General features: G+C 57.2%; 99 protein-coding genes and 2 rRNA genes (1 of these 101 running past the window's edge). 47 read left to right on the top strand and 54 right to left on the bottom strand.

The window, feature by feature from the left end:
• The 4 genes from IM303_RS15040 to birA all read left to right on the top strand — a co-directional run.
• Positions 1–1,311, top strand: a 23S ribosomal RNA gene (locus IM303_RS15040); the annotation flags it as partial.
• A 67-nt stretch (positions 1,312–1,378) separates the two neighbouring features.
• Positions 1,379–1,494 (top strand): 5S ribosomal RNA (gene rrf / locus IM303_RS15045).
• A gap of 124 nt (positions 1,495–1,618) precedes the next feature.
• Positions 1,619–2,647, top strand: coding sequence for a UDP-N-acetylmuramate dehydrogenase (gene murB / locus IM303_RS15050; protein ID WP_049000462.1), 1,029 nt, complete (start codon positions 1,619–1,621; stop codon positions 2,645–2,647).
• Positions 2,644–3,606 (top strand): bifunctional biotin--[acetyl-CoA-carboxylase] ligase/biotin operon repressor BirA, encoded by a 963-nt coding sequence (gene birA, locus IM303_RS15055; RefSeq protein WP_047363553.1) that lies wholly within the window; start codon positions 2,644–2,646, stop codon positions 3,604–3,606. The genes murB and birA overlap by 4 nt, the downstream gene beginning before the upstream one ends.
• A 194-nt stretch (positions 3,607–3,800) precedes the next feature.
• Here the strand turns inward: birA and bcsG are convergent, their stop codons facing one another.
• From bcsG to bcsE, 3 genes are read right to left on the bottom strand one after another with little or no spacing between them, the layout of a single operon-like run.
• Positions 3,801–5,480 carry a cellulose biosynthesis protein BcsG gene (gene bcsG / locus IM303_RS15060; RefSeq protein ID WP_028014764.1) on the bottom strand — a complete coding sequence of 560 codons (1,680 nt, stop codon included), beginning with the start codon at positions 5,478–5,480 and terminating at the stop codon, positions 3,801–3,803.
• Positions 5,473–5,667 carry a cellulose biosynthesis protein BcsF gene (bcsF, locus tag IM303_RS15065; protein ID WP_072201618.1) on the bottom strand — a complete coding sequence of 65 codons (195 nt, stop codon included), beginning with the start codon at positions 5,665–5,667 and terminating at the stop codon, positions 5,473–5,475. Before bcsF ends, bcsG begins: the two co-directional genes overlap by 8 nt.
• On the bottom strand, positions 5,664–7,226 hold the full coding sequence (gene bcsE / locus IM303_RS15070; RefSeq protein ID WP_048960024.1) for a cellulose biosynthesis c-di-GMP-binding protein BcsE: 1,563 nt from the start codon (positions 7,224–7,226) through the stop codon (positions 5,664–5,666). Before bcsE ends, bcsF begins: the two co-directional genes overlap by 4 nt.
• A gap of 174 nt (positions 7,227–7,400) precedes the next feature.
• Here bcsE and bcsR point away from each other — a divergent pair, with 174 nt between their 5' ends.
• The 9 genes from bcsR (at position 7,401) to IM303_RS15115 (ending at position 23,265) form a co-directional block, all read left to right on the top strand.
• Complete coding sequence (bcsR, locus tag IM303_RS15075; RefSeq protein ID WP_028014761.1) at positions 7,401–7,589, top strand: cellulose biosynthesis protein BcsR; 189 nt, start codon at positions 7,401–7,403, stop codon at positions 7,587–7,589.
• A gap of 11 nt (positions 7,590–7,600) precedes the next feature.
• Positions 7,601–8,353 (top strand): cellulose biosynthesis protein BcsQ, encoded by a 753-nt coding sequence (gene bcsQ / locus IM303_RS15080; protein ID WP_049000465.1) that lies wholly within the window; start codon positions 7,601–7,603, stop codon positions 8,351–8,353.
• Positions 8,350–10,965: a UDP-forming cellulose synthase catalytic subunit gene (gene bcsA, locus IM303_RS15085; protein WP_192971966.1), complete on the top strand. Its 2,616-nt coding sequence runs from the start codon at positions 8,350–8,352 to the stop codon at positions 10,963–10,965. Before bcsQ ends, bcsA begins: the two co-directional genes overlap by 4 nt.
• Positions 10,966–10,975: 10 nt before the next feature.
• Positions 10,976–13,396 carry a cellulose biosynthesis cyclic di-GMP-binding regulatory protein BcsB gene (bcsB, locus tag IM303_RS15090; protein ID WP_032644933.1) on the top strand — a complete coding sequence of 807 codons (2,421 nt, stop codon included), beginning with the start codon at positions 10,976–10,978 and terminating at the stop codon, positions 13,394–13,396.
• A gap of 6 nt (positions 13,397–13,402) precedes the next feature.
• Positions 13,403–14,509, top strand: coding sequence for a cellulose synthase complex periplasmic endoglucanase BcsZ (bcsZ, locus tag IM303_RS15095; RefSeq protein WP_048960028.1), 1,107 nt, complete (start codon positions 13,403–13,405; stop codon positions 14,507–14,509).
• Positions 14,491–17,973 (top strand): cellulose synthase complex outer membrane protein BcsC, encoded by a 3,483-nt coding sequence (gene bcsC / locus IM303_RS15100; protein ID WP_192987424.1) that lies wholly within the window; start codon positions 14,491–14,493, stop codon positions 17,971–17,973. Before bcsZ ends, bcsC begins: the two co-directional genes overlap by 19 nt.
• Positions 17,974–18,092: 119 nt before the next feature.
• Positions 18,093–20,099, top strand: a complete 2,007-nt coding sequence (hmsP, locus tag IM303_RS15105) for a biofilm formation regulator HmsP (RefSeq protein WP_028014755.1) — start codon at positions 18,093–18,095, stop codon at positions 20,097–20,099.
• Between the two features lie 159 nt (positions 20,100–20,258).
• Positions 20,259–21,545: a dicarboxylate/amino acid:cation symporter gene (locus IM303_RS15110; protein ID WP_028014754.1), complete on the top strand. Its 1,287-nt coding sequence runs from the start codon at positions 20,259–20,261 to the stop codon at positions 21,543–21,545.
• A 226-nt stretch (positions 21,546–21,771) separates the two neighbouring features.
• Positions 21,772–23,265, top strand: coding sequence for a pitrilysin family protein (locus tag IM303_RS15115; protein WP_041911852.1), 1,494 nt, complete (start codon positions 21,772–21,774; stop codon positions 23,263–23,265).
• Between the two features lie 47 nt (positions 23,266–23,312).
• Here the strand turns inward: IM303_RS15115 and IM303_RS15120 are convergent, their stop codons facing one another.
• On the bottom strand, positions 23,313–24,242 hold the full coding sequence (locus IM303_RS15120) for a sugar kinase (protein ID WP_193360058.1): 930 nt from the start codon (positions 24,240–24,242) through the stop codon (positions 23,313–23,315).
• Between the two features lie 229 nt (positions 24,243–24,471).
• Here IM303_RS15120 and pdeH point away from each other — a divergent pair, with 229 nt between their 5' ends.
• On the top strand, positions 24,472–25,245 hold the full coding sequence (gene pdeH / locus IM303_RS15125; RefSeq protein ID WP_041911854.1) for a cyclic-guanylate-specific phosphodiesterase: 774 nt from the start codon (positions 24,472–24,474) through the stop codon (positions 25,243–25,245).
• A gap of 65 nt (positions 25,246–25,310) precedes the next feature.
• Positions 25,311–27,353 carry an AsmA family protein gene (locus IM303_RS15130; RefSeq protein ID WP_047367228.1) on the top strand — a complete coding sequence of 681 codons (2,043 nt, stop codon included), beginning with the start codon at positions 25,311–25,313 and terminating at the stop codon, positions 27,351–27,353.
• Between the two features lie 59 nt (positions 27,354–27,412).
• On the opposite strand, the gene IM303_RS15135 is transcribed toward IM303_RS15130, so the two are convergent.
• The 3 genes from IM303_RS15135 to IM303_RS15145 form a co-directional block, all read right to left on the bottom strand.
• Positions 27,413–28,735 (bottom strand): MFS transporter, encoded by a 1,323-nt coding sequence (locus IM303_RS15135; RefSeq protein WP_028014749.1) that lies wholly within the window; start codon positions 28,733–28,735, stop codon positions 27,413–27,415.
• A 261-nt stretch (positions 28,736–28,996) separates the two neighbouring features.
• Positions 28,997–30,022, bottom strand: coding sequence for an inner membrane protein YhjD (gene yhjD / locus IM303_RS15140; RefSeq protein ID WP_041911856.1), 1,026 nt, complete (start codon positions 30,020–30,022; stop codon positions 28,997–28,999).
• A gap of 50 nt (positions 30,023–30,072) precedes the next feature.
• Positions 30,073–30,972, bottom strand: a complete 900-nt coding sequence (locus IM303_RS15145; RefSeq protein WP_049000473.1) for a LysR family transcriptional regulator — start codon at positions 30,970–30,972, stop codon at positions 30,073–30,075.
• A gap of 119 nt (positions 30,973–31,091) precedes the next feature.
• On the opposite strand from IM303_RS15145, the gene IM303_RS15150 reads away from it, so the two are divergent.
• Together IM303_RS15150 and IM303_RS15155 are read left to right on the top strand one after the other, a co-directional pair.
• Positions 31,092–31,850 carry an SDR family NAD(P)-dependent oxidoreductase gene (locus IM303_RS15150; protein WP_028014746.1) on the top strand — a complete coding sequence of 253 codons (759 nt, stop codon included), beginning with the start codon at positions 31,092–31,094 and terminating at the stop codon, positions 31,848–31,850.
• A gap of 173 nt (positions 31,851–32,023) precedes the next feature.
• Positions 32,024–32,626, top strand: coding sequence for a response regulator transcription factor (locus IM303_RS15155; protein ID WP_049000475.1), 603 nt, complete (start codon positions 32,024–32,026; stop codon positions 32,624–32,626).
• Here the strand turns inward: IM303_RS15155 and IM303_RS15160 are convergent.
• Entirely contained in the window at positions 32,605–32,943 is a 339-nt protein-coding gene (locus tag IM303_RS15160; protein WP_028014744.1) for a lysozyme, read from the bottom strand. The genes IM303_RS15155 and IM303_RS15160 overlap by 22 nt on opposite strands.
• Positions 32,944–33,014: 71 nt before the next feature.
• Entirely contained in the window at positions 33,015–33,554 is a 540-nt protein-coding gene (locus IM303_RS15165) for a GNAT family N-acetyltransferase (RefSeq protein WP_028014743.1), read from the bottom strand.
• A 147-nt stretch (positions 33,555–33,701) separates the two neighbouring features.
• Between IM303_RS15165 and IM303_RS15170 the strand changes: the two genes are divergently transcribed.
• Entirely contained in the window at positions 33,702–35,294 is a 1,593-nt protein-coding gene (locus IM303_RS15170) for an STY4199 family HEPN domain-containing protein (RefSeq protein WP_028014742.1), read from the top strand.
• A 48-nt stretch (positions 35,295–35,342) separates the two neighbouring features.
• Here IM303_RS15170 and IM303_RS15175 read toward each other — a convergent pair whose 3' ends face one another.
• From IM303_RS15175 to IM303_RS15185, 3 genes are all read right to left on the bottom strand, one after another.
• Positions 35,343–36,992 carry an alpha,alpha-trehalase gene (locus IM303_RS15175; RefSeq protein WP_028014741.1) on the bottom strand — a complete coding sequence of 550 codons (1,650 nt, stop codon included), beginning with the start codon at positions 36,990–36,992 and terminating at the stop codon, positions 35,343–35,345.
• 183 nt (positions 36,993–37,175) lie between these two features.
• Complete coding sequence (gene gorA, locus IM303_RS15180; protein WP_049000476.1) at positions 37,176–38,528, bottom strand: glutathione-disulfide reductase; 1,353 nt, start codon at positions 38,526–38,528, stop codon at positions 37,176–37,178.
• 71 nt (positions 38,529–38,599) lie between these two features.
• Entirely contained in the window at positions 38,600–39,442 is an 843-nt protein-coding gene (locus tag IM303_RS15185; RefSeq protein ID WP_048960796.1) for a 23S rRNA (adenine(2030)-N(6))-methyltransferase RlmJ, read from the bottom strand.
• A 179-nt stretch (positions 39,443–39,621) separates the two neighbouring features.
• Between IM303_RS15185 and prlC the strand changes: the two genes are divergently transcribed.
• Entirely contained in the window at positions 39,622–41,664 is a 2,043-nt protein-coding gene (prlC, locus tag IM303_RS15190) for an oligopeptidase A (protein ID WP_047367223.1), read from the top strand.
• Between the two features lie 7 nt (positions 41,665–41,671).
• Complete coding sequence (gene rsmJ, locus IM303_RS15195; protein ID WP_045259400.1) at positions 41,672–42,424, top strand: 16S rRNA (guanine(1516)-N(2))-methyltransferase RsmJ; 753 nt, start codon at positions 41,672–41,674, stop codon at positions 42,422–42,424.
• Positions 42,425–42,484: 60 nt separating this feature from the next.
• Here rsmJ and uspA read toward each other — a convergent pair whose 3' ends face one another.
• Positions 42,485–42,922, bottom strand: a complete 438-nt coding sequence (gene uspA, locus IM303_RS15200; RefSeq protein ID WP_003861223.1) for a universal stress protein UspA — start codon at positions 42,920–42,922, stop codon at positions 42,485–42,487.
• Positions 42,923–43,205: 283 nt separating this feature from the next.
• On the opposite strand from uspA, the gene uspB reads away from it, so the two are divergent.
• A complete protein-coding gene (gene uspB, locus IM303_RS15205; protein WP_003861224.1) occupies positions 43,206–43,541 on the top strand; it encodes a universal stress protein UspB in 336 nt (111 codons plus the stop codon).
• Between the two features lie 43 nt (positions 43,542–43,584).
• Here uspB and IM303_RS15210 read toward each other — a convergent pair whose 3' ends face one another.
• The 3 genes from IM303_RS15210 to pitA form a co-directional block, all read right to left on the bottom strand.
• Positions 43,585–43,992: a hypothetical protein gene (locus IM303_RS15210; RefSeq protein ID WP_028014736.1), complete on the bottom strand. Its 408-nt coding sequence runs from the start codon at positions 43,990–43,992 to the stop codon at positions 43,585–43,587.
• The gene (locus IM303_RS15215) at positions 43,970–44,359 is read right to left on the bottom strand and encodes a polymorphic toxin type 44 domain-containing protein (protein WP_028014735.1); all 390 of its coding nucleotides are present in this window, start codon (positions 44,357–44,359) and stop codon (positions 43,970–43,972) included. The genes IM303_RS15210 and IM303_RS15215 overlap by 23 nt, the downstream gene beginning before the upstream one ends.
• Positions 44,360–44,531: 172 nt before the next feature.
• Positions 44,532–46,031 (bottom strand): inorganic phosphate transporter PitA, encoded by a 1,500-nt coding sequence (gene pitA / locus IM303_RS15220; protein ID WP_028014734.1) that lies wholly within the window; start codon positions 46,029–46,031, stop codon positions 44,532–44,534.
• Positions 46,032–46,259: 228 nt separating this feature from the next.
• Between pitA and IM303_RS15225 the strand changes: the two genes are divergently transcribed.
• Positions 46,260–47,456, top strand: coding sequence for an NAD(P)/FAD-dependent oxidoreductase (locus IM303_RS15225; RefSeq protein WP_193360059.1), 1,197 nt, complete (start codon positions 46,260–46,262; stop codon positions 47,454–47,456).
• Positions 47,457–47,509: 53 nt separating this feature from the next.
• On the opposite strand, the gene IM303_RS15230 is transcribed toward IM303_RS15225, so the two are convergent.
• The 5 genes from IM303_RS15230 to IM303_RS15250 form a co-directional block, all read right to left on the bottom strand.
• Complete coding sequence (locus IM303_RS15230; RefSeq protein ID WP_048960799.1) at positions 47,510–49,333, bottom strand: integrin alpha; 1,824 nt, start codon at positions 49,331–49,333, stop codon at positions 47,510–47,512.
• Positions 49,334–49,440: 107 nt separating this feature from the next.
• A complete protein-coding gene (locus tag IM303_RS15235; protein WP_047367220.1) occupies positions 49,441–50,484 on the bottom strand; it encodes a fimbrial protein in 1,044 nt (347 codons plus the stop codon).
• Positions 50,485–50,495: 11 nt separating this feature from the next.
• A complete protein-coding gene (locus IM303_RS15240; RefSeq protein ID WP_049000480.1) occupies positions 50,496–53,003 on the bottom strand; it encodes a fimbria/pilus outer membrane usher protein in 2,508 nt (835 codons plus the stop codon).
• Positions 53,004–53,040: 37 nt separating this feature from the next.
• Positions 53,041–53,724, bottom strand: a complete 684-nt coding sequence (locus IM303_RS15245; RefSeq protein ID WP_041911869.1) for a molecular chaperone — start codon at positions 53,722–53,724, stop codon at positions 53,041–53,043.
• Positions 53,725–53,779: 55 nt separating this feature from the next.
• Positions 53,780–54,334: a fimbrial protein gene (locus IM303_RS15250; RefSeq protein ID WP_182034955.1), complete on the bottom strand. Its 555-nt coding sequence runs from the start codon at positions 54,332–54,334 to the stop codon at positions 53,780–53,782.
• 575 nt (positions 54,335–54,909) lie between these two features.
• Between IM303_RS15250 and IM303_RS15255 the strand changes: the two genes are divergently transcribed.
• A complete protein-coding gene (locus IM303_RS15255; RefSeq protein WP_045259396.1) occupies positions 54,910–55,935 on the top strand; it encodes a TerC/Alx family metal homeostasis membrane protein in 1,026 nt (341 codons plus the stop codon).
• Positions 55,936–55,995: 60 nt separating this feature from the next.
• On the opposite strand, the gene IM303_RS15260 is transcribed toward IM303_RS15255, so the two are convergent.
• A complete protein-coding gene (locus IM303_RS15260; RefSeq protein WP_028014726.1) occupies positions 55,996–56,658 on the bottom strand; it encodes an HAD family hydrolase in 663 nt (220 codons plus the stop codon).
• A gap of 240 nt (positions 56,659–56,898) precedes the next feature.
• Between IM303_RS15260 and IM303_RS15265 the strand changes: the two genes are divergently transcribed.
• Positions 56,899–57,426, top strand: a complete 528-nt coding sequence (locus IM303_RS15265) for an NlpC/P60 family protein (RefSeq protein WP_028014725.1) — start codon at positions 56,899–56,901, stop codon at positions 57,424–57,426.
• A 5-nt stretch (positions 57,427–57,431) separates the two neighbouring features.
• Here IM303_RS15265 and IM303_RS15270 read toward each other — a convergent pair whose 3' ends face one another.
• Both IM303_RS15270 and IM303_RS15275 read right to left on the bottom strand, forming a co-directional pair.
• Entirely contained in the window at positions 57,432–58,226 is a 795-nt protein-coding gene (locus tag IM303_RS15270; protein ID WP_028014724.1) for an SDR family NAD(P)-dependent oxidoreductase, read from the bottom strand.
• Between the two features lie 32 nt (positions 58,227–58,258).
• Positions 58,259–59,140: a LysR family transcriptional regulator gene (locus tag IM303_RS15275; RefSeq protein ID WP_059357265.1), complete on the bottom strand. Its 882-nt coding sequence runs from the start codon at positions 59,138–59,140 to the stop codon at positions 58,259–58,261.
• Between the two features lie 99 nt (positions 59,141–59,239).
• Here IM303_RS15275 and IM303_RS15280 point away from each other — a divergent pair, with 99 nt between their 5' ends.
• From IM303_RS15280 to arnF, 8 genes are all read left to right on the top strand, one after another.
• Positions 59,240–59,746 carry a phenolic acid decarboxylase gene (locus tag IM303_RS15280; RefSeq protein ID WP_028014722.1) on the top strand — a complete coding sequence of 169 codons (507 nt, stop codon included), beginning with the start codon at positions 59,240–59,242 and terminating at the stop codon, positions 59,744–59,746.
• Between the two features lie 323 nt (positions 59,747–60,069).
• Positions 60,070–61,209, top strand: a complete 1,140-nt coding sequence (gene arnB, locus IM303_RS15285; RefSeq protein WP_193360076.1) for a UDP-4-amino-4-deoxy-L-arabinose aminotransferase — start codon at positions 60,070–60,072, stop codon at positions 61,207–61,209.
• 1 nt (position 61,210) lies between these two features.
• Positions 61,211–62,194 carry an undecaprenyl-phosphate 4-deoxy-4-formamido-L-arabinose transferase gene (gene arnC, locus IM303_RS15290; protein WP_041911876.1) on the top strand — a complete coding sequence of 328 codons (984 nt, stop codon included), beginning with the start codon at positions 61,211–61,213 and terminating at the stop codon, positions 62,192–62,194.
• Entirely contained in the window at positions 62,191–64,173 is a 1,983-nt protein-coding gene (gene arnA / locus IM303_RS15295) for a bifunctional UDP-4-amino-4-deoxy-L-arabinose formyltransferase/UDP-glucuronic acid oxidase ArnA (RefSeq protein WP_193360060.1), read from the top strand. The genes arnC and arnA overlap by 4 nt, the downstream gene beginning before the upstream one ends.
• Positions 64,170–65,072: a 4-deoxy-4-formamido-L-arabinose-phosphoundecaprenol deformylase gene (gene arnD, locus IM303_RS15300; RefSeq protein WP_028014718.1), complete on the top strand. Its 903-nt coding sequence runs from the start codon at positions 64,170–64,172 to the stop codon at positions 65,070–65,072. Before arnA ends, arnD begins: the two co-directional genes overlap by 4 nt.
• Entirely contained in the window at positions 65,069–66,724 is a 1,656-nt protein-coding gene (gene arnT, locus IM303_RS15305; protein WP_192987438.1) for a lipid IV(A) 4-amino-4-deoxy-L-arabinosyltransferase, read from the top strand. Before arnD ends, arnT begins: the two co-directional genes overlap by 4 nt.
• Positions 66,724–67,059, top strand: coding sequence for a 4-amino-4-deoxy-L-arabinose-phosphoundecaprenol flippase subunit ArnE (gene arnE / locus IM303_RS15310; protein ID WP_136344124.1), 336 nt, complete (start codon positions 66,724–66,726; stop codon positions 67,057–67,059). Before arnT ends, arnE begins: the two co-directional genes overlap by 1 nt.
• Complete coding sequence (arnF, locus tag IM303_RS15315) at positions 67,056–67,436, top strand: 4-amino-4-deoxy-L-arabinose-phosphoundecaprenol flippase subunit ArnF (protein WP_028014715.1); 381 nt, start codon at positions 67,056–67,058, stop codon at positions 67,434–67,436. Before arnE ends, arnF begins: the two co-directional genes overlap by 4 nt.
• Here the strand turns inward: arnF and acpT are convergent.
• The 20 genes from acpT to IM303_RS15415 all read right to left on the bottom strand — a co-directional run bounded on the left by acpT (position 67,393) and on the right by IM303_RS15415 (position 84,438).
• On the bottom strand, positions 67,393–68,001 hold the full coding sequence (acpT, locus tag IM303_RS15320; protein WP_028014714.1) for a 4'-phosphopantetheinyl transferase AcpT: 609 nt from the start codon (positions 67,999–68,001) through the stop codon (positions 67,393–67,395). The two genes, arnF and acpT, sit on opposite strands and share 44 nt — an antisense overlap.
• 2 nt (positions 68,002–68,003) lie before the next feature.
• The gene (locus tag IM303_RS15325) at positions 68,004–69,233 is read right to left on the bottom strand and encodes a beta-ketoacyl-ACP synthase (RefSeq protein ID WP_048960810.1); all 1,230 of its coding nucleotides are present in this window, start codon (positions 69,231–69,233) and stop codon (positions 68,004–68,006) included.
• Positions 69,230–69,961 (bottom strand): 3-ketoacyl-ACP reductase FabG2, encoded by a 732-nt coding sequence (locus IM303_RS15330; RefSeq protein WP_049000486.1) that lies wholly within the window; start codon positions 69,959–69,961, stop codon positions 69,230–69,232. The genes IM303_RS15325 and IM303_RS15330 overlap by 4 nt, the downstream gene beginning before the upstream one ends.
• Positions 69,958–70,431: a 3-hydroxy-fatty acyl-ACP dehydratase gene (locus IM303_RS15335; protein ID WP_193360061.1), complete on the bottom strand. Its 474-nt coding sequence runs from the start codon at positions 70,429–70,431 to the stop codon at positions 69,958–69,960. Before IM303_RS15335 ends, IM303_RS15330 begins: the two co-directional genes overlap by 4 nt.
• The gene (locus IM303_RS15340) at positions 70,428–71,597 is read right to left on the bottom strand and encodes a beta-ketoacyl-[acyl-carrier-protein] synthase family protein (protein WP_028014710.1); all 1,170 of its coding nucleotides are present in this window, start codon (positions 71,595–71,597) and stop codon (positions 70,428–70,430) included. Before IM303_RS15340 ends, IM303_RS15335 begins: the two co-directional genes overlap by 4 nt.
• 1 nt (position 71,598) lies before the next feature.
• A complete protein-coding gene (locus tag IM303_RS15345; protein ID WP_028014709.1) occupies positions 71,599–72,177 on the bottom strand; it encodes a DUF3261 domain-containing protein in 579 nt (192 codons plus the stop codon).
• A complete protein-coding gene (locus tag IM303_RS15350) occupies positions 72,174–74,498 on the bottom strand; it encodes an MMPL family transporter (protein WP_193360062.1) in 2,325 nt (774 codons plus the stop codon). Before IM303_RS15350 ends, IM303_RS15345 begins: the two co-directional genes overlap by 4 nt.
• Complete coding sequence (locus tag IM303_RS15355; protein WP_045631452.1) at positions 74,467–75,072, bottom strand: outer membrane lipoprotein carrier protein LolA; 606 nt, start codon at positions 75,070–75,072, stop codon at positions 74,467–74,469. Before IM303_RS15355 ends, IM303_RS15350 begins: the two co-directional genes overlap by 32 nt.
• Entirely contained in the window at positions 75,069–75,491 is a 423-nt protein-coding gene (locus tag IM303_RS15360) for a thioesterase family protein (RefSeq protein WP_028014706.1), read from the bottom strand. The genes IM303_RS15355 and IM303_RS15360 overlap by 4 nt, the downstream gene beginning before the upstream one ends.
• A 3-nt stretch (positions 75,492–75,494) precedes the next feature.
• On the bottom strand, positions 75,495–77,186 hold the full coding sequence (locus tag IM303_RS15365) for a glycosyltransferase (protein ID WP_048960815.1): 1,692 nt from the start codon (positions 77,184–77,186) through the stop codon (positions 75,495–75,497).
• Positions 77,177–77,530 carry a hydroxymyristoyl-ACP dehydratase gene (locus tag IM303_RS15370; RefSeq protein ID WP_028014704.1) on the bottom strand — a complete coding sequence of 118 codons (354 nt, stop codon included), beginning with the start codon at positions 77,528–77,530 and terminating at the stop codon, positions 77,177–77,179. Before IM303_RS15370 ends, IM303_RS15365 begins: the two co-directional genes overlap by 10 nt.
• On the bottom strand, positions 77,517–78,878 hold the full coding sequence (locus IM303_RS15375; RefSeq protein WP_193360063.1) for an acyl-CoA synthetase: 1,362 nt from the start codon (positions 78,876–78,878) through the stop codon (positions 77,517–77,519). The genes IM303_RS15370 and IM303_RS15375 overlap by 14 nt, the downstream gene beginning before the upstream one ends.
• Entirely contained in the window at positions 78,871–79,458 is a 588-nt protein-coding gene (locus tag IM303_RS15380) for a hypothetical protein (RefSeq protein ID WP_045259379.1), read from the bottom strand. Before IM303_RS15380 ends, IM303_RS15375 begins: the two co-directional genes overlap by 8 nt.
• A 6-nt stretch (positions 79,459–79,464) precedes the next feature.
• Positions 79,465–79,716 carry an acyl carrier protein gene (locus IM303_RS15385; protein WP_193360064.1) on the bottom strand — a complete coding sequence of 84 codons (252 nt, stop codon included), beginning with the start codon at positions 79,714–79,716 and terminating at the stop codon, positions 79,465–79,467.
• Positions 79,717–79,726: 10 nt separating this feature from the next.
• Positions 79,727–79,984: a phosphopantetheine-binding protein gene (locus IM303_RS15390; RefSeq protein ID WP_028014701.1), complete on the bottom strand. Its 258-nt coding sequence runs from the start codon at positions 79,982–79,984 to the stop codon at positions 79,727–79,729.
• The gene (locus tag IM303_RS15395) at positions 79,965–80,780 is read right to left on the bottom strand and encodes a 1-acyl-sn-glycerol-3-phosphate acyltransferase (RefSeq protein ID WP_047367235.1); all 816 of its coding nucleotides are present in this window, start codon (positions 80,778–80,780) and stop codon (positions 79,965–79,967) included. Before IM303_RS15395 ends, IM303_RS15390 begins: the two co-directional genes overlap by 20 nt.
• Complete coding sequence (locus IM303_RS15400; protein WP_193360065.1) at positions 80,777–81,499, bottom strand: beta-ketoacyl synthase chain length factor; 723 nt, start codon at positions 81,497–81,499, stop codon at positions 80,777–80,779. Before IM303_RS15400 ends, IM303_RS15395 begins: the two co-directional genes overlap by 4 nt.
• A 47-nt stretch (positions 81,500–81,546) precedes the next feature.
• Positions 81,547–82,611, bottom strand: a complete 1,065-nt coding sequence (locus IM303_RS15405) for a class I SAM-dependent methyltransferase (RefSeq protein WP_048998999.1) — start codon at positions 82,609–82,611, stop codon at positions 81,547–81,549.
• Positions 82,612–82,679: 68 nt separating this feature from the next.
• The gene (locus tag IM303_RS15410; protein WP_193360066.1) at positions 82,680–83,069 is read right to left on the bottom strand and encodes a hypothetical protein; all 390 of its coding nucleotides are present in this window, start codon (positions 83,067–83,069) and stop codon (positions 82,680–82,682) included.
• Positions 83,070–83,388: 319 nt separating this feature from the next.
• Complete coding sequence (locus tag IM303_RS15415) at positions 83,389–84,438, bottom strand: AI-2E family transporter (protein WP_193360067.1); 1,050 nt, start codon at positions 84,436–84,438, stop codon at positions 83,389–83,391.
• A gap of 145 nt (positions 84,439–84,583) precedes the next feature.
• Between IM303_RS15415 and IM303_RS15420 the strand changes: the two genes are divergently transcribed.
• On the top strand, positions 84,584–85,801 hold the full coding sequence (locus tag IM303_RS15420) for an MFS transporter (protein WP_041911894.1): 1,218 nt from the start codon (positions 84,584–84,586) through the stop codon (positions 85,799–85,801).
• A gap of 4 nt (positions 85,802–85,805) precedes the next feature.
• Here IM303_RS15420 and IM303_RS15425 read toward each other — a convergent pair whose 3' ends face one another.
• Positions 85,806–86,363, bottom strand: a complete 558-nt coding sequence (locus IM303_RS15425) for a DcrB family lipoprotein (protein ID WP_028014694.1) — start codon at positions 86,361–86,363, stop codon at positions 85,806–85,808.
• Positions 86,364–86,435: 72 nt separating this feature from the next.
• Positions 86,436–87,101 (bottom strand): 7-cyano-7-deazaguanine/7-aminomethyl-7-deazaguanine transporter, encoded by a 666-nt coding sequence (locus IM303_RS15430; RefSeq protein WP_028014693.1) that lies wholly within the window; start codon positions 87,099–87,101, stop codon positions 86,436–86,438.
• A gap of 167 nt (positions 87,102–87,268) precedes the next feature.
• Here IM303_RS15430 and tusA point away from each other — a divergent pair, with 167 nt between their 5' ends.
• Positions 87,269–87,511, top strand: a complete 243-nt coding sequence (gene tusA / locus IM303_RS15435; RefSeq protein ID WP_008503071.1) for a sulfurtransferase TusA — start codon at positions 87,269–87,271, stop codon at positions 87,509–87,511.
• A 64-nt stretch (positions 87,512–87,575) separates the two neighbouring features.
• Here tusA and yhgN read toward each other — a convergent pair whose 3' ends face one another.
• Positions 87,576–88,169: an NAAT family transporter YhgN gene (yhgN, locus tag IM303_RS15440; RefSeq protein ID WP_003861574.1), complete on the bottom strand. Its 594-nt coding sequence runs from the start codon at positions 88,167–88,169 to the stop codon at positions 87,576–87,578.
• A gap of 177 nt (positions 88,170–88,346) precedes the next feature.
• Between yhgN and asd the strand changes: the two genes are divergently transcribed.
• The 6 genes from asd to glgP all read left to right on the top strand — a co-directional run bounded on the left by asd (position 88,347) and on the right by glgP (position 99,058).
• The gene (asd, locus tag IM303_RS15445; protein WP_022649649.1) at positions 88,347–89,450 is read left to right on the top strand and encodes an aspartate-semialdehyde dehydrogenase; all 1,104 of its coding nucleotides are present in this window, start codon (positions 88,347–88,349) and stop codon (positions 89,448–89,450) included.
• Between the two features lie 239 nt (positions 89,451–89,689).
• Positions 89,690–91,876 (top strand): 1,4-alpha-glucan branching enzyme, encoded by a 2,187-nt coding sequence (glgB, locus tag IM303_RS15450; RefSeq protein ID WP_192971947.1) that lies wholly within the window; start codon positions 89,690–89,692, stop codon positions 91,874–91,876.
• Positions 91,873–93,846: a glycogen debranching protein GlgX gene (gene glgX / locus IM303_RS15455; protein WP_193360068.1), complete on the top strand. Its 1,974-nt coding sequence runs from the start codon at positions 91,873–91,875 to the stop codon at positions 93,844–93,846. Before glgB ends, glgX begins: the two co-directional genes overlap by 4 nt.
• Positions 93,847–93,863: 17 nt before the next feature.
• Positions 93,864–95,159, top strand: coding sequence for a glucose-1-phosphate adenylyltransferase (gene glgC, locus IM303_RS15460; protein ID WP_028014690.1), 1,296 nt, complete (start codon positions 93,864–93,866; stop codon positions 95,157–95,159).
• Positions 95,159–96,592 carry a glycogen synthase GlgA gene (gene glgA / locus IM303_RS15465; protein WP_041911898.1) on the top strand — a complete coding sequence of 478 codons (1,434 nt, stop codon included), beginning with the start codon at positions 95,159–95,161 and terminating at the stop codon, positions 96,590–96,592. Before glgC ends, glgA begins: the two co-directional genes overlap by 1 nt.
• An 18-nt stretch (positions 96,593–96,610) precedes the next feature.
• A complete protein-coding gene (gene glgP / locus IM303_RS15470) occupies positions 96,611–99,058 on the top strand; it encodes a glycogen phosphorylase (protein WP_193360069.1) in 2,448 nt (815 codons plus the stop codon).
• 36 nt (positions 99,059–99,094) lie between these two features.
• Here glgP and glpD read toward each other — a convergent pair whose 3' ends face one another.
• A complete protein-coding gene (gene glpD / locus IM303_RS15475) occupies positions 99,095–100,603 on the bottom strand; it encodes a glycerol-3-phosphate dehydrogenase (RefSeq protein WP_041911900.1) in 1,509 nt (502 codons plus the stop codon).
• Between the two features lie 188 nt (positions 100,604–100,791).
• Between glpD and glpE the strand changes: the two genes are divergently transcribed.
• Genes glpE through IM303_RS15490 form a run of 3 tightly spaced genes read left to right on the top strand, consistent with a single transcriptional unit; the run spans position 100,792 to position 102,777 of the window.
• Positions 100,792–101,124, top strand: a complete 333-nt coding sequence (gene glpE, locus IM303_RS15480; protein WP_028014686.1) for a thiosulfate sulfurtransferase GlpE — start codon at positions 100,792–100,794, stop codon at positions 101,122–101,124.
• A gap of 47 nt (positions 101,125–101,171) precedes the next feature.
• A complete protein-coding gene (gene glpG / locus IM303_RS15485) occupies positions 101,172–102,002 on the top strand; it encodes a rhomboid family intramembrane serine protease GlpG (protein WP_028014685.1) in 831 nt (276 codons plus the stop codon).
• Positions 102,003–102,018: 16 nt separating this feature from the next.
• Entirely contained in the window at positions 102,019–102,777 is a 759-nt protein-coding gene (locus tag IM303_RS15490; protein ID WP_048998991.1) for a DeoR/GlpR family transcriptional regulator, read from the top strand.
• A gap of 61 nt (positions 102,778–102,838) precedes the next feature.
• Here IM303_RS15490 and malT read toward each other — a convergent pair whose 3' ends face one another.
• Positions 102,839–105,544 (bottom strand): HTH-type transcriptional regulator MalT, encoded by a 2,706-nt coding sequence (gene malT, locus IM303_RS15495; protein ID WP_047367202.1) that lies wholly within the window; start codon positions 105,542–105,544, stop codon positions 102,839–102,841.
• Between the two features lie 585 nt (positions 105,545–106,129).
• Between malT and malP the strand changes: the two genes are divergently transcribed.
• Both malP and malQ read left to right on the top strand, forming a co-directional pair.
• Entirely contained in the window at positions 106,130–108,523 is a 2,394-nt protein-coding gene (gene malP, locus IM303_RS15500; RefSeq protein ID WP_028014682.1) for a maltodextrin phosphorylase, read from the top strand.
• 9 nt (positions 108,524–108,532) lie between these two features.
• Positions 108,533–110,614 (top strand): 4-alpha-glucanotransferase, encoded by a 2,082-nt coding sequence (gene malQ, locus IM303_RS15505; protein ID WP_069733638.1) that lies wholly within the window; start codon positions 108,533–108,535, stop codon positions 110,612–110,614.
• 59 nt (positions 110,615–110,673) lie between these two features.
• On the opposite strand, the gene gntT is transcribed toward malQ, so the two are convergent.
• From gntT to gntX, 3 genes are all read right to left on the bottom strand, one after another.
• Positions 110,674–111,990: a gluconate transporter gene (gntT, locus tag IM303_RS15510; protein WP_048960500.1), complete on the bottom strand. Its 1,317-nt coding sequence runs from the start codon at positions 111,988–111,990 to the stop codon at positions 110,674–110,676.
• A 307-nt stretch (positions 111,991–112,297) separates the two neighbouring features.
• Complete coding sequence (gene nfuA / locus IM303_RS15515; protein WP_003861601.1) at positions 112,298–112,873, bottom strand: Fe-S biogenesis protein NfuA; 576 nt, start codon at positions 112,871–112,873, stop codon at positions 112,298–112,300.
• Between the two features lie 61 nt (positions 112,874–112,934).
• Positions 112,935–113,618: a DNA utilization protein GntX gene (gntX, locus tag IM303_RS15520; RefSeq protein ID WP_193360070.1), complete on the bottom strand. Its 684-nt coding sequence runs from the start codon at positions 113,616–113,618 to the stop codon at positions 112,935–112,937.
• A 36-nt stretch (positions 113,619–113,654) separates the two neighbouring features.
• Here gntX and bioH point away from each other — a divergent pair, with 36 nt between their 5' ends.
• A complete protein-coding gene (bioH, locus tag IM303_RS15525; protein WP_193360071.1) occupies positions 113,655–114,428 on the top strand; it encodes a pimeloyl-ACP methyl ester esterase BioH in 774 nt (257 codons plus the stop codon).
• Positions 114,429–114,539: 111 nt separating this feature from the next.
• The gene (locus tag IM303_RS15530) at positions 114,540–114,809 is read left to right on the top strand and encodes a YdgH/BhsA/McbA-like domain containing protein (protein ID WP_045259364.1); all 270 of its coding nucleotides are present in this window, start codon (positions 114,540–114,542) and stop codon (positions 114,807–114,809) included.
• 33 nt (positions 114,810–114,842) lie between these two features.
• Here the strand turns inward: IM303_RS15530 and feoC are convergent, their stop codons facing one another.
• The gene (gene feoC / locus IM303_RS15535; RefSeq protein WP_045259363.1) at positions 114,843–115,079 is read right to left on the bottom strand and encodes a [Fe-S]-dependent transcriptional repressor FeoC; all 237 of its coding nucleotides are present in this window, start codon (positions 115,077–115,079) and stop codon (positions 114,843–114,845) included.
• A 12-nt stretch (positions 115,080–115,091) separates the two neighbouring features.
• Positions 115,092–115,343 carry the 3' portion of a Fe(2+) transporter permease subunit FeoB gene (gene feoB / locus IM303_RS15540; protein ID WP_193360072.1) on the bottom strand. It continues 2,067 nt past the right edge of the window, so the window shows 252 of its 2,319 coding nt (coding positions 2,068–2,319); the start codon falls outside the window, past its right edge; its stop codon occupies positions 115,092–115,094.

The raw sequence follows: 115,343 nt of genomic DNA on the forward strand, positions 1-115,343 counted from the left end.
CAAATCGTACCCCAAACCGACACAGGTGGTCAGGTAGAGAATACCAAGGCGCTTGAGAGAACTCGGGTGAAGGAACTAGGCAAAATGGTGCCGTAACTTCGGGAGAAGGCACGCTGATATGTAGGTGAAGCCCCTGCGGGCGGAGCTGAAATCAGTCGAAGATACCAGCTGGCTGCAACTGTTTATTAAAAACACAGCACTGTGCAAACACGAAAGTGGACGTATACGGTGTGACGCCTGCCCGGTGCCGGAAGGTTAATTGATGGGGTTAGCGGCAACGCGAAGCTCTTGATCGAAGCCCCGGTAAACGGCGGCCGTAACTATAACGGTCCTAAGGTAGCGAAATTCCTTGTCGGGTAAGTTCCGACCTGCACGAATGGCGTAATGATGGCCAGGCTGTCTCCACCCGAGACTCAGTGAAATTGAACTCGCTGTGAAGATGCAGTGTACCCGCGGCAAGACGGAAAGACCCCGTGAACCTTTACTATAGCTTGACACTGAACACTGGTCCTTGATGTGTAGGATAGGTGGGAGGCTTTGAAGCGTGGACGCCAGTCTGCGTGGAGCCGTCCTTGAAATACCACCCTTTAATGGCTGGTGTTCTAACGTGGACCCGTGATCCGGGTTGCGGACAGTGTCTGGTGGGTAGTTTGACTGGGGCGGTCTCCTCCCAAAGAGTAACGGAGGAGCACGAAGGTTAGCTAATCCTGGTCGGACATCAGGAGGTTAGTGCAATGGCATAAGCTAGCTTGACTGCGAGAGTGACGGCTCGAGCAGGTGCGAAAGCAGGTCATAGTGATCCGGTGGTTCTGAATGGAAGGGCCATCGCTCAACGGATAAAAGGTACTCCGGGGATAACAGGCTGATACCGCCCAAGAGTTCATATCGACGGCGGTGTTTGGCACCTCGATGTCGGCTCATCACATCCTGGGGCTGAAGTAGGTCCCAAGGGTATGGCTGTTCGCCATTTAAAGTGGTACGCGAGCTGGGTTTAGAACGTCGTGAGACAGTTCGGTCCCTATCTGCCGTGGGCGCTGGAGAATTGAGGGGGGCTGCTCCTAGTACGAGAGGACCGGAGTGGACGCATCACTGGTGTTCGGGTTGTCATGCCAATGGCACTGCCCGGTAGCTAAATGCGGAAGAGATAAGTGCTGAAAGCATCTAAGCACGAAACTTGCCCCGAGATGAGTTCTCCCTGAGACTTTAAGTCTCCTGAAGGAACGTTGAAGACGACGACGTTGATAGGCCGGGTGTGTAAGCGCAGCGATGCGTTGAGCTAACCGGTACTAATGAACCGTGAGGCTTAACCTTACAACGCCGAAGCTGTTTTGGCGGTGAGAGAGACGATTTTCAGCCTGATACAGATTAACAGAATTTGCCTGGCGGCTTTAGCGCGGTGGTCCCACCTGACCCCATGCCGAACTCAGAAGTGAAACGCCGTAGCGCCGATGGTAGTGTGGGGTCTCCCCATGTGAGAGTAGGGAACTGCCAGGCATCAAATAAGTGAAGAGGCCATCCGAAAGGATGGCCTTTTTGCGTTTCTGCGCTGCACAAACTAATCCCCCAACGCCCTGCTTATACGGTAAACTACCTGCGTTTTTGCATCAGGATAGCGTCTATGAACCACTCCCTTAAGCCCTGGAATACCTTTGGCATTCAACGTAATGCTAATCAAATTGTACGTGCCGATACTGCACAGCAGCTGCTGGATGCATGGCAAAGCGCAACAGAAAATAACGAACCCGTACTGATTCTGGGCGAAGGAAGCAATGTCCTGTTTCTCGACGATTTCGCGGGAACGGTGATCGTTAACCGCATCATGGGCATTGGTGTGGAAGAGCATGCCGATAGCTGGCATCTGCACGTGGGGGCCGGAGAAAACTGGCATCAGCTGGTGCAATTTACCCTCGAAAAAGGGATGCCGGGTCTGGAAAACCTGGCGCTTATACCAGGCTGCGCCGGATCGTCACCCATCCAAAACATCGGTGCCTACGGCATCGAACTGAAACATGTCTGTGAATATGTCGACTGCATCGAACTGGCGACCGGAACGGCTAAGCGCTTAACGGCAGAACAGTGTCGGTTTGGCTATCGTGACAGTATCTTCAAGCATGAATATCAGGATCGCTACGTGATTGTCGCCGTGGGCCTGCGTCTGCCAAAGAACTGGCAGCCGGTGCTGACCTATGGCGATTTAACGCGTCTCGATCCGGCAACCGTCACTCCCCGCGACGTATTTGACTCAGTTTGCCATATGCGAATGACCAAACTTCCCGATCCGAAAGTAAATGGAAATGCAGGAAGCTTCTTCAAAAATCCGGTTATTAGCAGCGAAAATGCAAAAGCCTTTCTTGAAGGATGGCCCACTGCGCCACATTATCCTCAGGCAGATGGCAGCGTGAAGCTGGCCGCTGGCTGGCTGATCGATCAATGCCAGTTAAAAGGCACGTCCGTAGGTGGCGCTGCCGTTCACCAGCAGCAGGCTCTGGTACTGATTAATCAATGCGATGCGACCAGCGATGATGTTGTCCAGCTGGCGCATTATGTTCGTCAACGTGTGGGCGAAAAGTTTAGCGTCTGGCTGGAGCCAGAAGTCCGCTTCATTGGCCGCACAGGTGAAGTGAATGCCGTGGAGACCATTGCGTGAAGGACAATACCATTCCGTTAACCCTGATTAGCATCCTTGCTGACGGGGAGTTTCACTCTGGCGAACAGCTGGGCGAGCAGCTGGGCATGAGCCGTGCCGGCATTAACAAGCATATCCAGACGCTTCGCGACTGGGGCGTCGATGTGTTCACGGTGCCGGGAAAAGGCTACAGCCTGCCGGAGCCAATTCAATTGCTGAATGAAGACGTCATCCGCAGCCAGCTTGGACACGGCAACGTTGCGGTGCTGCCGGTGATTGATTCGACGAACCAGTACCTTATGGATCGGCTGAGCGAACTCTCGTCCGGCGATGCCTGTGTTGCTGAATACCAGCAGGCCGGTCGTGGCCGTCGCGGTCGCAAATGGTTCTCGCCATTTGGCGCCAATCTCTATCTGTCCATGTACTGGCGTCTGGAGCAGGGGCCTGCCGCAGCCATTGGCCTGAGTCTGGTCATTGGTATCGTCATGGCGGAAGTGCTGCACGATCTGGGTGCCGATCGGGTCCGCGTTAAGTGGCCAAACGATCTGTACCTTAACGATCGTAAACTTGCCGGTATTCTGGTCGAACTGACGGGTAAAACCGGTGATGCGGCGCAAATTGTTATTGGCGCGGGCCTCAATATGGTGATGCGTACTGTCCAGGATGACGTGGTGAATCAGGCCTGGACCAATCTTCAGGAGGCGGGGATTGTCATCGATCGTAACACCCTTGCCGTGCGCATGATTAAAGAGCTGCGCAGTTCACTCACGCTTTTTGAACAGGAAGGCCTGGCACCGTTCTTGTCTCGTTGGGAAAAGCTGGATAACTTCATCAACCGTCCGGTGAAGCTGCTGATTGGTGATAAAGAGATTTACGGCATTTCCCGCGGTATTGACGCACAGGGCGCGCTGCTTCTGGAGCAGGATGGCGCGATCAAGCCCTGGGTGGGCGGTGAGATTTCCCTGCGAAGCGCCGAATAACCGGATGGAGTAAACGATGCGAAAATCCGTCTGCGCTACCCTGGCATTTAACGATGGGGCAGCCTTCCGTAGAGCCCGAAATCACCTCTAAAGACGACGACGATTCGGCAAGTCTGAAAATGCAGGTGTGGATTTCAGCGCAATAATGACGCACTGACTATCCCCTCTCCCCTGTGGGAAGAGGGGGAAATCAGTTACTGCGGATACGGTACCCAGTCCCCGCCGTTCAGGCGAACGTACGGTTTGTTCTGATACTGAATCACCACCGCGTTGGCGTTCTCGGAGACTTCTGCCGTTTGCGGCAGGTTGCTGGTGAGCTGATCCCAGTTCACGCTATCTTCCACAAACAGCTTCCCGTCAACGGCGCGGGCAACCAGTTCTGAAATCGCCAGATAGCTGCTTGGCTGGGTAATCTCAATTGGTGCGCCCTGGTGCGGTGCCTTCATACCAAAGAATTTAATGCCTGCAGGCACGTTGGTAATGGACGGGCTTGGGATATCGCGCAGACCGGATACCTGCATTCTGTCGCCTTTCAGCGCGCCACCGTGCTCAGGTACCACGACCACCATCACTTTACGGCCAGATTTTTCCAGCTCCGTGAAGAACGCGTCCAGCTCGTCGAAGAATTTCTGCGCCCGCACTTTGTAATCCGCCGTTTTACTCACCCCCGGGAAGTGGTTACCGTCGTGAAGCGGCAGGGTGTTATAGAACGTTGCACTGCGCGGATTACTGTCTTTTTCGATGGTCTGCAGCCAGCGCTGCAGCACGGCGGTATCGTCATAAACCGGCGAGCCATCGAAGCCCAGCAGCGTAACGGGAAGACCGGTTTGATCCATCAGTGGCGCCTGCATGCCACCCTGTTCACGTACCTCTTTCAGGAAGTTACCGAACTGACCGTTATGCCCCAGCATCAGGTGCTGCGTAAAGCCCAGCTTCGCGAGATTATCGAACAAATAACACTGGTTGCCAGCGGGCTGATACAGGTTTTTATGCGATGCCTGACCGCAGCTTGCTCGCAGCAGGCGGATTGCCGCCGGGCCGCTGTATGAGGTGGCAGAGTTAAAATCTTTAAACTGGATGTCAAAGTGGGACCACAGCGGGTGAGACATCAAACCGGCGGCATCCACGTCGGCCCAGGAGAGGGAACAGATGTTAATCACCAGCAGCTCAAACGGCTGCGCATCGGCTGGCAGCGCATCCGGGAATTTCGTCTGTCGCTTATCTTCAGCGGTATAGAAGCTGGAGAGCCAGGCATTAAGATTGGTGGAGGTCGGCGGTGCGGTCTGCGTTGGAATATCGCCCACCACCGGCGTATCGCCTGCCGTTGTAACGGTAGCCGCTGCGCTTCCTCCCGTCGTGGTCACCGTTGTCGTCGGCTGGCCGGCAGGCCACAGGGAAAAGCTTGGCCCCGCCAGCGTCAGCACGTTAAGCCAGATCATAATGGCGACGACAAACACCGTAACGCGGATCCACTGAGACAGGAACAGCCAGGCAACCAGCAGGACAAAGACGGCGCCAATCATCTGCCAGTTAATGAAACGCTCAACCAGGTCAAGCATATAGTCTGCGCTGAAGCCCGCGACCTGCGATCCCTGGCTCATTATGCTTTCCGGACCAGGCAGCCAGGTATCGTGCCAGAACAGCGCAAAGCCGATGGGGATGGCCACCCAATGGCGTAAACGATGCAGCCTGATGTTCGGCAGAGGCATCAGCAGGAAGGCCATAAACACCAGGTTAAGCAGGGGATGGAAATTCAGATAACCTGCCCAAAGCAGGCCAAACTTCACCAGAAAGTAGAAGTTCCAGCCGGAAAGGCCGCGCCAGTATTGCCAGAGCGGCGAGGGTGACGAAGCGGTATAGGAAGAATTAGTCATGTTTACGGTCTGCCTTGACGTGTGATGCCCGTGTCAGTGTTCCGGCTGGTTTTACATAGCGAGGTTTTACAAACATCACTCTGGCCGTATCACGGATACGGCGTATGGAATGGCGTGCATAGTAGCCAAGCGGGAAAAAGATCAGCGCGCAGAATACGACCAGTTGGATGATATCGCTGATATTCATGATGGTGCGTTCTCCCCGTTCTCAGTTAATAAGCGAAGGGGTTCCGGAACCCGACGCCAGACATGTCCGTCATGTCTGGCATTGAGGAGCGGTTTTACATCGCTCGTGATTGCGAGCGGTTTAACCCATTGTTCAGGCTGGAGAGCGCGCATTTGCACCAGCTCTGCGCTGATAGCATTATCTTCGAACCAAATCATACGGTTCGAGAAAATATCCCCGGTAGGCAGGGGGAAGATGTGGTTAAGCGCGGTATCAAGATCGTTGACCCGGCAAAACGACAAAAACAGCACCAGGCGATTGTCGCCAATGGTCATGATGTCCCCTGTACGGTTCGGGCGACACAGGGTGAGCGCCTGCTCAACGCGAATGCCCGGGACCGGCCGCAGGGCAACCATAACCCCTTTCCCGTCCGCCGGAAGTAACGTGTTGCTCATCATGTTGCCGACGGCATCGCAGAACGTATCCCATTTCTGGTAGCCACGCAGCTTCATCGGCTGGGTCATGGAGAGCAGCGTGGAGATATCTTCCGGTACATGGCGACTGAACTGCTGACCCTGAACGCTTTCAATAAGCGTCAGGCAGCGTGACAGTGGCGCATTCCAGGGGATAACCATATTTGCCCCGCAGCCCAGAAGCAGACGCTCATCGGTAGCGCGCAGGCTGGTATTATTTTCGCGTACCACAATTTTTAACGCGCTGCCGCGCTGGCGGCGCAGGGTGTGAATTTGTCTCGCCAGCGTTTCAATCTGATTATTCTGCATCAACGAGAAAACGAGGGTGGCTGCCTGGGTGGTGCGGGCTTCATGAAAAAGCGCTTCGTTAGACTCAAACAGTGACCAGTTTTCCGAAAGCGCGGGCGCGCCCTCTAAAACCGCAATATGGCTCAGGATGCGCTTTTCATCGCTGCGCGGCTGCACCACGGTTTCTTCCTGCTGTGCCAGGTGCCATTTCCCCTCAATATGTTTAAGAGTCAGCTGTTGCCTGGCGCTCACGCCCTTTTCATTGCACCAGAAGGCAATATCGTAGAGATAGCTGCCTGCCTGGTCACGAAGACTTGCCAGCCCGAACAGGGAGCGATATTCGCCCATCAAAAGTGAGAACAGCTTGTCGTTATTACTGCCGGGGTTGACGACCAATAGCGTGCAATTTTGAAACTTTGCCCATTTATTGATTTTTTCCAGCCACGACAGCAGTTTTTCCGCAGGAATATTTTGCAGTATGTTATTTGCACATTTAAGAATCACTAAATAGTGATCCGGATCTATAGAGCACTGAACGTCGCGGGACAAAAAGTATAGACTATCCGCTTCCGCTGACATAGAAAACAAACGTACTTTCTGGGGGCCGCTGTCGCTTTCCAGCGTAATTATTTTCTTCGGCTCTTCGCCCATGCTAATGACGGCCACGCGGGAATCCTTATCCTGAGCGGCAATTGTCTGGTTTACCAGGCTGATAGCGTCTTCATTACGATCCGTATTAATCCACCAGACTCCACCGACTGGCATGTGGCTCAATTCGTCCCATAATGACTGGATGCCAATAGAAAATATGGAGTCCACGATGTCCCTCTTTTCGTCTAATTTGCCTGTATCTCAGTTTACTAGCGAAAGCGTAGAAATAAACCTAACATTGAAATTAAAGAACATCAGATTTAGCATGTAAATGAAATTTGTCAGGGCAGGATGCCCCGCAACTTCCGAGCGTGCGATTTTCCTCAAAGGGATGGAATAAGAATGGATAATAACGAACCTGCAACCCCAGTCGACTCGACTCTGGGTTACACATTCCAAAACGATTTTCTGGCGCTGGCGCAGGCCTTTTCTCTACCTGAAATAGATTACACCGATATTTCCCAGCGGGAACAGTTGGCTGCTGCTATTAAACGCTGGCCGTTATTAGCTGAATTCGCCCATCAACATTAAGGGAGCCATTGATGGCCATACTCGGATTACAGGGCGTCCGTGGCGGTGTGGGTACCACATCTGTTACCGCGGCGCTGGCGTGGTCATTACAGCTTTTAGGTGAATCGGTGCTTGTGATTGACGCCTGCGCCGATAATTTGCTGCGTATGTCGTTCAACGTCGATTTCACTCGCGAAGAGGGCTGGGCCCGCGCGCTGCTTGATGACAAAGACTGGCGGGATGCGGGGCTACGCTATACCTCCCAGCTGGATTTACTGCCTTTTGGCCAACTGACCACCACAGAACGCGAGAATGAAGCCGCCTATCAGCGTCTGTTTTCGCAGTTCACGCTTGCGCTGCAGAGCCTGAAAGAAAAGGGGTACTACCAGTGGATCCTGCTGGATCTGCCGCACGGCGCCGGGACGCTGACCCGGCAGCTCATCGCCCAGTGCGATCATGTACTTTCCGTGGTGAACGTCGATGCGAACTGCCATATTCGCCTGCATCAGCAGGGGCTGCCTCAGAACGCGCACCTTCTGATTAACGATTTACGTATCGGTAGCCAAATCCAGGACGATCTCTATCAGGTGTGGCTGCAAAGCCAGCGCCGCCTGCTTCCCATTGTGATTCATCGGGATGAGGGGATGGCGGAATGCCTCGCCTCCAAGCAGCCGCTGGGCGAATACCGCAGCGACTCGTTGGCAGCAGAAGAGATCCTGACGCTGGCGAACTGGTGTCTGCTGAACTTCGCCAGCAAGGCGGAGCCTGCCGGGAGTTCGGTATGAGTCGACTCGCCAGCTGGCTTCTCATCCCGCCGGTCAGTTCGCGTTTGAGCGATCATTACCGGCACTTTCGCCGGCATGGTGCTCTGGCATTCAGCGCCGCGCTCGGCTGTTTCTGGCTGATTCTGGCCTGGACGTTCATTCCACTCGAGCACCCGCGCTGGCAGCGCATCCGTGCGCGTCACGGCGAATTATACCCACACATTAACCCCGACCGACCACGGCCTTTGGACCCGGCGCGCTATCTTATTCAGGCCGTCTGGCTGGCAATATCGTCATCCCGAACGGAGAAAATAACGCCGCACTGGCGCAGCTATTCCCGCGTACAGCAGTTACGTGAACGCTATCACCAGTGGCTGGATAAACTGCCCGCTAGCGTCAGCGATAAGACCAGCCATCTGGATAACCATAAAGAGCTTGGGCATCTCCAACCAGGCTTGCGGCGTTTTATTCTCGGCGTGATTGTCGTGTTCTCGCTCATTCTGGCGCTGGTTTGTATTACGCAACCTTTCAACCCCCTGGCGCAGTTCATCTTCCTGATCCTGCTGTGGGGCGTTGCGTTGCTGGTTCGTCGTATTCCGGGCCGTTTCTCGGCGCTGATGCTGATTGTGCTGTCGCTGACGGTTTCCTGCCGCTACATCTGGTGGCGTTACACCTCAACGCTGAACTGGGACGACCCGGTCAGCCTGGTGTGCGGTCTGGTGCTGCTGTTTGCTGAGACCTACGCGTGGATTGTGCTGGTGCTAGGCTATTTCCAGGTGATCTGGCCGCTCAACCGCCAGCCGGTTCCGCTGCCTAAAGACACCACGCAGTGGCCGACCGTCGATCTCTTCGTGCCGACCTACAACGAAGACCTGAGCGTGGTGAAAAACACCATCTATGCCGCGCTGGGCATCGACTGGCCGAAAGATAAGCTCAAAGTCTGGATCCTGGATGACGGCAACCGTCCGGCGTTTCGCCAGTTTGCGGAAGAGGTCGGCGTTGAGTACATCGCCCGCCCGACTCACGAGCACGCGAAGGCCGGGAATATCAACAACGCCCTGAAGTATGCCTCCGGGGAGTTCGTCTCGATTTTTGACTGTGACCACGTGCCGACGCGCTCGTTCCTGCAGATGACCATGGGCTGGTTCCTGAAAGAGAAAGAGCTGGCGATGATGCAGACGCCGCACCACTTCTTCTCGCCGGACCCGTTTGAACGTAACCTTGGCCGCTTCCGCAAAACCCCGAACGAAGGCACGCTGTTCTATGGGCTGGTGCAGGACGGGAACGACATGTGGGATGCCACCTTCTTCTGCGGCTCCTGCGCGGTTATCCGCCGTAAGCCGCTGGATGAAATCGGCGGAATTGCCGTTGAAACGGTAACGGAAGATGCGCATACCTCGCTGCGCCTGCACCGTCGGGGCTATACCTCTGCCTATATGCGTATCCCTCAGGCCGCCGGTCTGGCGACGGAATCACTCTCCGCGCACATCGGTCAGCGTATTCGCTGGGCGCGCGGCATGGTGCAGATTTTCCGCCTCGATAACCCGCTGATAGGCAAAGGGCTCAAGCTGGCGCAACGTCTCTGCTACGTCAACGCCATGTTCCACTTCTTGTCCGGCATCCCGCGGCTGATCTTCCTGACCGCGCCGCTGGCGTTCCTGCTCCTTCACGCCTATATCATTTACGCCCCCGCGCTGATGATTGCGCTGTTCGTTCTGCCGCACATGATCCACGCGAGCCTGACGAACTCGAAGATTCAGGGCAAATACCGGCACTCCTTCTGGAGTGAAATCTACGAAACGGTGCTGGCGTGGTACATCGCGCCGCCGACGATGGTCGCGCTGATTAACCCGCACAAAGGGAAATTCAACGTCACCGCGAAGGGCGGTCTGGTGGAAGAAGAGTACGTCGACTGGGTGATCTCCCGCCCGTATATCTTCCTCGTGCTGCTGAATATTGTCGGCGTGATCGCCGGTATCTGGCGCTACTTCTACGGCCCGGAAAACGAAATCCTGACCGTCTTTGTAAGTATGGCCTGGGTGTTCTACAACCTGATTATCCTCGGCGGCGCGGTGGCGGTGTCGGTAGAGAGTAAACAGGTTCGTCGCGCGCATCGCGTTGAAATCTGCATGCCTGCGGCGATCGCCCGTGAAGATGGTCACCTCTTCTCCTGTACGGTGCACGACTTCTCTGACGGTGGCCTGGGGATCAAAATCAACGGCCAGGCGAAAGTGCTGGAAGGGCAGAAGGTTAACCTGCTGCTTAAGCGCGGTCAGCAGGAGTATGTCTTCCCGACGCAGGTTGTGCGTGTGGCAGGCAGTGAAGTGGGTCTGCAGCTGATGCCGTTGACCAAAAAGCAACACATTGATTTTGTGCAGTGTACGTTTGCCCGTGCGGATACATGGGCTCTCTGGCAGGACAGCTTCCCGGAAGATAAACCACTGGAAAGCCTGCTGGATATTCTGAAGCTGGGGTTCCGTGGCTATCGTCACCTTGCAGAATTTGCCCCGTCGTCGGTGAAATTAATTTTCCGGTCACTTACTTCGCTGGTTTCCTGGGTCGTGTCGTTCATTCCTCGTCGTCCCGAGCGGGATGAGACGAAGCAGGCGGACCCGGTTATGGCTCAACAATGATGATAACGCGATGAAAACAAAACTTTCCTGGTTATGTGCAGTGGCAATGGGAGTGAGTGCACTTCCCGCAACAATGGCTAACGCAGCACCCGGTAACGCAGCGGCGACGCCTGCGCCGACGGTCCCTGTCGTCGCGCAGGCAACCGATCCGGTTGTTACGGCGGCACCCGGTCAAACAGAAAACATCATTCCGAACCAGCCAACGGAGGGGAACACCCTGCCGGTCGAGAATCCGGTCATCGGGCAGGTGATGCCGGGCGTGCGGGGGGCTAACGCGCCCGTTGTCGCGGATAATGTGCCGTCGCGGGACGTGAAGCTGACCTTCGCGCAAATCGCGCCGCCGCCGGGCAGCATGGTGCTGCGCGGCGTCAACCCTAACGGCAGCATTGAATTTGGTATGCGCAGCGATGAGGTTGTTTCAAATGCGGTACTGAACCTTGAATACACCCCGTCGCCATCACTGCTGCCGACGCAGTCTCAGCTGAAGGTCTACCTGAACGATGAACTGATGGACGTTCTGCCGGTGACCAAAGAGCAGCTGGGTAAGAAAACACAGGCGCAGGTGCCGATTAACCCGCTGTTCATCACCGACTTTAACCGTATCCGTCTGGAGTTTGTTGGTCACTACCGCGATGTCTGCGAAAACCCCGCCAGCAACACGCTGTGGCTGGACGTCGGGCGTAACTCCTCGCTGCAGATGACCTACCAGCCGCTGGCGCTGAAAAACGATCTGTCGGCGTTCCCGGTTCCGTTCTTCGACCCGCGTGATAACCGTCCACTCACGCTGCCGATGGTGTTTGCATCGTCCCCTGACGTGACCGAGCAGCTGGCGGCGACCATTGTGGCCTCCTGGTTTGGCTCCCGCTCCGGCTGGCGCGGTCAGAACTTCCCGGTGATGTATGACAAAATGCCGGACAGGAACGCGATTGTCTTTGCAACCAACGCGAAGCGTCCGGGCTTCCTGCGCGACCACCCGGAAGTCAAAGCGCCAACCATTGAGATGGTAAGCCACCCGGATAACCCGTACGTGAAGCTGCTGGTGGTCTTTGGTCGTGATGATAAAGATCTGGTCCAGGCCGCGAAGGCGATTGCTCAGGGCAACGTCCTTTTCCGCGGCAACAGCGTGGTGGTGGACGAAGTTAAGCCGCTGCTGGCGCGTAAACCTTATGACGCGCCAAACTGGGTGCGTACCGACCGCGCCGTGACGTTTGGTGAACTGAAAACCTATGAAGAGCAGCTGCAGGCCTCCGGCCTTGAGCCATCGCCGATCAGCCTGTCGCTGAACCTGCCGCCGGATCTGTATCTGCTGCGCACCAACGGCATTGATATCAATCTCAACTACCGCTATACCGCGCCGGCGACGAAAGACAGCTCGCGCATGGATATCAGCCTGAACAACCAGTTCCTGCAATCGTTCAGCCTGCAAAGTACCCAGGACACTAACCGTCTGATGCTCCGCCTGCCGGTGCTGCAGGGACTGCTGGACGGTAAAACGGACGTCTCTATTCCGGCGCTGAAGCTTGGCGCGATCAACCAGCTGCGTTTTGATTTCCAGTACATGAACCCGATGCCTGGCGGTTCGGTGGATAACTGCATCACCTTCCAGCCGGTACAAAACCACGTTGTGATCGGCGATGAGTCGACCATCGACTTCTCGAAGTACTACCATTTCCTGGCGATGCCGGATCTGCGTGCCTTTGCTAACGCGGGTTTCCCGTTCAGCCGCATGGCCGATCTCTCTGAATCCATTGTGGTGATGCCAAAAGCGCCAAACGAAGGTCAGGTGACGACCCTGCTCGACACCATGGCAACCGTAGGCGCGCAAACCGGATTACCGGCAGTTAACGTCACGTTGACGGACGATGGCAGTCAGATCCAGAACAAAGATGCGGATATCATGGTGATCGGCACCATCCCGGACAAGCTGAAGGATGAAAAACGTATCGACCTGCTGGTGAAAGCCACCGAGTCGTGGGTTAACACGCCGCTTCGCCAGACCGAGTTCCCAAGCATTATGCCGGACGTGAACGACCGTAAGGCCAGCGCGCAGACGGCCGTAACCTCTCAGGGGGCGATGGCTGCGGTGGTGGGCTTCCAGTCTCCTTACAACGATCAGCGTAGCGTGATAGCCCTGCTGGCGGACAGCCCGCGTGGCTATGAACTGCTGAATACCGCGATGAACGACAGCGGCAAACGTGCCGCGATGTTTGGTTCTGTGTCGGTGATCCGCGAGTCCGGCGTTAACAGCCTGCGCGTGGGTGATGTGTATTACGTCGGCCATCTGCCGTGGTTCGAGCGCCTGTGGTATGCGCTGTCGAACCATCCGGTTCTGCTCGCCATCCTGGCTGCGGTCAGCGTGGTCTTGCTGGCATGGGTGCTGTGGCGTCTGCTGCGCATCATCAGCCGTCGTCGCCTTAACCCGGATGAGTAAGACGTGATGAAAGCCTTTCGCTGGTGTGTAGTCGCAGCGTTGATGCTGGCGGCGATCCCTCTTCGCGCCGCCTGTACCTGGCCTGCCTGGGAGCAGTTTAAAAAGGATTACATCAGCGAGGGCGGGCGCGTCATCGATCCGAGCGACACGCGCAAAATTACAACGTCGGAAGGGCAAAGCTATGCGTTGTTCTTTGCCCTGGCCGCTAACGATCGCAAGGCGTTTGACCAGCTGCTGACGTGGACGCGCGATAACCTCGCCAGCGGCAATCTCAACGATCGTCTACCCGCCTGGCTCTGGGGACAGAAAGACAAAGAAAACTGGGGGGTGATTGACACCAACTCCGCCTCAGATGCCGATGTCTGGATTGCCTGGTCGCTGCTCGAAGCGGGCCGGTTATGGAAAGACCCGGACTATACCCAAACGGGCAAGGCACTGCTAAAACGCATTGCCAGCGAGGAAGTGGTGAAAGTGCCGGGGCTCGGCTCAATGCTGCTTCCCGGTAAAGTCGGTTTTGCCGAAGAAAACGCCTGGCGCTTTAACCCCAGCTACCTTCCTCCACAGTTAGCGAGCTATTTCACCCGCTACGGTGCCCCGTGGACCACGCTGCGTGAAACCAATCTGCGGCTGCTGCTGGAAAGCGCGCCGAAGGGATTCTCGCCGAACTGGGTGCAGTATCAGAAAAACAAAGGCTGGCAGCTACAGCAGGATAAAACGCTGGAAGGGGGCTATGACGCCATCCGTGTCTATCTTTGGGTGGGCATGATGAGCGATAAAGATCCTCAAAAAGCCCGGCTGCTGACGCGCTTCCAGCCGATGGCGGCAAAGACAATCAAACAGGGCGTGCCGCCGGAGAAAGTGGATGTGGCGACGGGTAAACACAACGGCAATGGCCCGGTCGGGTTCTCTGCCGCGATGCTGCCGTTTTTACAGCAGCGCGATGCCCAGGCGGTTCAGCGCCAGCGCGTGGCAGATCATTTTCCCGATAACAATGCCTACTACAGCTATGTATTGACTCTTTTTGGTCAGGGATGGGATCAGCATCGTTTTCGCTTCACCGCTAAGGGTGAATTAATACCGGATTGGGGCCAGGAATGCGCAAGTTCACAGTAAATCTACTCACTCTATCGCTTGGGCTGGCACTGATGCCGCTGGCGCAGGCCGTTAACTCTCCGCAGCAGAAACAGCTGCTGGAGCAGGTTCGGCTGGGCGAATCGACCCATCGCGAGGATTTGGTTCGTCAGTCGCTCTACCGTCTTGAGCTGATCGATCCGAACAACCCTGACGTCATTGCCGCCCGCTTTCGCTACCTGCTGCGCCAGGGCGATAACGCCGGAGCGCAAAAAGAGCTGGACCGCCTGAAGGGGATCGCCCCTGACTCCGGCGCGTACCAGTCCTCACGCAATACCATGCTGCTTTCCACCCCGGATGGCCGCCAGCAGCTTCAGCAGGCGCGCTTACTCGCTACGACAGGGCACACGCAGGAGGCGATTGCCGCCTATGACAAGCTCTTTGGCGGCAACCCGCCGGGCGGCGACGTGGCGACGGAATACTGGAATGTGGTGGCGAAAGATCCTGCCCGTCGCAATGCGGCCATTAACCAGCTGAAAAAAATAAACAGCAGCAGCCCTGGGAATACGCAGCTCCAGACGACGCTGGCCCAGCTTCTGTTCCAGAGCGGACGCCGTGATGAAGGCTTTGCGGTGCTGCAGGAGATGGCTAAATCCACCGGCGGCCGCGGCCAGGCCTCTGACATGTGGTATGAGCAGATCAAAGACCAGCCAGCCAGCAGCGCCAGCGTCACCGCGCTGCAAAAATACCTGACCGTCTTCAGCGACGGCGATAGCGTCGCGGCGGCGCGCGCCCAGCTTGAGGCACAGCAAAAGCAGCTCGCTGACCCGGCGTTCCGCGCGAAAGCGGAAGGGCTGGCGGCAGTGGATGCCGGGCAGGGGAGTAAGGCGGTGGCGGAGCTGCAAAAAGCCGTCAGCGCCAACCATGCCGACAGTGAAGCGGTGGGGGCTCTGGGGCAGGCCTATTCCCAGAAAGGCGACCGCGCCCGCGCGGTGGCACAGTTTGAAAAGGCGATTGCCCTCGATCCGCAGAGCGATAACCGCGGTAAATGGGACAGCTTGCTGAAGGTTAACCGCTACTGGCTGCTGATCCAGCAGGGGGATGCGGCGCTGAAGGCGAATAACCCGGCGCAGGCGGAGCGTTACTATCAGCAGGCGCGCAACGTCGACAATACCGACAGCTATGCGGTGCTGGGGCTGGGAGATGCTGCCGCCGCGCGTAAAGATAACGACGCGGCGGAGCGTTATTACCGCCAGGCGTTACGTATGGACAGCGGCAACAGCAATGCGGTTCGCGGCCTTGCCAATGTTTACCGCGTGCAGTCCCCGGAGAAAGCCTCGCAGTTTATCCAGTCGCTCTCTGCCAGCCAGCGCAGGAGTATTGATGATATTGAGCGTAGCCTGACTAACGAGCAGCTTTCCGCCCAGGCAGAACAGCTGGAGAGTCAGGGGAAATACGCTCAGGCGGCAGAAATTCAGCGTCGCCGTCTGGCACTCTCGCCCGGTGACGTCTGGATAACGTATCGTCTCTCGCGCGATCTCTACAGCGCGGGCCAGCGCAGCCAGGCGGATACCCTGATGCGCCAGCTTGCCAGCCAGAAACCGTCTGACCCGGAGCAGGTGTATGCCAACGGGCTCTACCTGTCCGGAAACGATCAGGACCGGGCCGCGCTGGCGCATCTGAATACCCTGCCGCGCAGCCAGTGGAACGGCAACATTCAGGAACTTGCCGACCGTCTGCAAAGCAATCAGGTGCTGGAAACCGCCAACCGCCTGCGCGACAGCGGCAAAGAGCAGGAGGCGGAAAATCTTCTGCGTCAGCAGCCTGCCTCCACCCGCATCGACCTGACGCTGGCGGACTGGGCGCAGCAGCGTGGCGATCTGAACGCGGCGAAAACGACGTACAGCGCCGTCCTGCAGCGTGAGCCGCAGAACGAAGACGCGATCCTCGGTCTGACCGAAATTTACAGCGCGGAAGGTAACAAAGATGCCGCCCGTGCGGAGCTCGCGAAACTGCCCGCCGCGCAAAACGGCCAGCCGCTGTCGCTCAATATGCAGCGCCGGATCGCGATGGCGCAGGCAGGTCTGGGCGATTCCGCTGCCGCAGAACAGACCTTCAGCAAAATCATTCCGCAGGCTAAATCGCAGCCCGCCTCCATGGAAAGCGCGCTGGTGCTGCGTGATGCTGCCCGCTTCCAGACGCAAAACGGCCAGCCGCAGCAGGCGCTGGAGACGTATAAAGATGCGATGGTGTCGTCCGGCATCACCACGACGCGTCCGGTGGACAATGACAGTTTCACCCGTCTGACGCGTAACGATGAAAAAGATGACTGGCTGAAGCGCGGCGTGCGCAGTGACGCCGGTGATTTGTACCGTCAGCAGGATATTAACGTCACGCTGCAGCACGACTACTGGGGCTCCAGCGGCACGGGCGGCTATTCCGACCTGAAAGCGCATACCACCATGCTCCAGGTGGACGCCCCGCTCTCTGACGGGCGCATGTTCTTCAGAAGCGATCTGGTCAACATGGACGCCGGCACCTTTGATAACAATAACGGAACCTACGACCCTAAATGGGGGACCTGCTACGACACGCCGTGTAGCGGCAACACCAGCCAGAGCGACAGCGGCGCCAGCGTCGCCGTTGGCTGGCAGAATAAAACCTGGGCGATGGATATTGGTACCACGCCAATGGGCTTTGACGTCGTCGACGTGGTGGGCGGTATCAGCTACAGCAGCGATTTAGGCCCCATCGGCTACACCGTCAACGCCCATCGTCGGCCTATCTCCAGCTCTCTGCTGGCGTTCGCCGGGCAAAAAGATACCAATACCGGCACCACCTGGGGCGGCGTGCGCGCGACGGGCGGCGGGGTAAGCATCAGCTATGACAAAGGCGAGGCGAACGGCGTCTGGTCAAGCCTGAACGCGGAAACGCTGACCGGTAAAAATGTGGAAGATAACTGGCGCGTCCGCTGGATGACGGGTTATTACTACAAGCTCATTAATAAAAACAACGAGCGCCTGACGGTCGGTGTCTCCAATATGCTCTGGCACTACGATAAGGATCTGAGCGGCTATTCCCTCGGTCAGGGCGGCTACTACAGCCCGCAGGAGTATGTCTCCTTCGCGCTGCCGGTGACCTGGCGTAAGCGTACGGAAAACTGGTCCTGGGAGCTGGGTGGCTCGGTGTCCTGGTCCCACTCCAAAACCAAAGACGAGCTGCGTTACCCGATCCAGAGCCTGATCCCGACCGATGAGCCAGGCCGCTATACCGACCGTGGCGCGATGGAAACCGGCAGCTCCTCCTCCGGGACGGGTTATACCGCGCGGGCAATTATCGAACGCCGGGTCACCTCCAACTGGTTTGTGGGCATGGGCGTGGATATTCAGGAAGCGAAAGATTACACCCCAAGCCATGCGCTAATTTATGTGCGCTACTCTGCTGCAGGCTGGCAGGGCGATATGGACTTACCGCCGCAGCCGCTTATTCCTTATGCGGACTGGTAATCGGATTTTCCTTAATCCATTTGTAAGTCTCTCTTAATAGCGCGGCAATCGGGTATACTCAGGCGCGCCAGGTTTACACCCTGGCGCGCCCTGCGCTTCGAGTTTTGTGGAGAGTCATTTTGCGTGTCAGCCGTTCCTTAACGATCAAACAAATGGCGATGGTCTCTGCCGTCACTATGCTGTTTGTACTGCTCTTCTGCGTAATTTTGCTGTTTCATTCCGTACAGCAGAATCGCTATAACACGGCTTCGCAGTTAGAAAGTATCGCCCGCTCGGTGCGCGGCCCGCTCTCCGCCTCAATCCTGAAAGGGGACATTCCCGAAGCGGAAACCATCTTAAAGCGCATTCAGCCTGCCGGGGTCGTTAGCCGCGCCGATGTCGTCTTACCCAACCAGTTCCAGGCGTTGCGGATGAGTTTTATCCCGGAGCGTCCCGTCCCGATGATGGTGATGCGCCTGTTTGAGCTGCCGGTGCAAATTTCTCTGCCTCTCTATTCGCTGGAACGTCCTGCCAATCCGCAGCCATTGGCCTACCTGGTTCTGCAGGCGGACTCGTACAGGATGTATAAATTCGTCATGAGTTGGGTGGTTACGTTAGTGACCACTTGCTTACTTATGACCCTGATCATCAGCGTAGCGCTGACGTGGTGTATAAACCGCCTCATTGTTCACCCGCTGCGCCGTATCGCCCGCGAGCTGAACGGGCTTTCGCCGCAGGATCAACTGGGGCACCAGCTTGAGCTGCCGCGTCTGCACCAGGACGATGAGATCGGTATGCTGGTGCGCAGCTACAACCTCAACCAGCAGCGCATCCAGCGTCATCAGGATGAGCTAAACAACAGCGCCACGCGCTTCCCGGTGTCGGAGCTACCTAATAAAGCGTTTCTGATGGCAATGCTGGAGCAGACCGTTGCGCGGCAGCAAACCACGGCGCTGATGGTGATTGCCTGTGAAACCCTGCAGGACACGGCGGGCGTGCTCAAGGAGAGCCAGCGTGAAATGCTGCTGTTGACGCTGGTGGAAAAGGTGAAGTCTGTCCTTGCCCCGCGCATGGTGCTGACCCAGGTCAGCGGTTACGACCTGGTGGTGATTGCCAACGGCGTGAAAGAGCCGTGGCACGCCATCACATTAGGTCAGCAAGTACTCACTGTCATAAATGAGCGGCTGCCCGTGCAGGGCATCCAGCTTCGTCCGAGCGCAAGTATCGGTATCGCCATGTACTACGGTGATTTAACGGCGGAGCAGCTGTACCGCCGCGCGTTCTCGGCGGCGTTTACCGCCCGGCGCAAAGGGAAAAATCAGATCCAGTTCTTCGACCCGGAGCAGATGGAAAAGGCGCAGCAGCGCCTGACGGAAGAGAGCGATATCCTGACCGCGCTGGATAACCGTCAGTTCGCCCTCTGGCTACAGCCGCAGGTGAATCTACAGACGGGGGAAGTGAAAAGCGCCGAGGCGCTGCTCCGCCTGCAGCAGCCGGATGGCTCCTGGGAGCTGCCGGAGGGGCTGATTGAGCGCATCGAATCCTGCGGCCTGATGGTCACCGTTGGCTATTGGGTACTGGAGGAGTCCTGCCGCCAGCTTGCCGCCTGGCAGGAGCGCGGCGTAACGCTGCCGCTGTCGGTCAACTTGTCTGCCCTGCAGCTTATGCATCCGACGATGGTCTCCGAGATGCTGGAGCTGATCCACCGCTACCGGATAAAGCCTGATACGCTGACGCTGGAAGTGACGGAGAGCCGGCGCATTGACGATCCTAACGACGCGGTGGCCATCCTGAAGCCGCTGCGCAATGCCGGCATTCGCATCGCGCTGGACGATTTTGGTATGGGGTACGCCGGGCTGCGCCAGCTTCAGCACATGAAAGCCCTGCCGGTGGACGTGCTCAAAATCGATAAATCGTTTGTCGACGGGCTGCCGGAGGACAGCAGCATGGTGCAGGCCATCGTCCAGATGGCGCGCAGCCTCAAGGTGCACCTTATTGCCGAGGGGATTGAAACCGAAGCGCAACGCGTCTGGCTGGCAGAGGCGGGCGTCGAGAGCGGCCAGGGCTACCTTTTTGCCCCCGCAGTGCCGCCGGATGTCTTCGAGCAGCGATACCTTTCTGGCGCTGACCATAACGCAAAAGTGTAATTTTGTTGCTGGCTTGTGCGAGCCAGTTCAAAGTTCTTAACATTTGTGTTTCAAATTTGAATCGGGTTTATTTCTGTCCTGTTATACGGGTGTTATTTTAGAGCCGCAGGTTAACCATAACCTTACAAAGCCTGTGGTTTTTCTTCCCAAGGACACCCTATGAAAACCTCACTCTTCAAAAGTCTTTATTTCCAGGTCCTGACAGCCATCGCCATCGGTATTCTGCTGGGTCACTATTACCCGGAGCTGGGCGCGCAAATGAAACCGCTTGGCGACGCGTTCGTTAAGCTCATTAAAATGGTCATCGCCCCGGTGATCTTCTGTACGGTGGTAACGGGCATCGCTGGCATGGAAAGCATGAAGGCGGTGGGCCGTACCGGTGCAGTGGCGCTTCTCTACTTTGAAGTGGTCAGTACCCTTGCGCTGATTATTGGTCTGGTCATCGTCAACGTGGTACAGCCTGGCGCGGGTATGAACGTTGATCCCTCTACGCTGGATGCCAAAGCGGTTGCGGTCTATGCCGAACAGGCGAAGGATCAGGGCGTGGTCGCCTTCCTGCTGGACGTCATCCCTGGCAGCGTCATCGGCGCCTTCGCCAGCGGAAACATTCTGCAGGTGCTGCTGTTTGCCGTGATGTTTGGCTTCGCCCTGCACCGTCTGGGCAGCAAGGGCCAGCTTATCTTCAACGTGATTGAAAGCTTCTCGCAGGTCATCTTTGGCATCATCAATATGATCATGCGCCTGGCGCCGATCGGTGCCTTCGGTGCGATGGCCTTCACCATCGGCAAGTATGGCGTTGGCACGCTGGTGCAGCTGGGTCAGCTGATCATCTGCTTCTACATCACCTGTATTCTTTTCGTGGTGGTGGTGCTGGGCTCCATCGCCCGTGCGACAGGCTTCAGCATTTTCAAATTCATCCGCTACATCCGTGAAGAGCTGCTGATTGTTCTGGGGACCTCCTCTTCAGAATCGGCGCTGCCGCGTATGCTCGACAAGATGGAAAAGCTGGGGTGCCGTAAATCGGTGGTCGGCCTGGTGATCCCGACGGGGTACTCCTTCAACCTTGACGGTACCTCGATATACCTGACGATGGCGGCCGTGTTTATCGCCCAGGCGACCAACAGCCATATGGATATTTTCCATCAAATCACCCTGCTGGTGGTGCTCTTGCTGTCGTCTAAAGGGGCTGCGGGCGTGACGGGCAGCGGCTTTATCGTGCTGGCGGCCACCATTTCTGCGGTGGGGCATCTGCCGGTGGCGGGTCTGGCACTGATTCTTGGTATTGACCGCTTTATGTCTGAGGCGCGTGCCCTTACCAACCTGGTGGGTAACGGCGTGGCCACGGTGGTGGTCGCGAAATGGGTGAAAGAGCTGGATCACAAGAAGCTCAACGATACGCTGAATAATCGCGCGTCTGATAGCAAAAATCCTGGTTTAACCTCCTAATCTTGTCACAATTGCCCGCATTCCCTTGTCGGGATGCGGGCTCCTGCGCATAATAACTGTTCATACCTGTCATAATTCGACAAGATTTTTTTTGGGTATATTTCACTTCGGACCGTGACGTTTTGCCGAACGCGCGGTCTAATCGACGTGTTTTCATCGTCATCTTTTAGAGTGCAGCGCGTCGCGAGACACTCTTTTTAACCAGGAATGTTGATCAGGGGTTCACATGCAGGGCACAAAAATTCGACTCTTAACCGGCGGTTTGCTGATGATGGCAGCAGCCAGTTATGTGCAGGCAGATGCGCTCCAGCCAGACCCGGCCTGGCAACAAGGCACGTTAGCGAACGGTTTTCAGTGGCAGGTGTTATCTACTCCACAGCGTCCCAGCGATCGTATTGAAATCCGTCTGTCCGTAAATACCGGCTCCCTTACGGAAAGCACTCAGCAAACCGGTTTTAGCCATTTTATTCCCCGTCTGGCGCTCACGCAGAGCGGCAGCTTGCAGGCAGTACAGGTGCGTTCGCTGTGGCAACAGGCCATCGATCCGAAACGTCCCCTTCCTCCGGCTGTGGTCTCCTATGACTACACCATGTTTAACCTGAGCCTGCCAAATAACCGTAACGACCTGCTTAAAGAAGCCCTTACCTATCTCTCCGATGCCTCTGGCAACCTGGCGATTACGCCGGACACCGTGAACTATGCGTTGAGCAACGGCGACATGGTGGCGACCTGGCCTGCGGATACCAAAGAGGGCTGGTGGCGTTACCGTCTGAAAGGCTCAACGTTGCTGGGGCACGATCCGGCAGAGCCGCTGAAGCAGCCGGTGGACGTCGAACAGGTAAAATCGTTCTACCAGAAATGGTACACCCCGGACGCGATGACGCTGATCGTCGTCGGCAATGTGGATAGCCGCGCGGTGGTTGAGCAGATCAACAAAGCGTTTGGCGATCTGAAGGGCAAACGCGAAACGCCAGCCCCTGTCCCGACGCTCTCTCCGCTGCGCGCCGAGCCTGTCAGCATTATGACGGATACCGTGCGCCAGGACAGGCTCTCCGTGATGTGGGATAACGCCTGGCAGCCTATTCGCGAGTCTGCGGCGCTGCTGCGCTACTGGCGTGCCGATCTGGCGCGTGAAGCGTTGTTCTGGCACGTTCAACAGACGCTCAGCAAAAACAACGTGAAGAACATTGGCCTTGGCTTTGACTGCCGCGTGCTGTTCCAGCGTGCGCAATGTGCCATTAACGTTGAATCACCGGGCGATAAACTGAATGCGAACCTGGGTGTGGTGGCGAAAGAGTTGGCAAAAGTGCGTAAAGAGGGGCTCTCTGAAGAGGAGTTCAACGCGCTGCTGGCCCAGAAAAAACTGGAGCTGCAGAAGCTGTTTGCCACCTACGCTCGCGCCGATACCGACATTCTGATCAGCCAGCGGATTCGCTCCCTGCAGAATCAGGTTGTCGACATTGCGCCTGAGCAGTACCAGAAGCTGCGTCAGGACTTCCTGAACGGTCTGACTGTGAATATGCTGAATCAGGATTTACGTCAGCAGCTGTCGCAGGATATGGCGTTGATCCTTCTGCAGCCGAAAGGCGAGCCGGAATATGACATGAAGGAGCTTCAGAAGACCTGGGATTCCATTATGGCCACCGCGTCGCAGCCGGCGCAGGCTGCAACGGCTGATGATCTACACCAGGACGCGTCGGATATTCCGCAGGGGCAGTAACCCCCTCACGCTGACCCTCTCCCGTTTGGGGAGAGGGTTAGGGGAAACTAAACAGGCATCGCCTCGCGCGGAATAATCGCCCCGCGATACTGAATCACGGTGCTGGCCGTCAGGTGCCCACGCTGTGCCGCCGCTTCCGGCGTTCCCCCCGTCAGGCGTACCGCCAGGTAGCCCGCGCTGAAGGAATCTCCCGCCGCAGTGGTATCAATCACTTTCTCTTTGGCCAGCCTCACCGCAGGGACCTCAACCACCGCTTCACCCGCAATCGCGACCAGGCACGACTCCGCGCCGCGCTTAATCACCACTTCGCTCACGCCTGCTGCGTGCGTGCGGGCAATCACGTCCTCTACCGGCTTCTCACCCCACAGGGCGTCTTCATCATCGAGCGTCAGGAAGGCGATATCCGTGCACTGCAGCATCTGCTGATAAACCTGCTGCGTCTCTTCGCGGCTGGCCCACAGGCGCGGGCGGTAGTTGTTATCAAAAATCACCTTCCCGCCGTTGGCGCGGCATTCGCGCAGCAGCGAGAGCAGCTTTTCGCGGCTGGTCGGGCTTAAAATCGCCAGGCTAATGCCGCTCAGATAGAGATAGTCAAACGTCGCCAGCTCTTCGCAGATGGCCGCAGCTGCGTCGCTCTCCAGCCAGAATTTGGCCGCGGCTTCGTTACGCCAGTAATAAAACGTGCGTTCGCCGGTGCTGTCAGTTTCGATGTAGTACAGTCCAGGCAGGCGGTTTTCCATACGCTGTATAAGCGAGGTGTCAACATGTTCACTTTGCCAGGCTTCCAGCATCTGCTGGCTGAAGCTGTCCGTACCAAGGGCGGTGACGTAGTTCACGGCGAGTGCCTCAGGCGCAACCTGACGGGCAATGTAAACCGAGGTGTTTAACGTATCGCCACCAAATCCGCGGCTGACTTCCGCGCCTTTTTGTGACAGCTCAATCATGCATTCGCCAATCACGGCAATTTTTTTGGACATAGTCGTGAACCTGAACAGAAGAATTTTCAGCAGTGTGCGCCGAGTGAATTAGATGGTCAACTATATTAAAACGGTGTTCCATTATTTTATTTGAGCCAGCGCGTGTTCCGGCAAATTTCTGTCATCTTAATTTCATTTTCACGGTGAATTGAACATAAAGTTCTCAATTATCGCGCCGATAATCCTGTGACGAGTCCAGAAAGGCTATCCCAACAACAGGACATCTGAAATGAAGTCAGAGCAGGTTATCCAGCGGCTGAGCACTACGCCTGAGGCAAGTATTGAGAACTTGCAGGAGCATCGCTACTGGCTGCAATGTGAGCGCGCGTACACCTGGCAGCCGATCTATCGAACGGACGGTCGGCTGATGGCAATTGAGATTTTGACCGTCGTTACGCATCCCTCAAACCCTACTCAGCGCATCGCGCCGGATCGCTATTTTGCCGAAGTTGCCGTTCGCCAGCGTCTGGACGTGCTGGAAGAGCAGCTCCGTATGCTGGCGACGAAACAGGCCTTTTTCGAGCAGCATACGATCCTCGCCTCGGTGAACGTGGATGGCCCAACTCTGCTGGCGCTGCGTCAGAACGCGAAGCTGCAGGAGCTGATCGCCACCCTGCCGTGGCTGCGCTTTGAGCTGGTGGAGCACGTGCGCCTGCCGCAGGATTCCTCGTTTGCGTCAATGTGTGAATTTGGCCCGCTGTGGCTGGATGACTTTGGCACCGGTATGGCGAACTTCTCGGCCCTCAGCGAAGTGCGCTATGACTACATCAAGGTGGCGCGCGATCTGTTCATCATGCTACGCCAGACCCCAGAAGGGCGGAATCTGTTTACGCTGTTATTGCAGTTGATGAATCGCTATTGCCAGGGGGTGATCGTTGAAGGCGTGGAAACGCTGGAAGAGTGGCGTGATGTGCAAAACTCTCCCGCAGCGGCGGCGCAAGGCTATTTCCTCTCTCGCCCCGTGCCAATGGATCTCCTCGAAAGCGCCAGAACGACCCTCTGATAGCCCCGTTTCCCTTTGTCTGGACTATAGTTTTACAGGACAGGTCATCAGGAAAGGGGATAACAATGACAAAAACAACCAGGGTCATTTCCTGGATTACAGGGATTTTCTTGTTGTTGATCGCGATCGTCGTCATCATTATCGCGACGTTTGACTGGAACCGCCTTAAGCCGACCATCAACCAGAAAGTCTCAACTGAGCTGAACCGCCCCTTCGCCATTCGTGGCGATCTGGGTGTGGTATGGGAACGTCAGAAAGAGGAGACCGGCTGGCGAAGCTGGATCCCCTGGCCGCACGTCCACGCCGACGACATTATTCTTGGCAACCCTCCGGATATCCCCGAAGTGACTATGGTGCATCTGCCGCGCGTGGAAGCCACGCTGGCGCCGCTAGCGCTCCTGACCAAAACCGTCTATCTGCCGTGGATCAAGCTCCAGCAGCCCGATGCGCGCCTGATCCGCCTCTCTGAAAAAAACAATAACTGGACGTTTAACCTTGCCAGCGACGGCGAAAAAGATCCGAATGCCCAGCCTTCTTCGTGGTCATTCCGTCTGGACAATATTCTTTTCGATCGCGGGCGGATCGCCATCGACGATAAGGTCAGCAAGGCAGACGTGGAGATCCTGGTCGATCCGCTGGGTAAACCGCTGCCGTTTAGCGAAGTCACGGGCAATAAAGCGAAAGGCGATAGCGCCAAAGCGGGTGATTATGTCTTCGGCCTGACGGCAAAAGGGCGCTACAACGGTCAGCCGCTTAACGGGAAAGGGAAAATCGGCGGCATGCTGGCGCTCCGGAGCGAAGGCACGCCATTCCCGGTGCAGGCGGATTTCCGCTCGGGGAATACGCGCGTGGCGTTTGTGGGGACGGTCAACGACCCGATGAATATGGGGGGCGTCGACCTGCAGCTCAAGTTCGCCGGTGACTCGCTTGGCGAACTGTATGAACTGACCGGCGTACTGCTGCCGGATACCCCGCCGTTCGAAACGGACGGGCATTTGGTTGCCAAAATTGATACCGAAAAATCGTCCGTTTTTGACTACCGGGATTTCAACGGCCGCATCGGCGACAGCGATATTCACGGCACGCTGACCTATACCACCGGAAAACCACGGCCAAAACTGGAAGGGGATGTCGAATCCCGCCAGCTGCGTCTGGCCGATCTTGGCCCGCTGATAGGCGTGGATTCGGGTAAAGGGACAAAGTCAAAAGAGGTCAAAAAGGACGTTCAGCCTGCGGGAAAAGTGCTGCCTTACGATCGCTTTGAAACCGATAAGTGGGACGTGATGGATGCAGATGTGCGCTTCAAAGGACGCAAGATTGAGCATGGCAGCACGCTGCCGCTGAGCGATCTCTCGACGCATATCATCCTGAAAAATGCCGACCTGCGCCTGCAGCCGCTGAAGTTTGGCATGGCGGGCGGGACGATTTCCTCTAACATTCACCTGGAAGGCGATAAAAAGCCGATGCAGGGGCGGGCGGAGATCCAGGCGCGTCGATTGAAGCTGAAAGAGCTGATGCCGAACGTGGAGCTGATGCAGAAAACCCTCGGTGAAATGAACGGCGATGCGGACATTCGCGGGGTGGGGAATTCCGTGGCGGCACTGCTGGGCAGCGGCAACGGTAACCTGAAACTGCTAATGAACGACGGTCTGGTCAGCCGCAACCTGATGGAGATCCTGGGGCTGAACGTCGGTAACTTTATCATCGGGCAAATCTTTGGCGATGACGAGGTGCGGGTGAACTGCGCGGCGGCGAATGTGGATCTGGTTAACGGCGTGGCGCGTCCGCAGATTTTTGCCTTCGACACGGAAAACGCGGTGATTAACGTGACCGGTACCGCCAGCATGGCCTCCGAGCAGCTGGATTTGACCATCGATCCGGAAAGTAAGGGGATTCGTATTATTACCCTGCGCTCGCCGCTTTACGTGCGTGGGACCTTCAAAAATCCGCAGGCGGGCGTCAAGCCCGGGCCGCTGATTGCGCGTGGCGCGGTGGCCGCAGCCCTCGCGACGTTGGTCACCCCGGCCGCCGCGCTGCTGGCATTGATTTCGCCGTCAGAAGGCGAGGCGAATCAATGCCGGACGATTTTGTCGCAGATGAAGAAGTAACGCCTTTCTCCCTCTCCCTGTGGGAGAGGGCCGGGGTGAGGGCATCAGGCCGCAATGAATTACAGCGCCTGATGCTTAGTCTCATGCGTCAGCAGCAGCGCAATCAACGTCAGCGCCGCCATGGCCGCCAGATAAACGCCCACGTAGAACAGACCATAATTTGCCTGCAGCCAGGTGGCGATATACGGTGCCACGGACGCGCCCAGAATAGACGAGACGTTATAGGAGAACGACGCGCCGGTATAACGCACTTCCGTCGGGAACAGCTCCGGCAGCAGCGCGCCCATCGGGCCGAAGGTCAGCCCCATCAGGCTCAGGCCAATCAGCAGGTACGCCATCACCAGCGCCGGGCTACCTGAACTCAGCAGCGGCGGGAAGACGAACAGAGCAAACAGAATGATCAGCGTGGTGATCGTAATCATGCTCGCACGACGACCAAACTTATCCGCCAGCAGGCCGGCAATCGGTACCATCACGCCAAACCCAATCACCGCCATCATCAGCATCCACAGCACTTCGTTACGCGGCAGGCCCAGCCCAACCGGCGCGGCGGCGGTACTGTAGGTCATGGAGTACACCGTCATGATGTAGAACAGCGTGTAGGTCGCCAGCATGATAAACGTGCCCAGCACGGTCACGCGCACGTGTTTGGTCAGCAGGGTGCCCAGCGGCACTTTTACCTGTTTTTTCGCCGCGGCTACTTTTGCGAACACCGGCGTCTCATGCAGGGAAACACGCACATACAGGCCAATCAGCACCAGCACGGCCGAGAAGACAAACGGGATACGCCAGCCCCAGCTCATGAACTGTTCATCCGTCAGCAGCCAGGAGAGCAGCAGGAAGGTCCCGTTGGCAAAGAAGAAGCCAATCGGCGCGCCAAGCTGCGGGAATGAACCGTACAGCGCGCGTTTACGCGGCGGGGCGTTCTCGGTCGCCAGCAGCGCCGCGCCACCCCATTCACCGCCCAGCCCCAGACCCTGACCAAAACGCGCCAGCGCCAGCAGGACCGGCGCCAGAATGCCGATGGTTTCGTAGGTCGGCAGCAGGCCGATCGCCACGGTGGAGATGCCCATCGTCAGCAGCGAGGCCACCAGGGTGACCTTGCGCCCAATACGATCGCCGAAGTGTCCAAACAGCGCGGAGCCAATCGGACGCGCCACAAATGCTATAGCAAAGGTCGCCAGGGACTGTAGCGTCGCCGCCGTCGGGTCTCCCTGCGGGAAGAAAATATGCGGGAAAACGATGACCGCTGCGGTGGCGTAAATGTAAAAGTCGAAGAACTCAATGGCGGTGCCAATCAGCGATGCGACGACAACTTTATTGCGCGAGTTTACCGGGACGTTTTCCGCACCAGAGTCGAGTGTTGTGGCTGTTGATTGCATAATATTTTCTTATTTTTTGTCGAACGAAAGGCCATATTACGCACAGCAAAAGCGACATTTCAATCTGTAACAAAATAGCTTCCTGATTATAAAATCAACAAAAAGCGGATAATTTTCAGGCCAGCCAAAATGCTTCCATGAAATGCTTCACGTTTTTTAAATATTGGTGGATAAAACTGGTTTTCGGTTAAATAAAAGTTACGGACTGGATTTATATGCTGAAATGATGAGTCGGGCTGAAATATCAGCCCGAGAGCGGAATTAACGGTGTGTTTTTCCGGGCATTCGCGTGTCGCCTTTGTACTCGGCGGTGGCAATCCACGCCGCGCAGAACAGGGTTAAACGCGCGAAGAAGTAGAAGAACGCCATCAGCCCCAGCACCGAGCCAAATGCCGCGCCGGACGGGGATTTCACCAGCGACGGCAGGGTGTAAGTCATCACGATCTTAATCACTTCAAAGCCGATCGCCGCAATCAATGTGCCGCGGAGCAGCGCCTTCTTACGCGGACGATGCCGAGGCAAGCGCCAGAAAATCCAGAAGAACAGCAGGTAGTTGGCGAAGATAGAAATCGCCAGTCCGATGCCGCGCCAGGCGGGCTTCAGCCATTCGATGTAATCAAGATAGAGCGCAGAAATAATCATCTGCTGCGCGGAGCCCGCCACGGAGGTAATGGAGAGCGTGACGACGAGCGCGATAAGCAGGCCAATCAGCGAAATAAAGTCGCGGAAATATTTAACCCAAATTTTCTCCTGATCCTGCGGTTTACGCTCCCACACCTCGCGCGACTGGGCGCGAATAGCTTCGCGGAGGTTGCCCATCCAGTTAACGCCGGAGTAAAGGGCGATGAGCAAACCGACGATCCCGACGGTGGTGCGCTGCTGAACGGCGGTGTTAATCGTGCTTTTCAGCGTGGTGGCGAGGGTTGGGTCACTGACGTTATTCAGGATCTTATTGAAAATATCCTGCAGCAGCGTTGGATGTGACGCGAGTACAAAACCGGCCGCAGCAAACGACACCATCAGGATAGGGATCATCGACAGGAACGAAAAATAGGTGATCGCGGCACCGAACTGGTTCCCCATGCGGTCATTAAAGCGCTCGGTCGCACGTATAAGATGCGCAACCATGGGAAACTGCTGAATTCTCTCCGCCAGGCTGGTGACGGTGCCCAGCGCCTTGCTGGCGGTACCAGGGGCTTTAGCCTCTTCCGGCTCGGTTTCCATCTTCTTGATGGGTTCATAATCTAAATGTTGGGTGGGTCGTTGCGGGTTATTTTCCGGCGTCACGCGTCTTTTCCTTTTCGTTTGGCTGGATGTTATTGAATTATAGCTTGCGACTAGTCCACGTAAGCTTTTGTGAGTTCGGTTAGCCACTCCATAAACAGATGAACCCGGCGAGAGAGGTTGCGCCGGTGGGGGTAAATCAGGGAGACAGGCATCGCTTCCGCGCGATACTGCGGGAGGATCTCAATCAGTTTCTTTGCGCGCAGCAGGTCGCGCACCCCAACGCGCGGGGCCTGAATGATCCCCAGCCCGGCAAGGCAGGCGGCCTGGTAAGTTTCCGTGCTGTTGACGGTTAGCACCCCGCCCGTTTTTATCCACTGCGTCGTGCTACCGTTATAAAATTCAAAGCCCTGAGGGCGGCTTCCCAGCATCGCGGCATAATGAATCACGGCGTGCGAGCCTAAATCGTCCAGCGTGTCAGGGTAGCCAAAACGCGCCAGATAATCCGGGCTGGCGCAGTTGATCACCGACAGCTTGCCCAGCGGACGGGCTATCAGCCCTGAGTCCTTCAGGGAACCCACGCGGACGACGCAATCAAACCCTTCCCGGACCACATCCACCAGACGATCGCTGCTGCTGAGCTCCAGTTCGATACCCGGATACTGCTGTAAAAACGCAGGCAGTTTGGGGATGACGACATTTCGAGCAACGCCAACGGGCATATCCACGCGCAGCCTTCCGCTGATGCTGGAGGGATCGTGCTGAAACATACCGTCCAGCTCATCCAGGTTCGCCAGCAGATCTTTTGCCCGTTCGTAATAGACCATGCCGTCCTGCGTCAGGCTGACGCGGCGCGTGGTACGGTGCAGTAGCTGGGTGCCAAGCCGGTTTTCCAGTGCCTGAATTTGCCGGGAAACGCTGCCTTTCGGCAGCGTTAATGTCTCTGCCGCGCGGGAAAAACTCTCCAGTTCCGCGACGCGAACAAACAGCTGCATTGCGTGAATTTTATCCATAGATGAAGCTCATTGTTGTTTGCACTGAAACAGTGAAGCGTTATTACCCATCTTTATTGATCTTCTATCACCTAATAAGCTCTTTCTCAATCTCCATAACAGCCAAAACGAGGTTTATGATGACTGAACGTATCGCATTAGTGACGGGTGGTAGCCGCGGCTTAGGTAAAAACGCTGCGTTAAAGCTGGCTGCTGACGGCACGGGAATTATCCTGACCTACAATCGTAGCCAGCAGGAAGCGCTGGAAGTTGTGCGCGAAATTCAGGAAAAAGGCGTCAAGGCGGCGGCATTAAAGCTCAACGTCGGGGATATCGCAAGTTTCGAAAATTTTGCTCAACAGCTTCAGGAGATCCTGAAGAGCGTCTGGCAGCGCGAAACATTTGATTATTTATTGAACAATGCCGGAACGGGTTTATACGCACCCTATACCGAAACGACGGAAGCCCAGTTTGATGAGGCGCTGAACATTCACTTCAAAGGGCCTTTCTTCCTGACGCAGCGCCTGCTGCCTCTGCTTAACGACGGGGGGCGGATCCTCAATGTCTCCAGCGGACTGGCCCGCTTCACCCAGCCAGGTTCAGGAACCTACGCGGCCATGAAAGGGGCGATGGAAGTGCTCACCCGCTATCAGGCGAAGGAGCTTGGAGCGCGCGGTATCTCCGTCAATATTATCGCACCAGGCGCGATCGAAACCGACTTTGGCGGTGGGCGCGTGCGCGACAACGCGCAGCTTAACCAGATGCTGGCGTCGCAGACGGCGCTGGGGCGGGTAGGTTTGCCGGACGATATCGGGGATGCCATTGCGGCGCTACTTAGCGATAAGCTTGGCTGGATGAACGCGCAACGTATTGAAGTGTCAGGCGGTATGTTCCTGTGATGTCTGATGTTAAGGGGAAGGAACCCCTTAAGGAAATCCTTAATATGGATGTGTCAAAATGCGGGTAAATATAAAAACCACTGGCGGATTTGTAACCTCTCCATTCATTGAGTTTTTTCTTAAATAGCGCCTATGTAGAATCCCCCTTCGCTATTCTCAGAGGGAGAAATACGATGCGAGTAATCATGTTTGACAGGCAGTCGATATTTATTCATGGAGCGATACACGGTTTGCAGAAATTAATTCCTGAAATAAATATAACGGGGGCTTGTCAGGCAGACGATTTATGGACGCAAATATCCGCGTCACCGTCTGCTATCGTCATGATTGACGGCAATTTAATTCAGGATGAGGGGAGTTCTTTCCTGGATGAAATCATGCATCGCTTCCCGTTGGTACGGGTGATGATGGTTCTGGCAAAAAAAGAGACCCGATGGGTTGAACAACTCATGCAGCGAAACGTGATGGCTATTATCCCCCGTAACGCCAACCCTGAGCGGTTTGCCGCCGTGCTGGATTCCGTGTCCAGAGGGATGGTCTGCTTTCCCGCTGAGTGGGTCAGCCAGCAATCGTCAGCGCAGGCGTTACTTTCCTTAAGCGAGCGTCAGCGTGAGGTGCTGAAGCTGCTGGCGGCGGGCGAATCAAACAAAGAAATTGGTCGCAATCTCAACATCAGTGCGGCCACGGTAAAAGCGCATCTGGAAGCGCTTTTTCGCAGGCTGGAGGTAAAAAACCGAACCCAGGCAGCCATGTATTACACCCGGGCGACGGCCTGAAGCAGCGCTTTCGGGAGTGAAGACGTCACGCCGAAACTCAGTATCATCAGTACCAGCGCGTCATGCTGCTGCTGGGTTAATGGATGTATACACTTTTCCCGCAGCAGCGTTTCACACAGCTGAATATCTTCATGGAGTAAATATTCCGCCTGAAGAGGCGTGATAAGGCCGTGAAAATTTTCCCGTTCGCGGATCACATGCCCATAGCCGATAACCCATACACCCTTTTCATCACGATATTTCTCCAGTGAAAGCCCTTGATGTTTCTTTATTAATTCTATGGCGGCAGAAGATATATTTAGCGCATGACCGTTCATATTCGTTTCCTCTTAATGGCGATACTGTAGAGGAATCGTGGTACGAGCAATATCCGCCAAATGGCTATTGATCAGGAATTATTGTTCAGGTATTCCTGCCGTAATAACCCAAATAACCAGTCATTTTGCCAGCGACCGGAAAGGTAATAGCTTTCACGTAGCTCGCCTTCCAGCTGGAAGCGAGCTTTTTCCAGCAGGCGCCTGGAGGCGACGTTTCCCGCGGTGACGGTGGCGGTGAGCCGACGAATACCGCCCTGATGAAAGGCGTAATCACAAAGCGCCTGCAGGGATTCGAAGCCGTAACCTTTGCCCTGCGCCTCGGGGGCAAAAAGAAAGCCCACTTCGGCGCAATCTTCTTCCCGATGAATATACCCGGTAACGCCCAGCGGGGCCTGTGAGAGGGCATCACGTACGACGAGGCACAGCCAGTGCGCGCTGCCTGGCGTCCAGGGCGTCAGGCGCGAATCAAACGCCTCCCGGATCGCTGCGACGGGGCGGTTCTCCGCCACAAAGCGCATGACTTCGGGGTGTTGCTGCAACGCCAGAAAAAAGGGCCAGTCTTGTTCCTGCAGGGGCGAGCAGTTCAGGCGTGAGGTCATTAAAACTGGCATTAAGATTCTCCTGAAGCATTTTAAATGATTTTAGGGTTGTCACTTTATTTCAACAGAAAGTCAGGTATGGTTAAGCGCGTATAAATAAAAAGAAAAACGGCCGTTAATGCCCATTCCGGATGTCTTCGCTGTCGCTTAAGGAAAACAATGACTCTCAGCACATCACATCATATCCGCGAACAGTTTGAACACTGTCTGGCGGTCATTCGCCAGGCGTCGGTGGAAATCTTGCTTCTTCTGAATGTACATGTTTCTGAGGGGAAAGATCCACGCTGGTTTCTGGAACAGCTGGACAGCGCGCGTTTAGGCCTCGGGGGATGGGCTACGGTTGCGAAGAAGCTTAACCTGAATGATGCCGAGATGTCGGAATTTACGCTGCAGCTGCGCCTGCTGCAGCAGCGCGTCCCGCAGTACGAAAGCGGGCAGGATGTCAGTGAAAACCAGCTTATTGCGGCGATGCGGTTTGTGACTACGCTGGAACATCTTCGTCTGCAGCAACCGCTTCTGACCTACAGCACCGAGCTGGCCCCGGGAAGCGAACTCCAGCAACAGCAGGCGCACAAGCAGGTACGCGCAATTGAGTTAATGATTAAAGGCCTCATTCAGCAGGCCTGGCCCGATCAGGTGCGGCTCAATAATCATCTTAAAACCTTATTTAACGCTGACCGCGTACGGCGCTGGCTGAAGCATGGCGAAATCAACGATGTCCTGAGCGGCATGATGTTCAGTGAACTGGCGCAAATGCTGGTGGATAAAAAAGAGTTCAGCCGCTATTACGCCTCGCTGTTTAACGACCCGTCCATGCTGACGCTCCTGGTGGAGCCGCGCAAAACGCTGCAAACCTTCCTCGACGACATTCGACAAATTCGCAACAGCATTACGGTGCAGAAAACGTTAAGTTCGGCGCAAATTCAGCTGCTGGATAACTACTACATGCAGATCTCCCGTCCGGTTCAACGCGCGTTTGAGGAGGGGAGAACGCGCGTCAACCCGGCCGGATTCATGGCGGTGGATGCCAGCGAGCTGCACGCGTTCTGGGAAAGGGCGCAAAAAATGGATCGGGTTACCGGTGGGGATCTGTTTGAAGTCCGCGACACGATTGAAAAGCCGACCCAGCGCGCCCCGCGCACGCCCGAACAGCGTGAGCAGCTTATCTCCGGTGCGCTATGGGGAGCGGTCGGCGTGATGGTGATTGCCATCGTGGTAGGCGGCTTCTGGCTGGTGACCAGCAGCAAACCGCAGCCTGCGGCCGAAAATACGGCGCAAGCGGCGGCTCCGCCGCAGGAGATGCGCGAAACCCCTTCCTCGCGCGAGACGCTGACGCGCATGGGAGTGACCTGGGACGAGAGTAATTTCCGTTCGGCGATTAACCGCAACGATACCCGCGTGGCGCTGCTCTTTTTGCAGGGTGGGATGGACTGGAAGCTGTCATGGACCGAAGAGGCGATGTCGGCAGGCTATGACGACGTTCTGGAGCTTATGCTGCGCTATCGGCAGAACATGGCAGAAGAGAAGCCGTGTCGTCGTTTCATCAATACGCTCAGCCACGCCATGTCAAACGGCGAGTCCCTGACGTCAATACGTAAAGAGTATCTGAAAGCGTTCTGCACCGTGCCGGCCGTGGTGAAGCGCCAGAAGCACGATCTTGAGATGGCAACGCGACGCGCGCAGTCACAGCCGGATGCCACCACAAAAAAATGGCAGTCTATTCAGACCGCCATTTATGAGGTGATTCGCTAACGTTTTCCCCCTCTCCCCAGAGGGGGAGAGGGCCAGAACGCACCCCTCTCAAGGCTCCCCATACAACCCAATCAACCGTCGCACCACGCCGTTCGTCCAGCCGAAGCCATCCTGTAGCGGATACTCCCCGCCGCCCCCTTCGCGCGGCGTACTGCTGGCGATGTGGTACTTCTCAATCAGCTTGTGGTGCGTCTTGTAGAAGTGGTTCACCGTATGCAGCCAGCTCCAGGCGATTTCATCCCCCAGCGAGTCGTTGCCGTACTGCTTGAACCCCTGGATCGCCATCCACTGCAGCGGCGCCCAGCCGTTGGGTTTATCCCACTGCTCGCCGGTTTCGTATTCGGTTGCCAGAATCCCACCCGGCGTCAGCAGACGCGCTTTTACCGCGTCAGATAAACGTTCTGCCTGCTCGTGCGTCGCCATTCCAACATACAGCGGCACAATGCTGGCGGCAGAAAACAGCGCCATCTGCTCGCGTCGCCAGTCGTAATCGCGGTAACAGCCACTCTCCTCGTCCCACAGATAGCGGTTCACCGCCGCGCGGCGATCGGTGGCCTTCTGGCGGAACAGCTCGGCCGTCTCTTTATCCCCTTTCGACGCCGAGATATTGGCAATCGCGCTCTCCAGCTTAAACAGGAAGGCGTTCAAATCGATGGGGATAAACTGCGTCGTGCGGATGCTGGCGAGCCGTGCCGGATCGCGAAGCCAGCGGGAGGAGTAATCCCAGCCAGACGCTGCACCCGCACGCAGATCGCGATAGACCTCATTCGGCGGACGACCCGAGTGGCGGGCGGTTTCCACGTCCTCAATCCACGATTCGTCGCGCGGGGTGTCACGGTCGTCCCAGTAGCGGTTCAGCAATGAACCGTCCGGCATGCGCACCGCGCTGCGGTAGGCCTGATTAAGCAGGAGCGACTCCGCGCCGTCCATCCAGAAGGCATGCTCCATTTTGAGATGGTCGAGGTAACGCTTCGCGCCGCGCACGCCGTCCTCTTCAAACAGCTCCACCATCAGGGCAAAGACCGGCGGCTGCGAGCGGCTGAGATAATAGGTGCGGTTGCCGTTAGGGATATGGCCGTAGCGTTCGATCAGCCACGCGAAGTTATCCGCCATGCACTTCAGCAGATCGTTACGGCCACTTTCCGCCAGCCCCAGCATGGAGAAGTACGAATCCCAGTAGTAGGTCTCGCTGAATCGCCCGCCGGGCACGATATAGGCCTGCGGCAGCGCCAGCAGGGACGACCAGGGAATATGGTCCTGCGGTTCGCGCGTCAGGACGGGCCACAGGCTATCAATGTGCTCTTTCAGCGACAGTCCGGGGTCGGAGACATATTCCGTGCTGTAGGTTTCAGGCAGCCAGAAGTGGTTCTCAACGAACTGGCGCAGGTCGAAATCCCGGTGCCGTCTGACCTTACGGTAGCGGATCAGAATATCCAGCGGATCCATCTTCGGCGCGCAGTCGGGGAAGGTTTTGCTGTCCGCAAACAGCCGCGTCGACTGGACGTGCTCGAACAGTTCAAGGTAGCGATCGGCGGGCGTCAGGGCATCGGAGGCGGGTAGCCCCTCGATCATTTCGGGTTCCGGCTCCGCCTCAATCATCTCATCCAGTTTTAACTCGCAGGGATCGGTCTCGTAGCGCAGCTCTTCTGCAATCTCGAATTCGATGTTCTCGGTAGCCTGTAGTTTCTGGTTGAACATGGTGATAGGGACCTCCGGTTGTGTGTTCTGAAGACAGGTTTCTCCGGGCGTCCTATAAGCGTAGACATTCGCTTCGGTAGATGTGGAGGGATATGTGCGGTAGATCACTCTTTTCGGAGCATTCGTTTTGCAACGATTTATGTATGTGAATAAAAAAAGCCCCTCCGGAGAGGGGCTTCTGCATTATCGCATGGTGACAAACTCTTCCGCCGCCGTCGGGTGGATTGCCACGGTGTTGTCGAAGTCTTTCTTGGTCGCACCCATCTTCAGCGCCACCGCAAAGCCCTGCAGGATCTCATCCATGCCGAAGCCGATGCCGTGGATACCGACAATCTTCTCTTCCGGGCCCACGCAGACCAGCTTCATGCGGCACGGCTGACGGTGAGAGGTGACGGCGGTATACATCGCGGTGAATGCGGATTTATACACTTTCACCTGGTCGTCGCCGTACTGCTCACGGGCCTGCGGCTCGGTTAAGCCGACGGTGCCGATTGGCGGGTGACTAAAGACCACGGTCGGGATGTTGCTGTAGTCCAGATGCTCGTCCGGCTTGTTGTTGAACAGACGCTCGGAGAGACGACGGCCTGCCGCAACGGCCACCGGCGTCAGCTCAACCGCACCGGTGTTATCTCCGACGGCGTAAATGCCCGGTACGCTGGTATTCTGGAACTTATCGACGACGATGTAGCCTTTTTCGTCGGTTTTCACGCCGGTCACCGCCAGGTTAAAGCTGTCGTTCGCCGGTTCACGGCCAATCGCCCAGATCAGGCAATCAACGGTCTGGCTGCGGCCATCTTCCAGCTCAAGGGTCAGGCTGCCGTCCGTGTTTTTAACGACCGCTTTTGGCACGGCGTTGGTGTGCAGGGTTGGGCCTTCGGTGTTCATCACTTCAACCAGCGTATCGACGATCAGCGGGTCAAAGCTGCGCAGCGGTGCGTGTTTACGCACGAACAGGTGCGCTTCTGCACCCAGGCCGTTAATCACGCCAGCCAGCTCAACCGCGATGTAGCCCGCGCCCACCACGGCAACGCGCTCAGGCAAGGCAGGCAGCTCGAAGAAGCCGTCGGAGTCGATACCGTATTCCGCGCCCGGAATATTCGGGTGGCTCGGACGGCCGCCGGTGGCGATCAGGATATGATCGGCGGTGATCGTCTCGCCGTTCACTTCGATCGTTTTCGCGTCCACAAAGCGGGCGAAGCCGTGAATCACGTCGACGTTATTTTTGCCCAGCACGTTGTCGTACGAGGTGTGAATGCGGTCGATGTAGGCGGTACGGCTTGCGATCAGCTTGTCCCAGTCGAAATTGTTGATGGTGGTGTCAAAGCCGTAGTCCGGACCGTACATATGGATCGCTTCACGGATTTGCGCCGCGTGCCACATCACCTTTTTCGGTACACAACCCACGTTCACGCAGGTGCCGCCCAGCGCTTTGGCTTCAATCAGTGCACATTTCTGGCCGTACATGGCCGCGCGGTTGATGGAGGCGATGCCGCCGCTGCCGCCGCCGATTGCGATGTAGTCATAATGCTTAGTCATAGCTTTTGTCCTTAATCGTGAATTGCCGCGATTGTATACCTGAAATCAATAGTTTCCACCGATGGCTGCAATTACTCCGGCACGATCCAGCTGACGGTGGCGTGGCCCGTTCCGGCTGGCACCAGCGTTTTGTGCAGCCACGGCAGCACGTTGTTCATCTGCGCTTCGAGCTTCCACGGCGGGTTAATGACGATCATGCCGGAAGCGGTCATGCCGCGCTGGTCGCTGTCCGGGCGTACCGCCAGCTCAATCTGCAGGATTTTACGAATGCCGGTCGCCTCAAGGTCTTTGATCATGCGCTTGATCTGAGCGCGCAGCACCACCGGGTACCACAGGGCATAGGTTCCGGTCGCAAAACGTTTGTAGCCTTCGTGAATGCCGGTCACCACCGCCTGATAGTCGGTTTTGATTTCGTACGGTGGGTCGATCAGCACCAGGCCGCGACGGGAAACCGGCGGCAGCTTGGCTTTCAGTTGCTGGTAGCCGTCGGCTTTGTCGACGCGGGCGCGGTTATCTTTCTGAAACTCCGAACGCAGCAGCGGAAAGTCGCTCGGGTGCAGTTCGGTCAGCTGGAGGCTGTCCTGCTCGCGCAGCAGCTGGCGGGCAATCAGCGGTGAGCCAGGGTAGTAGCGCAGCTGGCCGTTGCGGTTGAAGTGATTCACCACGCCAATGTACGGCTCCAGCTCGGCAGGCAGGTCGTCCTGCTGCCAGATGCGGGCGATCCCTTCCAGATATTCGCCGGTACGCTCGGCATGCTCGCCGCTCAGCTGATAACGGCCCGCGCCCGCATGGGTGTCCAGATAGAGAAACGGCTTCTCTTTCTCTTTAAGCGATTCAATGATCAGGCTCTGAACGGTGTGTTTGAGGACGTCGGCATGGTTGCCAGCGTGGAAGCTGTGGCGATAACTGAGCATGGGTAATGGTATTCCGCTGAATTGACGATTTGCCACAGTTTACAGCAGAACGGCACAGATTACCCGCAGGCCCGGTAAGCGCAGCTATTGAAATCCTCTACACTTAACCCCATTACTGAAAACAATATGCACAGCGCCGGATGCGCGCTTCATTCACCTATTTCAACAGGACAGCGTTTATGACCAATCCATTACTGACGCCTTTTTCGTTGCCACCGTTTTCTAAAATCCTCCCTGAGCATGTGGTTCCAGCCGTTACCCAGTCGCTGGACAACTGCCGCGCGGCGGTAGAAAGCGTGGTTGCGCAGGGCGCGCCGTACACCTGGGAGAATCTGTGTCAGCCGCTGGCCGAAGTGGACGACGTGCTGGGGCGTATCTTCTCTCCGGTAAGCCACCTGAACTCGGTGAAAAACAGCCCGGAACTGCGTGAAGCTTACGAGCAAACCCTGCCGCTGCTCTCTGAGTACAGCACCTGGGTCGGCCAGCACGAAGGGCTGTACAAAGCCTACCGCGACCTGCGCGACGGCGACCATTATGCCGAACTGAATACGGCGCAGAAAAAATCGGTTGATAACGCCCTGCGTGATTTCGAACTGTCCGGTATCGGTCTGCCAAAAGAGAAGCAGGTTCGCTACGGTGAAATCGCTGCGCGCCTGTCCGAACTGGGTAACCAGTACAGCAACAACGTCCTTGACGCCACCATGGGCTGGACGAAGCTGATTACCGACGAAGCAGAGCTGGCGGGTATGCCGGAAAGCGCCCTGGCGGCGGCTAAAGCCCAGGCCGAAGCGAAAGAGCAGGAAGGCTTCCTGTTAACGCTGGATATCCCGAGCTATCTGCCGGTGATGACCTACTGCGACAACCAGGCCTTGCGTGAAGAGATGTACCGCGCCTACAGTACCCGTGCCTCCGATCAGGGGCCAAACGCGGGTAAATGGGACAACAGTCCGGTGATGGCAGAAATCCTCGCCCTGCGTCACGAGCTGGCCCAGCTGCTGGGCTTCGACAGCTACGCGGATAAATCCCTCGCTACCAAAATGGCCGAAAACCCGCAGCAGGTGCTCGACTTCCTGACCGATCTGGCGAAACGCGCCCGTCCGCAGGGTGAAAAAGAGCTGGCCCAGCTGCGCGCCTTCGCGAAAGCGGAGTTTGGCGTGGACGAGCTGCAGCCGTGGGATATCGCGTACTACAGCGAAAAACAGAAGCAGCACCTCTACAGCATCAGCGACGAGCAGCTGCGCCCGTACTTCCCGGAAAACAAAGCCGTCAACGGCCTGTTTGAAGTGGTGAAACGCATTTACGGCATTACCGCTAAAGAGCGTACTGATATTGACGTCTGGCATCCGGACGTGCGCTTCTTCGAACTGTATGACGAGAAAAACGAACTGCGCGGCAGCTTCTACCTCGATCTCTACGCGCGTGAGAACAAGCGCGGCGGGGCGTGGATGGACGACTGCGTGGGCCAGATGCGTAAAGCAGACGGTTCCCTGCAAAAACCGGTCGCCTATCTGACCTGTAACTTCAACCGTCCGGTAAGCGGCAAGCCTGCGCTGTTCACCCATGACGAAGTGATCACCCTGTTCCACGAGTTCGGTCACGGCCTGCACCACATGCTGACCCGCATCGAAACCGCCGGCGTCGCCGGTATCAGCGGGGTGCCATGGGATGCGGTCGAGCTGCCAAGCCAGTTTATGGAAAACTGGTGCTGGGAGCCGGACGCGCTGGCGTTTATCTCCGGCCACTATGAGACCGGCGAACCGCTGCCTAAAGAGTTGCTGGATAAAATGCTGGCGGCGAAAAACTACCAGGCGGCGATGTTTATCCTGCGTCAGCTGGAGTTCGGCCTGTTCGATTTCCGCCTGCACGCCGAGTTCAGCCCGGAGCAGGGGGCGAAAATCCTCGAAACGCTGGCCGAGATTAAAAAGCAGGTTGCCGTTATTCCAGGGCCAACCTGGGGCCGATTCCCGCACGCGTTCAGCCACATCTTCGCGGGCGGCTACGCGGCGGGCTACTACAGCTACCTGTGGGCCGACGTGCTGGCGGCGGATGCCTTCTCTCGCTTCGAGGAAGAGGGGATCTTCAACCGCGAAACCGGCCAGTCGTTCCTTGACAACATCCTGACCCGCGGCGGTTCTGAAGAGCCAATGGTGCTGTTCAAACGCTTCCGTGGCCGCGAGCCGCAGCTGGATGCGATGCTTGAGCATTACGGGATCAAAGGCTGATTGTTACGTGAAGATCTGCTTAGTGGATGAAACGGGCGCCGGAGACGGCGCCTTATCTGTTCTGGCGGCCCGCTGGGGGCTGGAGCACGATGAAGAGAACCTGATGGCGCTGGTAATGACGTCAGCACATCTCGAATTACGCAAGCGCGATGAACCGAAGCTCGGCGGGATTTTTGTCGACTTCGTTGGCGGCGCGATGGCGCACCGGCGTAAGTTCGGCGGCGGTCGCGGCGAAGCGGTGGCCAAAGCGGTCGGCATTAAGGGGAGCTATCTGCCGGACGTGGTGGATGCCACCGCGGGGCTGGGGCGCGATGCGTTTGTGCTGGCGTCTGTCGGCTGTCATGTGCGGATGCTGGAGCGTAATCCGGTTGTCGCCGCGCTGCTCGACGACGGGCTGACGCGAGGCTATGCGGACCCGGAAATCGGCCCGTGGCTGCAGGAGCGTTTGCAGCTTATCCACGCGTCAAGCCTGACGGCGCTGACGGACATCACCCCGCGTCCGCAGGTGGTCTACCTCGACCCGATGTTCCCGCATAAGCAGAAAAGCGCGCTGGTGAAGAAAGAGATGCGGGTATTTCAGTCGCTGGTGGGGCCGGATTTAGACGCAGATGGCCTGCTGGAGCCGGCTCGTCAGCTCGCGACGAAGCGGGTGGTGGTGAAGCGCCCGGATTACGCGCCGCCGCTGGCGGACGTTGCTACGACCAACGCGGTGACCACGAAAGGGCATCGGTTTGATATTTATTCGGGGACGCCGGAATAAAAAAAGCCGGGTGGCGGCTTCGCCTTACCCGGCCTACTTTCAGTGCCGCTTTTTTTGCACTTACTCGTCTTCTTCGTCGCGTAGCGGAACAATCAGCATGTCCACGTGAACGGTGTTAATCAGCTGGCGTGCTGAAGACATCAGCTTGCTCCAGAAGTCCTGATGGTGACCGCATACCACCAGATCCATATCGTATTTCTTAATCGCATCAACCAGCACCTGACCCAGGTCGCCGCTGCCGCTCAGGGTTTCGGTGATCGGATAGCCCGCGTTGGTGGAGAGCTCGCTCAGCGCGTGATGCGTTTCTTCAGAGATGCGTTTCTGCATATCGCCCAGATTGACGTCGATCAGACCGGTGTAGAGGTCGGAGTAATTCACATCAACGTGAATCAGGGAGACTTTCGCGTTGTAGGGACGTGCCATAGATACCGCTTTATCAACCAGCACTTTGCTCTCCGGGGAGAGATCTACCGCGATAAGAATGTGTTTGTAAGCCATAGTGTTACTCCTTCCTTAAGTTATCGATGACTAAATGGGAAAGCCGTCGTCTGATGCTTTCATTACGGCCCAGTTAAACATATTTTTCAAGCTTTGGTGTTGATAACGATTAACCTTGTGGCAAAAAAATTAACGGATCTCCTACACTATTTAATGAGCCGTTCGGATATTAAAACGCGAACCGGATCGACTTTTAGTCATTCTTTCACTGAACTGTCTGTCAGGGCATTGGGGTGCGGTAGCTCAGGAGCCTTGCTTCGTGGGCGGACGCCGGGGAGGATGTATGATTAGCACCGTCGCATTGTTTTGGGCGTTATGCGTAGTTTGCATAGTGAATATGGCGCGCTACTTCTCATCGTTACGTGCGCTGTTAGTGGTACTTCGTGGTTGCGATCCGTTGCTGTATCAGTATGTGGACGGTGGAGGGTTCTTCACCTCGCATGGACAGCCCAGCAAGCAGATGCGTCTGGTGGGGTATATCTACTACCAGCGCTACCGCGATCATCACGATGAAGAGTTTATCCGTCGCTGCGAGCGTCTGCGTCGTCAGTTCATTTTAACCAGCGCCCTGTGTGGGCTGGTCGTGGTCAGTATGATTGCGTTGATGATTTGGCACTGAGTACCTCAGCAGGCGGGGATAACCCCGCCTGCTTTCCTCTGGTTCAGGGCTTCACTGAGAACCGCAGATTTGAGATATTGGTCTCAATCGAAATAACCTTCCCGCTATAGGCGATATTAACGTGTCCGTTTGTATCAATGCTGGCCGCAGTGATTGTACCCGTACCTTCAATGACAGGATGCTTCATTGCCAACTGATGGATAATGTCGGTGTCTTTCCCTGTTATCTTTTCCGAGAGATAGTAACGGTAGATTGTGGGTACGGTGGCGCCACCCTGATTGTTCACGGTCATATAGAGCCAGACGCTGTCAGATAATTTATAAACGCGTTGAAGTTTATCGCCCTCTTGCTGGTTGGGCTGGTGGTTGAGCCACACAAATCCAATGACCAGAGCCAGAAGCGAAACAGTAACAAGGCGATGAATCCATTTAGTAGCCGTTTTGAATGGCATACGCTATTCCTTCTCTGATATTGCGTTGGTCCGTTGGATCGTCCCCGTAAGGCGGCTTTTCGTGCCATTTTCCCCATTCAGGTTTTGACGTGCCAGCACGGCCTTGAGCCCAACCAGCGCCCATAAGAAGGATGTTTGCAGGTATGCCTGCTGCAGTTCCGGCGGCTCCGAAGTTGAAATTACCAAATGCAGCAAAATAAGGGTCGAATTTTTTGTAATCCCAGGGACCACCATTTCGGACTTTTTGGTAGAACCAGTAATACGTTGAGGGAGTGGCCATGTTACGCGACATGCCATGGAGACGTGCTTCACGCATATTATTTGCTATAACTATTGAGCCAGGTCCTGAAATTGGGACAGAAGCCATACATTCTCCTTTGCCTGGTTTTTCTTCTGGCCGTCATCATAGTGTTATTTTCGCAACTCTTTTGAGCAAAAAATGTTCAGAAAATCCTAATGTTATAAACTGTTGGATTGCAAATAACAGCCATAAAAAAACGGGTCAGTTTCCTGACCCGCTTTTTGTCGCCTTCAGCCAATCAAATCAGCTTCAGCGAAATCCAGTACAACCCGCCTGACAGCAGGATAGAAGCCGGAAGCGTAAACACCCAGGCCATCAGAATGTTGGTCACGGTTTTGCGCTGCAGACCGCCGCCGTCAACAATCATGGTACCTGCCACGGACGAGGAGAGTACGTGGGTGGTGGATACCGGCATACCGGTGTAGCTCGCCAGACCGATAGACACTGCCGCCGTCATCTGCGCGGACATACCCTGCGCATAGGTCATGCCTTTCTTACCGATCTTCTCGCCGATGGTGGTCGCCACACGACGCCAGCCAATCATCGTACCGATACCCAGCGCCAGCGCGACGGCCATGATGATCCAGATTGGCGCGTACTCAATGGTATTGAGCATATCGCTTTTCAGTTTCTTCAGCAGACGCTTGTCGTCACCATTCACCTCTGGCAGCTTCGCGACTTTATCGGTCACGTCGGAGATACAGAGCATGATACGACGCAGCTGACCACGCTGTTCAACGGCCAGTTTATCGTAGCTTTCGATGTTGCCCAGCATACCTTTGGCTCGTTCCAGCGCGTTAATCGCGTTAGCCGGATGGCAGTGGAATTCGCCAGGCGCGGTGGTGGCACCGGCTTCCGGAGAAGGGATCAGCTGGTCAACGCCGGTCGCTTTTTTCAGCAGCTCAGGGTGCTGCTGGAAATAGGTTTCAACGTTGTTGACCGCATCACGGGTACGGGTGATTTCGTAACCCGAGGCGTTCATATTCACCACGAAGCCCGCCGGTGCGACACCGATCAGAACCAGCATCACCAGACCAATGCCTTTCTGCCCGTCGTTCGCGCCGTGAGAGAAGGCCACGCCGATAGCAGAAATGATCAGGGCGATACGCGTCCAGAACGGCGGCTTTTTCTTGCCGTCTTTCTTCTCACGCTCTGCTGGCGTCAGGTGGATACGCGCACGTTTCTTCGTGTTGCTCCAGTAGCGACGCAGGATGAAAATCAATCCACCCGCAACCACCAGACCCACGATAGGGGAGACGATGAGAGAAGCGAAAATGCCCAGTACTTTAGGCAGATTCAGCGCATCAACAACCGATGTCCCGGTCATCAGGGCGTTGGTTAACCCGATACCGATAATCGCGCCGATGAGGGTGTGAGAACTGGATGCAGGCAGGCCAAAATACCAGGTACCGAGGTTCCAGATAATGGCAGCAAGCAGCATTGAGAACACCATGGCGAGGCCATGACCGGAACTCACGTTAAGCAGCAGATCCGTTGGCAGCATATGCACGATCGCATACGCAACGCTCAGTCCGCCCAGGAGGACACCAAAAAAGTTAAATACCGCCGCCATAACAACCGCAAGCTGCGATCGCATTGCGCGAGTGTAGATAACCGTTGCTACTGCGTTTGCAGTGTCGTGGAAGCCGTTGATCGCTTCGTAAAACAGTACAAAAACCAGAGCAAGCAATAGTAAAAGCCCGGTATGTAAATCCAGGCCGGCAAACAAATGTAGCATAGGACGTTACGCCATTTTGAGGACATGAACGCGGCGCATTATCCAGGACAAATGCGCAACGGGCAAAGTGAAATATAGACTTTTTTTGACATACCACCTGATTTGGGAAAAGTGCCTGAAAGGATAATCGTTAAATTTCAATGGAATGGCTTTGTAATATCTTTTTACGCTGGTGTGACCACAGAGGAAACTTTACAATCCGCGGCAGTTAACGAAGAGGGTTTTGACGTGGAAAGGTTTGATGCCGTGGTTATTGGCGCCGGTGCGGCGGGTATGTTTTGTGCGGCGATGGCCGGACAGGCGGGTCGTCGCGTGCTGTTGCTGGACAACGGGAAAAAGCCTGGCCGCAAGATCCTGATGTCAGGCGGCGGGCGCTGCAACTTCACCAATCTTTATGTCGAACCCGCGGCCTATTTGAGCCAGAACCGTCATTTTTGTAAATCTGCGCTGGCGCGTTACACCCAGTGGGACTTTATCGACCTGGTGGGTAAGCATGGCATCGCGTGGCATGAAAAGACGCTCGGGCAACTCTTCTGCGACGACTCCGCGCAGCAAATTGTCGATATGCTGGTGGCCGAGTGCGAGAAGGGCGGCGTGGTCATGCGCCTGCGCACCGAGGTGTTGGAGGTGGCCCGCGACGAGCAGGGATACACGCTGCAGCTGAACGGTGACACCGTCAGCGCCGATAATCTGGTGATCGCCAGCGGCGGTCTGTCGATGCCGGGGCTGGGCGCGTCACCGTTCGGCTACAAGATTGCCGAGCAGTTTGGCCTGAAGGTGCTGCCAACCCGCGCTGGGCTGGTGCCGTTCACGCTGCATAAGCCGCTGCTGGAGCAGCTTCAGACGCTGTCCGGCGTCTCTGTTCCCTCCGTCATTACCGCCGAAGACGGGACGGTATTCCGCGAAAACCTGCTCTTTACCCACCGCGGTCTCTCCGGCCCGGCGGTCCTGCAAATCTCCAGCTACTGGCAGCCGGGGGAATTTGTCTCGGTGAATCTGCTGCCGGACAGCGATCTGGACGCGTTCCTCAACGAACAGCGTACCGCACACCCGAATCAGAGCCTGAAAAATACCCTGGCGATGCAGCTGCCGAAGCGTCTGGTGGAGTGTTTGCAGGGGCTGGGGCAGATCCCGGATGTGTCGCTCAAGCAGCTTAACAGCCGCGAGCAGGAGACGTTGGTGGATACGCTAACGAACTGGCGCGTTCAGCCAAACGGTACCGAGGGGTATCGCACGGCGGAAGTGACGCTGGGCGGCGTTGATACGAATGAGCTTTCTTCACGCACGATGGAAGCGCGTAACGTACCGGGGCTCTACTTTATCGGCGAAGTGATGGACGTGACCGGCTGGCTCGGCGGATATAATTTCCAGTGGGCGTGGTCGAGCGCCTGGGCGTGCGCGCAGGCGTTGCAAAATGCGCAATAAATTGCCGGGGAGTCTCCTCCCCGGCGGTGTTGCCCATTCAGATGATGTAAGCATTAATCCGGTATAGCGTAATCCGCAATGCGGAAGGTGACCTTACCCGTCCAGGTGTTATCACGGTAAGAACCAATGGCGAGACTGTCCTGAGTGAAGCCATTGAAGCTCCCGGCCGCAATGGACGCGCCGAATTTTTCATACTGATTTTTACCCCAGTAGACTTTCGCAACGCCTTCTCTCACCAGCGTATTAATATTGATCATGCCTTCTTCATCGTCAGCGTAGTCATCCAGGCTTTTACCGCCGTTGATGACATACACGGCACCCACCTGCGTGCCGCTGCCGTTCACCGCATTCGGATCGCCGATCACCAGGTCTTTTTTACCGTCGCCGTTCAAGTCCACATTACCGAGAATGCTGTTCCCGAACCCTGCCAGCTTGCTGCCAGGCCTGTCGGCGTAAATAGCATAGCCATCGTGTACGCTAAATGTTTTGTTGTAGTTCAGCCGGGTGTGCGCCGCATCGAGGAACAGAGACGATGGCAGCTTACTGCCGTCGGCCTTACCTTTAATAATCCAGACCAGCCCGGAACGTTTTTTATCAATACCCATGTCGGCAGGGGCGCTAATCGCAAAAGCGTTAGCGTGAGCATTCAGGAAATTACCTAATGGCGTAATGGTGCCGTTATTGGGCTTATCCTGCGTATACGCGCTATGATCGTTACTTCCTTCACCTCCGCCGGACTGACCACCCAGGAAAGCCGCCCCCATACCGTGAATGCGGGTTGCCTGCGTCGCGTTTAGCGAGGCGATGTCGAGATTCCCCTGGTTGAAGCTGCTGCCGTAGACGAGATAGGCCGTGCCGCGTCCATCAGTGCCGCTGTTCTCTGATTTACGGCCTTCATTGACCGATTCCGGGTCGACGATCAGGTAATCACTGAAGCCGTCGCCGTTAATATCCCCGACATCGCTGATCTGCTGCCCAAGGTTGTAGTTAAGGGGTTTATCCGGACCGTTGGTGGCGGTCATCTGCGGACGAATATAGGCACCGGTCGCGGCAGGGATCTCCCAGTCGCCCAGGTTGTTGCGCTTAATATCAATGTTCTGCCACTGATCGCCTGGCTTTTGAGCACCGTAGATAATGACGGCGCCGCCGCGTCCGCCCGTGCCTTCGATATCGCCGATAGCAAGATCGACCATCTTGTTAGCCACGGCAGAATTTTTATATTTAATTGGGCCTACCGCGGCGCCAAACCAGCCGCCGGTATTCGCATTGCCTGAAGAATTCACCGTACGGATGCGAATACCCAGGCGAGCGTCGCCGTTGTCGATATCATTGAGGTCAATCTGATTAGAAAGACGCGCGCCGGTACGGTGATGCGGTCCGCCCCAGATAATATAGACCTGATCATGCCAGTGGGAGGCGATGACTAAATCATCATATCCATCGCCGTTAATATCACCTATTTTACGTACCGCGACGCCCATCCATTTTGTCGTCACTGAGCCAGGCTTATTCGCTTTATTGCTGTGGATAATTTTAAGCGCGTTTTGCGGATCGAATTCACCTACGTTATTGACTTGCTGCATGGGTTTCCCACCGGAAGTCCCGAAAATGACGTACGCGATCCCTTTTGCGCCATCCCCCCAGGGGGCCGTAATGACAATATCTTCACCCGCGATATGCGAACCATTGTCCTTATCGGAAAACTTACCGATCGTGGTCATCGTCATACCGAAATAGTCTTTTTGTTTTTCACCCTTAATAGATACAGGGACAGAATAAGGCTCGATATCGCTGGCGATAACCTGTGATGCCGTGATGCCAGTACCTGATAAAGCTGCAACGCAAAGCGCTACACGCGTTTTCGTTTTGAGTTTCATAGTATATATCCTTATACAAATCCATTTTTCATACCCGGCAACTCATTTGTATAGCGCTATGTGTTGCCGGGAAATAAGAGGTTTCTACGCTGTATTAAGTTTTTTCTTTATTTAAACTCGAAATCCAGCGTGGATGTGGCTTCAAATTTTCCCGGTTGTGGAGACTTTTCTCCTTGTTGGACAGGTGTTGCTATAATAGTGACATTCCCCTCCTGCGTTGGTACGGCCGAACTGCTGCCATCAATTTTATTCCCGTTGTGTTCAAGTTTTATCCCTAAATCATTGCGCTCACCTTCATCATTATGGGTCTTGATAAAACCAGAGCCATTAAAATCGGACGCGCGAAACTTAATACTCACCTTGCTTTCATCTTCAGGATTTTTGCAAGTCACACGAATATCCACGCTTTTTTGCTTACCGGTGGCCTCGGGCTTAAATTCATTCGCGGTAATACTGCCAAACGGGACCTTGATGGTTTGCCCGTCATTAATCATGCATTGTGGTGGAATATCAATTGACAGTTGGAAATTAAGTGTGACAAAAGGTCTGGAGGTGTCATAACTCCCCGTCTGTTTTTTGGCAAAAATGGTCACTAATTCCTGCATAGGAATATCAATGCGGCCTGAAGGAAGCGGTTTAGTTAATTCCAGAGAGACAGTCCCGCTGGAGCCGGTTGCGAACAGAGTATGGTCGTTTTTATCATCACAGTTATTTGTCGCAGGACGTCCATTATCAACACCGGCGGTATTACTCAAATCAACCGGGATATACCGCAATTCATCCTCGCCACCAAGAACGACATTTATACCGATATTAATACCCTTTTCCGCATCCAGAGGATAATAGATAAAGTCTGCGTTACGTTTGCCGCCTCCTGTGCCCAGTTTCGTACTGGTAAATCGAAATAAGATACTTTCTGGCACGCTGGAGTCCTGACAGAGGCAGATACCATTAAAATTACCTTTATTATTCCATGTGGATTGGGTTGTGCCGGGTACGTCGTCGGCAGTAAGGTTTTCGATAATATCAAACTTGTGCGCCTGGCCAGATACGGTTGATGTTGGCCAGCAGCTTCCTACAACATCAGCATAAGCTGGCGCGCCCATCAATCCCCCTGCTGCCAGGCACGCGAGTAACGTTAATTTTTTCATTTTTAATTCCTTTATTTATTAACGGATGATTTGCAGGTCTGCGTTAACTGCACAATTCCGCTAATCGTGGGTTCCTGGCCAGAAAGCTGATAGTGAACCTGGCAACGCTGATCGGGTTTCTTACCCCAGCTCACGTCTAACGTCCCTTTTTCCGCCATCCCGGTGAGGAATACGCTGCCTTCATCACCCACAATGCTGCTGGTGGTATTCTGAGAAACAATGGCACCGAACGGAACGGGTTTGCCCTGCGCATCTTTCAGCGTCATCATCAGGCGTTTACCCACCGCCGTGGTGAAACGTGCCCGAACGATAGCCCCCCGGGTGGGAACGACTTTATGGCTGTTACTTTCCAGCTCGACATCGTCAGGTAATGTATCGGGACGCAGCTGGATATTGCTCTCCTGATAAGGTGTCAGGTAAGGCACCACCGCATAGCCCCAGGGGTCGGTGCGCACGCCAGTGTGGTTACGGACGCTGACACCTGCGGCATCCGGCGCTTCAACCAGAGCGACCGTTTCACCCAGCGACTGCGCCAGCGTGACGCCATGAGGATGAACCAGCACGCCCCCGCGCAGGCTGTAATTCAGCCGCTGCGCGTCCCGGCTATAGCCATACCCGGCGCCAACCTGCGCATAGCGTCCGTTATAGCTAAGCGAGGCATCGCTGCTGTTTGCCTGGCTCCCTGGGTTGATATTCTGCTGTACGCTCCAGTTCAGGTTATTGTCCTCAAGGGCGCTGCCGCTCAGGGAAACACTGTGGCCTGGCGAGCGTTTTTCCGCCGCAGAGAAGGTGTAACCGGCACGTGTGGAGCGGAGCCATTTGTCCAGAGGGACGCTCACGCTCAGGCTGAACAGATTGTCCTGGTTATAGAGACGCTGGTTATCCTCTTTTGTCACGTTCAGATAGTGGTTGTAATTCAGGCTATAGCTGATCCCGTTCCAGCTGTTGCCATAGCCCAGCGTGGCGGAGGTCGTGCGTTTTTGGCTCGTGTGGTAGTCCTCGCTGACCAGCATGGCGGAGAGATAGCCGAGGTTTTCTCCCAGGTTTTGGTTTAGCGTCAGTTCTGTACGGCTACGGCGTCGATCCAGGCGCGAGGGTTGCGAGTGATAGCTGCTCAGGGTTTCACCGAGCGTGTAGAAATCGGACGTCGAGTAGCGATAGCCCGCAATCGCAACGTTAGTGCCGGTAGACAGCAAATTTTTGTTATAGCGCAGGCGTAGCGACTGTCCCCGGTTTTTCTCTGCCTGTTTAGTGGTGGCCCAGGCCTGGGTAATATCAAATGACAGTGCGCCAAAATCGCCCATGTTTTTACCCATGCCAAAAAGCAGGGACTGATATTGACTGGCGGCCTGCATGCCTCCGTATATCGAGGTTTCCCACGGCAGACCGTAAATCAGGCTCCCTTGTGAAAACAGGGCATTCTCAGCATCGCTGCTGCTGGAACGATAGCTGCCGCTAATGACTTCATATTTGTATTGCCCTTCCCGCTGCATAACCGCTAACGACGCGTAAGGCACTAAAGAGACTTGTTCGCTGCCATCCGCCTCTTTCACCACAACTTTCAGCTCGCCGCTGCTGCCGAGGTAAAGATCGTTGATGACAAATTCACCGGGCGGGACATAGCTTTGATAAATGCTGTAGCCGTTCTGAAAAATAGTGATCTGGGCATTAGTACGAGCAATACCGCGGATCACCGGCGCATAGCCTCGCAGGCTGCCCGGAAGCATCTGTTCATCCGAGTAAAGCTGAACGCCGCGAAACGGGGTGCTATCAAAGACTTCTGTGGTAGAACTGTTATCCCCGACAATCAGCTGGCTATTCAGGGCGCTGATATCACGCTGCAGATAGGTATAAACCGATTCCCAGCGCCCAGCTTGTCCCTGGCTGTTACTCCAGGTCGAGAAATTGCGTAAACGCCAGGGTCCAACGTTCAGTCCCGGACGCAGGCTGAGGTACTGGCTATCGGTTCCCGTCCCGTTGTGCGAGGTCCACGTGGCGCCGCTGTAGTTGTAGCTGAGCATCAGGCCCGGAATACCCTGTTCCCGACGCGCAGGATCGATGTAGCCGTGAGCGTGGCTGTCCAGGGCCGCCTGGGGAATGCTGAGCCTTAACGCCTGCTCGCTGAAGTCAAATTCGCTGCTTGCGAGAGGGATCGCCGACAGATTCGCGCAGCCCTGGGTATCGTCCCGGAGCAACGGGAATGCCGCCGTTTTAACACCAAACGACTGAAGCGTCTCCTCGCTGAGGCACGGTGCGAGGATATTTTTATGCTGCGCGTTCTCTTCGAGTCGAAACGTGATATCGCGCGTGTCGAACATTTTATTGTTAAGAAACAGGTCAACACGATAAACGCCGGGTGTCTGGCTCTCTTTGTTCTCAAAGAGAGAAAGATCGACGGCGGTACGCGGCGCGCCACCCGTTTCCAGAAAGGCCGGGTCGAAGTAATCACTGGCGTATAATGCGCTGGGTAATATCCAGGCAAAGCAAAGCGCTGGACGAATGCCCCAAAATATAGTCATGAAAAAATACCCCTGTGAGGTTATTGTTTTAAAATCGTTATTCTATTTTTTGTGTGATTAACTGGCTGTTGCCGCCATAATCATTGATATATTTCCATTGCACGGTGGCATTGTTTTTCAAAAGCGTGTTCCTGAGCGTGAATGTTGTGCTGCTTTTAGGCGCGAGCATGTCAATCTCTGACCATGCTTTGTTATTGATCTTCACCTCCGCAAAGGAAATGTAATAAGACGAGTTGTTGCGTACAATGAGTTCGTTATTTTTAACAGACCATTGCACATTCTTACTAATATCCGTGGGTTCATCCATTAAATTTGACGGACGATAAAATAATTTGATCCGGGTATTTACCGCTATCTGCAGTTTATTAATATCCTCTCTGGAAGAGGAGGGGATCGATTTTACGTTGATCCAGAAAAGCGACTCGCGATCCTGCGGTAAAGGCGCGCCGTTATAGATAATACGGAGCGCGTTGGACTTACCTGCATCCATGCGAAAAAGCGGTGGCGTCACAATAAACGGGGCTTTGGTGCCCTGTGAATCTTTGCCCTGTACCCAGCTCTGTACCAGGAACGGGCTGGCAGTATTATTTCTGACTGTAATATTGCTCTCTTTCTTGTCCGCATGATATACCACCCGCGTATTGGATAAGGTCACACTGGCGTGTGACATACAAGAGCCAAAGAGCAGAGCCAGCAGCGTCAGATAGCGTTTCCTTAACATAAAACGTCCTTGCGTTCCGGGCTGTTATTCATTGCCCGGAACTGAGTTGAATGATTTATTTATAGATAATGGTGTAATCCGCAACCGCATCTGCCTTACCGGCGGTCACAGCATCCAGGGATGATTTATAACGGGCTGAATACAGCAGGGTGGCTGCCCCCGCGGTGCCATCACCGGTAATAGGAACAAATTTATTCGGGTTGTCGCCCAGTTTTAACGATGTTCCATCTTCATTCAGGAATTCAATACCCAAACCCGTTGCGGCGTCGCCACCGGTTTTAAGCGCGAGCAGATTATTATCATTAGCATCATAGGCACCGCCAAATCGTGCTCCGGCTGATTTAAGGACGGCGGTATCGCAGTTAGACAGTTCTATCTGGATACGGTGAATACCCGCAACGTCACCTTTTTCTTTAAATGCTGAAGACGAGATGGTACCCATATCGATCGTTGGGTTCCCCCCCTGACCGTTAATATCGACATCACAGGTGCTCGCGGTAATCATACCCGTGAATTCAATGGTCCCTGCGCCTTTACCTGGCGCTGCATGGCTGGAAGGACTGGCAATTGCAGCCAATAAAAATCCCATGGTAATAACGGATTTATTCATTTTTAAAATATTCCTCAGTGTGTAAAAGGTAGAACAGTATTATTTCGGGTTAGTCACTCGAAAGCGTTGTTGTGGTCACGGGATGTGGATATTCCGCTAATATGAAACATTAAGGTGGATATTCATCATCGCTTACCAGTCCATGTGAAAAACTTCCATTACAAGAAGTCTGAATATTTTTCTGGGTCAGGTTAACAAGCGTTTAAAAAAAATAAAGTGAGAACGTCATGATTTGTCTTTGGTGGCTTTAAAATCAATGAGTTAAGTTGTTTTTATCAGGGTTTTATCAGCAATTCAGTGTGAGAATTTTACGGCTTATTTACTACTTACCGAATGTCAGGGTCAGCTCAGATAATAAAACTTTCATAATAATGAAAGAATAATCTCCGGAAGAACACGTTGCCTTCCCGGAAGACGTAAGAGAAATCCTGGCACTTTTAACATCACATTTACATTGCCGGGCTGGCGTCAAGAAGTGTTATTATTATTCTCTTGCCCGGTGATACGGGCGTTTTCTTTTTTTTGTTGCAAACGTTGCCTCTGCCAGCGCGCAGATGAAGGTTAAGGATAGATTCATGGCTTCTGCTCATCTCGGTTTCCCGACTGAAACCGTTGTTGTCTTTGTGGTGATGGCCGTTGGGGCGATGTTTATCGACCTCTTCATGCACCGTCACGATAAACCTGTTTCGCTGAAAAGTGCGGCCATGTGGTCCGTTTTCTGGTTCTCGATGGCGATGGCCTTCGCCGGTTTTCTGTACATCCACCACGGCGCCGAGATGGCGAGCCTGTTCCTCACCGGTTACGCGCTGGAAGAGGTGCTCTCCATCGATAACCTGTTCGTGATGATGGCGATCTTTGCCTGGTTCGGCGTGCCGGATAAGTACCGTCACCGTGTGCTCTACTGGGGCGTGCTGGGGGCGATTGTCTTCCGCGGTATTTTCGTGGCGATCGGCACCAGCCTGCTGAGCCTGGGGCCTTACGTGGAGGTTATTTTTGCGCTGGTCGTCGGCTGGACGGCGGTGATGATGCTCAAGCGCAATGAAGAGAGTGACGAAGTGGAAGATTACTCGGGTCACCTTGCCTATCGCCTGGTGAAACGCTTCTATCCCGTCTGGCCCAAAATCAGCAGCAACGCGTTTATCCTGACGCAGAAAGAGGTCGATGCGGAGCTTGAAAAGCCGGAAAACCAGGACGTAACGGTTGGCCGCGTGAAGAAGGCGAAGCGCTACGCAACGCCGCTGCTGCTCTGCGTGGCGGTGGTGGAACTCTCTGACGTGATGTTCGCGTTTGACTCCGTACCGGCGATTATTGCGGTAAGCCGCGAGCCGCTGATTATCTACAGCGCCATGATGTTCGCCATTCTCGGCTTGCGTACCCTCTACTTTGTGCTGGAAGCGCTTAAGCAGTATCTGGTGCACCTGGAGAAAGCGGTGGTGCTGCTGCTGTTCTTCGTGGCGTTCAAGCTGGGTCTGAATGCGACCGATCACTTCTGGCACCACGGTTACAGCATTGGCGCGACGGCCAGCCTGTTTGTGGTGTTAGGTGTGCTGGCGCTGGGGATTATTGCGAGCGTATTGTTCCCGGGGAAACGTGAGGCCTGATGCACCGCTTTTCTCCCTCTCCCTGTGGGAGAGGGCTGGGGTGAGGGCAACAGACCGCACCTAACCCTTAATCGGTGAATTCCGGCGCTTGCGTGGGTGATGGAAGTGCCGCCAGTGAGGATCCTGCGCCGCGGCCAGCAGTTCGTGGTCGCCGCGGGTGTCGCCCCAGGCTCGCAGATGATAGTCGTTCAGATCGCCATACACCTTCTCCAGCCTCGCCACTTTCTGGGCGCAGCGGCAGTTATTGCCCGTAATGCGTCCCGTCAGCTTGCCGTCCTTCACTTCCAGCTGCGTGCCAATCAGCTTAATGCCGAGCCTGTCCGCCCACGGCTGGAGCACCAGCGCCGGCGACGCAGAGCAGATCGTCACTTCCGCGCCGGAATTCACCTCAGCCGCCACCGCCAGAACCCCTTCGGGGCGCATCAGCTTGTTCCAGTATTTTTCGCAAAAGGCTTCCGCCTGCTGGCGTAGCCAGTGTTCGTCCACGCCTGTCAGGAACGTTTTAATCAGCACTTCCTTCAGCTCATCACGCGTCAGCTTGCGGCGCACGCAGTGGAGCGTGGGCAGCGCCATGCGCACCAGACGACCCGCAAAGTAGCGTTTCCCAAAGGCAAAACGCAGGAAAGGGATAAAGCTGTCGTGGTGCGTGAGCGTCCCGTCAAAGTCAAAGACAGAGAGCACGCTGGATTTCGCCACCGTCTCGTCGGCAATCATATTGGTCATAAATACGTCTTAGCTGAATTACACATTCTGTCGATCAGTTTACCTGCTTTATCTGAACAGTCCTTACATCACCACCTTTTTTTTTCTCAATCTTGCGATCTGAAAGTGAGTCCAATTTTGGCCTCAATAATGATTGGTGAAAAAGTGAGCAGTCTATATTATCGCCACATCGAAAGATATTTCGGGGGAACGTTGGCCCCCACAGGTAAGGATAAATTCACTCTTAGCTCCTGTTTAGATATGACATTCAGATCGCTTATTTCAATCCTCACGTTAAGTTTTGCTTCGTTTTCCGCACTGAGTTTTCAGTTGCCCGCATCGATGATCTCCGCCGATAGCACATTTGCGGAATCGCCGGTGAAGTCGGCCCTGCTTCACCAGGAGACAGGCCCACTCCGCTCCCGGATACTGGATCAATACCAGAAATGGAAAGGGACTCACTATCAGTGGGGCGGCACCACGCACCGCGGAGTGGATTGCTCCGCGCTTATGCAGCATCTGTTCAGCGATGCGGCGCATCTTTATCTGCCGCGCACGACGAGTGAGCAGATCCATCGTGGTGTACAGGTAGCGCAATACCGTCTGAAGGCGGGAGATTTGGTCTTCTTCCAGACGGGACCGAACCGCAGGCACGTTGGCGTGTATATCGGTAACAGCCAGTTTATTCATGCCTCCAGCAGCCAGGGCGTAACGGTCTCAACCCTGACTGATGACTACTGGCAGGATCGTTACATTACCGCCCGTCGTGTCGCGGGCAGCGCCGCCTGACGACATTAAATAATGTCATCCACCACGCCACCATCGACGCGCAATGCCGCGCCTGAGGTGGCGGAGGCCTGCGTCGAACAGACATAAATCACCATATTAGCCACCTCTTCAACGGTGGCGGCGCGCTGGATAACCGAGCTGGGGCGGTTGGTCATGACAAATTCTTTCGCCAGCTGCTCCAGCGATTTACCGGTTTTCTCGATCTCATCTTTCATCATTTCAGCGAAACCGTCGGACATCGTCGGGCCCGGCAGCACGCTGTTCACCGTCACACCGCTTCCCGCCACGAACTTCGCCAGCCCGCGCGCCAGCGAAAGCTGTGCCGTTTTGGTCACCCCGTAGTGGATCATGTCTGCCGGGATATTGCAGGCTGACTCGGAGGAGATAAACACCACGCGGCCCCAGCCTTTTTTCACCATGCCCGGCAGCAGGGCGCGGGAGAGGCGCACGCCGGACATCACGTTGGTCTGCCAGTAGCGCTCCCAGGTTTCATCGTCGGTGCCATAGAAATCCTGCGGGCCGTAAATCCCGGCGTTGTTCACCAGAATATCGACGTCGCTCGCGACCTTCAGCAGCGATTCAACCCCTTCCGCGGTGCTGAGATCGGCAATGGCTGCACGCACCTGCACGCCAGGCACAACCTGCTGTAGCTGCTGAATACCTTTGTTCACCGAGTCGGTGCTGCGGCCATTAACGATCACTTCCGCGCCGCTTTCTGCCAGGCCTCTGGCAATGGCAAACCCGATCCCGCCGGTTGAGGCGGTGACCAGGGCCACTTTCCCCGCAAAGTCGATTTTCATCATCAGCTCCTTATCGTTTTAACGTTCGGACCTTAAAGCGTAGCAGGTGATGATGACGGCTCCTGGCTAAAAAGGCGCAGCAGGGTTTCAACCTGCTCATCCAGCGGGGCGAGGGTGCGCTTCACTATCAGATGCAGCGGCGTGGCCCGACGAACGCCGTGGCTCAGCGGGAGGAGTTTCAGTACGCCTTGCTCCAGCTGGGGCTGAATGCGTTCCTCTGGCAGCCAGCCGTAGCCGACCTGCGAGACGACCGCCTCTATGGCAGCGTCGATGGTCGAGAACGTCCACGACTCGCCGGCAGACCGCGCGGCGTTCTGGCTGTCCGCAATCTGGATTAGCGGCCACGGGCGCAGCATCTCATCATTCAGCGGCGCGTCGAGGCTAAAGAGGGGATGCTGATGATGCGCCACGGCGACAAAGTCAATGTTCATCAGCCATTCGCCGAGCCCGGTAATGTCCTGGCGGCGGGTTAAAACCATCACATCGGCCTCGTTGTTCATGGCATCGGCGCGGGTATTTTCCAGCACCTCCGTGAGGCGGACCTGAGTTTGCGGATACTGCTGCTGGAACTGACGCAGAATGGCGAACAGGCGGCGGCGTGGGAAAATCGAGTCCACCACCAGGTCCAGCCGCGTGCGCATCCCGTTACGAAGGGTCGCCGCGCGCGTCTCGACATACGAAAACGCTTTCAGCAGCGGTTTCACCTGGCCGAGAAGCAGTTCTCCGGCCGGGGTCAACACCGCCCTGCGCCCCTCCGGCGCCAGCAGCGCCACGCCCAGCCGCTCCTGCAGCAGCGACAGGTTATAGCTCACCGAGGACTGACTGCGGTGGGTTTCTTCTGCAGCTTTGGCAAAGCTGCCCGCATCCACCACTTTTTCCAGTAAAGCCCACTGTTCCAGCGTCGTCTTGTGCATAATTTATCTAAAATTTGGATGAATTTGATTAAAACATAGCGTTATTCATTCATTTTTTGAAGGCTTAAGATCGTCTCATCAAAACGAAGGAGACATCTTATGAACACATTCGACAAACACGACTTAAGCGGCTTCGTTGGCAAACATCTGGTTTATACCTATGACAACGGCTGGAATTACGAAATTTACGTCAAAAACGAGACTACTCTCGACTACCGTATTCACAGCGGTCTGGTGGCGAACCGTTGGGTTAAAGATCAGCAGGCTTACATCGTGCGGGTAGGGGAGAGCATCTATAAAATCTCCTGGACCGAGCCAACCGGTACGGACGTTAGCCTGATTGTGAACCTGGGCGACAAACTGTTCCACGGCACCATCTTCTTCCCGCGTTGGGTCATGAACAACCCGGAAAAAACCGTCTGCTTCCAGAACGACCATATTCCGCTGATGAACAGCTATCGCGATGCGGGGCCGGCATATCCAACAGAAGTGATTGACGAATTTGCCACCATCACCTTTGTACGCGACTGCGGTGCGAACAACGAAAGCGTGATTGCCTGTGCAGCCAGCGAGTTACCGAAAAACTTTCCCGATAACTTAAAATAAGCGCGACAATTAACTAAAAAGAAAAGTTCCCGGTTATTTCTGCTTTTACAGAAATAACCGGGATTTTTTTTGTTTGTTGATGTTCGGTTTAAAATAACATTTTGTAAAAATTGAGTTTGATCACGAAATAAATAATTCATAATTACATAAGTTATTGTTTATAAATGGATTAATATTGATTTGGTTACATCTTAATTACGCATCTTAATTTTTCCCTAAGAAATGAACGATACCTTGATATGAGTTTATGGTTCGTTGAAATAAACGAAAAAGTAATTGGTTAATATCAAGCGCGTGCCATTCTTATTGCAAGGAAATTAATGATGAGTGATTTTTTGCCTTTTTCCCGCCCGTCGATGGGTAGTGAGGAATTAGCGGCGTTGCAGGAGGTTTTAACCTCCGGCTGGATCACCACCGGGCCTAAAAATCAGGAACTTGAAGCGGCATTTTGTCAGATGACGGGGAACCAGCACGCGATTGCCGTCTGCTCGGCGACGGCGGGCATGCACGTCACGCTGATGGCGCTGGGTATTGGTCCGGGCGATGAGGTCATTACCCCCTCCCAAACCTGGGTCTCCACGCTGAATATGATCGTGCTGCTGGGCGCCACGCCGGTCATGATCGATGTGGACAAAGAGACACTGATGGTGACGCCGGAAGCGGTTGAAGCCGCCATTACCCCGCGTACCAAAGCGATTATTCCCGTGCATTACGCCGGCGCGCCGTGTGATATCGACGCCATTCATGCCGTCGGTGAACGTCACGGTATTCCGGTGATTGAAGACGCGGCCCATGCCGCCGGAACGTACTACAAGAACCGTCACGTGGGCTGGAAAGGCACGGCGATTTTTTCCTTCCACGCCATCAAAAACATGACCTGCGCGGAAGGTGGTTTAGTCGTCACGGATAACGCCCGGCTTGCCGCGCGGATCCGCAGCCTGAAATTCCACGGCCTGGGCGTGGATGCCTATGACCGCCAGACGCACGGCCGCGCGCCGCAGGCCGAAGTGATCTCCCCGGGCTTTAAGTACAACCTCGCAGATATCAACGCCGCGCTGGCGCTGGTACAGCTGGGTAAGCTGAAAGAGGCCAACCTACGCCGCGAGGCAATCGCGCAACGCTACCTGCGCGAGCTTGCCGATACGCCGTTCCAGCCGCTGAGCATTCCGTCATGGCCACACGTTCACGCCTGGCACCTGTTTATTATTCGCGTTGATGAAGCGCGCTGCGGGATCTCACGCGACAACCTAATGGCGGCGCTTAAGGAGCAAGGCATCGGCACCGGCCTTCATTTCCGCGCGGCGCACACCCAAAAATACTACCGCGAGCGTTTTCCTGATGTATCGCTTCCGAATTCGGAATGGAACAGCGCGCGTATTTGTTCTCTCCCTCTTTTCCCGGACATGACTCATGACGACACAACCCGCGTCATTACCGCGCTCCATCAGCTTGCAGGACATTGATATGTTCAGCGCACCGCCTGTACAAAAAGTTTCTGTGGTCATCCCTGTTTATAACGAGCAGGAGAGCCTGCCCGAGCTGATCCGCCGCACCACGGCAGCCTGCGATACGCTGGGCAAAGCCTATGAAATTTTGCTGGTGGACGACGGCAGCAGCGATGATTCCGCGCTGATGCTGACCGAAGCCGCCCAGGCCGAAGGCAGCCATATTGTCGCCGTGCTGCTTAACCGTAACTATGGCCAGCACTCCGCCATTATGGCCGGGTTCAGCCACGTTACGGGCGATCTGATTATCACCCTGGACGCGGATCTGCAAAACCCGCCGGAGGAGATCCCGCGCCTGGTGGCGAAAGCCGACGAAGGCTATGACGTGGTCGGCACGGTGCGTCAGAACCGCCAGGACAGCCTGTTCCGCAAGCTGGCGTCACGCACCATCAACCGCCTTATTCAGCGCACCACCGGTAAAGCAATGGGCGATTACGGCTGCATGCTGCGCGCCTACCGCCGCCATATTGTCGACGCCATGCTGCACTGCCATGAGCGCAGCACTTTTATTCCGATCCTCGCCAACACCTTTGCCCGCAAGGCAACGGAAATTCCGGTCCTGCATGCCGAGCGCGAGCACGGGGAATCGAAGTACAGCTTTATGCGTCTCATCAACCTGATGTACGACCTCGTCACCTGCCTGACCACCACGCCGCTGCGCCTGCTGAGCGTGTTCGGCAGCATCATCGCCCTGGCCGGCTTTACGCTGTCCGTCCTGCTGGTGGTGCTGAGGCTGGTCTTTGGCCCGCAGTGGGCGGCGGAAGGGGTCTTCATGCTTTTTGCCGTGCTGTTTATGTTCATCGGCGCCCAGTTCGTCGGAATGGGCCTGCTCGGTGAATACATAGGCCGTATCTATAACGATGTTCGCGCACGTCCGCGCTACTTTATTCAACGTGTTGTCCGTCAGGAACACAAAGCATCTCAAGAGGAAAACCACCCATGAAAGCCGTTGTATTTGCCTATCACGATATGGGGTGCGCGGGCACGCTGGCCCTGCTGGAAGCGGGCTATGACATTGCTGCAATCTTTACCCATCCGGACGCGGCGGGAGAGAATCACTTCTTCGGCTCCGTGGCGCGTATCGCCGCCGAGCGCGGTATTCCGGTGTATGCCCCGGACGACGTCAACCACCCGCTGTGGGTGGATCGCATCCGCGCCCTCGCACCTGATGTCATCTTCTCGTTCTACTATCGCAACCTGATCTGCGACGAGATCTTAGGCCTGGCCGCAAAAGGGGCGTTTAACCTTCACGGCTCTCTGCTGCCCGCCTACCGTGGACGCGCGCCGCTGAACTGGGTGCTGGTCAACGGCGAAACGGAAACGGGCGTGACGCTGCACCGCATGGTGCGCCGCGCGGATGCCGGGGCCATCGTCGCCCAGCAGCGCGTGGCAATCGACGCGGATGAAACCGCGCTTGAGCTGCATCAGAAACTCTGCACCGCGGCGCAAAGCCTGCTGCGTGACGCGCTGCCAGCCATCCTCAACGGCACCTTCAGCGAGACCGAGCAGGACGAAAGCAAGGCCAGCTGCTTTGGCCGCCGCGCGCCGGAAGATGGTCGCCTGGACTGGAATAAACCCGCCCGCCAGCTGCACAACCTGGTGCGCGCCGTGACCGACCCGTGGCCGGGCGCATACAGCTTTGCGGGCGTAAGCAAATTTATCGTCTGGAAATCCCGCGTGCGTGACGATATCCCGGCCGCTAAGCCGGGCACCGTCGTCTCCGTCTCTCCGCTGATTGTGAGCTGCGGCGAGCAGGCGCTGGAGATCGTCACCGGGCAGACCGACAACGGCCTGTACGTTCAGGGCACGCAGCTGGCGCAGTCTCTGGGGCTGGTGGCTGGGGCGCTGATCACCAGCGCGCCGGTGGTTGCCATCAAGCGCCGCACGCGCGTGCTAATCCTCGGCGTGAACGGCTTTATCGGGAACCACCTGACCGAACGTCTGCTCAAAGACGATAACTACGAGATTTACGGTCTGGATATCGGCTCTGACGCCATCAGCCGTTTCCTCAACAACCCGCGCTTCCACTTTGTGGAAGGGGATATCAGCATTCACTCCGAGTGGATCGAATATCACATTAAAAAATGCGACGTGGTGCTGCCGCTGGTCGCCATCGCCACGCCAATCGAGTACACCCGTAACCCGCTGCGCGTGTTCGAGCTGGATTTCGAAGAGAACCTGAAGATCATCCGCGACTGCGTGAAATACGACAAGCGCATCATCTTCCCGTCCACCTCTGAAGTGTACGGCATGTGTACCGACAAAAACTTCGATGAGGATGCCTCCAGCCTGGTGGTCGGGCCGATCAACAAGCAGCGCTGGATCTACTCTGTCTCCAAGCAGCTGCTGGACCGCGTAATTTGGGCCTACGGCGAGAAAGAGGGTCTGCGCTTTACCCTGTTCCGTCCGTTTAACTGGATGGGCCCGCGTCTGGATAACCTGAACGCAGCGCGAATCGGCAGCTCCCGCGCGATCACCCAGCTGATCCTGAACCTGGTCGAAGGCTCGCCTATCAAGCTGATTGAAGGTGGGAGTCAGAAACGCTGCTTTACGGACATCAGCGACGGTATCGAAGCCCTGTTCCGCATCATTGAGAACAAAGATAACCGCTGCAACGGTGAGATCATCAACATCGGTAACCCGGACAACGAAGCGAGCATTCGCGAGCTGGCCGAGATGCTGCTGGCCAGCTTTGAGCGCCACCCGCTGCGCGATCGCTTCCCACCGTTTGCCGGTTTCCGCGAAGTGGAAAGCAGCAGCTACTACGGAAAGGGCTACCAGGACGTCGAGCACCGTAAGCCAAGCATCCGCAACGCGAAGCGCTGCCTGAACTGGACGCCGACGGTGAAGATGGAGCAGACCATTGATGAAACGCTCGACTTCTTCCTGCGCACCGTGGAGCTATCGGAACAGGCCTCATGAAAAAAGTCGGTTTACGCATTGATGTCGACACCTTCAGGGGAACGCGTGACGGCGTGCCCAGACTGCTGGAACTGCTGAGCAGGCACGGCGTGCGTGCCAGCATTTTCTTCAGCGTGGGGCCTGACAACATGGGACGCCATTTATGGCGTCTGGTTAAACCGGCATTTCTGTTCAAAATGCTGCGCTCGCGCGCGGCATCCCTCTACGGCTGGGATATTTTGCTGGCCGGCACCGCCTGGCCCGGCAGACGCATCGGCGCGGGTAATGAAGCGGTTATCCGCGCGGCGGCGCAGCAACACGAGGTCGGCCTGCATGCCTGGGATCATCACGCCTGGCAGGCGTGGGCGGGCGTCTGGGATATCCCGCGCCTGTCCCGTGAGGTCGAGCGTGGAATGCTGGAGCTTGAGGCCATCATCGGTCAGCCCGTGCGCTGCTCCGCCGTGGCGGGATGGCGTGCCGACCAGCGGGTGGTCAAAGCCAAAGAGCATTTCGCGTTTCGCTACAATAGCGACTGTCGTGGAACCGGGCCGTTTTTGCCGCTGTTGGGCGAAAATCGCTACGGTACGGTGCAGATTCCGGTCACGCTTCCTACGTGGGATGAAGTGGTGGGGCGCGAGGTGAAGGCGGAAGCATTTAATCGCTACATTCTGGACCGCATCCATCGTGACGCCGGAACGCCGGTCTATACCATCCATGCCGAAGTGGAAGGGATTGCGTATCAGCGTGATTTCGACGAACTGCTGGCCATGGCCGCTCGGGAGGGCATCGAATTCTGCCCGTTGAGCGAGCTGCTGCCGGACGACCTCAGCACCCTGCCCGTGGGTAAAGTCGTCCGTAATGAACTGGCTGGCCGGGAAGGCTGGCTTGGCTATCAACAAACCGTGAGTCCGGTCCCATGAAAACAGCCCGTTATGGCGTAGCGCTTTTCGCACTGTTTATCGTTTATTACTTCATTCCGGTCGATATTCGCCTGCTTTGGCAGCCTGATGAAACGCGCTATGCGGAAATCAGCCGCGAAATGCTGGCATCGGGTGACTGGGTTGTCCCGCATTTCCTCGGGCTGCGCTACTTTGAAAAGCCGATTGCCGGCTACTGGATCAACACTATCGGACAATGGTTGTTCGGGCACACGAACTTTGCCGTACGCGCCGGGTCGATCTTCTCCACCGGGCTCGCGGCGCTGCTGGTGATCTGGATGGCCTGGCGTCTCTGGCGGGATAAGCGTACGGCCATTTTCTCCGGCCTGATCTTCCTGACCCTGTTCCTGGTGTATGGCATCGGCACCTATGCGGTGCTGGACCCCATCGTCACCCTGTGGCTGGTGGCGGCGATGTGCAGCTTCTGGCTCGCCTCACAGGCGCGCACCGTGGTCGGAAAAGCGGGCGGCTATGTGCTGCTTGGGCTGGCCTGCGGCATGGGGGTGATGACCAAAGGCTTCCTGGCGCTGGCGGTACCGGTGATCGGCGTGCTGCCGTGGGTGATTGCCCAAAAGCGCTGGAAAGAGGTGCTGATTTTTGGCTGGCTCGCGGTCCTGAGCTGCGTGCTGATTGTTCTGCCGTGGGGGCTGGCCATTGCGCACCGCGAGCCTGATTTCTGGCGCTACTTCTTCTGGGTTGAGCATATTCAGCGTTTTGCCCAGAGCGACGCGCAGCATAAAGCTCCGTTCTGGTATTACCTGCCGTTCCTGCTCGCGGGCAGCCTGCCGTGGCTGGCGCTGCTGCCAGGCGCGCTGCGTCTTGGCTGGAATGACAGACAAAACGCGGGCGGCGGGTTCTACCTGCTGGGGTGGGTGGTGATGCCGCTGCTGTTTTTCAGCATCGCTAAAGGCAAGCTGCCGACCTATATCCTGCCCTGTTTTGCCCCGCTGGCTATCCTGATGGCGCGCTATGCCTGCCTCGCGGCGGAAAAAGGGGCCAGAGCGTTGCGCATTAACGGCGGCATTAACCTGGCGTTTGGCGCTATCGGCGTGGTGGCGGCGCTGGCGGTCTCGCCGTGGGGGCTGGCTAAGCATCCGGTCTGGACGTCGGTCGAACTGTATAAAGTCTTCTGCGCGGTGGTGGCGTTCCTCATCTGGGGCGCGGTAGGCTGGTTTACGCTGCGGCAGAGCCAGCGGCGCTGGTGGCTGGCGGCGCTGTGTCCTGCGGGTCTGGCGTTGTTGATTGGTTTTGCCATTCCGAACCTGGTGGTGGATTCCAAACAGCCGCAGTCGCTGGTGGATACCGTGCGCGAGCCGCTACAGGGCAGCCGCTTTGTGCTGACCAATAACGTTGGCGTGGCCGCGGGCCTGGCGTGGGAGCTGAAGCGCAGTGACATCACGCTGTTTGCTCAGAGCGGCGAGCTGCGCTACGGGCTGGATTATCCCGATGCGAAAGATCGCTTTGTCAGTGAAGACGACTTCGCGCAGTGGCTGGCAACGCATCGTAAGCAGGGAAGCGTGTCGCTGGTGATGCTGCTGTCTAAACGTGACGATATTGCAGAGGCGAATTTACCGCAGCCGGACAATCTCTATATCCAGGGGCGTCTGGCCCTGCTGGAGTATCTGCCGAAGTGATGACCTGGACCTGGCTCATACTGGCAAGCCTGCTGAGCTGCGCGGGACAGCTGTGCCAGAAACAGGCTACCCGTCCGGCGAAAGGCGGACGGCGTGGCGCGCACATCATGCTGTGGCTTGGCCTGGCGATGCTGGCACTGGGCTGCGGAATGCTGGTCTGGCTGGTGGTGCTGCAGAGCCTGCCCGTCGGCGTAGCTTACCCTATGCTGAGCCTCAATTTTGTCTGGGTGACGCTGGCGGCGAAGGTCTTCTGGCGCGAGCACGTTGCTGTGCACCACTGGCTGGGGGTCGGGTTCATTATCATGGGGATTATCGTGCTGGGAGGAAGCCTGTGAAAGGCGCGTTCTGGGCGTTATGCAGCGTGCTGTTAGTCAGCGCCGCACAGCTGTTGCTGCGCGATGCCATGCAGGCTCTGCCGCCGGTCAGCGATTTTCTGACGTTTATCTCCGCGCTGTGGCACGTTTCGTCCGGCACGGGCGCGCTGCTGCTGGGGTTAACGGGATACGTTGCCTCCATGGGCTGCTGGTATCTGGCGCTGCATCGCATGGCGCTCAGCAAAGCGTATGCCTTGCTGAGCCTCAGCTATATCCTGGTGTGGGGCGCGGCAATCCTGCTGCCCGGCTGGGGGGAGCACTTCTCCTGGCATGGGCTGCTGGGCGTCGCGTTGATTATGCTGGGTGTACTGGTGATTTTCCTGCCCCGACGTGAATAATCGACTCGGTGGTCAGGGTGTAAGGGGTCGAGGTACAGACGGCAAGGCTCAGAGAACCGAGCTGCAGCTGGCTGACCGAGTGCGACTGCGCCGTGCTGTCGATGCTGACAATCTGCCAGGCGCTGCCGCCGCGCTGTTTCACAATCGCTTCTTTGCGCGTCCAGATACGCCAGAAGGCAGAAAGCTGTTCCTCGGGCGCTTCACGCTCCAGCTCGTCATGCTCTGTCAGGCTGAAAACGGCGTTGGCCAGCGCCTGCCAGTTCTTGCGGGGGCGAATCACTTCGATATCGCAGCCCACTTCGCCTTCATCGCTCATCAGCAGGGCGATATCATCACCGCTATGGCTCAGGTTGAACCACAGCGGATCCCCCTTCGCAAAAGCCGGCTTCCCCTGCTCGCCGTAAATGATGTCGGGGAGCGGGTGAGGGGATAATGTTCTGGCGAGCAGCGTCCGGCCAGCCAGCCAGGAGGCCTGTCGTGCACCCTGAGGTGCCTTATCTGCAAGCGTTGACGCCAGCGGGTCCGCGCACAGGGTGGAAATTTTTCCCAGTACAAACCGGTACATAGTTACGCCCAGCGTTTAATGATAATCGAGGTATTGATGCCGCCAAACGCGAAGTTATTGCTCTGCAGATACTCGCAGTCAATCTGACGGGCTTCTCCCATAATATAATCTAAAGCCCCGCATTGCTCATCCGGCTGCGTTAAATTGAGCGTCGGGGCAAACCAGCCTTCGCGCATCATCTGCAGGCTCATCCACGCTTCCAGCGCGCCGCAGGCCCCCAGCGTGTGGCCAAAATAGCTCTTCAGCGAGGAAACCGGCACGCTGTCACCGTAGATGGCGGCCGTGGCCTGGCTTTCGGCGATATCGCCGCGGTCGGTGGCGGTACCGTGCGCGGAGATATACCCCATATCCCGGGCGCTTAACCCCGCCATCGCCAGCGACTGCTCCATGCAAATCTGCATGGTGTCACGCTGCGGCTGGGTGATATGGGCCGCGTCACAGTTGGTGGCAAAGCCCACGATCTCACCGTAGATGGTGGCCCCGCGCGCTCTGGCGTGCTCCAGCTCCTCCAGAATGAGTGTGCCTGCGCCTTCCCCAATCACCAGACCATCGCGCTGCGTATCGAACGGCGAGGGGGTGGTTTTGGGTTCGTCGTTGCGCTGGCTGGTGGCAAACAGCGTGTCAAACACCGCCGCTTCAGACGGACAAAGCTCTTCCGCGCCCCCCGCGACCATCACGGTCTGATACCCGTGGCGAATTGCCTCCCAGGCGTAGCCAATCGCCTGGCTGCCGGAGGTACAGGCGCTCGACGTTGGGATCACGCGGCCACGTAGTCCAAAGAACAGGCCGGTATTCACCGCGGTGGTGTGCGGCATCATCTGGACGTAGGTTGTCCCGGTGATGTTATTGGTGTGCTTTTCGGTAAGCATGGTCGCGAATTCGCTGACCGGGCCGGTGCTGCCTGTCGAAGAACCGTAGGCGATGCCGGTTTGCCCGTTGGTGAGCACCGCTTCGCCAATCAGCCCCGCCTGCTCCAGCGCCAGCTCGGTGGCGCGGGTCGACATCAGCGACACGCGGCCCATGGCGCGAATACGCTTGCGGGTATAGTGTTCCGGCAGCGTGAAATCGTCGATCGGCGCGCCCAGCAGGGTGTGCAGGCCATCATAAACCTGCCATTCCGGCATTTTACGCACGGCGTTTTCATACGCCAGCAGCCGGCTGGAAACGGACTGCCAGTTCTCGCCAAAGGCGGTGACGCCGCCCATGCCCGTAATCACCACGCGACGCGTCATAGCATTCCTCCGTTAATCGAAATGACCTGGCGGGTGACGTAGCCCGCGATATCCGACATCAGATAGCTTGCCAGCCCGGCGACCTCATCAGCCTGGCCCATACGTTTCATTGGGATGATGGACATCGCTTCCTTCAGCGCGGCCTCCTCCATTTCAATCATGCCGGTATCAATCAGCCCTGGCGCAATACAGTTCACGGTGATTTTGCGTTTTGCCAGCTCGATCGCCAGCGCTTTGGTGGCGCCGATAATGCCCGCTTTGGCCGCGCTGTAGTTCACCTGGCCGCGGTTGCCCATCACGCCGGAGACGGAGGATAAGGTAATAATGCGCCCGCCCTGACGGGTGCCGATCATGGGCATAATGCAGGGGTGTATGACGTTATAAAAACTGTCGAGATTGGTGTGGATCACGCTGTCCCAGTCATCTTCACTCAGTGCCGGAAAGGCACCGTCGCGGGTAATTCCGGCGTTGCTAACCACGCCATACCATGCGCCATGGGCATCAATTTCCTGCTCAAGCACTTCACGGCACTGCTCGCGGTTGCCTACGTCAAACGAGAGTAAACGGCCGCTGCCGCCCGCCTGCGTGATGGCGTCCAGCGTCTCCTGCGCGCCTGCGGCATCACGATGGTAATGCACGCCGACGGTAAACCCGTCAGCGGCAAGCTGGCGGGCGATGGCGCGACCAATGCCTTTGCTGGCCCCTGTGACCAGTACGGAACGACTCATGCGTGGGATCCCTGATTAAAAAGCGATGTTAATTCTTCTGCACTCGGCTGGAAGGTATTGACCCGGCCCGTGGCCAGCGTCTCTTCACCTGCGCAAATCGTGCATTCAAAACTGCCGAAGCGTTCGTCCTGCATCAGCAGCTTAACGGTAATGTCCAGCGTTAAGCCTTTGGCGAAACGCCCGCTGGCGCAGACCAGCTCGCGCGCGCCGAGCACCATGCCCAGCGCGATATGTTCCTGCCCCTGCTGCTGACGATGCCAGCCCGACCAGACGCCAACGGTCTGCGCCATTAGCTCGAGCGCGTACCAGCCCGGCAGGTCGCCATCGGCATTGAGAAACGGCGCCAGCACGCTTTGCCTGTCAACCGCCACGTGGCAGACCGCCATGTCATCCGTCACATTTTCAACGGACCCCAGCAGCATCATGGGCGCATCGTGCGGCAAATAGGCTTCGGGTGATAGATAGCTCATGACGTTCTCCCCAGCAGAATGCTGGCGTTATTGCCGCCAAACGCGAACGAGTTAGACAAAATCACCGGCTTTTTCAGGGCGGTGCTCTGGTGCAGCAGGCCGCACGGCGCCAGCGTCTCGTCCGGAGCGTAGCGGGAAAAATCCTGCGGCGGCAAGGGCAGATCGCGCGTCAGGATAAGCCAGCTCAAAGCCGCTTCGGTAATGCCGGCAGCGCCCAGCGTGTGGCCGGTAAGGTGTTTGGTTGAACTGCACGGCACGCTTTCTCCGAAGAGATCGTGAACCACCTGTGATTCAATCTGATCATTGAGCGGCGTGGCCGTGCCGTGCAGGTTGATGTAGCCGATGTCGTCCGGCTGCATGCCCGCTTCGCTGAGCGCCTGAGTGATAGCCCTTATCGCCCCGTCGCCCTGCGGATGCGGGGCGGAAATATGGTACGCATCGCTGGATTCGCCCGTGCCGAGCAGCGCCACGTCCGCGGGCTCCCGGCTTAATACCATCAGCGCCGCCGCTTCACCGATGGTGATCCCCCGGCGGTCCCGGCCAAACGGCTCGCAGAGCGTGGGGGAGAAGGATTCAAGACTGTTAAAGCCGTTCACGGGCATCCGGCTCAGGGTGTCTGCTCCGCCGACAATGGCGATATCCACCAGCCCGGCTTCGATCAGGCGTTTGCCGCCGATCATCGCCCGCGCGCTGGAGGAGCAGGCGGTGGAGATCGTATAGGCCGGGCCTTCAAGCTGCAGCCAGTTGGCGAGAAAGCGGGAAGGATCGCCCAGCTCCTGCTGCGGATACTGCCAGAGCGTGCTGGTCTCGCCGTCGGTCATGAGACGCACGTGCTCATCGCCTTCATCCAGCCCGGAGGTGCTGGTTCCCAGCACCACGGCCACGCGGTCGCGACCAACGCGGGCGATGGCCTCGTCAACGGCGGGCTGAATCTGCGCCAGCGCGGCCAGCAGCAGCTGGTTGTTGCGGGTGCGGTGTGCAGAGAAGGTGTCCGGGATGAGCGGCAGTTCGCCTTCCACCCCGCCCAGTACCGCTTCGGGCATTCCCTGCAGCCAGCCGGTCCGGGCGTGCATGCCCGGCGCCACGCCCGCAGCCAGGTTGGCGGCAATTTCATCAGGCGAGTTGCCCAGCGCGTTGACCATGCCAACAGCGGATATATAAATCATCTCAGTCACCCAGATATTGAATGGTGATGTGGTATTTGAATACGTGTTGCTCGATGCTGATCGGCTCGCGCTTGCCTTTGCGCTGGAGGTAGACAATCTCCGTCACCAGCTTGCCGCTGGCGTTGCGCAGCTCGCGCCGATCGCCATTGTCCGTTAACGTCCAGCCCTTCGGCAACTGCGGCTGCCAGGCGCTAATCGGCCAGTGGCTGAGCATTACGTCGGCCAGCACCTGGCTGGCGGGCGGCAGCTGCGGCACGACGATAGACTGCTCGGTATGAATACCGCTCTCGTCGTACGTTGCCAGGAACAGGCGAATGCCCACGGAAGAGAGGCCGGCCAGCGTGACCTTATGCGCATCCGCGTTGAGCATCACCAGCAGGGACTGCGTTTGCCCGTTAAAGCTGCCGGTCAGCAGCTGCTGGGAGCTTACTGCCGGGCTGATGCCGGGCGGCGGCAGAGTGACTTTGGTGCCAGGCTGAAGCCAGGCCTGAGGCCGCGTCTCTTTGGTATCGGTCGAATGGCTGCAGCCTGCCAGCAGCAGCGCCGCGGCCAGCGCGACGGCGCGATAAACAGCGTTCATTTACGTTTTCTCTCTTTCTTATCCGGCATCGCCAGCGGTGCCAGCAGGAAGGCGGTGAAAATACCGCTCACCAGCACAATACCAAAGCTGCTGATAGCCTGGGTGGCGCTGAAGACGAGCATGCCCAGCGTCAGCAGGGTGGCCATCATGGCCAGGGTAATCGCCAGCATCGAAGTCAGCGGCGTACCGCGCGGGTTGCTGAAGAACAGCGTGTAGTTAATGCCAATGCCGAGCACCAGTACCAGCGCCAGCAGTGAAAACAGATTTACCGGGTGGCCCGTTGCGGCCAGCGCGGCCAGCCCGCAGCTTAGCGACAGTGCGGACGGCACCAGGCTTATCAGCCCTTTGCGCCAGCCGAGGCGCAGTATCGCCCCGCAGGCTATCACCGCCAGCGCCGCAAACAGTAGCCCCGTCAGCAGCGTGCGGTAGAGGGCAAACAGGCTGTCAAAGCTGGCCTTGCGGTCCACCCAGACGACGCCGTCATAGCGCGCGGCCAGCTCACCGAGAGCCGCGCTGTTTTTTGCGCCGTCCACCGGCACGAGCACGCCGCTTTCCCCGCCCGGCAGTGTCAGCCAGAGCAGACGCCAGCCCTCGCTGGCCGGACTTTCAAGCCACGCGTCCACGCTGACCGGCATGGCGTCCAGATTGGGGGAAACGGCGTTGAGCCCTGCGCTTTTCAGCACGTTCGTCACCGCAGGCGCGGCGTCCCGCAGCAGCGCAAGGTCGCTTTTCTGGCGGGCCAGCGAGTTCAGCGGCAGGGTGCGCCAACGGGTGAGATCCCCCGCCTTTTGCGCCTCGGCCAGCGCGGGAGTAAAGGCTTCCAGCCGCTCCAGCGTTTGCTGGGGCGAAGCGCCATGCACCACAAACCATTTCTGATCGACGCTTTGGCCGGTCAGGGCGGTAATGGTTTTCTCCTGCGCCAGAATATCTTTCGGCAGCGCCTGCAGCTGGGCGATGTCGTCGTCCACCTTCAGGGTGCTCATTCCCACGGCGGAGAGCAGCGCCAGCGCGACGGGCAGACCAACGGACAGTTTTTTACTGCGTCGCCAGGCGGCCAGCCAGCGCAACATCAGGACCATAAAGGGAACCGGGCGCACCGGCAAACCCCGGCACAGCCACGGATGCCAGAAAATCACCGTCAGGCAGGAGGCGCTCAGCCCCGTCGCGGCAAATACCGCCATCTGGCGGATCCCGGGGAAGGGGGCCAGCATCATAATCAGGTAGGCGGCGACGGTCGTCAGCAGCGCCAGCAGCAGCGCATTGCGCACTTTGGCCAGGCTTTGCCAGGGAGAGAGCTCCGCGCCGTGCACCATCCGTTCGGTCAGGTAGTAAAGCGTATAGTCGGCCGAAATACCGATGATGCTCATGCTCATCACCAGCGTCATCAGGTGCAGTTCGCCAAAGAGCAGCAGCGTCACCACCGTGCCCGCCAGCGCGCCGATTGCAATGGAGAGCACGCTCAGCAGCAGCGGGCGCAGAGAGCGGAACACCGCCACGATCAGCAGGAACACCCCAAGCAGGGTGGCGATGCCCAGCGTTGAGACGTCGCGTTTAGCCTGCTGGCTGGCATAATCGCTGTAGAACACCGTCCCGCGCGAAAGCAGCTGCGCCTGCGGGTAACGCACTTTCAGCGTCTGTTGCAGCGCGTTAAGCGTCGTCACGAGCCGGTGGGTCTGCTGCATATCAAATGACGAGCCCGCCAGTTCGCCGTGCAGCAGATACCAGTAGTTTCCCGCTTCATCTTGCGTGACCAGCCAGCCGTCCATCAGCCGCAGCTTCTGGCCGTTTTGCGCCAGGGCGAGCTGCGAGCCGCGCATCAGCATCAGCGGATCGTTTTGCAGCTCTTTGCCGCTGACGCCGGAGAAGGCGGAGTAGAGCTGGGATAAAATCCACTGCGCCTGCGCTTCTCCGCCGTTTTGCAGGCGGGCGCGGGTGGCCGGATCAATCAGCCCGTTGCGGTGCTGCCAGAAGAATTCTCCCCAGGCCTTTTGCCCGGCGGCGTCCATCGGGCCTTTGACCTCGCGGAGCGCGTCGCTGCCGTGCAGCAGTTCAAGCCACTGCTGCGCCACGCGCGGATCGGGTTCTTTGCCGGGGCTGACCAGCCAGACCAGCTGGCGGTCGAGACGCTGCATAAACCCGTCGTTGAGCGCCGGAGGGATCGCCCCCAGCGTCTGCTTCGGCAGCATGGCCAGCACGCTGCTGTTCAGCCGCGCGCCGGGCAGCAGCGACAGCAGCACGCCCAGCATAACCAGACATACCGTGGCCCACAGCAGCGCCGGGCGCAGGGATTTACGGTGCGGCAAAGCGTTGGCGTTCGTCATCGGTCAGGCTGGCGGGCGTCAGTTGGTGGTTTGAAAGGGCGATATCGGTACGGTCGCCCTGCCTGTCGTTCAGGCGGATCGTCTCAAGATAGGTCGCGCCGCCCAGATCGAGGGTGGCGAAAATCTTGTCCAGCGGCGTCGTTTTTGGGGTAAGCACCAGCGACCAGCGGCCCGCGCCCAGGTCTTTAAAATCGATGCGGAAGTTCTCTTCCAGCACCTTGCGGTCGGCCTGGAACAGGGCCCGCAGCAGGTGGTTGAACTGGAACATCTGCGGATTATTGTCGGCGGTGATGGTCTGCGGCGGCTGGCCGTTGATCGCCTGAACCATCCGCTTGTCGTCCAGCAGCAGCGTCATCGGAAACGGCGCTTTTTGATCCCACAGCAGGCCGCTGTCGCGGGCGATCAGCATCTCGCCCTGCGAGCGCAGCGGCTGCGGCATATCTTTTATCGTGCGGACCTGTTCGAAGTGCGCGCGCACCACGGGCTGCTCGGTGAAACGCTGCTGCAGTTCATCCAGCGTCACGGCGCTGACCAGCGGGCTGACGATCAGCGCCAGCAAAGGCAACCATTTCATGGCGTGACTCCCATACGTTCAAACAGTACTGCCGGACTGACAAAGCACATTTCGCGGGTGGCTTCTTCCACCGCCACCTGGATGGTGTAGCCGGTGGTGGTGCGTTTGCCGGTCTGCGCATCGAAAATTTGATAGGCAATGCGCAGGCGGTTTTCATACTCTTCAATCTGCGCGCGAACGCGAATGCGCTGCTCAAAGGTCACCGCATCGCGGTATTTCACCCGCGTGTCGACAACGGGCCAGACGTAGCCGGAGGCCTTCATCTGGCGATAGCCATAGTCAAACTGATTGAGCAGCGCCTCGCGGGCGATCTCAAAGTAGCGAAAATAGTTGCCGTGCCAGACCACACCCATCATATCGACGTCGTGGAACGGAACGGTGATCTCAACTTCAGTCGTAAAGCGGGGATCGGTCAGCACCCTTTACTCCTTCTCTCTGGACTCTGGCAGATGCCAGAAATCGAAAAAATTAAACCAGTCGAGCGGCGACATCAGGGCGTAATGCTCCAGCCGCTGCGCGTAGCGATCGACGGTAGCCTGCAGCGCCTGCTGGCGTTCCCCGCGCGGCAGGATCAGCGGGTCGGCAAACGGCTCGCTGTGCAGGACGAGCTTACCCTGCTGGCGCAGGGCGAAAATCAACACCACCGGACAGCGCAGAATGGAGGCCAGGATAAACGGCCCCTGAGGGAACGGTGCGGGCTGGCCCATGAACGGGCTCCAGATCACCCGCCACTCGCCGCCACGCTGCGGGTTGACGGCGATGCGGTCGCCCACGATCGCGACCCATTCTCCGCGCTCAAGCTTCTCTTTGATGGCAATGGCGGTGTCCGGGCCGATGTCGGTGACCGACATCAAATTCACGCCGGCCTGGGGCGCCATTTCGCTCATAATTTGCTTAAAACGCCGGGCGTTCTCGCTGAAGACCAGGGCGTTGATGGTTTTGCTGCCGTCCAGCTGGGCCAGCGCCCGGCAGGCTTCTACGTCGCCAAGATGCGAGGCCAGCAGCAGCTTGCCCTGCGGCGCCGCGATATTAAGCGTTTCGCTCGCGCCGGGAGCAAAGACCACGTCGCGCTTAAACTTCAGCTCGCCGCGCCAGCTGGCGACTTTGTCCAGCATCGCGTTGCCGAAGCGCATGAAATGGAAAAAGCTGTTGAGCTGTTCTGGAACAGGCATGTTCCGCTGCATCAGCACCTGCTTCACGCGTGCAATCCACTGCCGCGAAGCCTGCCGCGCCGGACGCGCGATCAGCCAGTAGACGCCGATAACCGGCCACAGCAGCACGGTAAACGCCCGCCGCCCCAGCAGCTGCCAGACACGCAGCATCAGGCGCATGCCCCACAGGCCTTTAACCTCGTCCTGCTGCGCCCAGTGCTGGCCGCGTCGACGGAAGAGCAGGCCGGGAATGCGGGGCAGCATGCCGAAGAACAGCCGGGTATGCATCAGGGAGATCCGCACGTTATCTTTCAACGCGTCGAAGTGGGACAACCCGTCCTGCGGATAGGTCACGCGGGTGGGCAGAAAGACGCTGGTGTTGCCCTGCCAGTAGAGACGGACCATCACTTCGGTATCAAAGTCCATCCGTTTACCGAGCGTTTCACGCGCGGCGAGCCGCAGCGTGGGCGAGACCGGGTAGACCCGAAAGCCGCACATACTGTCTTTAAGCTGCAGGGATAAGGTCTCAATCCATACCCAGACGTGGGTGACCCAGCGCCCGTAGAGCCGCGAGCGCGGGATAGAATCATCGTAAACGGGCTGGCCGGAAATCAGCGCGTCCGGGTGGCGCTCCGCCAGCGCCAGCATTTTGGGAATATCTTCGATGGCGTGCTGGCCGTCCGCGTCCACCTGCAGGGCGTGGGTATAGCCCGCACGCGCGCACTCCTCCAGCCCCCTAATGACCGCGGCACCTTTGCCGGCGTTTTGCGCCAGACGGACCAGCGTCATCTGCGGCTGTTCCGCCGCCAGCCGCTCAAGCTCCTGGCGGGTGGCGGCTTCGCTGCCGTCATCCACCACCAGGCACGGCAGGCCAAACGGCGAGAGGCGCGACAGCACGCTGGCCATCGTGGCGCCGTGGTTGTAGCACGGGATCAGCACGCAGGGGCGGAAGGTTACTGACATAGACGAATTTTCCCGCTGCTGGCGGTATGGCGTTCAGCCCCGTCATGACGCAGGTAGCTGAAGGTCAGCAGTTTGCGTCCGGCATGCCACTCAAGCACCAGCGTCACCGTGGTTTCCGGCAGCAGAGGCGCCTGGAACTTCACGTTTTGAATGCTGTGAAAGCGGTAGCCCGGTGCCAGTAAGGTCGTTGCGTAGTGCATCACCCAGTCAAGCTGCGCAACGCCGGGCAGCAGCGGCTGTACGGCAAAATGGCCCTGAAACCAGAACAGAGAGGCGTCGAGATGCAACACGATCTCCAGCTTCTCCGGTTGTGCCTGATGGCGCTCGATTTCATGAATTTTCATGAAATAACTCCTCTAACTGCGCATAGACACGCTTGTTCATACTGTTTACCGGCAACTCATCGACAATGCGCCAGTAGCGTGGAACGGCGACCGGCTCAAGCCACGGCAGCAGGGCGCGTCGCCAGGCGAACTCCTGCGCTTTTTTATCCTGCAGATGCCAGCGCTGACGAACCGCCTCATCCAGCACCAGCAGGACGCCAATCCCCTGACGGCCCCCGCGCGTAACCGGCAGCGCAGCCGCCTCGCAAACGCCGTCGAGCTCCAGCAGGCGACGCTCAATCTCGTTAAGCGAGATGCGCTTTTCTTCAATTTTGACCACCCGCCCGCGACGACCGGCGATGCTGAAAAGCCCCGCACTGTCGAAGTGGAGGATATCGTCCAGCTGGAGTCCTTCAGCCTCATGGATAAGCGGCGAAGTGACGCGGCAGGCGTCATCTTCCTGATGGAAGTTTACGCCGGGGAAGGGTAGCCACGGCAGGTTATCTTCCACGCGATGGCGCCAGGCGAGGATCCCGGTTTCGGTGCTGCCATAAATTTCGTCCGGCCAGATGTTAAGCCAGCCAACCGTGGTGGAGACGTCACGCCAGGGCAGCATTCCGCCCGCGGAAATCAGCATCCTGACGGGCGGCGCGGCCAGTTCGGTATCCAGGCGCTTCAGGAACGCAGGGCTGCTGATGAACAGGTAATGCCGGTCATGAGGAAGGGCGGCCAACTGCTCTGCGTAGTAGAGCATCGCGGCATGCAGCGGCAGGCCCATCGCCATCGGCAGTACGATGCGAAATGTCAGGCCGTAGAGATGTTGCGGGACGACAGAGGCCACAACGCTACAGCCAGCCAGGCGTTCGCCGAAGCGGTCAGCCAGCAGGCGGGCTTCGCGATCCAGGCTGACGATGTGCTTAACCACCCGGCGCGGCGTTCCCGTGGAGCCGGAGGTGAACAGCTCGACGAAGCGGTTTTCGTTAATCTCCGGCAGGGGTACCCAGCGGGCGATCGTCTGGTGGCGGGAGGCTACCACAATCAGCTGCCCGTCGATATCGAGGGACCGATCGCTCAGGACGCCGTTAAACAGCGGCTGCTGCTCCTCAAGCAGCGAAACGCGGCTATGGCCGGGAATGACCGGCGTTTTACCGGCATGCAGCGAGGCCAGCAGCGCAACGATAAACAGGTAGCTGTTTTCAAAGCATAGCGCCCAGCGCTCGCCTTCCTGCTGACGCAGGGTGTCGACCAGTAACGTCACGTCGTGGCGCAGCTGGCCCAGCGTCCAGGTACGATCGTCGAGCCAGGCGACGGGCGTGTCGTCAGGGCGGGGCGCGTTTAACCACTGGCCCAGCGGAAGGGGGTTATTCATTGTGCATCTCTTTTTTTATCACCCGCTGGCGCACCAGCCACTCTGCCGCCATCAGCGTCCCCATCAGGATGTAAGCCACCATACCGTTCCACAGCGTCCACAGGTGCATGTCGCCGTGCAGGACGGTATACAGCGCCATCGCCCCGTTGCCGATGAAAAATCCGCACCAGACGAGGGTCACCCTGCGGGTATAGCGCACGCCCTCCGGCGGCAAATTTGGCTCACGTAAGCGCGCCAGGCGTTCGACCAGCGGCATCGCTGTCCAGAGCGAACCGCCGAACACGGCGAGCATCACAAGATTAACGACCACAGGGTAAAACAGCAGCCACTGATGGGTTTTCAGCAGGTAGCTTGCCGCGCAGAGCGCGATCCCCGCCAGCGCCACGCACTGCACCACATACCGCATCGGGCCGGTGTTACGCCGCGCCTGACGCAGCCGCAGCAGCAACAGCAGCGCCATCACCGGCAGCAGCCACGGCAGGCTGTTATGCGTCAGCCCAAATCCAATCAGGAAGGGCCACGCCAGCAGCATCAGCCCCGTCAGAAGTGGGATGACCGGGAACGTCCGTCCACCACGCACGGTGTCTTACTCTTCGCGCAGCAGCTGTTCGACGGCGTCTACCACATCCTGAACGGTACGAACCGATTTGAAGGTTTCCGGCTTGATTTTCTTACCGGTTTTCTTCTGCAGATGGACAATCATGTCCACCGCGTCAATGCTGTCCAGCTCCAGGTCTTCGTAAAGACGGGCTTCGGGCGTAATGTCCTGCGGGTCGATTTCAAAGAGTTTGGTCAGAAGGCCGCAGACTTCCTTATAAATGGTTTCTTGTTCGGTCATAGTTCACATCTCAGGCGCGTTGGGCGTGGATAAAGGACGCCAGGGTGGCGACGGAAAAGAAGTGCTGGCGCATCTCTTCGCTTTCGGCAGAAAGCACCACGCCATACTGGTTTTTCACCGCCAGACCCAGCTCCAGCGCGTCGATAGAGTCGAGACCCAGCCCGTCGCCAAACAGCGCGGCATCGGTATCAATATCCTCTGCGGTAAGCTCGTCCAGATTCAGCGTGGTGATAATGAGATTCTTAATTTCAAGATAAAGCGCTTGCATCATTAATTCCTGACAAAGATTGAAGGCCTGATGTTAATCGATGCTGCAGGTGCCGGTTTAACTGCCTTGCCGCCAGTGCCGGTTCTTGTTGCCTTGCATCGTAAAATTCGTCGATGTTCACGCGATCGCGCACATCGACGGTAAAGACAGGTTTTGCGGGCGGTACATCATACCAGCGGCTTTTTTTATCCAGCAGGTGCTCGCTGCAGTGGATGAGTACGATCCGCAGATCGCTGCGGCAGCGCACGGCGATATTTGCCGCGCCGCGCTGGAGGGACATCGCCTCACCTGGGCGGGTACGCGTCCCTTCCGGGAAGATTAACAGCGTGTCGCCCTGGGCCAGACGCTGCTGGCTGGCGGCGAGCAGAGGCTCGGCCTCGCTGTTAATCAGATAATCCGCCGCGCGGATAACGCCGCTGACAAACGGATTGCGCAGTAACGCGCTTTTCACCAGACAGTCGGTTTCGGGCATTACCGACGCCAGAATCACGTAGTCAATTAACGTAGGGTGGTTAGCCACCACCAGGCAGCCCCGATCGCCGCGCAGAGCATCAAGATTGTGGATGCGATAGTCCAGCACCCCGGTGCCGCGGGCAACGGTTAAGAAGAAGCGGAAGCTGGCCGCGATGCTGCGGCGCGCCAGGCGACGGCGTTTGGCGCGATCGCGCTGGGCAATCAGCAGCAGGTTGAACCAGACCAGCGACAACAGCAGCCCGCCCGCGCCAAACAGCACGAAGCAGAATCCGGTCATGACCAGACGCCATAGCCAGTTGATCCGGGCGGTCAGGCGGTTCATTGGCGCGCCCACTGCCACAGCAAACGTTCGCCGGGCACCACAAACTGCCGTTCCTCACGGAGATAGCGTTGCAGGAACATCAGGCTTTGCGGCAGGGCGGCTTCCTCGCCCGTGCTGCCGCTGCGGGTTTCGCACCGCCATTCGCTGCCGGCTTCAATCACCAGCGCCACCGCGTACGGCCAGGTAGGCATCTGCGGCGGTAACGCCGGATGGTAAAATTCCGGCAGCGCGCCGTCAAAATCCACCAGCAGGACGCGGGAGTAGCCCGCATGCAGCAGGCTCAGCACTTCACACAGGGCCTGCTGGAAGGTGTCCAGCCCGGCGGAAATGGATGATGAGACAACAGGCTGGCGAGCGGCGATCGTGAGATTGCCCACCGCGGAATTATGCACGGACATGGCGAAGTCGGTAGGCGAGACGGCCTGCCCGGTCGCCAGCGTATGCAGAATACGGTAATTGCGCTCCAGCTCGCCGTGGCGGCTGGAATAGACGACGGCGTCTATGGCGTGGCTTTGCAGCATGGCAAGACCAATATCCACCGCCAGCTTACTGCCTGAGTTAAGGCGGCGCGCGGTCATCATCGGTAACGCGGTCAGGCGGGGTAGAGGAGCCGTCGGGTCGATGGTCGACTGCAGGCGCGACCACGCCTGCCACTCTGCGGCATCGCTTAGTCCTGGCGCTCTTGCCTGCCAGTCAATAATGTTCAGTGAAAATTTCATCTACGCGCGTCCGCGGAATACCGTATTCAAAGGGCAGCCAGGCTGCGCTATTGTTCACGTTTGGTGCAAATTAACAGGGTATGACCTACCCCAAGGTTATCCAGCCGCTGTGCTATGCTGAAGCCCGCCCTTTCCAGGTAGTGATAAAACTTCTCTACGCTGTAAAACCGGCTATTGCCATTCGCCATACAGGTGAAATAGAGCGAGGTGGCATTCAGGCTGAAAGCCGCCGCTTCATATTTCTGGGCATCCCAGAAAAGCTCCATGATGCACAACCGTGCGCCAGGCTTCATGACCTCTGCGACGCGCGTCAGCATGGCGACAATCTGATCCGGAGAGAAACAGTCGAGGAACTGGCTCATCCACCAGACGTCGGCATCTCCCGGCAATGCCGACGGACTAAGCATATCGACAGCATGGAATCCAATACGATGAGAAAAACCTGCTTTTTCGATGTTTTCCTGCGCCAGCGCTATCTGCTGCGGGAGATCGAGGATCGTCACGGCAACATTGTCGTCATAGCGGCAGCAGCGTAACGACCATTTACCTGTATTTCCGCCCACATCGTACAATTTTGTCGGCGAGCTTGCGAATATATATGGCAACGCAGCGTCAAAAGCGGCGTCGGAATAGTAATGATCGAAGGCAAACCAGCTCTCTTTTGCCGGGGCAGGAAGCTGGGATAAAGCCGGATAGATGGTTGGCCAGTCGCCAAACACGGATAATCCAGTCGGTTTTTCTTTCTGCAGGGCATCGGCCAGATGAAATAACCCCTGGTAACAGACGTCCTGCGTGAAATCCATATTAACGCGGGTCATGGGATCGTGGAGTAAGAAATGGCCCACTTTCGCCAGGAAATAACGACCTTCTTTATAAGTAATTATCCGCCCGCTTAATCCCATGTCTAACAATACGCTGACGGCATAACTGCTCAGGGTACTGTTTTCGGTTATTTCGTCGAGGCTCGCCCCCTTATTACCCTGTTTATCGAGCCAGGCGAGAACGCCCGAGTTACGCAGACAAAGCGCGGTCTGAAATAACATCGGCGCAAAAGCGATGCGTTGCGCTTCGGTAATGGCATCCAGCGCGCTGAGCGTGTCCTTTTCGTACATTGTTGCGTAACCTTTCAGGGTAAGAAATGAGGTTATCGGGCCATGTCCGGCCCGACTTTAGAAAAATATTACAGCGCGGCACCCGCAGAAAGGTTCAGCTGAATATCATGGTCGAGGTTGTTCACCCAGCGGTTATAATTTTTGTGAATTTTACCGTCTGCCGCTTTCAGGTTCAGGCTGCTTTCGTAATTAATTGAATAACTTGTCGCAGAGTAGGGAATACGCACCTGGACCGAGTGATCGCGTGCCTGCAGACGGCCCCTAATCACGCCCGGGCCCGCTTCCGTCATGATCCAGTCACGCTTCTGGCCTGCTTTCAAAATGGCTGTTTTCACCTGATCGGCAGTATGACCCGCGCTCACGACAGAGTGAACCTGAGCGATAGGGGCGGTACGCGCACAGCCAGCCAGTGCGCCAACGAATACGGCGGCAGCGCACCATTTAACGAGCTTTTTCATCAACAACTCCATATAAATAATAACAATTAAAGGTAGTGTTTTTTACAAATAAGCATCACCAGGCTTAGGGATTAAGTCAGGTGTGTTTTTAATCAATATTAATGTTTACATTACGTCGTCGCTAAGGCGGGGTATAATATCACGCAAAATAATTAATCATTCCGTTTTTTTTAATTTGATTTAAGGGGTGTTGCATTTAAGCGAAATCTGGATGAGTTGATAAAAAACGGAAGGAATAAGCCTTAACGCAAATAAAAATACCGCGACGGTGAGCGTCGCGGTATTTGACGGTATAAACCCGTTTATACAGACAGATACGTTACCCCGGCAACCGGCTTTTCGGCCGCCCCGGCCCAAGCAGGATCGCCAGCTTGCTGCCCCCTTTGGTGGTTTCCATCCAGATTTTACATACGCTGGTCAGCGGGACCGACAGCAGCATGCCGACAGGGCCCAGCAGCCATCCCCAAATCAGCAAGGATAAAAACACCACCAGCGTCGACATGCCCAGCCGGTGCCCCATCATGCGCGGTTCAAGAATGTTGCCCAGCACCATATGCACGACGAGGAACAGCGCTCCGACCAGCATACATTCGTAGAAACCGTTAAACAGAAACGCCTGAATCATCGGCGGCACGGCGGAAAGCACCGCGCCAATATTCGGCACGTAGTTCAGCAGAAACGCCAGCACCCCCCACATCAGCGCGAACTGAACATCCATCAGCATCAGCCCCAGCCAGACAATAATCCCAGTCCAGACGCTCAGCAGCGTTTTCAGCGCCAGATATTTGGAGACGCCCTTTAAGGCGCGGTGTAGGCCGGCAATGTGTATTTGCGGGTTATTTAAAGCAAAGCGCAGCTTATACGGAACATGGCGCACTTCGAACAGCATAAACACCACCGTCATGACCAGCAGCAAAATGCTGGCCATCGCGCCGGAAAGACCGGTCATCAGCGTGGTGGCGTAGGTCATGACCTTCTCGGAATCCATCCTGCGCAGCATCCGTTCTGGCGAAATATGCAGGTTAAGAAAGGGCATCATCTCCTGCAGCGCGACGATTTTACGCGTCAGCTCTTTATTGTACTGCGGCAACATGGTGGAGAATTCGCTCAGCGATGCCGCCAGTACGCCGAAGAGCGCCGTCAGGCCAATCAGCATCACGATAACCACGATGGTGATGGCCACCGGGCGGCTCACGCCCCGGCGTAAAAACCAGGTCACCAGCGGATTGAGGACAATAGCAAAAAAGAGCGCCAGCAGGAGCTGGACGATAATGTCAGCGGCAGCATGTATACCCGCAAGGATAACCACCAGACAGGCGAGTTTTAATAAGATGTGGAGTCCTGCTTTATCAGGCTGGGGAGCTGACATGCGTGTTCCTTAGTAAGATGACCCGATAAGTGTAGTGCCTTAGGGCCGCTTCGTCTGGCACCGATAATCTGAAAGTCGGGGCTGATTTTCTTATTGCTCCGTGGTAATAGTGAAACACTGTTGCAAAAAATTCAGGTAGAACCCCATGCCAGAACCTGCCGCCGAACCGGCGCTGAGCGGATTGCGCCTCAATCTGCGCATTGTTTCCGTCGTTATCTTCAACTTTGCCAGCTATTTAACGATCGGCCTGCCGCTGGCGGTTCTGCCGGGCTACGTCCATGACGTGATGGGTTTTAGCGCGTTCTGGGCGGGGCTGGTCATCAGCCTGCAGTATTTCGCCACGCTCCTTAGCCGCCCGCACGCCGGGCGCTACGCCGACCTGTTCGGTCCCAAAAGCATTGTGGTAGTGGGATTGTGCGGCTGTTTCCTCAGTGGTCTGAGCTACCTGCTGGCTGCCGCTACCAGCCACTGGCCGCTGGTCAGCCTGGCGCTGCTTTGCCTGGGCCGCGTCATTCTCGGGATTGGGCAAAGCCTGGCAGGAACCGGCTCGACGCTATGGGGTGTGGGGGTTGTCGGTGCACCACACATTGGCCGGGTTATCTCGTGGAACGGGATCGTCACCTACGGGGCGATGGCGCTCGGCGCGCCGCTTGGCGTGGCCTGTTACGCCTTTGGCGGTCTGTATGGACTGTCGCTGACCATAATAGCGGTCGCGCTTGTGGCGATACTGTTTGCGCTGCCGCGCCCGAAGGTGAAGGCCAGCAAGGGCAAGCCGCTGCCGTTTCGGGCCGTGCTGGGGCGCGTCTGGCCGTACGGCATGGCGCTGGCCCTGGCGACCACCGGCTTCGGCGTCATTGCGACCTTCATTACCCTGTTTTATGACGCCAAAGGCTGGGAGGGCGCGGCCTTTGCGTTAACCCTCTTCAGCGGTGCGTTTGTTGGCGCACGCCTGCTTTTCCCGAACGGTATCAACCGTCTGGGCGGGCTGAACGTGGCGATGATCTGCTTTACGGTAGAGATTGTCGGGCTGCTGTTAACCGGCATCGCCAGCGCGCCCTGGATGGCGAAAATTGGCGTCTTCCTGGCGGGAGCTGGTTTCTCGCTGGTCTTCCCGGCGCTGGGCGTGGTGGCGGTTAAAGCGGTGCCGCAGCAGAATCAGGGGGCGGCGCTGGCGACCTATACGGTATTTATGGATATGTCTTTAGGCATAACCGGGCCGCTGGCGGGGCTGGTGATGGCCTGGGCGGGGGTACCGGTGATCTATCTTGCCGCGGCGGGTCTGGTGATAATTGCCCTGCTGCTGACGTGGCGGCTAAAAAAATGGCCCCCGGTGCAGGCACCGGAGGCCACGTCATCGTCGTGAAGGGTTACTGGATCACGATGGTGTTAATGATGTTTTCAGCAGCCGTCTGCGCTTTCTGCTGATCTTCCGCTGGCAGGGTGATCTGCAGGGTCAGCAGTTTGTTATCAACCTTGCCCAGCACCACAGAAGACCAGGCGGTCTGGCCTTTCGCGGAGATGATGCTGTCCAGCTGCTGCAGCTTATGGCCTTTCAGCTCGATGGATTTATTGGTTACCACCTGCAGCTGCGGATCGCGGCCGCGCTGCTGATCTTCCAGACGTTTGGACAGGACGGCCAGGTCTTCGCTGGTGTCGTCGCCCACAATCACAATGACCGCTTTCTGGCCGGTTGCGTCGGAGTAAACGTGCATGTTATTCGCCTGGGTGCCCAGCTTGCCGCTCTGGTCAGTCATATCGGCTGGCAGAGAGAAACTGAGTTTGCCATCCATCAGATTCACCGGTTGACCGGTCGCGTTGCTTTCTGCGGATGCGCCCTGAGCAGGCGTTTTTGTGTCGCTGTTATCACAGGCTGCAAGACCCACAACCAGCAGGCCAATCCCGACATATTTAACCAGATTGCGCATTGACTTCTTCCTTTCGATAAACGGCCATAGCGGCTCATTCACCCATCTTATCACAACTGATAAAGCGAACCCTTAACCAGCCTGCAATGCCGTGATTTCAGATTTATCTGCCAGCCTTTTCAGCAGCATATTCAGCAGCACGCCGTACATCGGCAGGAAGAAAACAATGCTGATGAGCACCTTGAAGCAGTAGTCCACCAGCGCGATCTCCATCCAGTGCTCGGCCATAAAGGCATCCGGGCTGCGCCAGAAGGCGATGAAGAAGAAGGCCAGCGTATCGCTCACGTTGCCGAACAGCGTGGACGCGGTCGGCGCCATCCACCAGCGGTGATTCTGACGCAGGCGGTTAAACACGTGCACGTCGAGGATCTGCCCCAGCGCGTAGGCCATAAAGCTTGCCGCGGCGATACGGGCGACAAACAGGTTGAAGTGTGTCAGCGCCTCAAAGCCTTGCCAGCTTCCCATGTAAAACAGGGAGGAGATCACGTACGAGATGAACAGCGCCGGAAGCATGACCGCAAAGATAATGCGGCGTGCCAGCGGTGCGCCGAAGATACGCACGGTCAGATCGGTGGCGAGGAAAATAAACGGAAAGCTGAACGCGCCCCAGGTGGTATGAAAACCAAAAATGGAGATCGGGAGCTGCACCAGGTAGTTGCTGGAGGTGATCACCAGCAAATGGAAAAGCGAAAGCCAGAACAACGCTTTTACGCGCTGTGATTCAGAGAACTGCGTCATATTGTGACCTTTTTATACGTTGGGGTGAGGGAACCCAATAAAAACCGCAGCATGATACTGCTTTGGCTGGACATTGCAATGGTTGGTTTTTGCGCAATCGTTAACCTGGTTTGCATTGCCCGCGCCGGGGCGTAAACTACTGCCGTTTTTATCTGACCGAGAAGATCATGACCGACCTGTTTTCCAGCCCAGACCACACCCTTGATGCCCAGGGCCTTCGCTGCCCGGAGCCGGTAATGATGGTACGTAAGACCGTGCGTAACATGCAGACCGGTGAAACGCTGCTGATTATTGCTGACGATCCGGCCACCACGCGCGATATTCCCGGTTTTTGTACCTTTATGGAGCATGAACTGGTGGCGCAGCAGACCGAGGCGCTGCCGTACCGGTATTTGATTCGTAAGGGGTAGGTGGGCTGTCCTCTGCGGCCTGATGCCCTCACCCCGGCCCTCTCCCACGGGGAGAGGGAGAAAGTCATCCTTTCATCCACGCCCGGATGCCGTCCAGGAACATCTGCGTCGCCATCATTACCAGAATCAGCCCCATCAGACGCTCCAGCGCGTTCACCCCTTTCTCACCCAGCAGGCGCAGGAACAGCGACGACTGCAGCAGAATAATAAATGTTCCGCCCCAGGCAATCAGCAGGGCAATCACCAGATGGCTCATCTGATTCGGATACTGATGCGACAGCAGCATCAGCGTCGCCAGAATGGTTGGCCCCGCGACGAGGGGAATCGCCAGCGGCACGATAAACGGCTCTTCGCCTGCGGGCAGGCCGCTGCTGCTGCCTTCGGCGCTCGGGAAGATCATCTTAATGGCAATCAGGAAGAGAATAATCCCGCCGGAAATGGAAACCGTTTCGGCGCGCAGGTTCAGGAACGCGAGAATTTTTTCACCGGCAAACAGGAAGATAAACATCACCAGCAGGGCGATAAGCAGCTCGCGGATCATGATCGCCCGGCGGCGCTTCGGCTCGGTGTGCTTCAGCACCGACATGAAGATGGGCAGGTTGCCCAGTGGATCCATTATCAGGATCAATAAAACCGCTGCTGAAATGATTTCACTCATGTAAATTATCCCTGAAACTCTCTATGGTTATTATGATAATTAGCTGTATTTCTGATTGCCGGGCAATCATCGATTAATTTCGCTTGCGACTTTGGCAGCATTTTGTAATGTGAAGCATATCCCAGTTCAATACTGGCTTGCACAATCAGCACACACCCTCAGCAGGAAAAAAATGCTATGAAAAACGTTGGTTTCATCGGCTGGCGCGGTATGGTCGGCTCTGTACTCATGCAACGCATGGTTGAAGAGCGCGATTTCGACGCTATCCGCCCGGTCTTCTTCTCCACTTCCCAGCTCGGCCAGGCTGCTCCGTCCTTTGGTGGTACCACAGGCACGTTGCAGGACGCTTACGATCTGGAAGCGCTGAAGGCACTCGACATTATTGTGACCTGCCAGGGCGGCGATTATACCAACGAAATCTATCCAAAGCTGCGTGAAAGCGGCTGGCAGGGCTACTGGATTGACGCGGCCTCTTCACTGCGCATGAAAGACGATGCCATCATTATTCTCGACCCGGTTAACCAGGACGTCATCACCGACGGCCTGAACAACGGCGTGAAAACCTTTGTTGGCGGTAACTGCACCGTCAGCCTGATGCTGATGTCACTCGGCGGCCTGTTCGCGCAGGACCTGGTGGAGTGGGTCTCCGTGGCGACCTACCAGGCCGCGTCCGGCGGCGGCGCGCGCCACATGCGCGAGCTGCTGACCCAGATGGGCCAGCTGCACCAAAGCGTCGCGACCGAGCTGGCAAACCCGGCGTCCGCCATCCTCGACATCGAGCGCAAAGTCACTCAGCTGACCCGCAGCGGCGAGCTGCCGGTGGATAACTTTGGCGTACCGCTGGCCGGCGGTCTGATCCCGTGGATCGACAAACAGCTGGATAACGGCCAGACCCGCGAAGAGTGGAAGGGCCAGGCGGAGACCAACAAAATTCTCGCCACCGCGAATACCATTCCGGTTGACGGTCTGTGCGTGCGTATCGGCGCGCTGCGCTGCCACAGTCAGGCCTTCACCATTAAACTGAAAAAAGATGTGTCTATTCCGACCGTGGAAGAGCTGCTGGCCGCGCACAACCCGTGGGCGAAAGTGGTACCAAACGATCGCGATATCACCATGCGTGAACTGACCCCGGCTGCCGTTACCGGCACGCTGACCACGCCGGTTGGCCGCCTGCGCAAGCTGAACATGGGGCCGGAGTATCTCTCCGCGTTCACCGTCGGCGACCAGCTCCTGTGGGGGGCCGCCGAGCCGCTGCGCCGCATGCTGCGCCAGCTGGCGTAATAATTTGTTAAACACGGGGGGTGATTGTCACCCCCTTTTTTTGCGTACTACATGGAGTAAAACGCAGATGTCTTATTTTTTATCAGGAGGAACCACGACGTTGGCTATGCTTTAAGGAAGATTTATTTCTCACCTGAGGGTAGGGCGGAGCAGAGAGGATCAACTGCACCGTTTAGGTCACATTAAAAGTCGTCCCGGAGCGCGTAAAAAGGGCGACATAAAAAAACAGGATGAATACCATGTCCGATCGTATTTCGAGAGACGTGATTAATGCGCTTATTGCGGGTCATTTTGCAGACCCCTTTTCTGTGCTAGGGATGCACCGTACAGAGGCCGGACTGGAAGTTCGGGCGCTGTTGCCGGATGCGACAGAAGTGTGGGTTATCGAACCCAAAACCGGCCGCAAGGTGGGTAATCTGGAATGCCTCGATTCGCGCGGCTTCTTCTCGGGCGTCATGCCCCGCCGTAAAAACCCCTTTCGCTATCAGCTCGCCGTTATCTGGCACGGCCAGCAAAACCTGATTGACGATCCCTACAGCTTTGGGCCGCTCTTAAAAGAGATGGATGCCTGGCTGCTGTCCGAAGGGACCCATTTACGCCCTTACGAAACGCTGGGTGCCCACGCGGATACCATGGACGGTATCACCGGCACGCGCTTTGCCGTATGGGCGCCAAACGCCCAGCGCGTCTCCGTCGTTGGGCAGTTCAACTACTGGGACGGTCGCCGCCACCCGATGCGCCTGCGCCGTGAGACGGGCATCTGGGAGCTGTTTATCCCCGGGGCGCATAATGGCCAGCTCTACAAATTTGAGATGATCGACGCGCACGGCAAGCTGCGCATTAAAGCCGACCCGTACGCCTTCGAGGCGCAGATGCGCCCGGATACCGCATCGCTGATCTGCGGCCTGCCGGAGAAGGTCGTCCAGACTGAGGAGCGCAAGCAGGCCAACCGCTTTGATGCGCCGATCTCCGTTTACGAAGTGCATCTCGGCTCCTGGCGCCGCCACACGGACAACAACTTCTGGCTCAGCTACCGGGAGCTCGCCGACCAGCTGGTGCCGTACGCCAAATGGATGGGCTTTACCCACCTCGAACTGCTGCCGGTTAACGAGCACCCGTTCGACGGCAGCTGGGGCTATCAGCCCACCGGGCTGTATGCGCCCACGCGGCGCTTCGGCACGCGCGATGATTTCCGTTATTTCATTGATGCCGCGCACGCCGCCGGGCTGAACGTGATCCTCGACTGGGTCCCGGGCCATTTCCCGTCGGACGATTTTGCGCTGGCAGAGTTCGACGGCACGAAGCTGTACGAGCACAGCGACCCGCGCGAAGGCTATCACCAGGACTGGAACACGCTGATCTACAACTACGGTCGCCGTGAAGTGTCGAATTACCTGGTGGGGAATGCGCTGTACTGGATCGAACGCTTCGGCATTGATGCCCTGCGCGTGGATGCGGTGGCCTCGATGATCTACCGCGACTACAGCCGCAAAGAGGGGGAGTGGATCCCGAACGAGTATGGCGGCCGTGAAAACCTCGAAGCGATTGAATTTCTGCGCAACACCAACCGCATCATCGGCGAGCAGGTGGAAGGCGCCGTGACCATGGCGGAAGAGTCGACGGACTTTGCGGGCGTCTCCCGCCCTCCGTCATCAGGCGGCCTGGGGTTCTGGTACAAGTGGAACCTGGGCTGGATGCACGACACGCTCGACTACATGAAGCTCGACCCGGTTTATCGTCAGTATCACCACGATAAGCTCACCTTCGGGCTGCTCTACAACTACACCGAAAACTTCATGCTGCCGCTGTCGCATGATGAAGTGGTGCACGGCAAAAAATCCATTCTCGACCGCATGCCGGGCGACGCGTGGCAGAAGTTTGCCAACCTGCGCGCCTACTACGGCTGGATGTTTGCCTTCCCGGGCAAAAAGCTGCTGTTTATGGGCAATGAGTTCGCCCAGGGTCGCGAGTGGAACCACGACACCAGCCTCGACTGGCATCTGCTGGAGGGCGGCGACAACTGGCACCACGGCGTACAGCGTCTGGTGCGCGACCTGAACCTGACCTACCGCCACCACAAAGCGCTACACGAGCTGGACTTTGATCCGTACGGCTTTGAGTGGCTGGTGGTGGACGACCACGAGCGCTCGGTGTTTGTCTTTGTACGTCGCGATAAAGCGGGCAACGAGATTATCGTCGCCAGCAACTTTACGCCGGTGCCGCGCGAACACTACCGCTTCGGCATTAACCAGCCGGGCAAATGGCGCGAGATCCTGAATACCGATTCCATGCATTACCACGGCAGTAACGCCGGTAACGGCGGGCTGGTGCAGAGCGATGCGATTGAAAGCCACGGGCGTCCAAACTCCCTGAGCCTGATGCTGCCGCCGCTTGGCACCATCTGGCTGATGCGGGAGGGAGAATGACGCAGCTTACGGCAGGTAAACCCGAACCGCTCGGCGCGAGTTTTGACGGAAAGGGGGTGAACTTCACGCTCTTTTCTGCTCACGCGGAGCGGGTGGAGCTCTGCGTGTTTGACGGGGAGGGTAACGAGCACCGTTACGATTTACCGTCCCGCACGGGAGACATCTGGCACGGTTACCTGTCCGGCGGGCGTCCGGGAATGCACTACGGTTTTCGCGTACACGGCCCGTGGGAGCCTTCTCAGGGGCACTGGTTTAACCCGGCGAAGCTGCTGATTGACCCGTGCGCGCGCCGCGTGGACGGCGAGTTTAAAGACGACCCACTGTTCCACGTCGGCTACGGCGAACCGGACCACCGCGACAGCGCGCCCGTCGCGCCGAAAAGCGCGGTGGTGCACGATCTCTACGACTGGGAGGACGATGCCCCGCCGCGCACGCCGTGGGGTAACACCGTCATCTATGAAGCGCACGTCAAAGGGCTGACCTACCTGCACCCGTCGATCCCCAAAGAGATGCGCGGCACCTACAAAGCGCTGGGGCATCCGACCATGGTCGCTTACCTGAAGCATTTGGGCATCACCGCGCTGGAGCTGCTTCCGGTGGCGCATTTCGCCAGCGAGCCGCGTCTTCAGCGTCTTGGGTTAAGCAACTACTGGGGCTACAACCCGCTGGCGATGTTCGCTCTCGACCCGCGCTACGCGGTGCATCCGGAGAAAGCGCGGGACGAGTTTCGCGACGCGGTGAAGGCACTCCACGCCGCGGGCATTGAGGTCATTCTGGACGTGGTGCTGAACCACAGTGCGGAAAGCGATCTTGACGGCCCGACGCTCTCACAGCGCGGAATCGATAACCGTAGCTATTATTGGATCAGGGAAGATGGCGATTACGAGAACTGGACCGGGTGCGGTAACACCCTCAACCTCAGCCATCCTGCCGTTACGCATTACGCGTACGAATGCCTGAAATACTGGGTAGAGACGTTCCACGTGGACGGTTTTCGTTTCGACCTGGCGCCGGTGATGGGGCGCACCCCAGCATTTAGCCAGCAGGCACCGCTGTTTGAGGCGATAAAAAACTGCCCGGTGCTCTCAACGGTGAAGCTCATCGCAGAGCCGTGGGACATCGGTGAAGGCGGTTATCAGGTGGGGAACTTCCCGCCGCTGTTTGCCGAGTGGAACGACCACTACCGCGATGCCATCCGCCGCTTCTGGCTGGCGCGCGATTTGCCGCTGGGCGAGTTCGCCGGACGCTTTGCCGGCTCCAGCGATCTCTTTAAGCGCGACGGAAAACGTCCGTCGGCCACCATCAACCTGGTGACGGCGCATGACGGTTTTACGCTGCGCGACTGCGTTTGTTTCAATCAGAAACACAATGAGGCCAACGGCGAAGAGAATCGCGATGGCACTAACAATAACCATAGCTTCAATCATGGTATAGAAGGGTTAGGCGGAAGTCTGGATGTGATCGAGCGGCGACGCGCCAGCGTTCATGCGCTGCTGACGACGCTTTTGCTGTCTCAGGGCACGCCGATGCTGCTGGCGGGCGACGAGCACGGCCACAGCCAGCACGGCAATAACAACGCCTATTGCCAGGACAATACCTTAACCTGGCTCGACTGGGGGGAGGCGAACAGCGGGTTGACCCATTTCACCGCGGCGCTGATCCACCTTCGCCAGCAGATCCCCGCCCTTACCGCCGACAGCTGGTGGGAAGAGGGCGACGGCAACGTTAGCTGGCTGAATAAAGACGCGCAGCCGTTGAGCGCGCAAGAGTGGCAACACGGCATCACCTGCCTGCAAATCCAGCTTTCGGATAAGTGGCTGGTGACGCTGAACGCGACGGACGACGTCGCAGAGATTGTTTTACCTGACGGGGAGTGGCGAGCTGTTCCCCCCTTTGCCGGAGCGGATAATCCGGTAGTAATGGCTGTCTGGCACGGGCCTGCGCACGGAGTGTGCGTATTCCAAAGATGATAAAAAAGGAGTTAGTCATGGTTAGATTAGAGAAGAACGATCCGTTAATGTTGGCGCGCCAGCTACCATTAAAAACCGTTGCCCTGATACTTGCGGGCGGGCGTGGTACCCGTCTGAAAGATTTGACCATCAAGCGCGCCAAGCCGGCCGTTCACTTTGGTGGTAAGTTCCGCATTATCGACTTTGCGCTCTCAAACTGCCTGAACTCGGGCATTCGCCGCATTGGCGTCATTACGCAGTATCAGTCGCACACCCTGGTGCAGCACATTCAGCGCGGCTGGTCATTCTTCAGCGAAGAGATGAACGAGTTTGTCGATCTGCTCCCAGCGCAGCAGCGCGTACACGGGGAAAACTGGTACCGCGGCACGGCGGATGCGGTGACCCAAAACCTCGACATTATTCGCCGCTACAGCGCGGAATACATCGTGATCCTCGCGGGTGACCACATCTACAAGCAGGATTACTCGCACATGCTGATCGACCACGTCGAAAAAGGGGCGCGCTGCACCGTGGCGTGTCTGCCGGTGCCCGTTGCCGAGGCGACGGCGTTTGGCGTGATGCACGTGGATGCGGACGACAAGATTATCGACTTCGTTGAAAAACCGGCGAACCCGCCAACCATGCCGGGCGATGACACCAAATCGCTCGCCAGCATGGGGATCTATGTCTTTGATGCAGATTATCTTTATGAGCTGCTCGAAGAAGACGACAAAGACGAAAGCTCCAGCCACGACTTCGGTAAAGACATCATCCCGAAAATTACCAAAGCTGGCATGGCCTATGCACATCCCTTCCCATTGTCCTGCGTGCAGTCCGACCCGAATGCGGAGCCTTACTGGCGTGATGTGGGAACCCTGGAAGCGTACTGGAAAGCCAACCTCGATCTGGCGTCCGTGACGCCTGAGCTGGATATGTACGACCAGAACTGGCCGATTCGTACCCACATGGAATCCCTGCCGCCGGCGAAGTTCGTGCAGGACCGATCCGGCAGCCACGGCATGACCCTGAACTCGCTGGTCTCCGGCGGGTGCATCATCTCCGGTTCGGTGGTGGTGCAGTCCGTGCTGTTCCCGCGCGTGCGTATAAACTCATTCTGTAATATCGATTCGGCGGTTCTGCTGCCGGATGTCTGGGTAGGGCGTTCGTGTCGTCTGCGTCGCTGCGTGATAGACCGCGCCTGCGTCATTCCAGAGGGAATGGTGATTGGTGAAAACGCGGAAGAAGATGCGCGTCGCTTCTACCGTTCTGAAGAGGGGATCGTGTTAGTCACACGGGAAATGTTGCGGAAGCTGCAGATCAAACAGGAGCGATGATGCAGGTTTTACACGTATGTTCTGAGATGTTCCCGTTGTTAAAAACGGGCGGCCTGGCGGATGTTCTTGGTGCATTACCGGCGGCGCAAATCGCCGGTGGAGTCGATACCCGCGTCCTGCTGCCCGCCTTCCCGGATATCCGGCGCGGCATACCTGATGCAAAGGTCGTGACCCGCCGTGAAACGTTTGCCGGACGCATCACCCTGCTGTTTGGGCATTACAACGGCGTAGGGATCTACCTGATCGACGCGCCGCATCTGTACGACCGTCCGGGCAGCCCGTATCACGATACCAACCTGTTCGCCTATACCGATAACGTGCTGCGCTTTGCACTGCTCGGCTGGGTGGGGGCGGAGATGGCCGTCGGGCTGGATCCATTCTGGCGTCCGGATGTGGTCCACGCGCACGACTGGCACGCCGGGCTGACGCCAGCGTATCTGGCGGCAAAAGGGCATCCGGCAAAATCGGTGTTTACGGTGCACAACCTGGCGTATCAGGGCATGTACTATGCGCATCATATGAATGACATCGATCTGCCATGGTCGTTCTATAACATGCACGGGCTGGAGTTCAACGGGCAAATTTCGTTCCTGAAGGCCGGGCTGTACTACGCCGACCACATCACGGCGGTGAGCCCCACCTACGCGCGTGAAATTACCCAGCCGGAGTTTGGCTACGGTCTGGAAGGGCTGCTGCAGCAGCGCCATCGTGAAGGCCGCCTGTCGGGCATTTTGAACGGCGTGGATGAGCAGATCTGGAGCCCTGAAACCGATCTCCTGCTGGCCGCGCGCTATGGCCGCGACTCGGTGGAAGATAAAGCCGAGAACAAGCGCCAGCTGCAAATTGCGATGGGGCTGAAGGTTAACGACAAGGTGCCGCTGTTTGCGGTGGTCAGCCGCCTGACCAGCCAGAAAGGGCTGGATCTGGTGCTGGAGGCGCTGCCCGGTTTACTGGAGCAGGGCGGACAGCTGGCGCTGCTCGGCGCGGGCGACCCGGTGCTGCAGGAAGGTTTCCTCGCCGCCGCCGCGGAACATCCGGGGCAGGTGGGCGTGCAGATTGGCTATCACGAAGCGTTCTCGCACCGCATTATGGGCGGCGCGGACGTGATTCTGGTGCCGAGCCGTTTCGAACCCTGCGGCCTGACGCAGCTCTACGGTCTGAAATACGGCACGCTGCCGCTGGTGCGCCGCACGGGCGGGCTGGCGGATACGGTGTCGGATAGTTCTCTGGAAAACCTGGCGGACGGTATCGCCAGCGGGTTTGTCTTTGAAGACAGTAATGCCTGGTCGCTGCTTCGGGCGATTCGGCGTGCGTTCGTCTTGTGGTCCCGTCCATCCCTGTGGCGTTACGTTCAGCGTCAGGCGATGTCCATGGACTTTAGCTGGCACGTTGCGGCGCAGTCGTACCGCGACCTTTATCAACGCTTGATGTAACGAGGCGAAGTTACTGATATGAACGCTCCATTTAGCTACTCTTCCCCCACGCTCAGCGTTGAGGCGTTAAAGCACTCCATCGCCTACAAGCTGATGTTTACCATCGGGAAAGATCCGGTCATCGCCAACAAGCACGAGTGGCTGAACGCCACCCTGTTTGCGGTGCGTGACCGCATGGTCGAACGCTGGCTGCGCTCTAACCGCGCCCAGCTTTCGCAGGAGACGCGGCAGGTTTACTACCTGTCGATGGAATTTTTGATTGGCCGCACCCTCTCCAACGCGCTGCTGTCGCTCGGTATCTACGACGACGTCAAAACCGCGCTGGAAGAGATGGGGCTGGATTTAGAAGAGCTGATTGACGAAGAGAACGACCCGGGGCTGGGTAACGGTGGTCTCGGGCGTCTTGCCGCCTGCTTCCTTGACTCGCTGGCAACGCTGGCGCTGCCGGGGCGCGGCTACGGTATTCGTTACGACTACGGCATGTTCAAGCAGAACATCGTTGACGGCCGCCAGAAAGAGTCCCCGGACTACTGGCTGGAATACGGCAACCCTTGGGAGTTCAAGCGCCACAACACGCGCTACAAGGTGCGCTTTGGCGGACGCATTCAGCAGGAAGGGAAAAAGTCCCGCTGGGTGGAAACCGAAGAGATCCTCGCCGTGGCCTATGATCAGATCATCCCCGGCTATGACACCGATGCGACCAATACGCTGCGCCTGTGGAACGCCCAGGCGAGTAGCGAAATCAACCTCGGTAAATTTAACCAGGGCGACTACTTTGCGGCGGTGGAAGATAAAAACCACTCCGAGAACGTCTCCCGCGTGCTGTACCCGGATGACTCAACCTACTCCGGGCGTGAGCTGCGCCTGCGTCAGGAGTATTTCCTCGTCTCCGCGACGATTCAGGACATCCTCAGCCGCCACCATCAGCTGCACAAAACCTACGCCAACCTGGCGGAGAAAACCGCGATTCACCTTAACGACACCCATCCGGTGCTCTCCATTCCCGAGCTGATGCGCCTGCTGATCGACGAGCACAAGTTCAGCTGGGACGACGCGTTTGAGGTGACGTGCCAGGTGTTCTCCTACACCAACCACACCCTGATGAGCGAAGCGCTGGAGACCTGGCCGGTGGACATGCTCGGCAAAATTCTGCCGCGCCACCTGCAAATCATCTTCGAGATCAACGACTACTTCCTCAAGACGCTGCAGGAGCAGTATCCGAACGATACCGGGCTGCTGAGCCGTGCCTCGATCATTGATGAATCCAACGGTCGTCGCGTGCGCATGGCCTGGCTGGCGGTTGTCATCAGCCACAAGGTCAACGGGGTGTCCGAGCTGCACTCGAACCTGATGGTGCAGTCCCTGTTTGCGGACTTCGCGAAGATCTTCCCGACGCGCTTCTGCAACGTCACCAACGGCGTTACGCCGCGCCGCTGGCTGGCGCTGGCCAACCAGCCGCTCTCTGACGTGCTGGATGAGAATATCGGCCGCACCTGGCGCACCGATTTGAGCCAGCTGAGCGAGCTTAAGCAGCATATTGATTTCCCGACGGTGAACAAGGCCGTGCGGGAAGCCAAGCTGCTGAACAAGAAACGTCTGGCGGTCTGGCTGGCGATGCACCTCAACGTGGTCGCAAACCCGAAAGCGCTGTTTGACGTGCAGATCAAGCGCATCCACGAGTACAAGCGTCAGCTGATGAACGTGCTGCACGTGATCACCCACTACAACCGCATTAAGGCCGATCCAACCGCAGAGTGGGTGCCGCGCGTGAAGATCTTCGCCGGTAAGGCGGCTTCCGCTTACTATATGGCGAAGCACATTATTCACCTGATCAACGACGTGGCGAAGGTGGTGAACCAAGATCCGGAGATTGGCGACAAGCTGAAGGTGGTATTCATCCCGAACTACAGCGTCAGCCTGGCGCAGCTGATCATCCCGGCGGCAGATCTCTCCGAGCAGATCTCCACGGCGGGAACGGAAGCGTCCGGCACCAGCAACATGAAGTTTGCCCTCAACGGCGCGCTGACCATCGGCACCCTGGACGGGGCGAACGTCGAGATGCTGGAGCACGTAGGAGAAGAGAATATCTTTATCTTCGGCAATACCACCGAAGAAGTGGAGGCGCTGCGCAGGAAAGGCTACTCCCCGCGTGAGTTCTATGAAGGGGATGAAGAGCTACGTCAGGTCCTGACGCAGATTGCGACCGGTGTGTTCAGCCCCGACGAGCCGGGCCGCTATCGCGATCTGGTGGATTCGCTGATTAACTTTGGCGACCACTATCAGGTGCTGGCGGATTATCGCAGCTACGTGGACTTCCAGGATAAAGTGGACGAACTGTACCGTCAGCAGGAGAAGTGGACCAGCGCGGCGATGCACAACATCGCCAACATGGGATATTTCTCGTCTGACAGGACCATCAAGGAGTATGCCGAGAACATCTGGCATATTGATCCGGTGCGGTTGTAAAAACAAAGCCCGGTGGCGCCACCGGGCTTTTTTACATCACGACGCCAGCGACAGCTCACGCTTCCCCGCATGCTGCTGCAGCCACTGCGCCACGCGAGACTGCTGCTCGGCGTTAAGCCACATCCCTTCTTTGGTACGACGCCAGATGGCATCTTCAAGGCGGCGAACCCACTCGTGCTCAACCAGGTAGCGCAGCTCGGCCTCGTACAGCTCGTGGCCGAAATGTTCACCCAGATCGGCAAGCGATTTCGCGTCGCCCAGGAACAGCTCGGTATTGCTGCCGTAGGTGCGGGCGTAGTGGCGCGCCATCCCTTCGGTAATGAACGGGAAGCGACGGCGCAGCTTCGCGGCGTAATCGTCGCGGTTTCCGCCAATATCTCCGCCGGGCAGCACTGCCTCTTTGGTCCACGCCGGGCCAATACCTTTGTAGTACGGCGCCAGTTTTTCCAGCGCGTGCTCGGCCAGCTTGCGGTAGGTAGTCAGCTTGCCGCCAAACACCGACAGCAGCGGTGCCTGACCGTCTACGTCGTGGATATCAAGCGTGTAGTCGCGGGTGATGGCCTGCGGTGAATCAGACTCGTCATCGCACAGCGGACGCACGCCGGAGTAGGTCCAGACCACGTCGTCGCGCGACAGCTGTTTCTTAAAGTGCGCGTTATACACTTTCAACAGGTAGTTCACTTCGCTCTCGTCGATCTCGACGTTCTTCGGATCGCCCTTGTACTCCACGTCGGTGGTGCCGATGATCGAGAATTCGTCCATCCACGGGATCACAAACACGATGCGTTTGTCTTCGTTCTGCAGAATGTAGGCCTGCTTCTGGGTATGCACGCGCGGCACCACAATGTGGCTGCCCTTGATCAGGCGGATGCCGTACGGCGAAGGCAGGTGCATGCCGTCGTCGAAGAACTGCTTCACCCACGGGCCGGTCGCGTTCACCAGGCCGCGCGCTTTCCAGCTGAACTTCTCGCCGGTATCCACGTCTTCTGCTTCCACAATCCACAGGCCGTTTTCACGACGGGCGGCGGTCGCGCGGGTCCGGGTTTTCACCTCGCCGCCTTTCTTCTCGACCATCTGCGCATTCGCCAGAACAAGACGCGCATCGTCCACCCAGCAGTCTGAATATTCGAAACCGCGCACGATTTCCGGCTTAAGGACCGATTCTGAGCCAAAACGCAAACCGTTCGAACCCGGCAGGCTGGTGCGTTTGCCCAGATGATCGTACATAAACAGGCCGATGCGGATCATCCACGCCGGACGCAGGTGCGGGCGGTGCGGCAGGCGGAAGCGCATCGGGATGGCCAGATGCGGGGCCATTTTCAGCAGCACTTCGCGTTCGGCCAGCGCTTCGCTGACCAGGCGGAATTCGTAGTGTTCCAGGTAGCGCAGGCCACCGTGGATCAGCTTGGAGCTGGCGGACGACGTCGCGCAGGCGAGATCGTTAGCTTCCAGCATCAGCACGGATAAACCGCGTCCTGCGGCATCAACCGCAATACCGGCACCGTTGATGCCACCGCCTATCACAATCAGATCTTTGGTTTCCATAACACCCTCATGCACTTTCGTTAAAGCTCAAAAATGTTCGATATCGCTCATAATAGCAAAGGAACGCGCTTTTGGTAACATCAAAAAAACAATTTAGAGTGATATGGATAACATAATGGCGTTTACCCGCCGCCAGGACGTACACTACGGGGTAAAATCTTGTCGTTGACCACTGTAAAGAGAACACCATGGATCAGTTTGAATGTATTAACGTAGAAGAAGCCCACCAGAAGATGCACCAGGGAAAAGCGGTGCTGGTGGACATCCGCGACCCGCAGAGTTTTGCGATGGGCCACACGCCGGGCGCGTTTCATCTGACCAACGACACGCTGGGCGCGTTTATGCGCGATAACGACTTCGAAACGCCCGTTATGGTCATGTGCTACCACGGCAACAGCAGCAAAGGCGCGGCGCAGTATCTGATTCAGCAAGGCTATGACGCGGTTTACAGCGTCGACGGCGGCTTTGATGCCTGGCATCGTCATTTCCCGGCAGAAGTGGAATACGCGTTTGAGCGCTAATCCCGCTATACTGTCCCCTTTTGTGTGGAAATAAGCGACCGCTGCCCATGTTGATGATCACCTCTTTTACCAACCCGCGCGTCGCCCAGGCGTTTGTCGACTATATGGCGACGCAGGGCGTTATTCTGACCATTCAGCAACATACTCAGACCGACGTCTGGCTGGCCGACGAGAGCCAGGCTGCGCGGGTCAACGAGGAGCTGGCGCGTTTCCTTGAAAACCCTGGCGACCCGCGCTATCTGGCGGCCAGCTGGCAATCCGGACAGACCGGCAGCGGACTGCATTACAGCCGCTTTCCCTTCCTTGCCACGATACGCGAGCGCGCGGGCCCGTTTACGCTGCTGCTGATGGCAGCCTGCATTATCGTCTTCATTATTATGAACGTGGTGGGCGACCAGAGCGTGATGATCGCGCTGGCGTGGCCGTATGATCCGTCGCTGGATTTTGACGTCTGGCGCTACTTTACCCACGCGCTGATGCATTTCTCGGTGATGCATATCCTCTTTAACCTGCTGTGGTGGTGGTATCTCGGCGGTATCGTTGAGAAGCGGCTCGGCAGCGGCAAGCTGATTGTCATCACCGTAATCAGCGCCCTGCTGAGCGGCTATGTACAGCATAAATTCAGCGGCCCGTGGTTCGGCGGGCTGTCGGGTGTCGTCTACGCTTTGATGGGCTACGTCTGGCTTCGCGGGGAGCGCGACCCGGAAAGCGGCATCTATTTACAACGCGGATTAATAGCCTTTGCGTTAATATGGCTAATTGCCGGATGGTTTGATCTGTTTGGTATGTCTATCGCCAATGGTGCGCACGTCACCGGCCTCGCCGTCGGTCTTGCAATGGCGCTTGCCGACACGCTCCATGCGCGAAAACGAACATAATTCTCAGGGATAATTGATGAAACAAACACAACGTCATGACGCCATTATCGAACTGGTCAAAAAACAGGGATACGTCAGCACCGAAGAGCTGGTCGAGCAGTTTGCCGTCAGCCCGCAAACCATCCGTCGTGACCTGAACGATCTGGCCGATCAGAACCGTATTTTGCGCCACCACGGCGGCGCGGCGCTGCCGTCCAGCTCGGTCAACACCTCCTGGCACGACCGTAAAGCCACGCAGACGGCAGAAAAAGAGCGCATTGCGCGTAAAGTGGCGAGCCAAATCCCGAACGGTGCGACGCTGTTTATTGACATCGGCACCACGCCGGAAGCGGTTGCTCATGCGCTGCTGGATCACGAAAACCTGCGCGTGGTGACCAACAACCTGAACGTCGCCAACACGTTGATGCAGAAAGATGATTTCCGCATCATCCTCGCGGGTGGCGAACTGCGCAGCCGCGACGGCGGGATTATCGGCGAAGCGACGCTCGACTTTATCTCTCAGTTCCGCCTCGACTTCGGCATCCTGGGGATCAGCGGCATCGACACCGACGGCTCGCTGCTGGAGTTTGATTACCACGAGGTGCGCACAAAGCGCGCGATTATTGAGAACTCGCGCCACGTGATGCTGGTAGTGGATCATTCGAAGTTTGGTCGTAACGCGATGGTGAACATGGGCAGCATCAGCATGGTGAATGCGGTCTACACCGACGTGATGCCGCCGGCGGGCGTGATGCAGGTGATTAAGGATAATAATTTGCAGTTAGAGTTGTGTTGAAAAGCCGTTCTCCCTCTCCCTGTGGGAGAGGGCCGGGGTGATGGCATCAGGCCGCACAAAACTAAACTCCGTACCCCATCATCTTCAACAGCTGCTGCGCATGCTGTACCGCGTCCTGACGGTGCGCCACGCCCAGCTTCTGATACAGATTGCGAATGTGCGTTTTGATGGTGGTTGCCGCCACCGCCAGCTCACCGGCAATCTGCTCGTTGCTATAGCCTGAATAAATCAGCCCCAGCACCTGCCATTCGCGCTGGGTGAGCGGGCTGGTGCGAATAAGCTCCGGCACTTCCGGGTGGTTCAGCAGACGTTCAACAAAGTTCTCGTCGAAATGCGCAAACTTGTGGCGATGGTGCTGATTAATCTCGCGCAGGATTCGCTGGGCGCGATGCTGATCCAGCTCCGGCAGCGTGTTGAGCTGAATCAGCTGGCGCAGCTGCTGCGCCATCACTTCACCTTCAATCACGAAGTGGCTAATAAACCCGGTGCGGTTCGCCAGCTGCAAGGCTTCCAGCAGCACGCGCTGGGCGTCATTTTTGCGGCCCGCCTGCCAGTAAAGCTGGTTGAGCAGCAGCAGGTTGCGGTTCAGGTCGCTCATCAGACGCAGGCTGCGGGCGTTTTCGTTTAACTCTTCCAGCACAATTTCGGCAGGCTCAAAGTCACCCAGCAGGATCTGCACGCGGGCGATGTTGCGCCACTGGCTTTGCAGGAAGTGGTTATTGGCAAATTCTGGTTTAGGCGTCTGGCGCAGCCAGTTGGCGGCGGATTTTTTGTCTCCCGTCATCTGCCAGTAAATCACCCGAACCTTGTCGGCGTTCGATACCCAGTCGCTGTGGTACTGACCGTTGCCGAGCAGGTTTTCCAGACGGTTAAGGTGATTGCGGGCGTTATCCAGATCGCCACGCGCCAGCGAGCACTGCACCAGCAGGGCCAGACACTGCAATTGCTGCTGAGGCTGGAAGCCGGAGAGCACGTTCACACCCTGACGGGCGCAGCTTTCTGCTTCATCCAGACGCGACCATGCCCACAGCAGTTGAGCGCGAATACGCAACAGGAACTCGTGCATCGGCAGCTGTTCCAGGTGCTGTTCACGAATCAGCTGGAACGCTTTTTCCTGATTTTCCCAGGCGGCCTGCAGGAACCCCTGTGCGAATAAAATCTCGCTTTGCTGGATCAGGCTCCACAGGGCGTAGTGCCACACATCATGGCGGCGCGCCATCTGCTCGGTTTGCTGCATCAGCGAAAGGGAGCGCGTCAGTTCGCCCTTGCAGTGCAGCACTTCGCCGTGCACCGAGGTAGCCACAATCCGGCTGTAGAAATTCGCCAGCGGCAGTTCATCCAGCGCGACCATCGCCAGCCGTTCCGCTTCATCCGCATCGCCGTCGTTAATCGCGACCTGCGCCCGCAGGGCGTTAAATTCGCCGTGCAGGGTGATATCCATTTCGCTTTCCATCTCCTGCTCGGCGCGCGCCAGCAGGGTATTCACTTCGCTGTAACGGTGCTGGCTCTGCATCAGCCAGGCCTGGAGCAGCACCAGGCGCGGGTTCTCCAGCAGGCTCTCCCACGGCAGGGCTTTCAACGACTCTTCCAGCAGCGTCAGTTCGCTGTGGTTAAACAGCCCCCACGCGTGGTTAAGCAGGATATCGCGCAGCATGCTGGCGTCACCGGCGGCAAGCGCGTGGTGAATGGCCTCGCTCGGGAAGCCTTGCGCCATCCAGCTTTCGGCGGCGGCGCGGTGGATTTCCGGCAATTCCGTTGCCAGCTCCCACTGGCAGCGCTGGCGCAGGAAGCTGCCAAACAGCGGGTGATAGCTGAACCACTCGCCGGGGTCGTCCATGCGCGTCAGGAACAGGCCCTGACGTTCAATCTCTTCCAGCTGCAGCTGACCGTTCTCACAGCCTGTTACGCGCACAATCAGCGCGTCGTTCATGGAGCGCAGCAGGGAGCTTTTCAGCAGGAAATTGCGGGTGGAGGGATCGACGCTGTTCAGCACCTCATCCACCAGGTAATCCGAAAGATGGCTGGCGTTGATGCCGGCCAGACGGCGCGCAGACTGGTGCGTCGGGCTGTTGTTTTGCCGGGCAGAAAGGGCAATCAGCTGCAGCGCCGTGGCCCAGCCCGCGACATCATCACACAGGCGGCTGCTTTCGGAGGCCTCAATGGGTGAGGTCAGGCGGCAGTCAAAGAACTGTTTCGCTTCCTGGTGGGTAAAGGCCAGCTGCTGGCTGCCCACTTCCAGAAGCTGATCGCGCACGCGCAGGTTGGCAATACCGAGCTGCGGCAGGTTGCGTGACAGCACGACCAGGGTCAGGTTTTCCGGCTGGTGGCGCAGGAAGAAGCGCATCGACTCATGGATAACCGGGTTCGTGATCAGATGATAGTCATCAATCACCACGTACAGCGGGCGATGCCATTCGGCCAGTTCAATAAACAGCTGAGAGAAAAGGGAGGACAGACTGGCGTACTGGCGCTTTTGCACCATTGCCTCGCTGGCGACGCAGTGTCCGTTGGTTGCCTGTTGAATAGCGGCAATCAGATAGCTGGCAAAACGCTCTTGCTGGTTGTCGCCCTCGTCGAGGGAGTACCAGCCAAGATCGCTCTTACCTGCGGCCCATTGTGAAATGAGCGTTGTTTTTCCATAACCTGCAGGGCTCGTAACCAGCGCCAGTCGGAAATTATGCGCGCCGGAAAGTTTAGCCAGCAGACGCTCGCGGACCACTGTATGGTCAAGACGAACCGGGCGACTTAATTTTGACGGAATCAACATAGGTTTCACTTCACTGTGGGGAACGAGAGAATTTATTTTTTTTGCGCTTCGTAATTAATAGCTATAAGGTCGGTCAGAAAGAGAACTATTGCAAGTTATGTCTGGCTTTTGTGGCTCTGAATTTGCACTCTGTCACAAAACATTCCGGCCAGTACTGGAACTTTTTTGAAAAGGCTTTGATGCCGCGTCAATGCTGGCTTGTATGGATGTCACGAGGCTGGGCTGAAACTGGTTTCAGAAAGGTATAATGACGCCGAATTTAATAAACTTCGGGTAAAGTTGAGTGAGATTAATAATCTCCTTAGGCAGGACCCGATTGCTGAAATATTATTCTCCGTAAGCAATCATTTCCGCGTGGATTAATTTCATCCAAAACCGCATTTCATTTCTTTGACATTCTCCCCGGTTACTTTTTTATCTTCCGGGCACACTCCGGCTATGCTCTCAGAGTGGCCTCGATCACATTTTTACGCTCATCCCCGCTACTCCTCCCTGTCTAATCCCCCACGGGAGGAGGAAGAGGTGAAATGAGCCAGGCACACTAGCGCCAACTTGTGTTTTCTTTCTAAAGGATGCCGATCCCCTATGTCACAGCCTACCTTCAACAAAGCTCAATTCCAGGCTGCCCTGACGCGTCAGTGGCAGCGTTTTGGCCTTCATGCTGCAAACGAGATGACGCCTCACCAGTGGTGGCAGGCGGTGAGCGGGGCGCTCGCAGAGCAGCTGGATGCTCAGCCCGTGGCGAAGCCCGTCAAAGGCCAGCGTCACGTTAACTATATCTCGATGGAGTTCCTGATTGGCCGCCTGACCGGCAACAACCTGCTGAACCTCGGCTGGTATCAGGAGGTGGGTGATGTGCTGAAAGAGCACGACATTAACCTGACCGACCTGCTGGAAGAAGAGATCGACCCGGCGCTGGGCAACGGCGGACTGGGGCGTCTGGCGGCCTGTTTCCTTGACTCTATGGCAACGGTCGGCCAGTCGGCGATTGGCTATGGCCTGAACTACCAGTACGGCCTGTTCCGTCAGTCGTTTGCCGACGGCCACCAGATGGAAGCGCCGGACGACTGGCATCGCAATACCTACCCGTGGTTCCGCCACAACGCGCAGCTGGACGTGCAGGTCGGCATCGGCGGGAAAGTGACGAAGCAGGGGCTCTGGGAACCGGCGTTCACTATTACCGGTGAAGCCTGGGATCTGCCGGTGCTCGGCTACCGTAACGGCGTGGCGCAGCCGCTGCGTCTGTGGCAGGCGAAGCACGCGCATCCGTTCAACCTGACCAAATTCAACGACGGCGATTTCCTGCGCGCCGAGCAGCAGGGCATCGACGCCGAGAAGCTGACCAAAGTCCTCTATCCGAACGATAACCACCTGGCGGGTAAAAAGCTGCGCCTGATGCAGCAGTACTTCCAGTGCGCCTGCTCCGTGGCGGACATTCTGCGTCGCCATCACCTGGCGGGCCGCAAGCTGGCGCAGCTGCCGGACTTCGAAGTCATTCAGCTTAACGATACGCACCCGACTATTGCCATCCCGGAACTGCTGCGCGTGCTGATTGACGAGCATCAGCTGAGCTGGGACGACGCCTGGGCCATCACCAGCCGCACCTTCGCCTACACCAACCACACCCTGATGCCGGAAGCGCTGGAGTGCTGGGATGAGAAGCTGGTGAAAACGCTGCTGCCGCGCCACATGCAGATCATCAACAAGATTAACGACCAGTTCAAAACGCTGGTGGAGAAAACCTGGCCGGGCGACAAAGCCGTCTGGGCGAAGCTGGCGGTGGTGCACGACAAACAGGTGCGTATGGCGAACATGTGCGTGGTGAGCGGCTTTGCCGTTAACGGCGTGGCGGCGCTGCACTCCGATCTGGTGGTGAAAGATCTGTTCCCGGAATATCACCAGCTGTGGCCGACCAAATTCCACAACGTGACCAACGGCATTACGCCGCGTCGCTGGATCAAGCAGTGCAATCCGCTGCTGGCCGGCCTGCTGGATAAGACCCTGAAGAAAGAGTGGGCCAACGATCTGGACCAGCTGATTAACCTGGAAAAATACGCCGATGATGCGAAGTTCCGCGAGCAGTACCGCGCGATCAAGCTGGAGAACAAGGTTCGCCTGGCGGAGTTTGTGAAAATGCGTACCGGGATTGAGATCAACCCGAACGCCATTTTCGATATCCAGATCAAACGACTGCACGAGTACAAGCGTCAGCACCTGAACCTGCTGCACATTCTGGCGCTGTACAAAGAGATCCGCGAGAACCCGCAGGCCGACCGCGTGCCGCGCGTGTTCCTGTTCGGTGCGAAGGCGGCGCCGGGCTACTACCTGGCGAAAAACATTATCCTCGCCATCAATAAAGTGGCGGCGGCGATCAACAGCGATCCGAAAGTGGGCGACAAGCTGAAGGTCGTGTTCCTGCCGGATTACTGCGTCTCGGCGGCGGAAATGCTGATCCCGGCGGCGGATATCTCCGAGCAGATCTCGACCGCAGGGAAAGAAGCGTCCGGTACCGGCAACATGAAGCTGGCGCTCAACGGCGCGCTGACCGTCGGCACGCTGGACGGTGCGAACGTCGAAATCGCCGAGAAGGTCGGTGAAGAGAACATCTTTATCTTCGGCCATACTGTTGAAGAAGTGAAAGCCATCAAGGCCAAAGGCTACGACCCGGTGAAATGGCGTAAAAAAGACAAAGTGCTGGATGCGGTGCTGAAGGAGCTGGAAAGCGGCAAATACAGCGATGGCGACAAGCACGCGTTTGACCAGATGCTGCACAGCATGGACAAACACGGCGGCGACCCGTACCTGGTGATGGCGGACTTCACGGCCTACGTTGAAGCGCAGAAACAGGTCGACGTGCTGTACCGCGACCAGGAGGCGTGGACCCGGGCGTGCATTCTGAACACCGCGCGCTGCGGCATGTTCAGCTCTGACCGCTCAATCCGTGATTATCAGGCCCGTATCTGGCAGGCAAAACGCTAAGGAAGCGCGATGGAGAGTAAACGTCTGGACAGTGCCGCGCAGGCGGCGGGAATTAGCCTCAGTTACATCAATGCGCACGGCAAACCGCAGTCTATTGGTGCGGACACCAAAAGACGTTTGCTGGATGCCATGCATAAAACCGACGCGAACGCGTCGGCTGCGCCGGTGCCAAACGTGAAGGTCTTTACCGCAGGCAAAAAGATGCCGCTGGCGGTGGAGGGGCGCGGCGAGTATAGCTGGCTGCTCACCACCGAAGAGGGGCATCAGCATAAAGGCCACGCCACCGGCGGCAAAACGTTAAACCTTCCGGCAAAGCTGCCGGAGGGCTATCACAGCCTGACGCTCACCCAGGACGAACAGCGTTTTCACTGCCGGGTGATCGTCGCGCCAAAACGCTGCTATGAGCCGCAGGCGCTGCTCGAAGGCAAAAAGCTGTGGGGCGCCTGCGTGCAGCTCTATACGCTGCGTTCCGACAGCAACTGGGGGATCGGCGATTTTGGCGATCTGAAAAAGATGCTGGCATCCGTGGGTGAGCGCGGCGGCGCGTTTATCGGCCTCAACCCGATCCACGCTCTCTATCCGGCCAACCCGGAGAGCGCCAGCCCGTACAGCCCGTCTTCCCGACGCTGGCTAAACGTGATTTACATCGACGTTAACGCGTTAGACGATTTCAAAAACAGCAAAGAGGCACAGGCGTGGTGGAAGCTTGAGACCACCCAGCAGCTGCTGAAGCAGGCCCGCGATGCGGACTGGGTAGATTATGCCTCCGTGACCGCGCTGAAAATGGCGGCTCTGCGCCTGGCGTGGAAAGGCTTTGCGAAGCGCGACGACGAGCAGATGGCGGCCTTCCGCCAGTTCGTGATGCAGGAAGGTGAAAGCCTTTACTGGCAGGCGGCATTTGATGCGCTGCACGCGTATCAGGTGAAAGAGGACGAAATGCGCTGGGGCTGGCCGGTCTGGCCGGAAGCGTATCAGACCGTGGATACCCCTGAAGTCAAAGCCTTCTGTAAAAATCATGCCGACGAGGTGGACTTCTACCTGTGGCTGCAGTGGCTGGCGTACAGCCAGTTTGCCGCCTGCTGGCAGGTGAGCCAGGGCTATAAGATGCCGATCGGCCTGTATCGCGATCTGGCCGTGGGCGTGGCGGAAGGCGGCGCGGAAACCTGGTGTGACCGTGAGCTTTACTGCCTGAAAGCATCCGTCGGCGCGCCGCCGGATATCCTCGGCCCGCTCGGTCAGAACTGGGGCCTGCCGCCGATGGATCCGCACGTGATGGCGGCGCGCGCCTACGAGCCGTTTATCGACCTGCTGCGCGCGAACATGCAGAACTGCGGGGCGCTGCGCATTGACCACGTGATGTCCGTGCTGCGCCTGTGGTGGATCCCGTACGGTGAAACGGCCGATCACGGGGCGTACGTGCAGTATCCGGTGGACGATCTGCTGTCGATCCTGGCCCTGGAGAGTAAACGTCATCAGTGCATGGTGATCGGTGAAGATCTCGGTACCGTACCGGTGGAAATTGTCAGCAAGCTCCGCGACAGCGGGGTTTATTCCTACAAAGTGCTCTATTTTGAAAACGACCATGAGAAAACCTTCCGCGCGCCGAAAGCGTACCCTGAACAGTCAATGGCAGTCGCGACGACGCATGATCTTCCTACGCTCAGAGGCTACTGGGAAAGCGGCGATCTGACCCTCGGCAAAACGCTGGGCCTCTATCCAGATGAAGAGGTTCTGCGCGGGCTGTATCAGGACCGCGAGCTGGCGAAGCAGGGGCTGCTGGACGCGCTGCACAAGCATGGCTGTCTGCCCAAGCGTGCCGGACATAAGGCGTCGCTGATGGCAATGACCCCAACACTCAACCGTGGCCTGCAACGCTATATTGCCGACAGCAACAGCGCTTTGCTCGGCCTGCAGCCGGAAGACTGGATTGATATGGCGGAGCCGGTGAACGTTCCGGGCACCAGCTATCAGTACAAGAACTGGCGCCGCAAGCTGTCCACAACGCTTGAGACGATGTTTGCCGATGACGGGGTGAACAGGCTGATTAAAGATTTGGATAAGCGCAGAAGGGCGGTGGGTAAGAAGTCGTAATTTGCCCCTCACCCTAGCCCTCTCCCCAAAGGGGAGAGGGAACCGATCGAGCAGGAGAGTCAGAGAGCCATATTCAACAGCAGACACCCTACCAGGCCGCAGACCGAAATAATGGTTTCCAGCATTGACCAGGACTTGATGGTCTCACCGATGGTCAGGTTGAAGTACTCCTTGAACAGCCAGAAGCCCGGATCGTTCACGTGAGAGAAAATCACGCTGCCGGAGCCTACCGCAATAACCATCAGCTCAGGGCTGACGCCCGTGGTGGCAATCAGCGGCGCAACGATACCGCCCGCTGTAATCGCCGCAACGGTTGCAGAACCCAGCGCGATACGCAGCACGGCAGCAATAGACCACGCCATCAGGATTGGTGAGATATTGGTTTCATGCATCATGGAAGCGATGTATTTGTCCACGCCGCTGTCGACCAGCACCTGCTTGAACGCACCGCCACCGCCGATAATCAGCAGCATCATGGCAATGATTTTGATGGACGAGGTCAGCGTGTCGTTGATCTGATCCATGGAGCGGCCACGGTTCAGGCCGAAGGTGAACATCGCAATCAATACCGCAATCAGCGTTGCCATCACCGGGTCGCCGAGGAACTCGGCAACGGCCAGGAAAGCGTGGCCTTTCGGCAGGATCATCTCCGCCACGGCGCGCATTGCCATCAGGATCACCGGTACCAGCGAGGTCCAGACGCTGACGCCAAAGCCTGGCATCTCTTCTTCAGTGAAGGTTTTGGCGCTGTACAGACCTTCCGGAATAGGCTTATCAATGCCTTTCAGGAAGCGGGCATACACCGGGCCTGCCAGAATTACGGTCGGGATCGCCAGAATCGTACCGAACAGCAGGGTTTTACCCATATCGGCGTGGAAGATGGTGGCGATGGCGGTTGGACCCGGGTGCGGCGGCAGGAAGCCGTGGGTCACGGACAGCGCAGCAGCCATTGGCACACCCACGAACAGCAGCGGAATGTTGGCCGCGGCGGCGATGGTGAACACCAGCGGCAGCATCAGCACGAAGCCCACTTCATAGAACAGCGCGAAACCGACGGTAAAACCGGTTAACACCACTGCCCACTGAATGTGCTGTTTACCGAATTTGGCAATCAGGGTGGTGGCAATACGCTGCGCGCCCCCGCAGTCCGCCAGCATTTTACCGAGCATGGCGCCGAAGCCCATGATCAGCGCCAGGCTGCCGAGCGTGCCGCCGACACCGGCTTTGATAGAGCTGATAACTTTAACCAGCGGCATCCCCTGCATCAGACCGACTGCAAGTGCCACCAGAACCAGAGCGATAAATCCGTTCATTTTGAAGCGGATCATCAAGAGCAGTAATAACACAACACCGATAGCAACGATGACTAATGGCATGATTTACCTGGCCTTTGAATTGTTATGGGTAACGTCATTGTTTCAACGACAAATTCCGGTTGTCCCAACTGGGAACAGAGTGGTTAACGGCACTCATACTGATGCCTGCGAAACAGTTAAGTTTAGTCGGCTGTTATAAGGGTGTTGAGTGCCCACGAGAATGATACGGGTAACATATCGTGGTTGAGAATCACCCGGTGAGGCAAAATTTGAATTATGAGACGCAGGTCAACATATAGAGGGGGGAAAGCAAGGGAGTCAGGCCCGGTAAGCGCAGCGCTACCGGGCAATACAGACGGGTACTGAATTAGTAGTAAGAGTGCTCGCCGCGCTGGTGCTCTGTCAGGTCGCGCACGCCTTTCAGTTCCGGGAATTCGTTCAGCAGCTGCTTCTCGATCCCTTCTTTCAGGGTCACGTCGACCATGGAGCAACCGTTACAGCCGCCGCCAAACTGCAGGATCGCCAAGCCGTCTTCCGTGATTTCCATCAGGGAAACGCGACCGCCGTGGCCGGCCAGTTGTGGGTTGATCTGGGACTGCAGCAGATACTCAACGCGCTCCATCAGCGGCGCATCGTCAGAGACTTTACGCATTTTGGCATTTGGCGCTTTCAGGGTCAGCTGAGAACCCAGCTGGTCGGTGACAAAGTCGATTTCCGCATCTTCAAGATACGGCGCGCTCAGTTCATCGACGTAAGCGGTGAGCTGTTCAAATTTAAGGGCAGTGTCAGTTGCTTCCACAGCGTCCGGAGGACAATAAGAGACACCACATTCTGCATTCGGAGTGCCTGGATTGATCACAAACACGCGGATCTGCGTCCCTTCTTCCTGATTTGCCAGCAGTTTGGCAAAGTGCGCTTGTGCAGAATCGGAAATACGGATCATAGCTTTGGCCTAATAGTTGACTAAATTACCTGGGTATAATCATACGCCCATTGAAGAAGGGCTACAAGGTACGGCACAGACACCATACCTGAACCGACGCGGCGCCGCTTTGCAAAAGCAGTCGGGAAAGTTCAGCAACGGTACTGCCTGTGGTGACGACGTCATCCACGATGGCGATATGGAGGCCGTGGACCGGCAATTCAAGGCGAAAGGCGTTTTTCAGGTTCCTTTTGCGAAGCCGGGCGTTGAGCTGATGCTGGATGGCGGTGGCATGAACGCGGGTAAGCGCGCTGGCATCGTAGCGACAACCCAGCCACCGGGCGAGCGGGCAGCAGAGCAGGTCGCTTTGATTATAGCCGCGCCGCCAGTGCCGGCGTCGGTATAAGGGGACATTCACCACCATGTCGATTTTCGGCAAAGCGCGGGTTCGTCGCGCCTGTAAAACGGCCAGCAAAAGCAGGCGGGCAAGGGGCTGCGCCAGCGAACTCTGGCCGGAAAACTTCAGGGCGTGAATAAGCCCGCTCAGCGGTGGAACATAATCATCCACGGCCACCAGCGCGCTCCACGGAGGGGATTTTTTCAGGCAGCGGCCGCAGGGCAAATCGCGGTTCGCCGCCGGTAAACCACATTGCGGGCAGGTTGTGATATGCCTTTCCAGCGAACGCGTACAGACGGAACAGACGCCCCACGCGCTGAGGGCAAGCGGCATTTTGCATAGCCAGCACAAGCCAGGCACTGTTAGCATGTGCAACCTCCATGTGAAAAAAGAGAACAGTAACTGATGAAGACGCTGTGGTGGCAGACCGTAGGGACAGGAAATTGCCATCTTGTGCTGCTGCACGGATGGGGCCTGAATGCGGAAGTGTGGCATTGCATAAGCGAGGAACTTGCCTCGCAATTTACGTTACATCTGGTTGATCTGCCGGGCTATGGTCGCAGCCGTGGCTTTGGCGCGATGTCGCTTGATGAAATGGCGCAGCACGTTGTAGACGCCGCGCCGCAAAATGCCATCTGGCTGGGCTGGAGTCTGGGAGGGCTGGTGGCAAGCCAGATTGCGCTCTCCTGGCCCGAGCGCGTTAGGGCGCTGGTCACCGTGGCCTCGTCGCCATGCTTTAGCGCAAAAGAGGCGTGGCCCGGCATCAAACCTGACGTTCTGGCGGGCTTCCAGCAGCAGCTGAGCGACGATTTCCAGCGGACCGTCGAGCGATTCCTCGCCTTGCAGACGATGGGCACCGAAACCGCGCGTCAGGATGCCAGAGCGTTAAAGCAGGTGGTGCTCTCCCTGCCGATGCCGGACGTTGAGGTGCTTAACGGCGGTCTGGAGATCCTGAAAACGGCCGATCTGCGCGAGCCGCTGGCCGGGCTGAGCATGCCGCACCTGCGCATCTATGGCTATCTCGACGGGCTGGTGCCGCGCAAAGTGGTCCCACTTCTGGATTCCCTCTGGCCGGACAGCGAATCACATGTCATAGCAAAAGCCGCGCATGCGCCGTTTATCTCTCATCCGACGGAATTTTGTTCAGCGTTGGTTGCGTTAAGTCAACGTTTAGACTGATTATTTTCTATCCTGCCTGGAAAAAGTTACACACCGCAACCATACTCCAGATGTCGTTGCGGTTGTTCTGCCTACGATAATCAAAACAACAATCCTATGGAGAGTCAGGCTATGAAACTTGTTACGGGTATTGTCACTTCTCTGGTTATTGGGTCATTGTCATTTGGCGCCTTTGCGGCAAAAGAGCTGGAAAAAGATAAGGTTGCCGGGATGAATCTGACGAAAATTGGTGAGATTTCTACGTCTGACACCACTGCGCCGATGGACGCGAAACGTGAGCTGTCTAAGAAAGCGGATGAGCTTGGCGGCACTTACTACGTGATTACCAGCGCTGAGAAATATACCAAAAACGTACGCGCTACTGCGGACGTCTATAAGTAATACGATAAAGCCGGGCACCAATGCCCGGCTTTATTAGCGCAGTGCCCACCACTCCCTGAGACAGGCCTTTCCTTCCGGACAGCTTTTACAACTGCCGGAGAGGCAACCCTCTGCTTCTTCCTGAATCCGCACGGCTTTACCCATGGCTTCCAGGCGCTCCAGCATGGCATCGATCATCGGCTGCGGGGTATGCAGGCTAAGGCTGAGCTGTTTTGCCTCCATGCGTCCCTGCAATGCCAGTAAGTTACGAACCTGAATCAACGATGCCATCTGTTTTTTCCCTTAGTGACAGTCGCCAGCCGGGCTGTTGCAGCAGGTGGCCGGGGTTTTACGCGTCGCCAGCAGGTTGATATCAACGCGGCTTCGCGCCCGGCGCAGCAGGCCAATCACAATCACGTTAAACAGGATGACCGCCAGGATGCTGACCAGGCTGTAGCGCGGATGCTGGCTGAAGTTAACGGTCTGATAAAACAGCGTCGCCAGCGAGTAGGCGATATTCAGCCCCCACAGAATGGAGAAGCCCATCCAGCCGCG

It is taken from the genome of Enterobacter cloacae complex sp. P38RS (assembly GCF_014930775.1).
Classification (GTDB): domain Bacteria; phylum Pseudomonadota; class Gammaproteobacteria; order Enterobacterales; family Enterobacteriaceae; genus Enterobacter; species Enterobacter bugandensis.

Bases quoted from the DNA above. Each gene is read 5' to 3' on its own strand.
- IM303_RS15530 (WP_045259364.1), top strand. From the start codon at position 114,540: ATGAAACTTGTTACGGGTATTGTCACTTCTCTGGTTATTGGGTCATTG.
- IM303_RS15240 (WP_049000480.1), bottom strand. From the start codon at position 53,003: ATGACTATATTTTGGGGCATTCGTCCAGCGCTTTGCTTTGCCTGGATA.
- bcsQ (WP_049000465.1), top strand. From the start codon at position 7,601: ATGGCCATACTCGGATTACAGGGCGTCCGTGGCGGTGTGGGTACCACA.
- feoC (WP_045259363.1), bottom strand. From the start codon at position 115,079: ATGGCATCGTTGATTCAGGTTCGTAACTTACTGGCATTGCAGGGACGC.
- arnE (WP_136344124.1), top strand. From the start codon at position 66,724: ATGACCTGGACCTGGCTCATACTGGCAAGCCTGCTGAGCTGCGCGGGA.
- IM303_RS15210 (WP_028014736.1), bottom strand. From the start codon at position 43,992: ATGCCATTCAAAACGGCTACTAAATGGATTCATCGCCTTGTTACTGTT.
- pitA (WP_028014734.1), bottom strand. From the start codon at position 46,031: ATGCTACATTTGTTTGCCGGCCTGGATTTACATACCGGGCTTTTACTA.
- IM303_RS15355 (WP_045631452.1), bottom strand. From the start codon at position 75,072: ATGAAATGGTTGCCTTTGCTGGCGCTGATCGTCAGCCCGCTGGTCAGC.
- IM303_RS15415 (WP_193360067.1), bottom strand. From the start codon at position 84,438: ATGTCAGCTCCCCAGCCTGATAAAGCAGGACTCCACATCTTATTAAAA.
- bcsR (WP_028014761.1), top strand. From the start codon at position 7,401: ATGGATAATAACGAACCTGCAACCCCAGTCGACTCGACTCTGGGTTAC.
- glgA (WP_041911898.1), top strand. From the start codon at position 95,159: ATGCAGGTTTTACACGTATGTTCTGAGATGTTCCCGTTGTTAAAAACG.
- IM303_RS15255 (WP_045259396.1), top strand. From the start codon at position 54,910: ATGGCTTCTGCTCATCTCGGTTTCCCGACTGAAACCGTTGTTGTCTTT.
- arnB (WP_193360076.1), top strand. From the start codon at position 60,070: ATGAGTGATTTTTTGCCTTTTTCCCGCCCGTCGATGGGTAGTGAGGAA.
- glgC (WP_028014690.1), top strand. From the start codon at position 93,864: ATGGTTAGATTAGAGAAGAACGATCCGTTAATGTTGGCGCGCCAGCTA.
- glpD (WP_041911900.1), bottom strand. From the start codon at position 100,603: ATGGAAACCAAAGATCTGATTGTGATAGGCGGTGGCATCAACGGTGCC.
- gntX (WP_193360070.1), bottom strand. From the start codon at position 113,618: ATGCTAACAGTGCCTGGCTTGTGCTGGCTATGCAAAATGCCGCTTGCC.
- IM303_RS15365 (WP_048960815.1), bottom strand. From the start codon at position 77,186: ATGTCAGTAACCTTCCGCCCCTGCGTGCTGATCCCGTGCTACAACCAC.
- IM303_RS15135 (WP_028014749.1), bottom strand. From the start codon at position 28,735: ATGCAATCAACAGCCACAACACTCGACTCTGGTGCGGAAAACGTCCCG.
- malT (WP_047367202.1), bottom strand. From the start codon at position 105,544: ATGTTGATTCCGTCAAAATTAAGTCGCCCGGTTCGTCTTGACCATACA.
- bioH (WP_193360071.1), top strand. From the start codon at position 113,655: ATGAAGACGCTGTGGTGGCAGACCGTAGGGACAGGAAATTGCCATCTT.
- IM303_RS15395 (WP_047367235.1), bottom strand. From the start codon at position 80,780: ATGAACCGCCTGACCGCCCGGATCAACTGGCTATGGCGTCTGGTCATG.
- IM303_RS15405 (WP_048998999.1), bottom strand. From the start codon at position 82,611: ATGTACGAAAAGGACACGCTCAGCGCGCTGGATGCCATTACCGAAGCG.
- IM303_RS15270 (WP_028014724.1), bottom strand. From the start codon at position 58,226: ATGAAAATCGACTTTGCGGGGAAAGTGGCCCTGGTCACCGCCTCAACC.
- glpE (WP_028014686.1), top strand. From the start codon at position 100,792: ATGGATCAGTTTGAATGTATTAACGTAGAAGAAGCCCACCAGAAGATG.
- IM303_RS15245 (WP_041911869.1), bottom strand. From the start codon at position 53,724: ATGTTAAGGAAACGCTATCTGACGCTGCTGGCTCTGCTCTTTGGCTCT.
- asd (WP_022649649.1), top strand. From the start codon at position 88,347: ATGAAAAACGTTGGTTTCATCGGCTGGCGCGGTATGGTCGGCTCTGTA.
- glgP (WP_193360069.1), top strand. From the start codon at position 96,611: ATGAACGCTCCATTTAGCTACTCTTCCCCCACGCTCAGCGTTGAGGCG.
- IM303_RS15185 (WP_048960796.1), bottom strand. From the start codon at position 39,442: ATGCTCAGTTATCGCCACAGCTTCCACGCTGGCAACCATGCCGACGTC.
- IM303_RS15420 (WP_041911894.1), top strand. From the start codon at position 84,584: ATGCCAGAACCTGCCGCCGAACCGGCGCTGAGCGGATTGCGCCTCAAT.
- bcsG (WP_028014764.1), bottom strand. From the start codon at position 5,480: ATGACTAATTCTTCCTATACCGCTTCGTCACCCTCGCCGCTCTGGCAA.
- tusA (WP_008503071.1), top strand. From the start codon at position 87,269: ATGACCGACCTGTTTTCCAGCCCAGACCACACCCTTGATGCCCAGGGC.
- IM303_RS15115 (WP_041911852.1), top strand. From the start codon at position 21,772: ATGCAGGGCACAAAAATTCGACTCTTAACCGGCGGTTTGCTGATGATG.
- prlC (WP_047367223.1), top strand. From the start codon at position 39,622: ATGACCAATCCATTACTGACGCCTTTTTCGTTGCCACCGTTTTCTAAA.
- glgB (WP_192971947.1), top strand. From the start codon at position 89,690: ATGTCCGATCGTATTTCGAGAGACGTGATTAATGCGCTTATTGCGGGT.
- yhgN (WP_003861574.1), bottom strand. From the start codon at position 88,169: ATGAGTGAAATCATTTCAGCAGCGGTTTTATTGATCCTGATAATGGAT.
- IM303_RS15280 (WP_028014722.1), top strand. From the start codon at position 59,240: ATGAACACATTCGACAAACACGACTTAAGCGGCTTCGTTGGCAAACAT.
- gntT (WP_048960500.1), bottom strand. From the start codon at position 111,990: ATGCCATTAGTCATCGTTGCTATCGGTGTTGTGTTATTACTGCTCTTG.
- bcsZ (WP_048960028.1), top strand. From the start codon at position 13,403: ATGAAAGCCTTTCGCTGGTGTGTAGTCGCAGCGTTGATGCTGGCGGCG.
- arnC (WP_041911876.1), top strand. From the start codon at position 61,211: ATGTTCAGCGCACCGCCTGTACAAAAAGTTTCTGTGGTCATCCCTGTT.
- bcsB (WP_032644933.1), top strand. From the start codon at position 10,976: ATGAAAACAAAACTTTCCTGGTTATGTGCAGTGGCAATGGGAGTGAGT.
- IM303_RS15340 (WP_028014710.1), bottom strand. From the start codon at position 71,597: ATGATTTATATATCCGCTGTTGGCATGGTCAACGCGCTGGGCAACTCG.
- IM303_RS15215 (WP_028014735.1), bottom strand. From the start codon at position 44,359: ATGGCTTCTGTCCCAATTTCAGGACCTGGCTCAATAGTTATAGCAAAT.
- IM303_RS15150 (WP_028014746.1), top strand. From the start codon at position 31,092: ATGACTGAACGTATCGCATTAGTGACGGGTGGTAGCCGCGGCTTAGGT.
- IM303_RS15145 (WP_049000473.1), bottom strand. From the start codon at position 30,972: ATGGATAAAATTCACGCAATGCAGCTGTTTGTTCGCGTCGCGGAACTG.
- IM303_RS15130 (WP_047367228.1), top strand. From the start codon at position 25,311: ATGACAAAAACAACCAGGGTCATTTCCTGGATTACAGGGATTTTCTTG.
- arnA (WP_193360060.1), top strand. From the start codon at position 62,191: ATGAAAGCCGTTGTATTTGCCTATCACGATATGGGGTGCGCGGGCACG.
- IM303_RS15330 (WP_049000486.1), bottom strand. From the start codon at position 69,961: ATGAGTCGTTCCGTACTGGTCACAGGGGCCAGCAAAGGCATTGGTCGC.
- IM303_RS15120 (WP_193360058.1), bottom strand. From the start codon at position 24,242: ATGTCCAAAAAAATTGCCGTGATTGGCGAATGCATGATTGAGCTGTCA.
- uspA (WP_003861223.1), bottom strand. From the start codon at position 42,922: ATGGCTTACAAACACATTCTTATCGCGGTAGATCTCTCCCCGGAGAGC.
- IM303_RS15400 (WP_193360065.1), bottom strand. From the start codon at position 81,499: ATGAAATTTTCACTGAACATTATTGACTGGCAGGCAAGAGCGCCAGGA.
- arnD (WP_028014718.1), top strand. From the start codon at position 64,170: ATGAAAAAAGTCGGTTTACGCATTGATGTCGACACCTTCAGGGGAACG.
- murB (WP_049000462.1), top strand. From the start codon at position 1,619: ATGAACCACTCCCTTAAGCCCTGGAATACCTTTGGCATTCAACGTAAT.
- IM303_RS15160 (WP_028014744.1), bottom strand. From the start codon at position 32,943: ATGAACGGTCATGCGCTAAATATATCTTCTGCCGCCATAGAATTAATA.
- pdeH (WP_041911854.1), top strand. From the start codon at position 24,472: ATGAAGTCAGAGCAGGTTATCCAGCGGCTGAGCACTACGCCTGAGGCA.
- IM303_RS15155 (WP_049000475.1), top strand. From the start codon at position 32,024: ATGCGAGTAATCATGTTTGACAGGCAGTCGATATTTATTCATGGAGCG.
- bcsA (WP_192971966.1), top strand. From the start codon at position 8,350: ATGAGTCGACTCGCCAGCTGGCTTCTCATCCCGCCGGTCAGTTCGCGT.
- bcsF (WP_072201618.1), bottom strand. From the start codon at position 5,667: ATGAATATCAGCGATATCATCCAACTGGTCGTATTCTGCGCGCTGATC.
- IM303_RS15350 (WP_193360062.1), bottom strand. From the start codon at position 74,498: ATGACGAACGCCAACGCTTTGCCGCACCGTAAATCCCTGCGCCCGGCG.
- IM303_RS15430 (WP_028014693.1), bottom strand. From the start codon at position 87,101: ATGACGCAGTTCTCTGAATCACAGCGCGTAAAAGCGTTGTTCTGGCTT.
- IM303_RS15345 (WP_028014709.1), bottom strand. From the start codon at position 72,177: ATGAACGCTGTTTATCGCGCCGTCGCGCTGGCCGCGGCGCTGCTGCTG.
- IM303_RS15175 (WP_028014741.1), bottom strand. From the start codon at position 36,992: ATGTTCAACCAGAAACTACAGGCTACCGAGAACATCGAATTCGAGATT.
- IM303_RS15170 (WP_028014742.1), top strand. From the start codon at position 33,702: ATGACTCTCAGCACATCACATCATATCCGCGAACAGTTTGAACACTGT.
- malQ (WP_069733638.1), top strand. From the start codon at position 108,533: ATGGAGAGTAAACGTCTGGACAGTGCCGCGCAGGCGGCGGGAATTAGC.
- arnT (WP_192987438.1), top strand. From the start codon at position 65,069: ATGAAAACAGCCCGTTATGGCGTAGCGCTTTTCGCACTGTTTATCGTT.
- IM303_RS15275 (WP_059357265.1), bottom strand. From the start codon at position 59,140: ATGCACAAGACGACGCTGGAACAGTGGGCTTTACTGGAAAAAGTGGTG.
- IM303_RS15260 (WP_028014726.1), bottom strand. From the start codon at position 56,658: ATGACCAATATGATTGCCGACGAGACGGTGGCGAAATCCAGCGTGCTC.
- IM303_RS15325 (WP_048960810.1), bottom strand. From the start codon at position 69,233: ATGACGCGTCGCGTGGTGATTACGGGCATGGGCGGCGTCACCGCCTTT.
- glpG (WP_028014685.1), top strand. From the start codon at position 101,172: ATGTTGATGATCACCTCTTTTACCAACCCGCGCGTCGCCCAGGCGTTT.
- acpT (WP_028014714.1), bottom strand. From the start codon at position 68,001: ATGTACCGGTTTGTACTGGGAAAAATTTCCACCCTGTGCGCGGACCCG.
- nfuA (WP_003861601.1), bottom strand. From the start codon at position 112,873: ATGATCCGTATTTCCGATTCTGCACAAGCGCACTTTGCCAAACTGCTG.
- IM303_RS15250 (WP_182034955.1), bottom strand. From the start codon at position 54,334: ATGAATAAATCCGTTATTACCATGGGATTTTTATTGGCTGCAATTGCC.
- IM303_RS15235 (WP_047367220.1), bottom strand. From the start codon at position 50,484: ATGAAAAAATTAACGTTACTCGCGTGCCTGGCAGCAGGGGGATTGATG.
- glgX (WP_193360068.1), top strand. From the start codon at position 91,873: ATGACGCAGCTTACGGCAGGTAAACCCGAACCGCTCGGCGCGAGTTTT.
- malP (WP_028014682.1), top strand. From the start codon at position 106,130: ATGTCACAGCCTACCTTCAACAAAGCTCAATTCCAGGCTGCCCTGACG.
- bcsC (WP_192987424.1), top strand. From the start codon at position 14,491: ATGCGCAAGTTCACAGTAAATCTACTCACTCTATCGCTTGGGCTGGCA.
- IM303_RS15335 (WP_193360061.1), bottom strand. From the start codon at position 70,431: ATGAGCTATCTATCACCCGAAGCCTATTTGCCGCACGATGCGCCCATG.
- IM303_RS15230 (WP_048960799.1), bottom strand. From the start codon at position 49,333: ATGAAACTCAAAACGAAAACGCGTGTAGCGCTTTGCGTTGCAGCTTTA.
- IM303_RS15425 (WP_028014694.1), bottom strand. From the start codon at position 86,363: ATGCGCAATCTGGTTAAATATGTCGGGATTGGCCTGCTGGTTGTGGGT.
- IM303_RS15390 (WP_028014701.1), bottom strand. From the start codon at position 79,984: ATGCAAGCGCTTTATCTTGAAATTAAGAATCTCATTATCACCACGCTG.
- uspB (WP_003861224.1), top strand. From the start codon at position 43,206: ATGATTAGCACCGTCGCATTGTTTTGGGCGTTATGCGTAGTTTGCATA.
- gorA (WP_049000476.1), bottom strand. From the start codon at position 38,528: ATGACTAAGCATTATGACTACATCGCAATCGGCGGCGGCAGCGGCGGC.
- IM303_RS15410 (WP_193360066.1), bottom strand. From the start codon at position 83,069: ATGAAAAAGCTCGTTAAATGGTGCGCTGCCGCCGTATTCGTTGGCGCA.
- IM303_RS15165 (WP_028014743.1), bottom strand. From the start codon at position 33,554: ATGCCAGTTTTAATGACCTCACGCCTGAACTGCTCGCCCCTGCAGGAA.
- IM303_RS15375 (WP_193360063.1), bottom strand. From the start codon at position 78,878: ATGAATAACCCCCTTCCGCTGGGCCAGTGGTTAAACGCGCCCCGCCCT.
- IM303_RS15370 (WP_028014704.1), bottom strand. From the start codon at position 77,530: ATGAAAATTCATGAAATCGAGCGCCATCAGGCACAACCGGAGAAGCTG.
- IM303_RS15110 (WP_028014754.1), top strand. From the start codon at position 20,259: ATGAAAACCTCACTCTTCAAAAGTCTTTATTTCCAGGTCCTGACAGCC.
- IM303_RS15385 (WP_193360064.1), bottom strand. From the start codon at position 79,716: ATGACCGAACAAGAAACCATTTATAAGGAAGTCTGCGGCCTTCTGACC.
- IM303_RS15490 (WP_048998991.1), top strand. From the start codon at position 102,019: ATGAAACAAACACAACGTCATGACGCCATTATCGAACTGGTCAAAAAA.
- IM303_RS15265 (WP_028014725.1), top strand. From the start codon at position 56,899: ATGACATTCAGATCGCTTATTTCAATCCTCACGTTAAGTTTTGCTTCG.